The sequence below is a fragment of the Vibrio inusitatus genome (assembly GCA_024346935.1).
Lineage (GTDB): Bacteria > Pseudomonadota > Gammaproteobacteria > Enterobacterales > Vibrionaceae > Vibrio > Vibrio inusitatus.
Genome location: AP024878.1, coordinates 922,741 through 1,038,083, shown reverse-complemented (window position 1 = coordinate 1,038,083; position 115,343 = coordinate 922,741). Strand labels below are relative to the sequence as shown.

The window sequence follows — 115,343 nt, the reverse complement described above, 5'->3', positions numbered from 1 at the left end:
GATTGGACTCAAGAAGCCGCTCTTCAAATCTCTGATGAACTGAAAAATGCGCTACGTGTAGAAAATCAAATATACAAAGAGTCACTACGCCCTCTGGTGAAATTAGGTAGTCAAGGGACGTTCCAGCGAGAGGTCAACTGCAATCAAGACGACTCTGCTGTAGCGATTTACCACCAAGGCAAAGACTCCAGCCCAACATCCATTGCCACCTTTACTCTAGCGAATCATTTAATGTCATCGGCATTTTTCAACGAGATCCGTACCAAACAACAATTGGGCTATATGGTCGGCACGGGAAACATGCCGCTAAACCGTATTCCAGGTATTGTCCTGTACGTGCAATCCCCCGTTGCTGCCCCCATAGACCTTGTCGCTTCTATCGACGAATTCTTAAATGCATTTTACATGGTGCTTTTAGAGCTCACCGAAGCACAATGGCAAAACAGCAAGCAAGGACTGCTCAATCAAATAATGGCGCCAGACAATAACCTGCGTACCAAAGGGCAAAGACTTTGGGTTTCTATCGGCAATAAAGATAAAGAATTCAATAACAGAGAAGTAGTGGTTGATAAAATTCGCGACCTAACTCGCGCCGATATGATTCGTTTCATAGTTGAACAGCTCAAGCCAAGAACGGCAAATCGACTCGTCATGCACACGCAAGGAAACCAACACCACGACGCACCACCATTGGAGTTAGGCAAGGAAATTGGCTCTATTGAAGAATTTCAGCTTATGCCTAAAGACGTGGAACTAGGCTAATTGAATAATAGGGAAAAACAGTATCAAAGCTAATCGCATACTTTGGCTTTGATACTCGTTATCTGTTACATTCGCGGCATTGATAATCATATTTATTAGTAGTCATGCCCCAGCAAGAAATGTTCGACAAAATTGTTGAATTTGGTAACACACTTCATAAAAGCGGTTGCCCACCTTACAAAGTAGAAAAGTTCACTCAACATTATGCGAAACAGCATGATGTTCAAGTTATGGTGCAGGCACTACCAACATCGATTAATTACCAGTTTCCTGAAGACAACAACAAAGTCATTATGAAGCGTCTGCCGCCCGCGTCCATTGACCTTAGTCTTCTTGCTCAAACGATACAGCGTCTAAGACCTAATGGCGCAACCAAACAAAAGCCTTTCCGCTACCCTATATGGGCCGTTGCTTTTGCAAACATGTCCATACCACCTGCTTATCTGATGCTTATCGGCAGTACGCTTGAAGCTATCATTTGCTCAGTGTTCCTTGGATTTATGGTTTGGGGCAGTCAAATGGTATTGCGAGGGCGTCGTACCATTGCCGTTGAGTTTATTGCAGCTTTACTCACTGGTATTTTTGTTGCCGGATTAAGTAGCCTTGGGCTCCCCATCCCCATCTATGCATTATGTATCGCTTCGATCGTGCTATTTGTACCCGGCTTATCCATAGCCAACTCGCTAGAGTGTCTAGCCTTTAACGACCTTGTCTCCGGTACCAGTTTGCTTGGGCAAAGCACGTTGACACTAATAAAGCTCTTCATTGGTATCTTCATGGGTGTGCAGATTGGTGAAGCAATTTGGAACATTAGCGACTCCCTTACCTATACCAATGATGTGCCACTGTGGATGCATATCGCAGGCTTGCCTCTTATATCCATCGCAATCGGTGTAATATTTAACGCCCAACCAAGAGATATGTTACTTGGCCTACCGGTTGCTGTTCTTGGTATGTGGGGCCCGTATTATCTGGGTTTTGGCAGTGGTTGGATTGTGGGGACTTGGCTGACTACCGTTATCATTACCCTATACGGCACATGGATTGCTAAAAAGATGAATCTCACGGGCTCTATCTATATTCTGCAAGGTATCATTATTCTAGTGCCCGGTAGCCGAGTTTTAGTCAGCGCCAGTGAATCAGTATTTGAGCAATCAATACTGCCAATACCTAGTATTGGACTCTCTGCACTATTTATGTTCTCAGCAATTATGGCGGGGCAAATCACAGCTTATTCTATTTATTCACCGAAGATTGAAAGATAAAGGGTGTAAGCGTTAAAAAAGGCGTAACCCTCATCAGAATTACGCCTACTCAATTAACTTATTATTGGTTATTCATCAGTTGTAAAACGTCTCACCAGATTCCAACCTATCAAGCAAGCCCTGGCACGGTTTAAATCGCTCACCGTACTTTAGCTCAAACTGGTTCATCTTCTCGATCAAGTTGCCCAAACCATAGGTATCAATAAATCTGAACGGACCACCAGTAAATGGTGGGAAACCAATACCGAAGATAGCGCCAATATCACCATCTCTGGCACTCGCAATAATTCCTTCATCGAGACAGCGTACCGCTTCATTGAGCAACGGAATAGTGCAACGAAGGGCAATATCGTCTTCAGATAGACTTCGAGAAGGCGTCAATTTCAACAATCCATACACAGATTTATCGACCTTCTTATCCTTACCTTTGTATTGATAGAACCCTTTGCCTACCTTCCTACCTTTACGGCCGTCATTGAGCAAGGTGTCGAACAGATCAGGGCCTTGGAATCGCTCCCCTAGCTCCTTAACTAGAATTGGCATGATCTTGGCACCAATATCCACTCCAACCTCATCAAGTAAGGTAATAGGACCAACAGGGAAACCAAAGTTGAGCAAGGCATTATCAATATGTTCTATTTCTTGCTCTGCCATCAATACTTGAGCTGCCTCATTCATATATGGCGCAAGAATACGGTTCACATAAAATCCGGCGGTATCTTTGACCACAATTGGTGTTTTGCCTTGTTTACGAGCGAGGGCAACCACAGTAGCAACGGTTTCATCTGAGGTAGTAGCATGAGGTATCACCTCAACTAAAGGCATCTTTTCTGCTGGGCTAAAGTAATGCAGACCAACAATATTCTCAGGTCTTTGAGCCCCTTCTGCAATTTGATGAATAGGCAAAGATGAGGTATTCGAGGCAAAGATAGTACTGTCTGAACAGACTTCTTCAATCTCTTGCACCATGCTTTGTTTCAATGCAAGATCTTCAAATACCGCCTCGATGACTACCTGCGCTTTATTAAACCCTAAATAGTCCGTTCCACCGCGAAGCTGAGACATCTTTGATTGCAGCTTTGCTTTAGAAAGAATGCGACGCTTGCGCTGCTTGTTGAGTAACTTGTAATTATAACCGAGTGCATTTAGCACACCGTCTTGAGACACATCCTTAAGGTTTACAGGGAATTTTGCTTTTGCCAATGAGACATGAGCAATACCCGCTCCCATCAAACCACCGCCAAGAACACCCACTTGTTTAACCTTCGCAGGGACAGCATTACCAAAGTGTTCTTTCTTCATTTCTGTTGTCGCGAAAAACAATGAACGCAGCGCTTTAGACTCAGAGGTCATCACTAGCTTGCCGAATTCAAAAGCTTCTTTCTCTAGTCCCTTAGCGAAGCCTTTTTCTAGACCAAATTGCATCACTTCGAGGATCATGTCAGCGGCTGGATAGTTACCACGCGTTTTCTGATTGGTTTTTTTCGCGGCTTGGTCGAAAATCACCTTTCGACTCAAACCAATGCTAGAAATTAACTTCTCTTTAGCCGGCGCTTTGCGTTTGGGTTTAGATTTAGTAGCGTAGGTCTTTGCAACCTCCATCAAGATACTCTGAGGGACGCTTGCATCTACTAGGCCCAATTTCTTTGCCTTTTTCGCTCTCACTTGCTTACCAGTAAGGATCAAATCAAGAGCAGCCATAAGGCCAATCAAACGCGGCAAGCGCTGAGTACCACCCGAACCAGGTAACAAGCCTAGTTGAACCTCAGGCAAACCTAAGCGCGTAATATCATCATCAGTGCACACTCTGTAGTCACATGCTAACGCCAACTCCAATCCACCGCCTAGGCACGGTCCATGAATGGCTGATACCACAGAGAAGGGAAATTCGCCCAATCTTGCAAACATCTGCTGACCGGTCGTTGCAAGCTCTGTTGCTTGTTCTGCGGTGCCGCATGCATCGAGCATTCGCACATCAGCGCCAGCCACAAAATTATCCGGTTTAAGGGAGTAAACAATCAGACCTGTGATCTCAGATTTCTTAGCGTCAAGTTGCCCTAAGATATCATTCATCTCGTCAGCAAATGCGGCTTGTAGGGTGTTCATTTTCTCACCCTGCACATCAATTGATAGCCAAGCCAACTGCTCTGAATCTATGATTAGATTAAATGTTTTAGTCTCACTCATTATTCCACCTCCAAGATCATCGCAGCACCCAGTCCACCAGCGGCACATGCCGTATTAAGGCCTAAACCGCCTCCTCGTCGTTTGAGCTCCCTTAAGGTTTGCGTAATCATACGAGCACCGGTTGCAGCAAATGGATGGCCGTAAGCAATAGAGCCGCCTAGTACATTAAATTTATCCATATCGATTTCACCAATCGCTTTATCTCTTCCCAATTTGTCGCGTGCGAATTTATCGCTAGCGAACATCTTCATATTGGCCAGAGCTTGAGCGGCGAAGGCTTCGTGCATATCAATGAGCGTTAAGTCATTTAATGAAATGCCAGCACGATCTAATGCCATCGGAGTGGCATATGACGGCCCCATTAACATGTCTTTCTCAACCCCTGTGGCAGAAAATGCATAGGAGCGAATATATCCTAAGATATCGAGCCCAAGTGCTTTAGCTTTGCTTTCTGTCATCAACATTATTGCTGCGGCTCCATCAGTAAGAGGCGTAGCATTGGCAGCCGTTACCGAGCCGAATTGACGGTCAAACGCAGGTCTTAATTTGGCATAGCCTTCAATCGTAGAATCAAAACGAATATTGTTGTCGGTATCAATCCACTTCTTGTAAGGTTCTGGATAGGCCGTCATCACCTCATCACGAATCTTACCCTCGTTCCATGCCTCTGCCGCAAACGCATGGGAGCGATGCGCCAAAGCATCTTGATCCGCTCTAGAAATAGAATGAGTCTTTGCCATTTGCTCTGCAGTTTGCCCCATGGACAACCCTGTAGAGTATTCGGCAACAGCTGGAGGTACGGGCATTAAGTCCTTCATCTTGAATTGACTTACAATTTTTAGCTTTTGTGCCAGTGAGCGAGCTTTGCTAAGGGCTAATAGGTTTGAAGCAAGAGACTTAGTCACGCCAATAGGTAGCACTGATGATGAGTCTGCTCCACCGGCTATACCGACTTCAATATTACCGGCGAGAATCGACTCTACAACATTCGCTGTGGCTTGGAAGCTAGTGGCACAAGCTCGAGTAACACTATAGGCATCAGTGTTTATATCCATGCCTGTACCAAGCACAATCTCACGTGCAATGTTGGGCGCTGCGGGCATTTGGATGACTTGGCCAAATACGACCTGCTCTATTATTGACGGATCGATCTCTGTACGTGCAAGCATTTCGCTTACCACCATCTTGCCAAGGTCGAGCGCAGGCACATCTTTGAGTTCTGTGCTTTGTCTAGCAAAAGGCGTTCGAAGCCCAGCGACAACTGCCACCCTATCTCCCTGTCGGGTCGTCAACTGTTGTAATCCCATTACACTTCCTTAGTTAAGAGGTCAGACCTCAACCATTGTAATCAGAATGTTAATGAAATCAAAAGATAAAATGAGCAAACTAGATCTTAAGCAAAAAAAAACCGCACCCTAGGGTGCGGTTATAAAGTACTGTTAATACAGTGTACTACTCACTGCATCATCAAATCTCACTAAAAAATGGTGAATAACCAAAAGGCAAAAGGTTAAGTGAGAGATTGAAGTCAGTCTAAAAGGAAACTGTCACTTGAGTGGGATTACACTATGCAATTGCTTACAATATGCAACAGTAAGTCCGACCAGATGACGGGGTGTACTATAGGGAAACTGAGCATTCCTTCTTTGAAGTAGATCAATTTTTATATTGTTATAGTCACAGTGAATGTGACAAGCACGCATAAACCAAGGAGGTTGTGTGGCAATACTACGGATTTTCGACAAAAAAGAAAAAACTCGAAAGAAAAGTTCGACCTCTCCGGTCGACTCTAATATGGATAGACAAAGAAAATACGAAGCGCTCGTTCGCGCTTATCACCGAGACCTATTTCGCTATGCATACTGGTTGTGCAAAGATCGTTCCGTTGCAGAAGATCTTGTACAAGAAACCTGTTTAAGAGCATGGAAGGCACTGGACTCTTTGCTAGATGATAAAGCCGCTAAATCATGGCTTATCACGATACTTCGACGGGAAAACGCACGACGCTTCGAAAGAAAGCAGCTCGATCTCGTTGATATCGACGACCCTGGCAATGAAGGACACAGCAGCGACGATGGCTTTCACCAAAGTGAATGGCTTCAAGCTCAGATCATGCGTCTTGACCTCGAATATAGAGAACCGTTGTTCCTACAAGTAGTTGGAGGATTCAGCGGCGAAGAAATCGGTGACATATTAGACCTAAATAAAAATACTGTGATGACTCGACTTTTTAGGGCGAGAAACCAACTTAAAGAATTACTCGATTCATCTACTTCAAATCAGGGGAGGCAAAATGGATGATTTAGAATTTCGCCGCCGCATCATGTCTGACCCAAAAGCGCGAGACGAAGATCTACTCAGCGCCATTGCAAATAATGACAGCAATGCCAAGTTTGTCGATGACGTGTTAAATCTGGATGCGCGTATAGAACAGGCGATGCGTATCGATGTACCAGAAAGTTTGGCTGATAAGATTCTGTTTAATCAGAGTTCTGAAGATAATGTAGTACGCCCAAATTTTGCCAAACGCAGCTTAGCGGTTGCTGCTTCCGTCGCATTTGCCGCTGGGATTATGATTGGACAGCTAAATTGGTCCGCAAATATTGTGCCTACTGCACACGCCAGTCTTACCGACGAAGCCATACAGCATGTGATTATTGAAAGTCCATTTACTGACAAACTCGATGAGCAGGTTGATTCAAATCAGATCAACACCAAGCTCTCGCCATTTGCTTATCAGTTTAGTGAGACTTTTCCATACCACGTGTATTACTTGAATCACTGTGGCTTTGGTGAAAGTAACGCTTTGCATATGGTGTTTCAGGGTGAAAAAGGGCGAATAACCCTATTTATTACCAATATCAGCTCAGATCATGCAGTGAACTTTAGCGAAAAACAAATGTCCGGCACTGTAGTGCCCATTGGTACTGCTTCTATGATACTCGTTGGCGACAGTGACGAAGATGTTGCAAGTGTTGCTAAGCGGTTAGCAAGCATCATAACCCCCGTCTCATAAAGGTAATACCCCAATGATTTCAACCCCTTACAATATAGAATTGTTAAGGGGTTATCATTTCACACTTATTTTTCTTATCAATTATTGATTTAGAGCAATAACTCTAAGGATCGCAACTTTCTAGCGAAATTACCGCTTCTTGTTCGCAAAATTGAATAATTCAGCCATTTTGGGTAGTGGTCTGAGTTGTTAAATTTATAATAATCAATAGTATCAGCCGACTTCAACATTTAAGACCGGTTGATACGCTAGGATTTTGGCGTAAAACCATAAGGAAATATTTCATGAACAAGACGCGTATTCTTAAACGCTCTCTACTTGCAGCAGCAGTGCTAGCCTCTACTTCTCAGGCGCACGCAGCAGGCTTCCAACTTAACGCACAATCAGCCACAGGCATCGGTCGTGCATTTGCAGGTGACGCAGTAATTGCAGATAACGCGTCTTCTATGGCTCGTAACCCAGCGACAATGGCCCTTTTTGATAAAACTTCTTTGTCTCTTGGTTTCGAAGCGATTATTACTGATATCTCAACTAAGGATGCACAAGCACTTACTCCTGATGGATACGTTCCAGTAGCAGGCGGCAATTACGATGATATTGGCGGTACTTCTATCGCTCCTAACATTCATTTAATCGTACCGGTAAACGACAAATTCGCATGGGGTATCAACGCGTACTCTAATTTCGGCACTAGCACCGACTTTTCAGACAGTGATTTTTACGACAACAATGGTCCTGGTGCTGCGTTTGGTGGTGAAACCGATATCCTTAGCATGAACATTGGTCTTGCTGGTTCTTACCGTCTAAACGAGCAATGGAGCTTCGGTGCAGGTCTAGATATCATTTATGGTAAAGGTACTATCCGCCGCGGTTTGCCAGAACCTCTTAATGGGTTAGTGGGTAGCGACAATATTGTTAATGTTCAAGATGCTGACGGCTGGGGCGTTGGTTTCAACGTGGGTACAGTATATGAGCTAAACGAAAATAACCGTTTTGGTCTATCTTATCGCTATAGTCCAGAGATCACAGCTAAAGACGATCATGGTCAAGAAATTACGTTGCCACTGCCTGATATGGCAGAGTTTTCAGGTTACCACCGTATCACAGATACAGCATTTGCTGTTCACTATTCTGTACAATGGATCGGCTGGAGCGCATTCGACAAATTAGACATGGATAATCTGAGCCAAGGTTGTGTTCCAGACCTTTCATCAGGAGCTCCTTCATGCTCTAGCTCATACTCAGCTGAATATGCATGGCAAGATGGCTGGCACTTCGCAATCGGTGGTACGTGGTATCTAAACGACAGCGTAACGTTACGTACAGGTTACATGCATGATACAAGTGCCCAAGATCAGATCACATCAACATCTGTGCCTGATTCAGACCGTAACTGGCTCTCTGCTGGTGCAACATACCACTTCAGCAATGATTCAAATATGGACTTTGGTATCACCTACCTAATCGGTGCTGATGAAGATGTAAATGAATCAGATATCCTACTTGTAACTACTCGCGCAGATGCAATTCTAGTAGGTCTTCAGTACAGCCACAGCTTCTAAGCTAAACCTGATTGAAAGCATATTAGATGAAAGGTGTTGAGCTTAGGTTCAACACCTTTTTTGTGTCTGAAGGCTTTTCACACTCTAAAGTGAAGCCATTGCCGAAGTCTCTTATCGGCAATCTTTAGCTTGTGCGTTCATAGATCCCCGATAGAAGCGCTCGGGGATGACCCAGATTATTCGTTGTGCACACTACTCGCCTAGATAAACACGTCATTGCTGAAGCCTCTTATCGGCAATCTTTAACCTGTGCGTTCTCAGGTCCCCGATAGAAGAGCTAGGGGATGACCCAGATTAATCCTTATGCACACTACTCGCCTAGGCAAACGAGTCATTGCCGAGGTCTCTTATCGGCAATCTTTAGCCTGTAAGTTTACAGATCCCCGATAGAAGCACTCGGGGATGACTCGAATTATTCCTTGTCCACACTATTAGCCTCGGCAAACTCGTCATTGCCGAGGTCTCTTATTGGCAATCTTTAGCCTGTAAGTTTATAGATCCCCGATAGAAGCACTCGGGGATGACTCGAATTATTCCTTGTCCACACTATTAGCCTCGGTAAACACGTCATTGCCGAAGTCTCTTATCGGCAATCTTTAGCTTGTGCGTTTACAGATCCCCGATAGAAGCGCTCAGGGACGACTCGGATTATTCCTTGTCCACACTATTAGCCTAGGTAAACCCGTCATTGCCGAGATCTCTTATCGGCAATCTTTAGCCTGTAAGTTTACAGATCCCCGATAGAAGCGCTCAGGGACGACTCGGATTATTCCTTGTCCACACTATTAGCCTAGGTAAACCCGTCATTGCCGAGATCTCTTATCGGCAATCTTTAGCTTGTGCGTTCACAGATCCCCGATAGAAGCGCTGGGGGGTGACTCGAATTATTCCTTGTCCACACTATTAGCCTCGGTAAACACGTCATTGCCGAAGTCTCTTATCGGCAATCTTTAGCCTGTAAGTTTACAGATCCCCGATAGAAGCGCTCAGGGACGACTCCGATTATTCCTTGTCCACACTATTAGCCTAGGTAAACACGTCATTGCCGAAGTCTCTTATCGGCAATCTTCTGCTTGTGCGTTCACAGTCCCCCGATAGAAGCACTCGGGGATGACTCGAATTATTCCTTGTCCACACTATTAGCCTAGGTAAACCCGTCATTGCCGAGATCTCTTATCAGCAATCTTTAGCTTGTGCGTTCACAGTTCCCCGATAGAAGCACTCAGGGACGACTCGGATTATTCCTTGTCCACACTATTAGCCTAGGTAAACACGTCATTGCCGAAGTCTCTTATCGGCAATCTTCGGCTTGTGCGTTCACAGATCCCCGATAGAAGCGCTCGGGGATGACTCGGATTATTGTTTTCACACTACTAGACTAGATAAACGCGTCATTGCCGAAGTCTCTTATCGGCAATCTTTAGCTTGTGCGTTCACAGATCCCCGATAGAAGCGCTTGGGGATGACTAGGATTATTGTTTTTCACACTACTAGACTAGATAAACGCGTCATTGCTTACCAAGAATCTAACAGCCGATTTAACCTAACTTGTGTATAAAAGTCACGCTTATAGCTTGTAGCTTATAGCTTATAGCTTATAGCTTATAGCTTATAGCTTATAGCTTGTAGCTTGTAGCTAAACCCTATTATCCCCACAACTAAACGCAATCACCTGACTTATCTCACTCAAGCTTCTACCGGATTCTTGTTGCCAGTGGCAAAATGCTTGGTTTGCTGCGCTTCGGGATTTTTTAGTATCACGCCCACCATCAATAATCCCATAATTTCGCAAATAGCTTTCAACATCTGAGGATAAGATAAAAGTATCTACACCCATTTGACGTAATGCATAAGGGCCGGTGTTACCCCCTAACCTAGCGCCATGCTTTTTAAGATGGTCCCACAGACCGGTAATGTTGTCTGCTGGCCACTGGGAGACCATTTTGGCAAATGAACCGTGTGTTAGTCTCGCATCCATCAACATTTCAGCATTGGTTTTAATCGTCATCACTTTACCAAAATGGCGAATGATTTTAGGATCCCTTGCTTTGGTTTCCCAGTGCTCATCAGAAAGCATTAATAGTAATTCTGGCTTAAAGCCAAAAAACAATTCTTCAAAGTTAGGCCACTTATCTCTAACGACCTTCCATGACATCCCTGATTGAAATACTTTGAGGCTAAAAGTGGATAGCCAACGATCATCGGGAATCAACGCCACATCTTGCGCAGAAAAAGGGACAGCAAGGCGCGCCTCTAGTTGAGCACTCCCACCTTTACGCTTCGCTGCTCGTTGGTAAATATCAGAGAATTTTTCAAGATGCATAAACTAAAACCTAGGGCGAATTTGAGAAACAAAAAAGGGCGAAATCAAACCCGTTGATTTCGCCCTCGGTGTTATTTTGTTTAAATTACAGCATCGCTTCGCGGTCTGCTACCTTCTTCAGGTCGATAATTTCGCCCAGTTCAGTATCAATTAGAAAGTGATCACTTGCCTCGCCCGTTGCGAAACGGTCAAGGATGTAGAATAAAGTACCAAAGCGTACTTTGAATACCTGTCCTACCGGTGTGTGGTCTTCAGAACCAGCTGGTAAACGCACCTCTGTGTTCATTTCTGAAAGCTCATCACTAAGCAGCTTGTACTGTGGAAGACGTGATTGTTTGATATCACGGAACGCTAGCTCATCAGCATTACGCAGACGATAGAAGTCAGTCGCTAATTCAGTACCGTCCCACTCAGCGAAAGACATCAGGCTCATACCATGCTGATTAGCAAGAACTGTCGCCTTCTCCTTTGCTTTAGTCCAATCTTGCAGGAACTTGTCCAGATCTTCGTTAGCAAACGCATCTGTACATGGGATATCTAATGCAGCTTTTAGCTGACAAACCGTAATGTCGGTTTCTAGCTTAGATAGGATAAGCATCTGCTTGCCATCCATATTAAACAGCATATTTTTCAGGTCTTGTGGCCACTCATTTGGCAAGAAACGCAGTCGAGTTAGTTCCTTAATATGCCAATCTGTTAGCTGATAATAATCTTTAGAGTCTAGGATCTCACGAGTCCATGCATCCTCTTTCCCCATCGCAGTTAGATGTGCATGCTCTTCAGCATAGTGCTCAAATAGCTCATTAAAGCGAGGAACTTCTTCGATAATAACAGTTTCTACTTCAACTTGGCCTTGAGGAAGAATCTCAAGAACCTTGTAAGCGGGAATATAGCCTGCTAACGACGGCGCTTGAATGTTGAACAAAGTGTAGGTCTCACCACCAATGTTGTACTGCTTTTTGCCAGTATCATTGAAGTGCATATGACCACCGACATGGATGCCTAGACCGGTTTGTGCCAGTGCTCTAGATGTATCATCTTCTGGAACACGCTTAAGCTGGAAGTTACCTTCACCGAAGATGTCTTCAATCTCTTCTGAAGCGCCGTTGTAGAAGTCTGTCATCGGGAAGTGGCTAAACGAGATAAGTACCTTGTTTTGCTCTTTTGCTGCTTCAACGGTATCAGCTATCCACTCAATAACATGCTCTTTGTGAGTCAGCATCATGTTATAGCCAGCGTTGCTCGAACCATCAAAGTCATTACCATTCTCTGAGTTGTCATCAGAGCCAGCTTTTGGACGATATACGTTGGCATCAATTGCCATTAACCAAACACCCTCAATAGGTTCAACTAAATAGGTCGTATCCGGAACCATTGAACATGATGTATAGCCTTCTTTCTTGTAGTCACCGCCAGTACCTTCATGGCAAATTTCGAAGAATCTGTTTTCGAACTTTGATTCTATATAAGCCGTTTCGTAACGGTAATGCTCACGAGCGCCATGGGACGAATATGGCGTTTCAAAATAGAAGTGTTCTGGTGTTGGGTGGAAGCCGTGTGGCGCAAGAATATCCATGATTTCTTTGTAGCCCCACTCTTGTACCTCTTCGCTACAAACTTGTGGCAAGTCCCAATCACCTTGGACGATTGTCCAGTCACCTGCGTAACCATTACAGTGCTCTGTGCCTCGGCTATAGATACGTTGCTCTTTGCCTCCCTCGCCAAGATAATCACTCTTACCATTTGGGATACTAAATGGACGTGTTGGATCGTGGTTACCGGGTGCGGCAAAGAATTCTAAATCGTATTTTTCTGCATAGTGATCAAAAATTTCAACCAAGCCTCGCATGTGCACAGGTTGTCCGTCATCACTAAAGTCACCCGGTAGCGCAACGTGCTTAATTCCGCGCTCTACAACATCATCAAGAGCTGCAATCATCGCAAAATAGTTTTCGTTAAAAAGACGCGTTGATTCCATTTGGGATTGCATGGTGCGAATAGTGGCGCCCTTGCCAGTGACACTATTGTATAAGCCATCAAATGAACCATCCTTGAAGTCACCGTACACATCATGAAAATGGATATCCGGCATAAATGCGATTTTAACGCCCGAGACTTCTACAGGTGGCTGATCTTTATCTGTCGTATCGTTTGAGCCATCGTTTAAACTATCGTTACACCCAGCTAGTAAAACAGCACTGGCAACGGCCAGAACACTTAGCTTTAGTTTCATGTTTTCCCCAATAATGGTTGTCTAAAAAATCCAGAGGAGAGTACTTAAATAAAATGAACAATTTGGTGAATTTTAATTGCGGAAAAATGACAGGATGTAAGGAAAGGTAAACCGGTTAATCGTTTAAAATCAGATGGGTAGATGGGTAGATGGTAATTAGTAGCAGATTTGCATTCTAGAATAGTGATGACTATTCATATGTAAAAGAGAGGAAATTAAAACTCCTCATCCAAATAGTCATCCAAAAAGTCTTCTTCCTCTTCATCAACCGCTTCATTATCAGCAATATCTGCTTTGTAGTCACGGCGCTGTAGGTAAGCATCTCTAGATAACGCATAAGGATCTGGTGAGTTCTCAAGTAGCGCTTCTTGTGCGACCAGTGCAGAGCGAGTTTCCATTCCTTCAAAGACCCACTTACCAAAGCTTGCCCATATATTCAGATAAGAAAGCGTTGGATAAAGCCCATCAGCAAAATCGCCCACCTCTCGAAGTGTATAAGGGCCATAGCCTGGTAACATGAAATACCATCCGCTTCCCAAACCCCAATTACCAAGAACATCACTGAATGCTCTGTTCTCTTCTTTTGCTAAACCACCATGTGCGGCAGCATCGTAAAGGCCCACTACCCCAAAGGTTGTGTTTATCCAGAAGCGATTAAAATGATTGAGCGCTAGGGTGCCATTACCCATCAGTAGGTTGTTGACAACACTTGACGGTTCATCCAAATGAGCAAGGAAATTACTAATGCCGGTTCGAATAAAACCAGGGGTGTAGCCAGTATAAGCGAGGGAGACAGGACGAACGAAATAGGGATCAAGGATATCATAGTTGAAATCCCACATGGTGCGGTTGAAGCCTTCAAAGGGATCATTGGGATGAGATGAGCCTTCCCCATCTATATCCCCTTCGGGATTAGAGGCACAGCCTACCATCATTATAACGATCAAAATCCAAACTCGACTCATGTAGGAGATCCGTTCCCTGTCGATTCAAAGAGTTAGGTGCAAAGGCTCTACCTTTGCACCTTCAATAACTAGTATTGACTATTAATGACTAAATTAACATCTTCCCCTTTAGTCGTCACTGCACTCTCACCATACCAGTCACCTTCTTTAGTTGAGACATTGCCGTCAGTATCAATACGTGCACGTACAATGAACTCTTCCAAATCTGATAGATTTTGGCCTTCTAGCATACTGTTGCCATCATCCATCATAATCATGCGAGGGAAAGTGCCTAAGCCATAGCGCGCTGCAGCAACTGGCATAGGTGAACCATCAGCTCTATGCACAGACACTATCAAAAAACCTTGCTCTGGTAATGCCACGCTATCTGACAATGAAACACCAATACGGACCAGACCGGGAGCGGCCTCTCCTTCTGTGCCTAAGCTACGCTGAGCACTGTTGATGCTTCGTTCTAACATCTCATAACGGCCATCATCAGGGCCAATCAGCTGCTGCATGGTTCTCCAGTAGCGAATTGCGCCAGCATAGTCTTGTTTCTCAAATGCACTAAAGGCAAGTAGTGAAAACACACGTAAGTCGACATAATCTTTACGTAGCAAATCATGAAGAAGGCGTTCTGCTTCAAGTTGATCGACTTCATCACCTGATAACGTTAGCGCTTGAGCTAGCCCTAGCTGAATATCAGGATTTTCCGGCTCTAGCTTTCGAGCGCGCTCCATTGCACCAATGGCGGTCTCGATATCACGATTAGCCAGTCCGATACGACCCAATAAAAGCCAACCGGTCGCATCATCACTGTTTTTATGCAGACTGGTTCTTAGTGCCAAAGTAAGATCTTTAAGTTCATCATCAGTCAATGGCTGTCCATTGGCATCCATTAACTTTTTACTCAAAGCAGGTAAATTAGCACTCACTTCTTGCCATTGCTTGACGTCGTTAATCGCGCCAAACTTTGCATAGAAGCCATATGACACACCTAATAAAAGTACCGCTGATACAACAGAAACCAATATTGGCGATGCCAGCTTAGTCGATGCTAACTGCTGATCCTCGGGGATATCATCAAGCAGTGCTTGCTTCAAATCGACAATCAGCTCGTCTTTATCAACGACGATACCTTCTTCATCTTCGACGCCCAGTTCAGCGACACGTTCTTTAAATATAGCTTTGTTAAGCTCATCACGACGCTCAGCATCATTGACCGCTTTTTTGCGGATCAGAGGAATTACAATTAGTGCCGCCGAAAAGAGGACAATAACTAGGGTAGAAATCCAAAACAACGTCATTATTTGTTGTCTCCATTGTCTTCTTTAAGCAAGGCATCAAGGCGTTGCTGCTCTTCTGCACTGAGTGGTGTACTCTTTGCAGCCTTGGCAGGTTTACGTCGGCTTCTAGTGAGAATAAAACCGAAACCGATCAATACTACGCACAGTGGTCCAAGCCACAAAATGGCAGTGGCTGCGGTAAACGGTGGCTGATAGGTCACAAAGTTGCCGTAACGAGCTACCATATAATCTACGATCTCTTGCTTAGACTTACCCTCTTTGGTCATCTCGTAAACTTTCTCACGAAGATCAAGGGCTAGCTCTGCATTAGAATCACCGATAGTGTTATTTTGACATTTAGGGCAACGCAGCGTTTGGTTCAGCTCATGAAACTGTTGCTCTTGTTCTGGAGAATCAAATTCATGTATTTCGATAACAGCAAACGCTGTCATGCTCATCATCATTGAAGCAACTAAGGCAATTAACCATTTTTTCATGACTTCACCTCATCAAGCATCTCTTGATACATCGGCCCTAGTTTTTCACGCCAGTTTGTGGCATTTACATCACCCACATGACGATAGCGAATCACGCCATCAGCATCAATCAAGAAGGTTTCTGGTGCGCCGTAAACTCCTAGATCAAGCCCTAGCATTCCTCGGCCATCGAACAAGCTAACCATGTAAGGATTACCGAGATCTCGTAGCCATTTGATGGCTTTACCGCGATCGTCTTTGTAATTCAAGCCTATGATCTTCACGCCTTGAGCAGACAGTTCATTAAGGTACTGATGCTCGGCATAACAAGTAGGACACCAAGTTGCCCAAACATTAAGAAGCAAAGGTTGACCCGTAAAAATGGCCTGATCGTGTTGTAAGCCTTCTGTTTCTAAATCCTCAAGCTTAAACACTGGCACTTGTTTTCCAATCAGAACTGATTCCAGCTTAGTAGGGTCATCGCCCCCAGCGTTGCGAGTTAACTGGGTAGCAAACACCATAGCTAGAATCATAAACATCACTAGAGGTACAAATAATACTTTCTTATTCATTACGACTCCTTGTTTACCACTTTATTGCGAAAGCGGTAGCGTCTATCACTGATTGCAATAGCACCGCCGATAGCCATCAACAAACTACCTGCCCAGATCCAACGAACGAACGGTTTGTAATAAATACGCACAGCCCAAGAAACGCCATCATCAAGCTTCTCACCCATCGCTATATACAAATCACGAGTAACGCCAGCATCAATCGCCGCTTCTGTCATCATAGAACGAGCAGTCGTGTAAAAACGCTTTTCTGCATGTAACGTATTGATGTGTTTGCCATCTTTTGTAATGTCAAAATCAGCAATATATCCATCGTAGTTAGGACCGTCGTTATCGCGGACCTTATCAAAATAGAAGTTGTAACCTTCAATCTCGAAGTTATCACCAGGAGCAAGACGCACATCGCGTTCGATACTGTAATTTTGCACCATGGCGATACCAATCACCGTCACAGCCAAACCAATATGAGCAGACATCATCGCCCAGTGATTGCGAGGTAGCTTAGTGATACCCGTTGCAAATGAGTGACGATGGGTCGCTCTTGTATAAAGTTCAAACGAGTGTAGACAAATGATCCACAACGCCATCACCCATCCAAGGTATGCCAAACCAGTAAAGCGCTCACCTAGCAATGTCACCATTACCGCGCCCAATACCAGTGAGATAACCCCACTGATCACGATTGGCTTGGTAAAGTTCGCAATGCTGTCACGTTTCCAGCGCATCAAAGGACCAATGCCTAGTAAGAAGGCAAACGGCACCATCAACCACGTAAACAATGTATTGAAGAACGGAGCACCAATAGAAACCGAGCCCAGACCAATCTGTTTGTGTACTAATGGTAATAACGTACCTACAAGTACGACAACCAAAGCGGCGACCAATAACACATTGTTTGCCAGTAGCGCGTTTTCACGAGACACCAAGTCAAAGTTGCCACGTACTCGTACTGAAGAGCCTTTTAAAGCAAACAGTAATAGAGAGCCTCCGATAACAAACACTAAGAAACCCAGTATGAACATGCCACGAGAGGGATCCGAAGCAAATGCGTGTACCGAGACCAAGATGCCTGAGCGAACTAAGAAGGTGCCGAGCAAGCTCAATGAGAAAGCAGAAATTGCTAATAGCACTGTCCAAGCCTTGAAGGTTCCGCGCTTTTCAGTTACTGCTAATGAGTGCATCAATGCAGTACCCGCTAGCCAAGGCATAAACGACGCATTCTCTACTGGATCCCAGAACCACCAGCCACCCCAGCCAAGTTCGTAATAAGCCCACCAAGAACCAAGAGCAATACCGACGGTTAAAAATGACCATGCCGCAATTGTCCAAGGTCTTGACCAACGCGCCCATGCAGTATCAAGTCGACCCGTCATCAAAGAAGCAATAGCAAATGAGAACGCGACGGAGAAACCTACGTAACCCATGTACAACATTGGTGGGTGAATAATCAAACCGGGATCTTGAAGCAGTGGGTTAAGATCGCGACCATCAACAGGGAAGTAAGGCAGTGTCCTATCAAATGGGTTCGAAGTGACGATAATAAACAGCAAGAAACCCACAGTAATTAGGCCCATCACTGCGAGTACGCGAGCAACAGATTCTTGAGGCATTCCCTTACTGAAAGTAGCAACGGCAACCGTCCAAGCAGCTTGGATCAATACCCAAAGTAGCAATGAACCTTCGTGCGCACCCCAAACCGCTGTAATGCGGTAGTACCAAGGCAAAGCACTATTGGAGTTGTTCGCTACATACTGAAGCGTAAAATCGTTGTGATAGAAAGACCAGCACAATATGTAAAACGAAATCGCCAGCAGAATAAACATACCCCAAGACAAAGGTCTTGACGTGTTCATCAATAGCGCATTGTTTTTAGAGGCGCCCCATAAAGGCAACACACTCAACAAAACCGCCATCGCGAGTGAAACGATGAGGGCAAAATGCCCTAACTCAGCAATCATTGAGCACTTCCTTGTTTTTGTTCTTGAGTATACTCAAGAGGCTCGTGAACCACTTTCATTGCTTCTGCAATCTCTGGTGGCATGTATTCTTCGTCGTGCTTTGCTAATACTTCAAAGGCTTCAACAGTATGGCTGTCAGTCAAAACGCCTTGGGCGACGATACCCTGCCCTTCACGGAACAAATCAGGCAAAATGCCATCATAAGTCACCGTGACCGCAGGACCTATGTCCGCAACATCAAAAGAGACTCGTAACGATTCTGAATCGCGTGAGACGGTGCCCGCCACAACCATACCACCAATACGTAGGCGCTGGCCGATCTCTGGTTTGTCACCGTTACTCTTACCGTTTACGATCTCAGTCGGCGTATAGAACAAATCCATATTTTGATTTAGTGCATACAGCATTAAACCTATCGTAGCTCCCAAACCAACTAATAGAGCGACAATCAAGCCCATTCTCTTTTTACGTCTAGGATTCATAACGTGTTCTCCATATTTTTAGCCGCATCGATACGTGCTTGACGATCCATCCGATTTTTAACTTCTTTTAACGTCGCTTTACTGTCTAAACGACTGAATAGAAAGATTAAACCTAGAGCACCAAATGTGATGGCAAAAGCGCCCCAAACGTAGGAGGCGTAGCCTCCCATATAAAATAAATCCGACAGGGAATCAAAATGCATGCGTTACCCTTTAGCAAAAGTACGTTTAGCGAGTTCCTGCACCCAAGGTCTATGCCCCTCTTTTTGCAGAATCGCGGTTCTAAAACGAGTCATGGTCACTGAGCCAAAGAAGAAGGCAAAGCCGAAGATGTTGAGCAATAATGGCCATAACATATCATTGGAAATTGAAGGTTTTTCAAATTTGGTAATGGTTGCACCTTGATGAAGGGTATTCCACCACTCCACCGAAAAGTGAATGATTGGCAAGTTGATAACGCCTACCACAGCAAGCAAGCCTGCAGCTTTTGCCGCGGTCTTTTGGTCGTCAAACGCATGATAAAGCGCTATCACACCCAAGTAGAGAAATAGAAGCACTAGCTCAGAGGTCAGACGCGCATCCCATACCCACCATGTGCCCCACATAGGCTTACCCCAGACTGCACCGGTTACTAGCGCAATAAAAGTAAACACAGCGCCAATCGGTGCCATCGCAGAGGCTGCAATACTGGCTAGACGTAGTTGCCATACAAGACCGACAAATGCCGCAATCGCCATCGACATGTAAGCACCCATTGACCAAATCGCCGAAGGTACGTGAATGTAGATGATTCTAAAGCTATCACCTTGCTGATAATCACTTGGCGCGAAAGCCAGTCCCCACACAGTTCCCACGGTAAGACAAATCACAGCCAGCGCTGTAAACCAAGGCAGCAGGGTTCCGCATAGATTGTAAGTTGCTTGAGGTTTTGCGTAAGGATGGAGCCACTTCCACATGTTTTTTTACTCTCTGAGAAAATTAAAGTTAATTTACCGATACGCGTAGCGCTGCGCTAGTTGCGAATGGCGTTAATGTTATCGAGCCCACTAACATAGCCGCTAAAATTGCGATTTGGCCGTTGTATGCGACGCCCAGCCCTGCAGAGTCGATTGCAGAGGTGGCAAAAATTAGTACAGGAATATAGAGGGGTAAGATCAAAAGACTAAGTAAAACACCGCCTTTTTGTAGCCCAACCGTTAAAGCAACACCGATTGCCCCTAAAAAGCTCAATGTTGGGGTACCGAGTAGTAAGGTAATAAGCACTGCAGTCCAAGATTCCCAAGTTAAGCTCAATAACACCGCTAGCAAAGGGCTAATCAAAATAAGAGGCAGGCCTGTCAAAATCCAGTGTGCGATGACTTTTGAGATAACTACCAAAGGTAGCGGTAGTGGCATAAGCATCAGCTGCTCCAGAGCGCCGTCCTGATAGTCATCACGAAATAGTCGTTCCAGAGACAAAAGCGCTGCCAACAATGCTGCAACCCAAACAATGCCGGGGGCAATACGCATCAGTAAGTTTGGCTCAGGGCCAATACCTAAGGGGAAGAGAGTGATAACAATGATAAAAAACCACAATGGGTTAAAGACATCGGCGCGACGCCTAAATGCAATCAACAACTCTCGGCGAATGATGGCCCACATATGCTTGAACATTAGTGACCCAACCTTATCTTGCGAAGCTTACTGTTGTTTTCAAACATATCTTGGTGGGTAGTCAACAACACCATACCTCCCTGCTGCGTATGCTGAAGAAACAGTTGCTCAAGCACTTTCACGCCTTGTTTGTCTATCGCGGTCAGAGGTTCATCAAGAATCCATAGTGGGTGCTTACTTAACCACAGTCGTGCCAATGCGACTCTGCGCTGTTGTCCCGCAGACAATTGTGCGACAGGGACATCCTCTCGTCCTGCTAGGCCAACTTTCGTTAACGCCTGCCAAACTTCTTCATGGGTATAGGAATGGCCACTGATATTGAGATAGAACGAAAGGTTTTCAAAGGCACTCAAATCACGTTTGATACCCGTTTGGTGGCCTAAAAATAATAAGTCTTGATGGAAACTGTCTCGGTCGGAAAAAATGGATTCATTGTTCCACGCAATATCACCGGTTTCTTTATCACCTAACCCAGCAATAATTCGAAGCAACGTGGTTTTACCCGTGCCATTGCGCCCTTCGACCTGGACCAGATCTCCGGCCTCTACAGTAAAAGACAGGCTCTCGAACAAAATCCTTTCATCGCGAATCGCAGTTAATCCATTTACTTGCAGCATAGCCCGCCAGTATCCATTCCAAAGAGTTGGCATAGTAACACAAGCTCATTATTGCCAACCAATGTAAACGATTAATTAGTAAGCGTTTCTTCACAGAAAAATGAAGTATGTCTTCAGGATTTGAATCGGGTCATACTCTCAACCCTTAATGACCTTAGTATGAGTAAGTCATTATCATATTTACCAGATTCCGTTCGGGCCCAGCGACTAACTCTAGACTAGTGCCAAATGAGCTCGCAAAATTCCAGTTCATACCGACTACACCGGCGTATTGCGACGAGCTACTTTGCTCTAAAGAATAACTTAATCCTTCGACTCCTAAGGCATCCTCTTCCGCAACACGGCCCTCGGTATTCATATAAGCCGCTCCAACATACCCGTAAATAGCACCATAACCCTCAATTGGAAACAAGTGTCCGATGCGAGGGCTGAGCATCACAGTTTTAGCTGTAGTACGACCATCATCAGTTTTCGACTGGGTCATACTCACTGGTATCACATAGGTAAATCGACCAAACTGGCCGATAAAGTTAGCTGAAAAGCCCCAGTTTGTTCCTTTGATATCATCAATTTCAAAGGTGGGTATCTCAATCACCTCACCTATCTTGTCACACAGTTCACCGCCCAACCTTGGGTCTGTTTGACAGTGTTCAGAAAAACGTTCAAATATGGATGTGGGTATTCCAACACTCAGCGCGGTTCGCCCGCGAAAGCGACCACCGTGAACGCCCACTTGCAAATTGGGTAAAACCCACGCTGCTGCTCTCAATTGCAAAGTCGCACTTTCAATCTCTGGATCTCCCCACGTCACTTGAGAAAGGTCGTACTTATCACTTAGATTATTGTCTCCATGAGAGACCTCAAGGGAATGGATGTCATAGCCCTGCTTTGCCACACTAGGAACCAAAGATAACGAAAAAGGTAACGGTAGGTGATAACCAAGATCGATAGCCTTCTGAGCATGAAACGGCAGCATACGGTCATATTTCTCATTCAGTCTTTCTTGCTGCTGCTGATCAGGAAAGTCAACACGAGCGGATCCTGCCTGTGCTAGTGTGCTCAGCAGAGAAAAAATTATTAGGTAGATCAGATGGCGCATTCTTAAAACGCCTCTGTAAAGGTAAGATAAAAGCCCACTTCATCTTGATTGGAGAAGCCCAAGTCCGCTCGAACATTCATCCTTGGTTGCAACTCATAGCGGTAACCCACTCCATAAGTCACTACCCAATCTTGATAAAGATCACTGGCTTGTTCACCAATGGAACCAGCGCCAAGCCATAGCGTCACGCCATGTCGACTTAAACTGTCACCATCTTTAAACGTATGACGATATTCCACAGTATTTTCCGTGGCATTGAAGTCTCGAAAGTGGCCGAGGTAGGTTCCCCTCATGAAGTCCATTCCTCCAAGGGTCGCCATATCATAGTAAGGAACATCGCCGTGGCTTAGTTCGATTCGATTCAAGAAAGCAAAAGTCGAACCTACTCTTGGCGTGATGTAGAACCTGTAATCAACAAGCGCTTTCTCATACTGAGAATCGCTACCCCATTTTGGAGAATAATTTGAATATTCAAGGTTCAAGAAATGCCCACGCCTTGCATTAACCGCTACATCTCGGCTATCCCATTGAATGGCGGCGCCAAGACCTAGGCTTAAGGGCAAGTCTTTAAAGCGATTAAAGTTAGGGTCTTGCAAGGCAGAATCTGGGATCTTTTCTTCGGTCGGCGAGAAATACTTCAATCGCAAAATCGGCCCAATATACAACTGGTCATAAACTCGAAAAGTGAGGTCAGCGTTATATTTGACGAACTCAAGATCCACTAGCAAGTCATCACTCGCCTTTTGAGACGTGCCCGCCTCGTAGCCGATTCCCCAGTAATAGAGACTTTGATGACCCGCATCCAAATGACCAAAGTAACGAATATCGTCATCGGTAAAGAAGACTTTCTGTTTTGAACGAAGGCCAAAACCAATGCCATCTTCAAGTTCGTTGGCAACGCCTACCAAGGTAATTGACGAACGTTGAAGTACATCATCGTCCTCAGTCTTAAATGAGAACAACCCGCCAACCGCCAGCATTAACCCTGTTTCAGGCATATAGCCAGGGCCCCCAAGGATGGAAAACATTGGACGATTGGGATCTTTAGACTCAGTGCTTGAAGCCGCGGCATGCCAAGCCCAAAAGGGGCAGCATAAGAATAGAGAAAGGAGTGCTTTAGTTGAGAACGAGCATCGATGCATACAGAAACACAGGCAAAAGAACTATGTTAAAAGCAGTTGTGCTATTCCTCTAATCACCTATTTGCATACCTGGTATGCTACTAAAGCATATGGTCTCTTACCCAAACCTTGAAATCGATTTGCAAGAAGAACAGAGAAAAGCAGTTACCTATTATGAAAAATCCCCAAGCAATGCTTAGGGACTTTATTAAAAGCAAAAACTATACAAAATACTGTATTTAAATCGTCGGGCGCTACATTTTGACACTCGAATAGTACTCGGGGGTTGCTTGGTTTTGAACGGCCTGACTAATCCAATGGCAAAATGGCATAGTACGGGAATCCAAATACCAACTTAACGCGATGCCTTTCTTAACTACAGGCAATAAACGAGAGTTGATCACACGTAAGGTGTCATATTGTGACAACATGGAAAGAGCATTATGAGGGATACAAGCGATGTTAGACCCAGACTCACTCATCTTATATAGGGTTGCGATATCATCCACCCTCCATACCGATGCAATATCTGTGATGCACTTGAGTTCTTCAGTCTCAAACTGCGGTGGAATTAAATAACGGTAAATGCTCAATTCAAACAACTGCTCTGCTGCATTGATGCGCTGTGTCGCTTCTTCTGTTGCAATCCATACATTTTCAGCCAAGCCAATACTTTCTGTGTGAAACTCAGAAGCGGGTAGAAAATTGTCACTTCCCCCAATAACAATATCCAACTCACGCGCTAACAACAGTTCGTTTAAAGACCCACTATCACGATAGATTAGATACACTTCGACAGAAGAAAAGGTCGCTTCAAATTGCTGAATCAGTCGAGTGATATTTTTAGGGCAAAGCAGTGGATCGATCCCAATGTTTATACGCTGTTTTTGATTCGTTTTTTTACTGCTCAGCATGTTGCACAAAACGGGAGTACTGCGCTTTAACCAGTCGAGCTTGTTTCAATAATGCATGCCCATTGTCATTCAATGAAATAAAGCGCCCTTTACGAGTAAACAACTCATAACCTAAATCAATTTCCAGGTTGTGTATAAGCTGACTCACAGCCGACTGGCTCTTTCCTTGTTTCTTTGCTGCAATACTGAACGAATTATGCTCCGCTGCTAATATAAAAGCGTCTATGGCTTCAATCATTAAAGTTAAACCTAGTAGTTGTGCTCATTTAATAAATACTCATAACTTCCATGCGCTAATCGAGTGTTTATTAATCGTATTTTTCTTATTATTTAACTATCGATGACAAATAAATCTATATAAGTAGATTATTGAACGACGCGTTTATTTATACAATTTTTCAATGCAAAATTCTATTGCACAAATGTTAACTAAATCAATAATTTGCATATTATTTCTGATGAACTTTATGTACTGCGACAATTAACAAAACTATATTTACATTTTCGTTACATTAAATCATTCTCGCTATATGCATCGTCATGCTTATCTAGACAATTATGTCTTAGTCAAAATTAAGGTCTTACAGAACAAAAAACTTACACATATAAGGATAATTTAGGGCTAGACCGATAGTTTATAGAACATATTTAGAGCAGAAAGATGGATATAATGACGCGAGGGGTTCATGGGTAGAGTAATACCAACCATAGAAACTAAATGGCTAAAAATGGCTCAGAGGGAACGTTTGAGAACAAAGCGAATAGCCCACATAAATGGCTATTCGCTGACTAGAAAAGATATCTTACAGATAGAAGACTTAAGATTGGTCCGCAACGACAATTTCTACTCGCCTATTTGCTGCTCGACCTTCATCAGTTTCATTGTCCCTCATCGGCTGAGTAAACCCTTTAGAATGAGGCAAAAGTATTTCTTTTTGAACACCAGATTCAACCAGATAATCCTTACTCGACACTGCCCTATGCTCGCCCAGTTTCTTGTTATAAATTTCAGAGCCTAAGTTATCTGTATGCCCTACTACATTAAGGTTTGGCACCTCACCTATAGATTGAATTCGCTCGGCAAGCGTTGTTAATGTCAACTTAGAGGTTTCGGTCAACTCACTCTTATCGAAGTTAAAATAAACTCGAGCTACCACTCCATCTGAATCAACTTCAAGCATCTCTTTTTTGCTCAGATACTCAAGGCAATCATCGCCAAGCGTGATGTTACTGGTCGCTAACTTAGATTTCTGCTCATTAGATAATGAGGGCTGGATCTGATAATGCTGCGCTCTATTATTGGCAACCGCGTTTGCCTGCCCTATCGAGACTGAATGTTTTATAAGCATATGTTCTGTCGAACAAAGCTGATCAATCGTGGCGTTGACTTCATTTGCAGTTGCCTGAAATGAAGCCACACTAATACAAACTAATGTGGCTACACGAACTCTCATACTACTCCCTTAAGAATTTTTGTCGTACAAACGAGATACGCCATTTGTGGCTGCACCTTTTTGGATGAGTTCTTGGATTTTATCCAACAAATCTTGGCTATGAGATACATCTATAATTTCATCGGCGCAGTTTTGAAAACCCGCTTGACCAGAAGCGTTAAAATTGATCCCGATAACACCTATGTATAGTGGACTATCATGTTCAGAGAAATTTTGTCTTATCTCCGTGCAAAGTTCGTTGTTCACCAATCGAGTAAATGTGTTTTTGTAAGGGTCTTCCTGACCATCACTCAAGATAAGCAACATTTGAGCACGCTCATGGTATTTTTCGAGCTTATCAGGATCATCTAATGTATCTCGCCCTTCAGCCAATATTTGAGCACCTCGAATCAAACCTTGATAAACTGAAGTTCCCCCATGTGCTTCCATATGGTCAATCACGGGTTTATCTAACGATAACGGTAACGTCTCAAACTTGGCGTCAGAGCCACAGATACTTCCACCAAATAGTTTCATTCCAGAATCATTGTAATAAGGATGCAGATTCGCCATCGATGTTTTACTACTATTCCAATTAGCAACGGTCTTATTGATGTCTATATAAGTCAAAGGGTCAGGCCAGCGCGCAGTACTCGAACCATACCCTGTCTCATTCTGTGATTTAGAAAAGATTTCAGAAATAGCTCCGGCGTGAGCTTTCGTAGAAAAACTAGGACATTTAGAGGAATAGGATTTACAGTCATTTAGATTGCTAATAGATTTTTTGCCCCACTGATACCAATCAATATTGTTATACTGAACCTGCTGACCATTAACAGTAATTGCCTGATATTCAAGCTCTGTTATACATCTACGTTCTCCATTTACAACTTCTTGTGTACGCATATTGTAAGGTACAAACCCAATTCTATGAGCATAACCAGCATTAGTAGCAGTACTTGATAACAAATCGGTTGAAATTGTATCCACTTGTTCTTTCAAGTGGCTCAACTGGCTTTGCCCATTCCATTTATTGTTCATAGAGCCAGAAAAATCAGCAACAAACACCAAATCTAAATCCGAAGGTAGCATATAGGTTCGCGCCATCGCATCATTGGCGACTTTGTAATTATCATTCCCTGATGAATTGCTACTATCGATGAAACCAAGCTGCTTATCAAACTGCACATCTGCATCAACTTCATATTGAACGTAATAAAGTTGATTACCATCCACCTCTTCTTGTCCCTCTTTACGAATCACCTCGACATTACCAATATCAATATTTGGTAGGTAATTCTCCAGATATTTACGGGCTAACTCATCCGAAATGGCTTGGTCACTGCGGTTTGCAATTGACACTGCAAGCGTTGCGGCTTCTGTCGCATCCGCCAAACGATCTCTTTCTTGGATCATTCGTCCACCTTCTATGGCAAGTTGCGCCATGCCGCCAATCGCCACTATACTCAAGGCAACAACGATGATTGCGACCCCTTTTTGACTTTTAACACTCTTCATAACCACCTTCCTTGTATTACCGTCCCGGTAAAACCGATGAGCTATTCGCATACCTCATTCCGGGGAAATATTGAGAAAAACCTTCCATTTTTAAACAGACAGTCACCTGATAAATAGGGAAAACCACACCATCCTCACGTGTAGGTCTTAGATGTGCCAACGCCGAAATATCTGTCCCTGGGTTGCACTTTTCACCACTGTCCAAATCTTTTGAGAATTTCTGTGCCGTTGGAGCACTACTAGAACCCGTCAGGCTTTCTATGGTTAAGCCATAGCCATCCTGTTTTTCTGGAGCTTGTCTCACGAGTAGATCTGCCGCAATATCATTTATCAAATCAAAATCGGCTTGAGACAGTGTGTGCCTAGAATCGAAAAAACGTAGACGCTCTTTTGTTGAGGTAGCAAGTGAGTAACTAACGCGACTAGCCTGCGTTTTAGCCGACAGCATCTGGCTCAAATCGCCAATAAAGAACATCATCATAACTAAAACAGTAATGCCAAATACTGCTTCAACCGTAAATGCACCAGACTGTTTGACCCTATGCTTCATCGTCTTCCCAACCTTCATGCTCCTGAACGGTTAAAATTCGACGAGTAATTACCGCCGATGGTAAAAGATCTTCAAAAACAACAGGGCTATAGTCGTAAGTCAATTGGTACACAACGATTGGGCAACGCTCACACCCCTCAGAGATCGTTCCATTCGCTACATCAGTCAAAGAGGCATAAGGTTCAATATCGAAGTTAAATTTATCGGTAGAAACTAAACCTACCTGGTTCCAAAAATAGTCATCACGTTCAAAGATATCTTGCAATCGATCCGCATAAGCGGTTTCTAACTTCTCACCCTCATAGATACGCACTTTTCGAGTACTTTCTGAGAGAGTAGTGTCTGTCATATTGACTGAATAACTAAACCGTCCCATTTCAAAGACCGCAAAAAGGGTTAGAAACAGTGCAAAGCCACCTAAGCCAAATTCAATTGATATAACGCCTCTTTGTCTGTTCATCGTTGCGCTCCTAGCGAATCACTTGAATAAAGTAACTATGATCTTTCAATGTATCTTGGTTCTGGTTAGCGAAATTTTTGGCTTGTCGATAATTCTTAAACTCACCACTTAACAAGCGATACCAAGTGCCTGATTCTCCAAGGTCTGAAGGGAGAATAGTAATTGGTAGGTTTGTACTTAAAAGCTCATTTCGCTTCTCGAGTGCTTCCGCCATGTTATCGTATGAGCCAAGCTGCAAATGATAGGTGCGCTTAGTGGAGCGCTTTGATTCTTTCAGTACAGATTGAGAGGCAAAAAATTCCTCCGCTGAAATTTCAGTCACTTCGACTTCTTCAGTTTTCAGAGAGACATTTTCTTGATTATCAAAAGTTTCAACCTTTATTGGATCATCAACAACGGGATACACTTCCTGCTGTGCTTCATCCAACTTCATGGCGCTAAGTTTTAAATTCGAGTTAACTAATTCATTGCTACTATCTTGTTCATACAAAGGAAGTAAGATGTCGACTGCGCCTTGAAAGTCACCTTCATAAATTCTCACCATGGCTATATTATTTTTTATTGCTACGTCATCATAGCCACGCAATCTCGCTTGGTTGAAACTATCAATAGCCTTTGAAAACTGCTTAGTTTGTGCAAGGGAAATACCTTGCTGCATATACACATCACCACTATCTAAACCCATATCGATAGCTTTGTGGTACTGAACTAGTGAGCTAGTAAAATTGAGATTGCGAGCCAACACTTGCCCTTTAATGAAGTAAGCACTCGCTGTGGGTTTTTTAGATAAATCGATCACTCTCTGGATATAGAAGTCTGCTGACTCCAAATCACCATTTTTTAAATACGCTTCAGCAAGGTGTTGTTGCGCGCGCCAATCGTTTCTATCTTCTACAACTTGTTGTTTATAGAAATCCACTAGCCCTACATAGTTTTTACTTATCGTAAGCTGCTGTACGGTCTGCTCGTCGGTTATGTTCTGAGTGCTGCTGCACCCAACTAAAATCAAACCCAAGAACACAATAAGGTGTTTCATATTAATTGCCTGTCATCATTCGTGTAATACCCGGAGCCAAAATCAAGATGACGATGGGGAACATAATAAAAAGGATTAGAGGTGCACTCATTTTTGCCGCGAGCTTGCCGATTTTTTCTTCCATAACCAAAATCTGCTCATTACGGAAATCTTCCGCCAAATCTGAAAGGACGGGGGCTACTGAGGTGCCATACTGAATATTTTGAGTCAACGTCAAAGCAAAGCTTCGAACCTGAGGCGTGGGAACACGCTTGGTTAGATCTACTAATGCGGCTTCCATTCCCTTTACTTCTGCCGCATCAGACGTTTTGCGGATCTGATAGCAAAGATCTTTATCAAAGCTTTTTAACTCATCACCCAGATAGCGAAATGCCCCCTCAAGAGTCATGCCGGTTTGAACACATACCGCCATCATGTCAATCATATAAGGGAGTTGGCGGGAGTTTTTGTCGATAAGCCGCTTTTTACGTAGGGCGAGATACATGTCAGGAACAATAATTACCCCAACAATGGCTCCCATGAAGCTAATCAACATATCACTCGTTTCGTGGACAAAGAGAAGGATACCGATTGTTGCTATAGCCAAAAGAGCAAATTTTAATGGTTGATAATAACGTAATAAATCCTTGTTATAGATTCCGGCATCTTCAAACTTGTTGCGAATTTCTCTTTGGGTTCCCTTCCCCATCCCCCCAAGAAAATCATGAACAATGCTGAAATTAGCTTGCTTTTTACCGTCTAAAAAGCTCTTGATGCGATGTTGTGTCGCTTTATGATCGAGGTAACGCGTAATACCCAATGCAATTAATGCAGAGACTGAAATGAAAAATGCAGCAATCATCATCAGCGTATGCTCCTCACTAACCACCAGACAATAAACATTCCTGTCCCTTCACTAATTAGAAGGTAATAGAGTATCCAACGACCATCAGGATGAAATAATACAAACTCAAGATCTTTAGGGTTAATCAAATTTAAAAGCAACATAAAACAAAAAGGAATTGCGCCTACAATCTTGGCTGAAATTCTCGCCTCTGATGTCATTGCCATTTTTTTCTTCTCTAGGTTGCGAGCTTCAACAAGAACACGAATCAACTTTCCAAGAACGCTTTTTAATTGACCTCCGCGCTCCATGTTCGCGCGAATGGTAATCACAAAAAATAAGAAGGGCGGGTAAGGAAAACGCTTACAAGAACGGTCAAAAATAGCTTGTGTAGATTCACCCAAACGCATTCGATCCGAGATATCCTTAAACTCTCGCCCTACATCATTATCAGAAACCTTGGAAACATAGGCAAATGCGGCATTGATACTCTCACCTGCGGTCACCGCACTCATCAAAATATTAAGAGCATCAGGAAAGTCAGTATCAAATGCTTTACGTCGTCTATCGATAAGAAAACGTGTACCGAAGAAGAGTGCAAGTAGTGTCGCGGCTATATTAATTTCAGTTTGAGGAAAACTTAGCCATCTCTGATTGACAAAAAATGCCACACCATTGATCAACATTAGAAATAGTACAATCTTTGGTACGGGAAACTTACCTAGAGACGCTGAAATTACGTTCCAAGTGCTAGTAATTCTTTGCAATAAATTGGATTTAGTCAGTCCTTCAATATCAAGAGCAGATAATTCTTTGCTTTTTCTCTGCGATGTTTGCTCAAGGAAGACATAACGAGGATCTGGCTTGCGTTTTAAATAGAACGCAAAACCAAATCCGACAAATGCAACACTTAACAGCAACCAACTACTCACGCAGGCTCAGCCTCCATTTCAAAGGCCGCTTCTAGCTCTTTAGATAGACCGTATTCAGAGGCGCTAATGTGTATTTGAGAGCGGCTTGGCAAACCGGAAGTGACAAACTGCCCATTCACTTTGTCTTTTGCTTGCTCCTGATCAGGAACAAACTTAAAGATCTCTTCCATAACGGGCGCTTCACCCTCTAGGCCATAAAGTTCCGAGATACTGGTGACTTTTCGACTGCCATCACGAAGACGGTTAACTTGAATAATTAGATGCACTGCAGAAACAATTGTGCGTCGGATGGCAGGAAGTGGCAAAGCAAGGTTTGCCATCATGACCATCGACTCAATACGAGATAATGCATCTCGCGGGGTGTTGGCGTGAAGCGTTGACATTGAGCCATCATGACCTGTATTCATCGCCTGAAGCATTTCAAAGGCTTCTGCACCGCGACACTCTCCCAAAATAATTCGTTCTGGACGCATACGCAGGGCATTAATTACCAAGTCTCGTTGAGTGATAGCGCCAGAGCCTTCTGTACTGGCTGGGCGGGTTTCAAGTCTTACAACATGCGGCTGCTGAATTCTAAGCTCTGCTGCATCTTCAATGGTTAAGATACGTTCATCATTGCCTATATATTGAGAAAGCGCATTAAGCATGGTGGTCTTACCCGACCCTGTACCACCTGAGATAATAATATTTAAGCGACAGCGAGCGGCTATCATCAATACTCGCGCCATCGCTGGCGACATAGCACCAAAGCCTACCAGTTCGCGCAAGCCTAGCTTTTGCTCTTTAAACTTACGAATAGAAATAGCAACGCCATCAAGAGCAATAGGCGGAATCACTACATTCACACGACTACCATCAGCCAGTCGTGCATCACATAAAGGGTTAGATTCATCGACACGACGGCCGACGTTATTAGCAATTCGTTTAGCAATTTCGATCAATTGCTTGTGATTCATAAACGAGATGTCTACTTTTTGCGTCTTGCCATTGCGCTCAATAAAGACCTCATCAACACCATTAACCATGATGTCAGAAATCGATTCATCTTCCATTAACGACTGCAAAGGACCAAGACCAATCAACTCATCGACTAGGTTTTTAGTCAATTCTGCACGAGTCACTGAAGGCACTGGTGTTGGGTAGTTTTCGCAAAGCTTACCTATGGCTTTTTCGATTTGCACAGTCAGTTGTTGAGTGGTCATCTCATTCAACACACCAGCATCAATCACCTCAAATATTTGCGCGCGGAATTTTTCATACAGCTCTTTAGTTAAGCTCATTTTTTACCTCGTTTTAAAGAGAGCTTACTGAATAACCCCACCTTCTTTTTCGTGTTTTGACCATTGACTGCCATGGCCAATTGAGTAAACGGTGTGTGCTTGCCTTTTTCTAACGCTTGTAACTTCTTGCCCTCAATTAATTGCTTAGCCGCTGTTTTATAGAAAGGGATTACCATGTCTGGTTTCATTTTTATAAATCGCTCTACCTCTTCAATATTGAGGTTAAATGCAGCCTCTGGACGATGATGGTTAACCACGACCATGATCCTTGGTCGCACTAATTGAGGTATAGCGACATCTTTAATCTTGTCGAGCAATCTTTGTGTGGCTCTTACGCTTGATACTGAAGGCTCTGTAACAACAACAATCACATCACTTTCGCTGACTAAGCGCTCAGCTTTTAGCGGAAAATCAAGAGAACCAGAGAAGTCACTTACAATGAAATTGGCCTGACGACTGAGCTTTTCACTCACTGTATTGGTGTATTTTTCTAGCTCTTCAAGCTTATCTTCACCAGTAAAGCCAAGATACATAAAGTTGTGGTCCACCTCATTGAGGTAACTAGTGGCTGATTCTTCATCGAGCTTGGTTGGCTCTACAGTTATCGTACTAATATCAACCTGCTCTAGGTCTTTCTGACTAAGAATAATGTCGATATTGCTGAGGGTGTAATGATGATCTACCAAAATGGTGCGACTGCCCTTTTTGGCTAACAATGCACTCAGTTCTGTGGTGATTACAGATGTACCAATTCCGCCTTTAGAGCCAACAATAGCAACACGCTTAGCCTTTCTAAAATATCCACTCTCGTAACGCTTTCTCTCGTCTCGACTTGCTTGCTTTAAACACTCGAGTAGCTCCGATTTATCTACCGGCCAAGGGAGATAATAAAAACCCATTTTCTCAAGTCTGCGAAGAATATGTATCGAGTCCGTTTGTCCCAGTAAGATAACGGTCTTGTTATTGGGTAGCGTAGCGTTGATCTCTTGAGCGTCAGATTCAATGTCAATTGAGGCCGTTAACTGAACCAAAACCACGTCACCAAGCTGCTGCTTCTTATCCGCTTTAGGGAAACCTTTTAGGCACTTAGGTTCTTCCAGTCCTTCAAAGGCATAGGCTTCTACAACGGCTTCTTTACATTCGTTGTCACTAAAAAACAAAGTAGCCCCACCGCTTTGCTTCGGTGTGACTGATTTTGGTTGTGTTTTTTTCTTGTCTAAATCAAGCGAAAGCTCTTCTGAGAGATCGAACATATTGGCCATTAATTTACTCTCGTCCCTGGGTTAACAAGCTGAATAGTTCTATTGGTTTCTACAGAGCATCCTGCCTGTGGGTGTGGTTTTGTAATAGTCAGCGGACGGCAGTAATCAATAACGGATTGCCATTGTGATACCACTAATAAGATAGATTCTCCTTGTGGCTGCGTGTGCATAACAATCCAATCGGGGCGAACATTTAGCGATTTAATATATTGCAAAATCTGTTCGCCTTGTTTGGCATGCTCTTTTGGCACATACAGTTGATAACGGGCTTGTTTGACATCAAATTGGTCAATAATAGCTTCAATTCGAGCAAACTCTATTTCCTTGTCTGTCGACTCAAAACTCAATTCAAATTGATGTTTTTCTTGATAAGCTACGCTTTGTGTTCCTCTATCTTGCAATGCATGATCCGCACATCCAACAACTGATATCGAGAGTAGTAAAGCAAATAGATTTCTCATTGCGCAAACCCTCCATTATCCATCAATTGAACCAATTCTGCGTCTTGTTGATTGCGCTCGCTAAATTCTCTACTCATGCCAAGCCAGCGAGCAAAGGTGTTTGTTTTATGAATGCGAGGGATTGTTAAACTATCTGCCTGAGTTGGTTTAACTAGGTTAACAGTAGCAATGATAACAACTTCAGAGGTTTTGCGATTTGTTACGGACTTACTAAATAAAGCACCGAAAAAAGGAATATCGCCAAGCAATGGAATCTTCTGCAGTGATTCGATATCTTCACTATTCATCAGACCACCAATCATAAAGGTTTGGCCATCGGCTATCTCTATGGTCGTAGTGGCACGACGGGTGGAAAGTTGAGGAACCTCCGCAGAAGTAGTGGACAATATTTGATCGACAACACTTACACTTGGCTGGACCTTTAAACGAATTTCATTTTCATTTTTCACTTTGGCAGCAATGTCTAAACCAATGCCATATTCTTTAAAGGTAATTGTCGTACCATTAGTATCATTAGTAATCATGGGGATCTCACCACCCACTAAAAATGAAGCTTCCTCGCCAGATAACACCGTAATATTTGGCTCTGCTAATACTTCAGCCAAATTATCATTAGACAGGGCGGTGATAGTGGCAGAAAGATCAGAAGCCGTCATATTAGGAAAAGTAAACACACCAGGAGCTCCCCCCGATGTCCAATCAACACCTATAGTTTCACTAAACTCACTACCCACCGTTGCTATCGTTGTGCGGACATTCACCTGAAACGGCGAGTTTAACTCTAGTCCTTCGATAATACCTTCATAGGTATAATTTCGATAAAACTCTGCCTCTGGATCTCCAGTCATTGGCTCAGGAAACTCCATATTTACAGTACTCCCCCAACGTTCTGCTTTTTCTAATCCCAACATATTTGCGACTAAAGCATAAAGGCCATCTCGCTCTTTCTCAGTAAAAACTACGCCATTTACAGCAACCTTTGCGCCCATAGGTGCAATTTCAATGTTCAATTCTGGATAGCGTTTATTCACCTCTGCTCTAACATGATTTAGAGGTTGTGTTACATCAACAAGACGAGAAATGATCAAGCGACCGTCAACATCGTAAATCATCAAACGCGTTTGGCCGATTGAACTGCCAAACACCACTATTTGACGTTCATTAATCACTTTATAGTCAGCAATGGTAGGTTGGCTCATGAATACAGTGCCAATCTGTTGTTTCGTTCGTACCGAACGAGCGTCATTTAATGGGATCTGATAGGCTAAAGCCTGAACAGAAACGAAGCAAAGCACCAATGCTAACTTGCTGAAAACCTTAAAAAGCACTAGTAGACCTCTACATTCGTTGTTTGTGTTTCTGCGCCGCGCAATTCGCGTATACCTTGATAGTTTTCAATCACATCACTCATATTCGCAGGTGGGATCTCTCCAGTGATCTGAGAACGATAGATCTCCAAGTGCATAGTACGCTGTGCAAGTGATAGACGAGAAACAAACTCTGGCTCCACTTCAATGACTACAGTCGTTTTAGAATTACCAGATGCTGATACTCTAGGGCTAATGGTGTTTCCACTTTGATTTTGTTGTTCGTTGGGATCTACCGGCTTTTGCTCGAACGCAAGTACCTTGACGCCACGTTTGATTGTGCGCGCTTTTACGCCCTGAAATTGGGTAATACGAGCCCCGGTATCCGCTAAATTAGTTAAAGGAGAGCTAACAGAAATAATATCCACCATATCGCCTGGTCGGATATAGTTATTAATGAGATTCATTGTTGAGATTGGCAACGGATAAAGAATTTTACCTTCAGAGGCTAAAAGATCTAAGTACCCTGCTTGCTCTGGAGAGGTAAACATTTCAGGAAAAACATACTCACCAGCAGGAATGTTGTGATTAGCTCGGCTATCTTCCACCAAACTGATATTGATATCTGAATTGACGCCTAGAGCATTAGCCTCTAATTCAGGAAGGACAGCTCGTTCGAGTTTGTTATTAGTAACGACTTCACCGCGAGAAAGCTCAGACTTACTGCGCCAAAGCACGAACTTTATCTCTTTTTTTTCTTCAACTTGAGCTTGGACTTGTTTCTTTGCATTCGTTTCTGCACGCGCATTGACATTTTGCATTATTGCAAACAGACCGAAAGCAACAAAAATAAAGGAAAATATAAAAATCAATCGAGAGCTCATGAATAGATTGCAAGTCCTTGTGAAAAGTAGAGGGAAAGGTTTACACCACAGACAATGGCTATCCCATAAGGTAAACCCTCATCTTGTGCATCCTTAAATAAAAATCGATACTTCACCCAATAAAATATCGATAAAAATCCACCACACAGTAATGTAGCAACAAAAAAATCAAGCAACTGGGCAAGTGGGAATAATGGAGCAACTGCGATAAGTAATTTACCATCACCACCACCCCAAACATTGCACATATGGAATATAAAACCAATCAAGCAACAAATAATAATCGAATCGAGTCTATAAAGAGTATTAGCACTCCCACTCGACAGTAAAACTGATAATAAAAATATAATAATGACACAGTGATTATCAATTCTTCTCTCTATTGCATCGCCATAAGCGACAGATAAAAGAAATATAACAATCACTATCTCTAATAAAATAAACAAATGTAATTATGCTATTTTATGCGCCACTCGGATCAACACCACCCATTGCAGTAACTATATCTGTGAACGCAGCCCCGATTGCGTCAACTAAACCGTCACCGCCTCCTACACCAGTATACATCACTACACCTAATACTGTTGCCAAAGCAACACCAATCACACCATATTCAATCGCAGTTACACCGCGTTCATCTTTAATAAAGCGAGTCAGAAAAGTTTTAAACATGCTCAATCTTCCTTATATAAAACATCATGTTAGGGAGTGCCCCATAAATTCCATTTCAGACTAGTTCTATAACAAAGGGGGCTCAAAAGACACTAGATTAGCAAGATCACCCACACTTACACAAATTTAACAATTAACCTACACTTATTCCTATTTGTAATATTTAAAGGTCAAAACCAAGAGACTTAGATCGCATTTTTACCTAAGCATGACATTATTTGACATTTTCCTGATAATTAAAAAGTTGAGACCCAGGTTTAAAAAATTACGGTGTAGCTAATATGTGAAGGAAGATTGAGTGAAATGTAAGCTTATTTGTTGTTTATAAAAAACCGGTGGTTAATTTGTGGGAGAGCTTGGATATTAAGAAGTGAATTAAAATGCGATGGTGATCGAGGTATACATAGACGACAAAGCAGAAATAAATCCTGATTCGTTATCTCCCATGATAATTGCAAGTGAGGTTGCCAGAGCCATACCTATCATTCCATACTCTATCGCAGTAACACCTCCCTGGTCGGATAATAGTTTTTTCAAAAAACGCTTCATGGTTGGTCTTTATTAGATAATTTCACTGATTATAAATCAGGCAAGTTTTCATGACAAAATAGAGAACATTAGCTTATCTTATATAGAAGTGAAATAAAAATGCTCACTGATTATCCAGTGAGCATGAAATAATATCCACAATAAAGGAAGTAACTATTTAACAACAAAAGGGAAAGCGTGTTCAAATACACTTTGAATTTGTTGTTTCATCCAAGCGTGAGAGTCATCTTTTTCATTTGCTTGATGCCAATTTAAATAGGTATTAAATCGGTCGTCTTTACCTGGTAAAGGCAATACACGAATATTGAACTGGCTTCCTAACTGCTCCACCACTCGCCTAGGAGCGACACTAATTAAATCTGTGTTCGCAACTATTGTCATTACCTCATCTAAGCTACTAGATAAATAAGTGGGTTTCTTACTCAATGCATTAATCTTTTGTAAACGAGATTGCATATTGGCGGTTACTGCCATTTTCTCTACTTGTAGGCAATCAAAGGTAAGGTTCAAGTATTGATTCAGGCGAGGATGATCTTCTGCAAATACGACCACCAATTCATCAGATAACAGCAAACTACTGGTAAAGCCTTCTGTCATAACCGGTTCCATATCAATGACGAAGTCAGTATTTTGATTAAGAGGAGCATGCGTTGGATGTGTCTCTGAAATCAAAGATAAAGATACGCCCGGAGCATTTTCTGAAACCTGAGTAATCAGTTCGCTTAAATAACGCTGGTCTTGCGGCGCACGAAGAACAATATGATAATTGCGACAAGATGATTCCGCCTCGAAACGGCTATTAGGTAATTCATCTCTGATGATATGCATAACATGGCTCAACGAGCTTTGAAGCTGTTCAGCACGAACTGTAGGCACAATCCCTCGGCCCATGCGCTCAAACAATTCATCGTCAAACAAAGCACGCAAACGCGATAAGGCATTACTCACAGCAGGTTGAGACATGTTTAAGATCCTTGCTGCGCGGGTCACGTTCCTTTCAGCCATCACAGCCTCAAATACAACAATAAGGTTAAGGTCTACTTTCCTTAGTAGCGATATAGTATCGGGGTTGGTTGAGGTAAATGTGGGAGTAAGGGTTGCTTGCATGATCAATTCTCTCTGTGTTTAAGCCAAATTTGCACGCGAATACCGTTTTATTTTATAGGTAAGGCACCGCTGTACAGAGAGTGAACTATAAATGAGGCTGATGATTTATATGGAATAGTCGATATAACATTTCGGGAAACATCATAATCAAAGAATAAGTAATTTAAAAACAAAGTGTTATAAGTTATCAGCATCTTGATTAGATTTGATAACTGAAACATTGGCCACAAAAGTGTAACCAAATAAAACAAAGGCAGACCATTTGGCCTGCCCAGAGTTATTAATTAACCATCAAAACGATTAATTGAACGTATAGGTGTAAACGCTATAACCTTCATTATCACCAACATTGCCAGTTTCGTTAGTAAATTCAATTGAATCTACTTCTTCAGCAAATGCTTCTGCTCTTGGCGATGACAGGAAGTTAACTTTCAGCCCTTGAGTACCCATCAGGCTAAAGTTTTTAGCGTTAACAAACTCATGCTTTGGTACTACTTCTTCAGATTCAGCTTGCTCAGCAAGATGTTTCAGATATTGATCAACTAGTTCACGGTTTGTGTAAGCCGCATCTTTAAGCACTTCTTCTGCGTTATCAATACCCGGGATCCAATCATTAGAAGCGCGGTAGTTGTTAGTCACTACATAAACAACTTGCTCATCCATCAAGGCTACACCGTCATAGGTCAGTTCGCCAATTCGGCGACTATCTTGTTGTTGTGGTTTGCCATCGACAAGTTCAAGCTCTCCTTGGTCATCAACAAGGTAACGCGGTGGCTTTGTTACATCAATCGTGTAGTTAAGCTCAATGGCATTACCTTCTTCATCCCAGCCAGCATAAAACACATCGTAGTTGTAGCTACGGAACATTTGATGAAGTAAATAGTCACCTTCATTCTGCACTGTTTTGTACTGTTGAGAAGCGATAGTTTCAAGCCACTCTTTAATATCTGCAACAGTCAACTTCAAGATTGAAGGTGTGTTGTTGTCGAATACATAGAGGTCAGCAACACTCGCATTGGTCAGCTCTTCACCGTTGATATCGGTGTAGTCATCACTGCCACCTCGGCCACCTTTAAATGGTGCAGACACAGACATCAAAATAGAGCCAGCCTCAAAATCAAGATCTGAAGAATCGATCTGGTCTAAACCCCAGTGGAACTGTGCTTCGTTAACAATCTGTACAGATAGATCAGGTTCTACCGCAGAGAAGAAGCTGTTGATCTTCTGAGAGATAGCGAGGATAGGTTCAGCCATGTATTTTTGTGTTGCTGAGTGTTCAGCTGCGACTTGATTCACTACTGCTTCAGACACTGCATTTTCATCTTCTGGCAATGCACGAAGCTCAGTAGTACTCTCGTCATAGTTTACAATCCAAGACTTACCTGCATCACGTGTTTCCAACACCAGATCAATAATGCCCACATGGTTACCCCAGAATCCTGGCATTACCGCTGGCTTACCAAAGATTTTACCTGCAGGTGCATCTACGCCAGCCATACCATCATAACTGCCTGATGTGGTTGGGAAATTATTGTGATCGTGACCAAACATGATTGCATCAATGCCATCTACCTTAGCAAGCTGCCAAGTAGCATTTTCAATAAACTCACCATCTTGATCGCCACCAGTCAAACCTGAATGAGGAATTGCGACGATCACATCAGCACCCTGCTCTTTCATTTGAGGTACGTAATAAGCTGCAGTTGCTTGGATATCAGATACAACAACATTGCACTCTAGGTGGCTTGCATCCCAACTCATGATTTGCGGTGGCGTAAAGCCAATAACGCCCACTTTGACGTTATATTCTTCGCCGTTTCGGGCGGTAAAGGTGCGATCTAACATCACAAATGGCTGGAATGCCGGCTCTGCAACATTTAAAAATTCAGACCCAAGTTGAGTTCCAGCCACATCACAAGTATTCGATTGAAAGTGCTCAATCGTTAAAATGGTTTCGTCATACTCGAACACGTTCGATACGACATAAGGGAAGTTAGCGTGTTGTGTAGCTGCAGCTAGAAAATCTAGACCGTAGTTAAACTCATGGTTACCAATGTTGGCAGCATCGTAGTCCATCAAGTTCATTGCTTTATAAACTGGATGAGCATTGCGTTCTAGATAGTCATTGTCTTTTGCAAACTGATTGGCAATATAATCCGCCATCGGGCTACCTTGAATAAGATCACCGTTGTCAAACAACATACTGTTTGTCACTTCACTACGTGCATCATCTATGATCAGAGCAGTACGAGCAAAGCCGTAGCTTGGCTCGTATTTATTAGCAAAGTAGTCAAACGGCATCATATTACCGTGTAAATCTGTTGTTTCCATTAAGCGAAGGTCTATCGAAACCTTACTGCCACCTGAGTCACTTGCGCTATTACAGCCCATAATTACCAGTGATAACGCACTGCACACTGCAACATTCTTAGTAAAAGACATTAAATCCTCGTTCATTTGCGATATAAAAATCTACGGGGATAATAATGCTATTTTGTGACTAAGCTATATCTGCACTAGGCAGATATGTTTCTAGTTATTACTCATTTGACGTCTTTTTTAGAGTTATCACTCTAAAAAAATGCAAGATAACACCATTTTAATGACTATTCGCTACTAAGATTAATGTGCAATCGGTTGCGTTACCGTTTGCACAGAATTTAAGTTTTGAAATAACTTTTATTGAAAAATGGGTGAATACAATAGAAATCGTAAGATAGTTGCAATAGGGAGCCACCTAGATATACATTTTCAGCACAATGAGCAGAGCCTTTGAGCAAGAAGACAAATAACACCGCTACTGAAACCGAAAAATGTCCTGCAGACACTACTCATGCCAGCATTACATTTTCGACAAATTATTGCTGGCATAAAAGTCCCTCCATCATCAGAGCATTTATTCTACAGATTCGAGAATACTGGTTACTTACCTCTTGATTGAAAACACCATCTAAGTCACTTTTTACAGCTCTAGATCTATAGATAAAAAGCAAGTAATCCGTCTAAAGTAGTGATCCCAAACCTTTGAGGAGCATGCGTTTCTCCAAGGTCTTTACCTGTAAGCCTTCCATTGTTCAGATACTCTTTCCCCATATGATATTGCGCCCAAGTAATGATCTCGTCAATGAAAGGGGTTTTGACATCGACTAACTCAGCCACACCTTTAGTTATACACAAGCCTAATGGGATGTCTTCTGTAAAATAACGGTTATTGAAATCAGGAACAAAGCCACCTTCAACAGATTTGAATGGGCATTGAAAGCCTTTATAGGCTGGGTTATTGGCAAAGAATTCATCCAAAGAACTGGCGCTGTCGTTATAAACGTAACTTGCCAAGAAATCTTTTATATGAGGAATATCAACGTCAAATCCTACTTGTTGTAGCTGCTCGCTAACGGCAATAATTTCGTTGTTGATTCGGTTCATATAGTCAGCAGTTGTGGTGGTCATTCCTTCATAGAAAAAAGGATTTTCTGCTAACACGGAGCCTTGTTGGTAGTCTTTCGTTAATTCATACAATCTAGAGGGGTGAATAACCGCATTGATAGGGTAAAGCGAAGCGGAGAGCATACTTCCACAGCTTTCAGTTTTATCAAACAATTCTTCACAAAGCGAAATCACGAAAGAAGACTGACTTACTGGGGAGCAAGCAATCTTATAGGCACGCTTAAGTTCTTGAACTTCGACACTTTCACCATATCGATTAATACGGCAGTTGAATGGCATCGGCATAATAGAAAAGAGCGTTACACCGTTAAGCTTCTCGCCCAAAACTTGCGCTGCTGCCCAATCAACTCCACCTTGCCCTGGAGTAATACCAATAGCCATTCCAGGCCTTATATAAGGTTTAATTTTGGTAAAAACGTCAACATAGGCAAAGGAAGGTAGAGGTAATAGAAGTACATCTGATTCTGGTATGACTTTCGCAGGGTCAGCCGACACACTAGATGGAGTGCCGCTAATCAAACCAGTTATACTATTGTGCTCAGCAAAGTTTGCCGTCAGCCCACCACTCTTTTCAATACCTTCTTTTATCAATCTGGCTTCATCACCAAAAGGTGCCCAAATATGAGTGTTGAATCCTTTGTAAGGAAGAAGTGCTCCCAAAGCGTGTGCTGCATTTCCTCCACCAACAATAGTAATTGTGAGCTCTTTGATTGGTCGGCTAGACAAAAATGTTTCCATGTCGCTTCTCATCTTGAATCGTTAATAAGTTGGCTTTTGAATGCCAAGTAATTGAAATTTAAAGATGCCAAGGTATCGGTACAAGTTATTAACTAGCTTGTATCTGCTATAGCTGTAAAGATTTAACGCGCAACGATTTTCGATGCTGATAAACAGTATGAATTTCTAATACTTGGCTATTTAAATAAGTATAAATCAGCCTTGTAAGCCGTGGTTCTCATGCTTAATGGAGTGCTTTGTTTTTTGCTTTTCAAGTTGGTGCTGAAGCGCTTTCGTTACATGAGTCAGTGTTGGCAAAAACTCTTTACCTTTTTCTTTTGCAAAGAATACTTCGTCATGGTTTGAAGCATGAATTTCGCATTCAAATTCCTCATAGCTTGCATGATAAATAATGTGGAAGTGACCATTAGCTAAATCGGGAAACAAGTGTTGTAGATGATTCGCTTTTTCTTCTACATCTACTTTCATCGATTCGGTGAGTGCAATATCTTTGGTTGTGATTTTCATAATCTTTCCATCATTCTTAATTTTAGTATTTAAAGTAATGTTTGATTCAATGCTCGTGGTTTTAAATGCACTCTGCTTGAATTGAAACCCGTACTTCGTGTCTTTTTTACTGATGGATTCATTGTAAGAAAGATGCTAACTCAATCCATCAATGAAAAGTAACCTTATCCTATTGAAAATATATTCGAATAATAACAATAAGTTAGATTGATTTTTTAGGATATTTACTTTCAATTGATAATTTCTTTATCATTTATAAGGGTCTTACTACTTAATCTCAAAGGTGCCTAGTGAAATTACAGAGATGAAACAGAATTATCGCCTTTAGCCATTAAATCTCTACAACGTTCCCCTCTGATAGTGATAAAATCTCCGCATCAGAATTCCCGAGAAACTCTATGTTTATCCATCATGTTAATGGCATCGACTGGCTGGTGATTACAGCTTTTGAAGAATTGAAAACTATATTTATCGAAGATGCAGGTGCAATCCCCTCTTGCTTCTCTACCGCCAGCGAATTGAACTTGATTGATCAAGCCAAGCGCACTTATGGATATTTGCCTACACTCAGCGGCGTAATCACTGATACTGGCACTTTTCAAAGCAGGGATAACGAAGAAGATTTAAATCCACAGCTTGCCTGCCTAGTTGAGGGGCGTGGTCGGGTGTTTATCTATCACGACGGCTTTGTAGCTTTTGTGGATGACGAGCAAACCTTTATTACCCGAGTGGGCTAAAAATCATTTAGTACGTTGAAGTCGGCGAACTGTATCCATTGTAAGGAATGGAATGCATGAAGAACATTCCAGAATGGATTGGGATAATTACTTTTAACGAATAGAAGCCACACATCTCATCAAGAGTCATGCCGAATTTTGGTTCATTTTTTTGCGTTTAGATGCTGTTGATATTTCTTAGAAAACCACTGATGTAAGTGCAGTCCTGTGTTTTTCTTTATCAAGTACGCGATAGATGCCAACACTAACATACCTAGAACTGTTCCCATGATGCTCTCCTATTTTTAAAAGCTAATTAGACAGTATCTTAAACAACCTACATGTTCTGTGATATTAACTAAAATTATCGCTTTATCTTGCCTAAAATCAGCGAATTGGCTCACTTAGGCATATGGTGAATGAGTAGAGATATTACAAAGCCTCTGATCAAGTAACCAAATTCACTATGCCACTATCTCATGGAGAGAACCGCACAGTTCAACTCGCGTTTATCTTCTTATGCTTTACAAAAAATCAGAAACGACAATCTAAAGGCACCAGAATCGCACCAAGAAAGAGCTATTACTTTACAAGGCACTGATAAATAAGGGAGCAAGGGCTGAAGTGGCGTCCCCTACAGGATTCGAACCTGTGTCTAAGGCTTAGGAGGCCCTTGTTCTATCCAGCTGAACTAAGGGGACGTAACAATATGTGTACCATAGCTTTTCTAGTGCAACAATCCTAAGCCATTTAGATGCTGTTTTTTTATTCAATCAAAAGCTAACACTTTGAACACGATCGATTATTGGTAAGAATCTCAACCTATCTCCCTACCCTTGACTGTGAATCCACCACACTCTTTAGGCTTAGTACTATTTTTCGGCAAGATAAGTATCTTTCAGGTAGAAGCTTTTAAATGCTGCCTCAAAATCTTCTGATATCGTCGGCTCAATAAGTCCCGAACTCAACAGGTTCTTTTGCCAAGCCTGAGCTTTGGGTAAGCCAGACAAAAAGTCGTACCCGCTGTGCTGTTTAATAATATGCGCTCTATGGAGCAAAGGAAGCCACGCAATATCAACGTTACTTAATTGATTCGATTTAAAAAAAGTGAAGCTCAAATTTAGCTGTGCTTCTACTTTCTTAAATGCAGCGACTAGCTTTTCAGAGCGCTGTTCAAAAATATCAGCGCTCTTGCTACTCATTGCCCCGCATTGAGGAAGGTAATGTTTAGTACCTAAATAACTCCATGCTCTATCTAGTGCGCGCTGCTCATTGCTGACATTTTCTTCAAGTGGACCATATTCATCTTCAATATATTCAACGATTGCATCCGACTCAAACAAGGCTGTGCCAGATTCCGTAATCAACACCGGAACTTGTCCATTGGGAGAAAGTTCCAAGAACCACTGTGGCTTGTCCTTAAGACTAATGTATTCCATCTCAAACCCAATGCCTCTAGCTGCAAGAGCACCAGTGACTCTTTGCACAAAAGGACAAATATTAAAACTGACAATCTTTAACATGTTTTACTCTCTTAATAGTTATCTCACTTCTATAAGACGGAGCAAGTTGGAAAAAGACGGCAATTTTCTGAGCTTTTTTCTGAAACTAGCCTCCTATTTAAGCTAACTATCTGACAAAACAAGGACTATTCTTCTGTACAGGTAGACACATCTTGTTTCATAATCTCGCCTTTTAATTAATCAGCCAAAGCTATCAGGACATTGAATGGATACTATATCAGCCGCTGTGATGCTCTTTCTTATCATGGACCCTATGGGCAACTTGCCTATTTTCACGTCATTACTCAAACACATTGATAAGAAACGACGTCGCCTAGTATTGATTCGTGAATTAGTGATAGCGCTAGTGGTGATGTTTCTATTCTTGTTCGCAGGCGAACAGATTCTGACGTTCCTTGGCTTAGATAAAGAAGCGGTATCGATTTCGGGAGCGATCATCTTATTTTTGATCAGTCTAAAAATGATCTTTCCTCCAGAAGGTGGCCTAGGTGCTAGCTTAGGTGCTGGTGAAGAACCGCTGATAGTACCATTAGCGATTCCCATGATGGCTGGCCCTTCTATTATCGCAACCTTAATCTTGCTTGCTCACCAAGACCCACACCGCATGGCTGACTGGTCTTTAGCTCTAATAGGAGCTTGGTTAGCATCTGCTGTGATCTTAATGTTCTCAGAAGTATTCCAACGTATCGTTGGCGACAAGGGCCTAAAAGCCGTCGAGCGTCTCATGGGGATGCTGCTGCTAATGATCGCGGTTCAAATGTTCTTAAATGGCATTGAAAGCTACCTCTCCTAGCCGCCAATCCAAGTTGATTATTGCAAAATGGGTAAAAGTATTTTGCTCATTTTGCGGTTTAAGACAATAGTTGCCACTGATAATCTAGGCTCACTTTCCAATTCCATTAAGGCATTGACCTATGACTTCAGCACTATTTGAACCAATCAAACTGGGTAACATCACCCTAAAGAACCGTATCGTAATGCCTCCAATGACTCGTTCTAGAGCCTCTCAGCCTGGCGATATTGCAAATGACATGATGGCAACTTACTACGGTCAACGCTCTCAAGCGGGCCTAATCATCTCCGAAGGCACTCAGATCTCACCAATGGGTAAAGGCTATGCTTGGACTCCAGGTATCTATAGCAAAGAACAAATCGCGGGCTGGAAGAAGGTAACTACGGCGGTGCATAGCAACGGTGGTAAAATCTTCGCTCAACTTTGGCATGTAGGTCGCGTCACCCACCCAGACAACATCAATGGCAATCAGCCTATCTCTTCATCAGCAATTAAGGCAGAAAACGTCAAGGTATTCATCGACAACAATACCGATGAGCCAGGCTTCGTAGATGTGGTTGAGCCAAGAGAAATGACCTTAACTGACATCAAAGACGTTATTGCAGAGTTTCATCAAGCGGCGTTGAACGCTCTAAAAGCAGGATTTGATGGTATCGAACTTCACGCTGCCAATGGTTACCTAATCAATCAATTTATCGATTCTGAATCCAATAACCGTACGGATGAATACGGCGGTAGTCTGGAGAACCGATTACGCTTTCTAGATGAAGTAGTGACAACCTTGGTTGATGCTATTGGATCAGATCGTGTCGGTGTACGCTTAGCCCCGCTGACAACCCTCAATGGTACAGTGGATGCGAATCCAGAATATACGTACACCGAAGCGGCTAAATTATTGAACTCCCATAATATTGCCTATCTGCATATCGCAGAAGTAGACTGGGACGATGCTCCAGATACGCCCAAGGCGTTTAAGCTTGCACTTCGCGAGGCGTTCAAGAACGCCTTGATTTACGCAGGTCGCTACAAAGCAAATACTGGCGCAAAAGCTGTCGAAGAAGGATTGGCTGATATGATAGGGTTTGGCCGACCATTTGTGGCTAACCCTGATCTGCCAGAAAGAATCAAAACCGGCGCACCATGGGCGCAGCATGATCCCAACACCTTGTTTGGCGGCGGTGAAAAAGGGCTTACTGATTACCCAACTTTCAAACAAGATAAATAACAAAAAGCCTTTAATGCACAAGCGTTAGAGGCTTTTTAAACAACTCATCCGCAGTTATAAACGATTAAGCACGTTTACCAAAAGATCGAGCCTTGGCTTGATGGAATCAATCAGAAGATACTCTTTATCCGAGTGAAGACCTGCGCCAGACGGGCCAAAACCATCCAATGTTGGCGTACCAACATTAGCGGTAAAGTTACCATCTGAACCACCACCAGCATTCTCCCAGTCGTAAACAAGATTCAATTTATCGGCTTCACTGCTGACCATTTCAATCATTTGTTCAGTCGCTTGTGTTGGGATCATGGCGGGTTTAAACGCTAGTCGCTTAACCTCGACTGTTGCTCCTTCCTCAAACGGAGAGTTTGCCATGTGCTCAAGCTTGCAATGGATCGCTTCTGCCTCTTCGTTGTTCCAGAATCGCAAATCAACAATCGCTTTGGCGTAATCAGGCACCACATTAACAGCGACTCCCCCTTCAACCGTCCCCACATTCATGGTGGTGCCCGTCTCTAGGTTCACCATATCCTTAATCGCCAATGACCAATGGCTCAGCTCATAAATTGCCGATACGCCATCTTGCAACGCCGAGCCTGCGTGGGACGCTACACCATGAAAGGTTAGCTCGTACTTTGCATTACCTTTTCGCGAGCGAATCAGGTTACCGTTTGCTCGTGAGGCTTCACACACTAATACTTTCTTACTTTTGCGAGCTAACGACTCCACCCACTCTCGAGAATATCGTGAACCAATCTCTTCATCGCAATTCAATGCGACAACGATAGAAAGCTTGTCTCTTTGCTCGGCAGATAGCATTTGCAATGCATACCATGCACTTAAGATGCCTGATTTCATATCTGTCACGCCAGGGCCATAGATCTTCTCACTATCAAAAGTAAGAGGACGCGTAGCGACTGTGCCATCTGGAAATACCGTATCCATATGTCCGCAAAGCATAACATCGTAACGCTCAGCATTAGGCTTGTTGGTAATCTCTAGACAAGGGCCTGCATCCCTATGAACGGTATGTCTTGTAACGTTAAACCCTATTTGCTCAAACATAGGGACTAGTACATCGGCTACCTTAGCGATGCCCTGCGTATTTGCACTACCACAATCTATATTCACCAGCTTTGAAAGTTGCTCAATATAGGTATTTACGTCAAAAGAAACTGTCATGATACACCTCGAGAGAGCTCTCTAATTTAAGTTTAGAGAGCTTATTTGAATGGATTATACTGTCAGATTAAGCCGCCATAGGTACAAGGAAAATGGTACCAATAATAACGGTTGCAAGGCCACACATAACGGGAACAAAGGTTCGCTTTACCACCTCAAATGGACTGATGTTACCCATACCTGAAGTAGCAACAATAACACCTGAAACCGGAGAGATTGTGCGGCCTAGGTTAGAAGCCTGTAGCATTGGGATAATAAGGAATGCTGGATTAATACCCATTTTACCTGCTAGTGCTGGCGCTAGTTCAACAAACGCATAGAATGGCGCGTTACCAGAACCTGTAGCGATGGCTGCGGCAACGGTCAATCCTGTCAACAATAACATTAGAGCTATCGCCCCTGCACCTGCGTTGTCTGCTAAGTGGATCAAATTATCAATAGCACCAATAGACATTAAGCCTTGAGCAAATACGCCAGCAGCAACCAATAGCATTACCACGCCTTTGAACGCGTCAGCCATACCGGCATAACATGATTCAAGGTCTTCAAGAGTCTGCTTGCCATCAAAACGCTTCACTACGTAATCGACTACTGCGCCAATGAAGATAGATAGCACAACGATGGTGTAGATATCTAAGGATAAACCTGGAATCGTGCGGCCATTAAACAAGAACACACCAAAAATGGGTAAGAATGGCAACACGGCATAAAAAGCAGGTGCATTCACTTCCATCTCTGAAAGGTCTATCTTCTCCATTGGGGTATTTTGCTTTTTATCTAGGTATTTGTTCCAGAAATATGCAGCAACAGCCATAACAGCAATAGCACTGATAGAAACGGGCAATACCGTTTGGAAAGCAAAGATATCGAGCGCCATGCCGGACTTTTCAGCAGCAATCACCACATCACCAGAGGTCGGTGACAAAATAATTGCAGCAGGCGATGCACATACAGCAACCGCTGCTGGGCGAGAAATGCCCATAGCAGTCATCATTGGGAATAACGTCGCCATCAATAATACGCCAAGCCCCGTTGCCGAACTTACCGCTAAAGACATCAAACATGCCACTATATAAGCGGCCACTAATAGAATGTACGGGGATTTAATAATAGAAAGAGGTTTCGAAAACTGCTTTACCACTACATTATTCGCGCCAATGTGCGTCATGTAAGAAGCAAAACCGCACAGCAACATGATCTGCAGACCAAGACCACCGCCACGGTACTGAAGCATATACTTTACAAACTCAAGAGCGTCGGTAAATGTGTTACCGGTTGACGCTACTTTAGCAGGTAATACAGTGTGCCCTAGTAAACCAGTAATAATAAGAAGTGTAAGACCAGCTGTCAGCAGAACACCTGCTGCGCGATAGCCTTTGATAATGAAGTAGCCGACGATTACGGTGGCGACTAATCCAATTAAGAGTTCTAACATGTCGATAAGCCTTGCTAATGTTTAGATTATCGACGCAACTTAGCAAAGCTATTACATCCAAAAAGGGACTCAAATCAACTTTTGATACACTTTTGCAGATAAAAGTTACAATTACTTACATTCGTGCGTTGCATCAATCTTTCATCGCTTTAAGTGACCATTAACTCAACGCTATGATTACAATAAAAACACAAATAACACTCACTTATACACCATCTCTTTTGCAAAAGGGAAACCTAGTCATGACTTCCCTCGATGACATCATCACGATTTACAGCTCAGCGAGTATTTTGTCACTACCACCTTCTATAAGGTCAAGTACACGTTCGAAGCCTTGCTCGCCACCATAATAAGGATCGGGAATTTCATCCGTCTCTAAACCTGCACCTTGAAGAAATAAAGCCAATTTATATCGGTACTCGCTAGGGCATATGTCTTGAAGATCAGTAAGGTTTTGTTTATCGGCTACTAATATACGGTCAAAATAATAGAAATCTTCTTGGGTTACTCCACGTGCTCGCTTTCTCCCAAAGGAGTAGCCTCTGTTTTTCGCTGCTGTTGCCGCACGGCTGTCCGGCTTTTCTCCGTGGTGATAATCTATGGTGCCGGCAGATTCTACTTCAATCAATAAACCCTTATTTTCGGCTCTTGTTCGCAGTACAGCCTCTGCTGTTGGACTGCGACAAATGTTTCCCATACACACGACTAAAATCTTCATCACGATCAATCCTTCTTTTATCCGTTGAACTATGTTTATCATAACCTTAGCTCGGGATCAGAAAGTCTCAATACCGAGTATGCTTAACGATTGACAGAATGTTCCATCACACCCTCATTCTGTATCGCAGTTATGACGACAATATGTCAGCAATGTAACGGGAAGGACAATGACTCAACAACAGGATCGCCACCAGCAACGCCAAAAAAAGTTAAAAGAAAAAGTCGATGAAAAGATAGCTGCGGCTACTGAAGAAAAAGGATTATTGTTAGTCATTACCGGTAATGGCAAAGGTAAATCCACATCAGGATTTGGTACCGTTGCTCGAGCCGTAGGACACGGCTTTCATTGTGGTGTCGCTCAGTTTATTAAAGGAACATGGGATAATGGCGAGCGAAACTTATTGGAACAACACGGGGTTACCTTCCATGTGATGGCCACTGGCTTTACCTGGGAGACTCAAAATAAAGACGCCGATACAGAAGCTGCACAACTCGTATGGCAAGAATGCAAAAAAATGTTGCAAGACCCAAGTCTCGACGTAGTTCTGCTTGATGAGCTGACTTATATGGTCAGCTTTGACTATATAGATTTAGACGAGGTTGTTAGTGCACTAGAGCAGCGACCGACCCAGCAATCCGTGGTCATCACTGGTCGAGGCGCACACCGCACTTTAATTGAACTGGCTGATACTGTCTCTGAAGTGCGCAACGTTAAGCATGCTTTTGACTCAGGCATCATGGCTCGCAAAGGTATTGATTGGTAGATTGACCCGAGGAACGGTATTACTTTCAATTCTTTCGCTTAGGTTAGCGACCACTCAACCGCAAAAGAAGCATGAATCAAAGTGGTATCGAACAAGGGAACGATAGTGTGCTCACTGTTGACCAACAGTCCAATTTCTGTGCAACCTAAAATAACGCCTTGCGCCCCGCGAGATTGTAAGTCTGCAATAATATCAAGGTAGATCTGGCGAGATTCAGGCAAGATCTTACCTTGGCACAGTTCATCATAGATGATCTTGTGGATCTGTTTGCGCTGCTGTTCATCTGGCACTATCACCGAAATAGCGCGATCAATCAGACGCTGTTTGTAAAAGTCTTGCTCCATAGTGAAGGCAGTGCCGAGCAAGGCAACTTTATCGATATTGTCTTGCTTAAGCGCTTTTGCCGTCGCATCAGCAATGTGCAAAAGAGGAATAGAGATAACCTGCTCTATATCCTCTGCCACCTTGTGCATGGTATTAGTACAAATCACAATCGCTTCTGCACCAGCGGTTTGAAGTGAAAGGGCAGCTCTCGATAATATCTTGGCGGCTTGCTTCCACTCTCCTTCTCGCTGAAGCTTTTCAATCTCGGCGAAATTGACGCTGTAGAGCACCAACTTCGCTGAGTTTAGACCACCTAGGCGCTGCTTCACTTGAGTGTTTAACAGCTGGTAGTAGGTTTGAGTTGATTCCCAGCTCATTCCTCCTATTAAACCTAAGGTCTTCATTGTCGTTTGCCTCGATTAGAATAGTTTTTTCAGCAATGAATCAGTGATGTTCTTGGTGTCTTCATCACTGGCTTTATCACCTAGTAGCTTTTTCAAACCACGTTCAGTTTCTTTCTTGGCCTTTTCCTCTAGCTTTTTCTTATTACGTTCAATCTCTTGTTGCTGTAGAGCAGCCAAATCCAAACTCACTTTAGGACTTGTCCAGCTTCCCTGTAAACGCAAAGGAATGGTCAAATCGGTCAGATCATCAATATCTTTACCACCCTGCCCTTCAAGAGAACCAACGACGGACGTTTTAGCCAAGATATCCATAGTCTCTATCAAATAGTTCGCATCACCGCTCGCTTTAATGCGAAGTAAAGGGGACTGCACCGATACATCAGACAAGGTTGCTACCCCTTTGTTCAGCTTAACCTTAGCGTTCATCGCGCTAAAGTCCGTTTTCTTTGCTTCTGTTTCCTTCGGCACTTCGTCACCCTTGAACTTGGCATAATTGGTGCGAATGATTTGCGCCACATTGATACCGTTTATTGCTCCATCAGCAAACTTGACCTGTATTGTGCCTGCTAGGTGCTTTTTCAGTTCATCAGGAATTAGGCTTTTGCCTTTCAGATCTATATCAATATTACCCGTACCTTCAAGAGTGTTGTTGTCGGCAACGTCCACCAGCAAAGGACCTACCTTTACGTTGTTAACTGCGGCATCGATGTCATAGCTTGCAACCGGCTGCTTGGCATTAATTACGGCTTTAGCATTGATACTGCCTTGGTAAAGTCGTGCTTTTAAAGAGCGCAGGTTAAACACGCCATCTTTAATTGCTATATCGGCAAAGGCATTTTGCATCTTGGCGTTACTTGCCTGAAGCTTATCAATAGTAATACTACCCGCAACATCCACCGTCTTCAGTACAGATAAGTCGGGCTCTTGTGCAGCCTGAGAAGAGTTACTTGATGATGCCGAGGCTTCTTTTTCTGCTGTCGCAGATTCCGCTGAATCTGCACCAGTCCACTCATCTATGTTGATGTTTGGACTATATAACTTAAAGCGAACCTTAGGAATATCCGCTAGAACAACGCTAGTAGTGCCATCAAATTGCAAATTATTGGCCGCTAACTTATTTAGAATCAGCGATAATTTATTCTTAGTGAGATCAAATTCAATGTTCGAGTTAATATCCAGATTAATAGGATTTTGCGGTAGCGTGTCCCCTGCTACCTTCCCTTTTAGATCAAAGGCATCGATATTAACCTTAGATATCGCCTCATCAACCATCAGGTTTCCCATAATGGTCAGATTGCTATCCATGCCTGCAGCGTTGCCAATTACCGCAAACTGAAAGCTACCGGGCTCACCAAACCTAAATGATGACAAGCCAAGCCTAATGGTTTTTATATCGAGGTCTTTACCTTTTAGAGGGGTTTCTAAAGCGAGATCTTTAATACCAAAGGTAGCAAGGTCTTTGTCAAGTTGAGCCTTTACGGTACTGGTAATATCAAATTCATTACCCGCCGCATTACCTTTAGCGAGTAGAGATATATTTGCCCATGCTCCCAGCTTAAATTCATCCACTTTTAAGTCAAAACTCGCAAGATCAAAATCAGGTTGTGAGAAACTGCCACCAATTTCAATCTCTTTGACTTGGTAGTCGGTAAACTCTGAATTCGTTTTTGCATTTGCTTTACCAGATATAGCGAATTTTTGCTGGTTGTTTACCCCAGAAAAGCTAAAGCTGATTGGTGTCCACTGATCAAATTCAAAGTTGGCAACCTGCAAGTTGACGTTCTCAAGTTTAGTGTACAACTTGGCTTGATCATCTTTGATCTCAAGAAAGGCATTCTCAATGTTTGCCCCTTCAAGGGAGATAGTCCATGGTTCTGATGCTTCATCAGCGCCTGCACTTGCGGTCTCAGCGCTCGCCTCAGTAGTGGACTCAGTAGAGACTGATTCATCTGTTGCTTGTTGCGAACCCGTAAGAGAGTCAAGATTACTGCTACCATCTGCGCGAGTTTCCATATATAGCTCAGCGCCAACCAGGGTCACATTTCCTACTCGTAGCTCTTTATCTAACAGTGGAAGAACGGAGATATCCAAGCCAACTTGGTCGACTTTGAGCATGTTAGGAGTACTAAACCCTTCAGGATTACTTAACGTTGTTTTACCCAGAGAAAATCCAATAGAAGGGAAGAACTGCCAACCAATATCCCCTTCGATGGTTAAATCAAGATTGGTTTGCTTCTTAGCTTGTTCCACCAGCATGGGTTTAAATTGATTGGGGTCGACAAATACTAGCAAGGCGACGACGGCTAATATGACCAATACAATTGGTGTGATGATAAATAGTGACAGCTTTTTCATCTTTTCTTCCCTGTAACCTGATACTTCTACACGCTTGCTGGACTTGGCAAACGTTAGATACAAAAAATGGCACATCTGTGCCATCTAATTCTTAACCAAAACTGGCCACTTGTATGTAACGCTAGCCTAAAAAAATGTGCTTTTTATTTAGGTCTAATGAAACAGTCAGTGCCAAGTCTATTAAAGCGACAACTCGTCACTAAATTACTAAGATTTCAATAATTTAGCAATATGAGCTTTTAATACATCAATTGCGATACGGTTTTTACCGCCGCGAGGAACAATGATGTCGGCGTATTGTTTTGAAGGTTCGATAAACTGCATGAACATTGGACGCACTGTTTTTTGGTATTGGTTTAATACTGACTCCATGGTGCGACCACGCTCTTCAACATCTCGCTTCACACGACGAAGCAAACAAATATCTAAAGGCGTGTCCATAAACACGCTTGCATGCATAATCTTGCGAAGACGAGGATCTGTCAGTAGCAAAATACCTTCAAGGATAATAACTTTTTTAGGTGTCATTGTTTTCGTGTTGCTAGTGCGGGTATGCTCTGTATAGCTGTACTCTGGTACTTCGACAGCATGGCCATTAGCCAATTGCTGAAGATGTTCGCACAATAAATCGTGATCCAATGCCTTTGGATGGTCGTAGTTGGTCTTTACGCGTTCTTCCATGCTCAAATGACTTTGGTCATTGTAATATCTGTCTTCCGTGATAACACCGATTTGATCTGGGCCTACCTTTGCTCGCAGCTCGTTATAGATAGTACTTGCAATAAGGCTCTTACCAGACGCTGATGCGCCTGCGATGCCGACGATGACACATTGATTATTTTCAGACATTTACTGATCCTAACGAAAAACAGAATTTAAACCGTGTAATTATAGGGATTGATAAACTTTGATACCAGAAATAAGCTCATAATCCCTAAAGGTTGAGTGTAAATTAGCCAGCCATTAGCAAATACCGCACACATTACCCACAATTATTTTACTTCAACAAACCTGATTCGCTCGGGCTGAGGTTTTCCATGCCAAAATAACCGACTCACCACTTGTTCTGCCAACTGTAAATACCCTTGTGCTTGCTCTGCTGATTCTGGGTTCACTACCGAAGGCACCCCCATATCGATGTCACGGCGAACATTAAGATGTAATGGCAATTGACCTAGTACCGATATGCCCTTCTCTGCGGCTAACTTCACCGCTCCACCACTACCAAAGATGTCTTCATGTGAACCACAATTACTGCAGACGTGATAGGACATGTTCTCGATGAGTCCGAGCACTCCAACCTCGGCTTTTTCAAACATGGCGATACCTTTAATTGCGTCTGCTAGTGCCAAGTCTTGAGGTGTGGTCACCACCAAAGCACTGGTCAATGGGATTTCTTGAGAAAGGGTCAGTTGTAGGTCGCCTGTGCCTGGCGGCATATCGATAATAAGGTAATCCAATTCTGGCCATTGTGTCTCTTTCAGTAATTGCATCAACGCCTTTGAAGCCATTGGCCCGCGCCAAACCGCTGCGTCATCACTAGAGATCAAATAACCGATAGATTGGGTGTACACGCCATGCGCCTCTAACGGCTTCATCCATTTGTTGTCGATTATTTCTAAGTTTTTACCCTTAGTGCCAAACATTAAAGGAATAGAAGGGCCATAGACATCCGCATCCAGTACACCCACTTTAGCGCCTTGTTGAGCGATAGCCAGTGCGAGGTTAGCAGTAGTGGTTGATTTGCCCACACCTCCCTTCGCCGATGTCACAGCGATGATATTTTTAATGCTCGTCAGAGAACTTACAACCTTGCTCTCTAGCGGGCGTACGCGAGCTGAAACATAAAATGTGTAATCATCCCACTGCGCAGGGGCATCATGCTGTGATATCCAATTGCCAACCGCTTGAGTTAAAGACTCCACCAAGAAGGGAATCTCTACATCAATCGCTTTACCTTTATCATCTATTGTCACCACACCTTGAGTAGCTGCCCACTCACTCACAAGTAACGGATGCTGAAACTGATTCAACCAAGCGTGAAGACCCTGTATTTCTTTATTCATTGATGCGTCCTTTTCTAATTATGAATACATCTTAGCGCTAATATCGCGCCGAATTAACAGGATTCTTTCAGCTATAACAAATTATCGACATATGCGCGGTTATTTTCATCAATTACCTAGGTTTTCTCACTTGTTATCAGGTAAACACAATGCAATTTATCCGTGAGATCCTTTTCGTTATTGCTAGCTTACGGTAGTATAAGCGCCTACAAATTTAACCTATCTGCGAAAAGTTAAGTATGACTACTGAATTAAGAAAAATGCTCGTCACTTGTGCGCTACCGTATGCCAATGGTTCAATCCATTTGGGTCATATGCTTGAGCACATCCAAGCTGATATCTGGGTGCGCTATCAACGCCTACGTGGCAACACAGTAAACTTTGTGTGTGCTGATGACGCTCACGGTACCCCTATCATGCTTAAAGCCCAGCAGATGGGAATTTCACCAGAAGACATGATCGCAGCGGTAAGCGAAGAACATCAAAAAGACTTCGCAGGTTTTGACATCAGCTTTGACAACTACCACAGCACTCACAGTGAAGAGAACCGTGAGTTGGCGTCTAACATCTATCTTGAGCTTAAAAAGAACGGCTTTATCTCTAGCCGTACGATCTCTCAGCTGTTTGACCCAGAAAAAGAAATGTTCCTTCCTGATCGCTTTGTTAAGGGCACTTGCCCTAAATGTAAATCTGAAGATCAATACGGCGACAACTGTGATAACTGTGGTGAGACCTACAGCCCAACTGAGCTAATCAACCCTAAGTCTGCGGTTTCTGGTGCGACTCCAGTAATGAAGGACTCAGAACACTTCTTCTTTGACCTTCCGCAATTTGAAAGCATGCTCAAAGAGTGGACCCGCTCTGGTTCTTTACAAAGTGAAACCGCAAACAAGATGCAAGAATGGTTTGAGTCAGGCCTACAACAGTGGGATATTTCTCGCGATGCGCCTTACTTTGGCTTTGAAATTCCAGGTGAGAAGAATAAATTTTTCTATGTTTGGCTAGATGCACCTGTTGGTTACATGGCTTCTTTCAAGAACCTTTGTAGTAAACGTGATGACCTAGATTTTGATGAATACTGGAAGAAAGACAGTACCACTGAGCTGTATCACTTTATCGGTAAAGACATCGTTTACTTCCACAGCCTATTCTGGCCAGCAATGCTAGAAGGTGCAGGTTTCCGTAAGCCAAACAATGTATTTGTGCACGGCTACGTAACTGTAAACGGCGCTAAGATGTCTAAATCTAAAGGCACCTTTATTAAAGCAAGCACCTATCTAGACCATCTCGATCCTGAATGTCTTCGTTATTACTACGCAGCGAAGCTAAACAGCCGTATCGATGACCTAGACCTTAACCTTGAAGACTTCACTCAACGTGTAAACTCTGATGTTGTAAACAAGATTGTTAACCTAGCATCTCGTAATGCAGGCTTCATTACCAAACGTTTTGAAGGCAAGCTGTCTCAAGACTTTGCAGAGCCAGCGCTGTACAACGAATTTGCTGGTGCGGCTGATCGCATTGCTGAATTATTCGAAGCTCGTGAATTTAGCCGAGCAATTCGTGAAATTACCGCACTTGCCGATAAAGCAAATCAATACGTTGATGAAAAGGCACCGTGGGTTGTAGCTAAGCAAGAAGGCCAAGATAAAGAGCTTCAAGATATCTGCTCTGTAGGCATTAACTTATTCCGCGTATTAATGACTTACTTGAAACCAGTTATGCCCGAGCTCGCGGCCCGTACAGAAGGCTTCTTGAATCAAGAGCTCACTTGGGAAGGTGTAGCTACGCCATTAACGGATCATGAGATCAGCAAGTTCAAAGCACTCTTTAACCGTGTTGACCCTAAGAAGGTAGAAGCCATGGTTGAAGCATCTAAAGAAGATGCAGCGGCTGAAGCGGCAGCCAAAGAACAAGCAGAGCAAGCTAAAAACGAAACTGAGCTGACTAAAGAGCCAATCGCTGATGAAATCGAGTTCGATGATTTTGCTAAGATTGACCTGCGTATTGCTAAGATCGTTGAATGTGAGTCTGTGCCTAAGGCGAACAAACTGCTAAGACTAGTACTCGATCTTGGTGGTGAAACTCGCCAAGTATTTGCAGGTATCAAATCAGCTTATCAGCCAGAGGACCTAATCGGTAAGCACACTGTTATGGTTGCAAACCTAAAGCCTCGTAAAATGAAGTTTGGTATGTCTGAGGGTATGGTTTTAGCAGCAGGTCCTGGTGGTAAAGATCTTTGGATCTTAGAGCCTCATGACGGTGCTAAGCCAGGCATGCGTGTAATGTAAACAGCATTAATCATTATTAAAATACCGGCTTAATAAGCCGGTATTTTTTTGCGCCAAACAAGTGCAACCCCGCTCTTAAGTAAGGCAAGCCAACTTACACTTCTCACACCACCGACCGTATTCATTGGCTAACACTCACAGAATCAATCTGGCATAAATACTGCAAGACCCTTATTTAGCTCGTAGCTGTTAGGGAGTAAGTTATGTTCATGATTATTGCAGCCAGTCTAAGCGCGGTCATCGTACTCTATTTGTTGATGCGACATGGTAGGCAATCCAAACTCAATGACAATCGTTACCGTTTGGTGTGTGAGTTGCGCAGTGTAGCAGAGCACCTCCGTGAACACAGGCATCTTGCCCATACTCATCTTAGCTTTGAGCCGATACCGAATAATCATACTGTTGAGATTGAGAAGAACATTAGCAACTCACTACTCTTTCTCGTTGAAAAAAGTTTCATCAATGACCGTCCAATGTTTCGCCTTTTAATGAAACAAATACAGACCTTGTTATTTGAATGGCGAGACATGACACCATCTAAGTGTCAGATGAGCCATGGCAAAGCTATACGTGCCACCCTGTACCTAATTGATGAAATAGTGCTAACTTGGTTGGTAGAATCAGATCAAGTGGAAATGAGTGAACAATATTCACGTCAGTGGAATCTCGTTATTGATTCATTGGAGGCTTTAACTCAATTTAGAATGTTGGTGAGTGACTCTAGAGATGAGTTGCAGTGTGAGCGCCTGAATCTAAAGGCACAAATATTACTACGTAAAATAAATCGACTGAGCTTATTGTCACCCTTAGGTGTACACGCCCCGAGTACCAGTCATGCAGCAAGGCAATTAACTGAAATCATCTCTGCTCATGGTCATACTGAACAATTAGATGAGCGTGAGCTTTATCAACTGACTAGCACCTTATCACTGGCCATATTCAAAGTGTATGACCAGATTTTAATTGAACTTAGCGAACAGCTTAATCAACCTTTACCCACTGAAGAGGTTAAGGCTTAGCCTTCCACGACCTTCATCAAAAGTACACCGTCATACAAAGCTTGCTTGATCAAGGCTGCACCTGGCATGGTGGCATTTTTGATGAAGCGGCTCGGTACAATTTCTAGGTCTTGGCGATAGATAGGTAGGCTTTGCGTCTGCACACAACGCTCAACTTCAGGAAAGATGATGCCTTTAGCCACATTGATATCGCCACCGATAAGAATTTTCTCTGGATTAAACATATTAACAACCAGAGACACCGCCATACCTAAGTGCTTTGCTAGCTGCATAATAATCTTCAATGCAACCTCATCGCCATTATTGGCAGCCATACAAATATTGATGACAGATAAAGTTTCCAGATCTAAACAGGTTTCATCACCTGCAGCAATGGCTTCTTGAGCTTGACGCAGCAGAGCATGAGAACTTGCTACCGTTTCCAAACAACCTATGTTGCCACAGTGGCAGGGGTGACCATTCGGATCAACTTGTATGTGACCTAATTCACCGACATTTCCCAAACGCCCCTGAAGAACTTTATCCTCAAGGATAATGCCCGCACCGATACCATTATGGACAGAGATCAATACCGAATTTTTGTTTTGCTGAGAGTTTCCAAATAACTTTTCGGCAAGTGCCCATGCTCGCGTATCATTAGCAATAAATACCGGTAAGCCAGTCGCCTCATATAACGCAGGCCCAAGCTCTAGGTACTTCACATCAAAATGAGGCATTTGTAGTACTAAGCCACTTTCTGAGTGAACAAGCCCAGGTAACGTAATCGCAATGCTGGTCATACGCTCTAGAACTGCCCCTTTTTCTTCAAAAAACTGGGTAATCTCAGACAGCAGGCGCTCTAACATTGCATCTTGATGACGTTCTTCAATATCAATGTACTTTTCAGTAATCACCTCGCCACCTAATTCATGCAACGCGATAGTCAAGTAACCTCGCCCTAGACGAAGCGATAAGAACTGCCAGCCTTCATTATTGGTCTGTAATCCAACCGCTGGACGACCACGACTTGTCGCCTCCTGCACTACTGTCTCATGAATAAGATGGGCATCAATGAGTTCGCGAGTAATCTTGGTAATACTCGCTGGAGCAAGCGCACTCAATTTAGAAAGGTCGATTCGAGAGATAGGGCCAAATTGATCAATAAGTTGGTACACCTTACCGGCGTTAATCTGTTTGATATGGTCAATGTGGCTTGGTTGAGCCGTGTACATAAAATTTCTCCCCAATCGTGAGGTTCTATTTTTTTACAGGTCGAAGTAAATGTGAAGCTCTGTTTTCTAAAGGCGTGAGCATGCTCACCGATTAAGCGCTAATTCACCTGAGCTCCCTTCTTTATCTTTAACTTTCGAGTGCTCTGATACTCGTCGATAAAGCGATATCCTGAATTTAACCCTTGCTGATAATCAAACAATAGATCCTCAGTACTACTCATTAGCGAAGAGCTACGCAATGGCTCCTCAGGAATGATCTGCATCACGTAGCAGTCTTCTGGTGGGTTAGAGATGAACTCCTGTGTAAGCGCATACGTTTGGTAGTGCACCATCAACATATCAGCCAACCCTGCATCAAGTTGATTCCCTAACAGGTGAGATAAGCGATAAACGTTATCCGCGCCGAATAACCATCGCCCGCCGTTAAGTAACTCTAAACGCGATAAAGATTTGTCAGAGCCACTTTTACCTACTCTCTCATCTATAAAGTCTTCAATACTTTTTTTACCCTTATCGAGTTTCTCGTTCCAAAAGCTCTGAATGTTATCTATAGGACTGCGATACCAAACCTCTTTGTCATGCTTTAGCACAGACTCTGGTACATCTTGCCTAGTGAGCAAAGGATGTTCGGGTAGCTCGGTCCGAATGACAATGATACTGCGGGCACCTTGCCTCCATGCTTCTTGGACCGGCACTGACGCTGAAACGCCACCATCCACAAACTCCTCTCCTGCAACAGATATAGGTCTAGAAACAAGATTAGGTATAGCGCACGTTGCCCTAATCACATCTAGCCAATCGGTCGCTAACATAGGAAGGTAATCATCATGGAAATTGTCGGCACGAGTGACGGCTGCGTACGCCTCTCTGCCTACAAGCATTTTTTTTCCCATATCAATATCGAGTTTATAAGGCGGGGAGCAAATTTTATTCAATGCCCAATCGAGCCCTATATAATGCTTCTGCCTGACAAAACTAAAAAGATTGAAGAAACGATCGTCGGTGGTGAGATCTAAAAGGAATGATTTTCCGATTTCAGGTTGCCGGCAAAGGTACGCACAAAGGTTGAGTGCTCCGGCAGAGGTGCCATAAAAGGTTTTAAACGGGTCAAAATTAGAATACAAGAAAGCATCTAATACACCGGCAGTGAATATACTACGTTGTCCCCCACCCTGTGCTACAAGCGCATTTTTTCCATTAATATACTTAGCAAACATCTGTTGCTTGTATAAGGCATTATTCCCCCAAACTAACCCACTATTGTCCATTTATCCACCAAAGATAATTAACTAAACACCGCCACTAATCCATAAGCGATAATGATTGCAAAAGCAGAAGTGACTATTGCTATGGTAAATTTTAAATCCGTACTCATTTTCTCACCTTATAGATATTCGATAATCCCTAAAGAGAATAAAACATAGGGTTGAACTAAGTATTAACATTCCTAAGTTTACCTCTCAAGACTTAGCGAAAAGCCGTGCAGAATTATGCAGTTACTGTCACAATTACCTATACATAACTTAGGTACTACCCATAAGTGCGTTCGATCAACTTTGGGACAGGACGAGTAAAACTAAGTAAACATGGTCTAGATTGACAAGGATGACAATACTATGAACAGAAAAATCCTCCCTCTATTACTGATAGCATGCGGTTACCCTGCTATATCTCAAGCAGATATCCACATTACCCCTATGGTTGGCTACAGTATGGGCGGTTCATTTGATACTGAAGAAAATGGCAGCTTTGATATCAAAGAAGCAGTCAACTACAACCTTGCTATCGAAACTAATGTTGAAAAAGGTCGTCTCGGCTTACTTTACTCTCAACAAGACTCTTCCATCGAAGATGTTAACCTTGATACCACACTACGTTACTTACACTTTCAAAGCGCAGTCTTTTATCCTTCAGGAGATAAATGGGACGCCTACTTGGGCCTAAGCTTAGGTGGAACACAGATTGATGTTGAGGGGGCAAGCAATGAATACAAGTTCTCAGCAGGCCTCTACGCCGGACTAGAGTATAAGTTTACTGACAGCTTTGCTCTTCAAGGACAAGTTCGCTATTTAGGAACCTTGGTTGACGGTGATTCAATTACGGTGTGCGACTCTTCTAGCAATGGTACAAGCTGTAAATATGCATTTTCTGGTGACTGGCTAAGCCAAGTTCAAGCCAATCTAGGCTTCAGATTCAGCTTCTAAATCGACACATGAGCATAACAATATATTAACGAGCGAAAGTATCTTAGTTTTTCGCTCTTAATTTAACATTTAGTCATATTCTCTAGCTGAAAGCACTTCTTTAACTGATGACAGCGGTCATTACGATATTTACAGTACAATCCATTAACTCAACCTTTATCACTAGCAATTCTGCGATCATTCTTCCCATATATGAACCTTATTTTATCTTGCCAGACAGAATATCTCACGGTAACCTGCCGTTATGACCCAGAATATTCTACTAGTTTTAGAGTGCGGGTACTGAATTATTTAAAATAAACCACTACTTTTTAAGTGCTATAACAGAATTAACAACCACTAAATTGCACAGAAGCATAGTGATTGTTTTATATACTCTCGTTATTTAAGCAAAAGAGACTATTGATTCTCATTTAGAATTTGCAACTCTTAAGAAGCAATTACAAGGAGTAATTATGAAACGAGAACAATGGGGTTCCCGTACCGGATTTATCTTAGCCGCAGTAGGCTCAGCAATCGGTCTAGGTAATATATGGCGCTTTCCGTATATGGCCTACGAAAATGGCGGTGGCGCATTCTTTATCCCTTACCTTTTCGCCATGTTAACAGCTGGTATTCCATTTATGATTATGGAATTCAAGCTAGGTCAAAAATATCGTGGTTCTGCACCTGCAGCGCTTCGTTCTGTTAACCCTAAATTCGAATGGTTAGGCTGGTTCCAAGTCGGTATCGCAGCATGTATCGCTGTTTATTACGTTGCGGTGATCGGTTGGTCTATCTCATACCTTGGTATGTCTTTCCATCAGGGATGGGGAACTGACACAAATGCCTTCTTCTTTAGCGAGTATCTGAACCTAGGTGACAACTCACCATCAAATCTTGGTTCTATCCAATGGAAGATTGCCGGAACTATGCTTCTAGCTTGGGCTATCACTTATTCTGCAATTGCAGGTGGCGTTAAGTCTGGTATTGAACGTGCTGCTAAAATCATGATGCCGGTATTGTTTGTCATGGTATTAGTGCTTATTGGTCGTACTATCTTCCTACCTGGTGCATTGAATGGTATTAACTACCTATTTGAACCAGATTTCAGCAAGATCATGGATCTTAAGGTATGGGCGGCGGCCTATGGTCAGATCTTCTTTACCCTTAGTATCGGCTTTGCCATCATGCTTGCTTACTCAAGTTACCTGCCAGAGAAATCAGACATCAATAACAACGCCTTTATGACGGTATTGATTAACTGTGGCTTCTCTATCCTAGCGGGTATCATGATCTTCTCTGTACTGGGCTTCATGGCACATGAACAAGGCAAAGAGTTAACAGATGTAGTCTCAGCTGGTGTTGGTCTTGCGTTTGTTACTCTACCTGCGGCAATTAATGAGCTACCCGCACCTTATATCCTAGGTCCACTGCTGTTCCTAGCACTGACTATTGCAGGCTTAAGCTCGCATATTTCAATCATTGAAGCTGTAACATCGGCAATCATTGATAAGTTCAAGCTAGGTCGTAAAAAAGCAGCAACACTTGTATGTGGTACCGGCGCAGTGGTTTCTCTTGCGTTCGCAACCAACGGTGGTTTGTTACTACTAGACCTTGTTGACTACTTCACCAACCAGATTGGTATCGTATTAAGCTGTTTCATCGAGGTTCTATTAATTGTATGGATTGTTAAGACTGCAACTATTCGCAACTATGTAAACTCTGTATCAGATTTTCAGATTGGAGCTTGGTATGATGTTTGCTTGAAGTTTATAAGCCCAGCAATTCTAGCTCTAACGCTATTTAATACACTGAAAGCGACGCTAACGGATGGCTACGGCGGTTATGCACAATTCGACCTGCTACTACTGGGTTGGGGCCTACTCGCTCTTCTCATTATCATCGGTGTAGCAATCAACGTACTTAGTAAAAAGGAAGCGTAATTATGACGACTAGTGCAATCATTATGATGGTTCTTGGCCTTGGGATTACTTGGGGTGGCGCAGCTATCTGTATCCGTAAAGCGATGAACAAACAAAAGTAATTGCTATTAACTGATAGCTTGTCGCTTGATCATAAATATTGGTAGAGCAAGTAAATGTGTTCTAACCAATCATTGAGCTTATTAAAATCACTACTTTGATGTTTATGTGATTGATAACCGTCGTCCCCGAGCACTTTTATCGGGGACCTTTATAACCACAGATGCTCGATAAAAACACTCGAGCATGACGGACTCCAAATGCCCGAATTGTGATTAAGGGATAAACTGACCGCTTTATGCTGTTAGATATCAGAAATGAAAAAGCCGACATAGAAATGTCGGCTTTTTTATATTCAAATAGCACAAAAACTAGAAGCGGTATGTCACACCAATAGCGGCGCCAAACTTAAGTTTTGACTTGTCTTGGATCTGCCATTCTGGAGCTACTTGTCCGAATGCATTCCAATTAGGTGCAAAGTTCCAATCTAAGCCAAGAGGAACGCGAAGACCAAAGTCATCATCCCACTCATACCAACCACCGGCACCTACATACCAGTCAAAAGGAACATCTTGAGAAAAGCTACCTTTCGCAAAGTGGTAATCAAAAGCCATACCATCATTGCCTACCGTCAAATTAAATCTATCTTCAAATTTAACAACTGCGCTTAGGCCCTGATCAAACGCCATACCCACTTTAACAGCACTGCCATTAGAACCAGCCGCTTTCGCTGCCCCTACGTAGGTTGCTACCCCTGTAAGTACTGCTGTGACTAATGCTAGCTTCCCAATATTCACTTTTTGTATCCTTGATAATCTATAACTTTGCGCATTCTAATACTATTTTAGCGCCCTTTGTCAGCAATTTGTGATGAAATCTATAAAAGTGCGTTTCGTAACACACTTTTATTTTTTGAAATACATTCAGGCTATGTATACAAAGGAAGTGTTGTGACTATGAGAATGCATCAGATCAAAAAAAGGAGGCTAAAGCCTCCTTTTTGTATCATGGTTATATGTGGATATTAACCGTTGTTACGAATCCACTCGTCCATGTCTGTTTTAAGGTTGTCAGACTTAGTACCGAAGATAGCCTGTACACCACCTGAAACAACAACTACACCCGCTGCGCCAAGTTGCTTAAGCTTGTCTTGGTCAACATTGTCAGTATCAGCTACTGCTACACGTAGACGTGTAATACAAGCATCAAGACCTGTGATATTCGCTTTACCACCAAATGCAGCTACAAGTTCACCTGCTAGTTCAGAACCAGTTGCAGTTGAAGCAGCTTCTTCTGTTTCGTCTTCACGACCAGGAGTTTTAAGGTCCATAGCAGTGATAACAGCGCGGAATACGAAGTAGTAGATTGCAGCGTAACCAAGACCAACAGCAACCATTAGACCCATCTTCTGAGCATTACCAGAAAGAACGATGAAGTCGATTAGACCGTGTGAGAATGATGTACCGTGTACAAAACCTAGTGCATTAGATACAACATATGCAGAACCAGCTAGTAGTGCGTGGATTCCGTATAGTAGAGGAGCAACGAATAGGAATGAGAATTCGATTGGTTCAGTAATACCTGTTAGGAAAGACGTCAACGCAGCCGAAAGCATGATACCCATTACTTTAGCGCGGTTTTCAGGTTTAGCACAGTGTGCAATAGCGATTGCAGCAGCTGGTAGACCGAACATCTTGAACATGTAGCCACCCGCAAGTTGACCGAAGCCATTACCTGCAGCGCGAGAAGCTTCATCAGCAACCAAGTAACAAGTTAGAACACCTGTTTGTTGAACACCATTGCCATCAACACAAGAACCTGCTTCGAAGAAGAATGGTACGTTCCAAACGTGGTGAAGACCGAATGGGATTAGTGAACGCTCAACGATACCGTAAATACCAAACGCTAGCTCAGGGTTTTGGTTTGCAGCCCAATGAGAGAATGCTCCGATTGCCGAACCAATTGGTGGCCATACGATAGACAGTACGATACCAAGACCGATCGATAGGAAACCAGTGATGATTGGCACAGCACGCTTACCAGCGAAAAAGCCAAGGTATTCTGGAAGTTGGATTCTGAAGAAACGCGCAAAAGACCACGCAGCAACACCACCGACTAGGATACCACCTAGAACACCAGTATCGATTTTTTCAACACCCATAACACCGGCCATAACACTTAGTGTTGCTGTCATGATGCCGTAACCAACGATAGCAGCAAGACCTGCTACGCCGTCATTGTCTGTAAAGCCAAGTGCTACACCTACAGCAAATAGCAGAGCCATTTGACCGAATACTGAGCCACCCGCTTGTTCCATTAGGTTAGAAACAACCTCTGGAATGAAACCAAGGTCAGCGGCGCCGACACCTAGTAGAATACCTGCAACTGGAAGTACTGATACTGGTAGCATCAGTGACTTACCAACTTTCTGCAAGTTCGCAAAAAGGTTCTTAAACATGTTTATGCTCCTGAAAGATTATTAGTATTTTTTGAGGTTCCATCGACTTACCCCCGTAGTCCAATGATGGTTCCCATCGAAGAAATGTAACCTCTACGATTATATTTTTCGTCTCTAAATATATATTGATGCGCCTCAACTTTCCTCACTGACTAAAATCTAAGTTTTGAAAAGCCGTTATGGATCACATTCGCCCAAGTGAGCATAAGTGAATAATCACATCGTTAAGTCATTGTATTTAAACAATAAAACCACAAATAAAACGCTCAACCATACTGCTTCACACGCTTCCAAGTACTTATTTTTTATACGGAAATTTTCTATCACAGCTATGTGAACTCGATTTTAAACACAAAAAGTAATAACCAACATAAACAGTAAATATAGATAATTAAAGCTCTATAATAAACCAGAGGAATGAATTATGTGCAAAAACTAACTTAGCGACGCAAAAAAAGATCGGTGAAATTTTGCGTTGTTTTTTCCGCTACCTGACCCAAAGAAAGACCTTTTAACTGTGCAATATAACTAGCAACTTCAACTACATAGGCTGGTTGATTCTCTTTTCCTCGGTGAGGCACAGGTGCTAAATACGGAGAATCTGTTTCAATAAGCAAACGATCTAGAGGTAAGTTTTTCACAACCTCTTTCAATTCAATAGCTTGACGAAAAGTTACGATCCCTGACACCGAAATATAAAACCCTAGCTCCATAGCTGCCTCTGCAAATGCCTGGTCTTCAGTAAAACAATGGATAACCCCACCACACTTTGCTGCTCCACCTTCACGCAATATCGCTAATGTCTCAGATCTTGCTTGTCGTGTATGGATAATTAAGGGTTTGTTTACTTCAACGGCTAGCGCTACTTGCTGTTCAAATCGTTCGATCTGTAAATTTTTAGTCTCCGGCTTGTAATGAAAATCAAGACCAGTCTCACCAATGGCGATTACCTTTTCATGTTTAGCAAAAGAACGAAGCTGTTCAAGGTCAAATGCGCTCTCCACATCTAAAGGATGAACGCCTGCGGAAGCATGTACTTGAGGAAAGCGAGTAATTAGCTCCATCATCTTTGGAAAAGCATCAAGCGTTACACCAACCGACAACAATTGTTTGACGTTGGCCTCCTCAGCTTTAGCAACGACATCGGCTACACCAGTATGCAAGTCTTGATAATTCAGCTTATCAAGATGGCAATGAGAATCTACAAACATATAACACCTATAAAAAAACGCGCTGTACGCGCGCCTTGTAAACAAAAAATTCAACTAACATGAATAATCATCTAGTTTTAGTTTCAATGAGCCACTGGCTTAATAATAGTTCTTTATTGAGCCCTGTATGCAGGGTAAGTTGCTCCATAAGCTTAGCAAGCCTTCGAGTCATATCGAAAACCCGCTGATAATCTAACGTAGACTTCAGACGTTTTAATTGAGGATGATTTTCTACCGTAGGGAGTTCAACGAAGTATCCTTTCTGAAGCTCTATTAAAGCCAATGACAATAAACTGAGCTTCGAGAGCGTGTCCGTAGAGCATTTGTCTATAAAGGATTTAGGTAATGCAAAATCCTGCTCAACAAAATCCGTTAATGCTGACAATGTTGAGTCAAACTCCACCCCCTGCCCCTGCTCAACAAATGCTTTAAGTTTTAAAGGAGCACCTAAACATAACTGATAATACAGTTCAGGAACCTCAGAGATCCCATTTGCCGATAACCATTGCTGATATTCACTCAGTACAGGCGTTTTAACGTGCCAATGCTGACAGCGACTTTTAATAGTGGGTAATAATCGGTGTGGAGCATGGCTTCTTAAAATAAAAACACAGCTTTCAGGCGGGCTTTCGAGTGTCTTTAATAACGCATTCATAGCCTGCTCTGTCATTGATTCCGCAGGTTCTATCACTATGACTCGCTGACCACTCAATTGAGATGACTCAAGCGCATAACGATTCCCTTCACGGATCTGGTCCACAGAAATACTCGCTTTACCTTCAGCCGGTGCAATTCGATGCAAATCAGGGTGCGTCCCGGCTTGAAATAGCGCACAGCTATGACAAAACCCGCAAGCCTCTACCGTACTACTGTTACACAATTGTACCTTAAGCAATTCTTCAACCAGGCACTCTTCACCAAGACCTTCGGTTGCACTGAAAAGCAAAGCACCTGGCAATGAACCATTCTGCATACTAGCTTGTAAGTTCGTCCAAGTATCAGATAACCACGGGTAATGAGCACCATTCATGACTATTGATTTCCTAACCAATGAACTAGCGTAGCTTCGATATCACGGGCAACCTTATCAATCGGCTGTGCCGCATTAATGATGAGTATCGAGCTGTCGCTGTTCGCCAATGCAAGGTAACGCTCTCGTGCACGCTCAAAAAATGAAATATCCATTTTTTCAATACGATCAAGGTCTCCTCGGCCACGCGCTCGCTCTAAACCAAGTCGAGGTTCAATATCCATGTATAAGGTAAGATCGGGCTTAAAGTCACCTAAGCTAATTTGTCTCAGTGACAGCATCGTTTCTGCTGGGATCTGCCGACCACCACCTTGATATGCCTGGGATGAAAGATCATGACGGTCTCCCACTACCCAATCACCAGCGGTCAATGCAGGCTTAATGACTGTTTCTACCAACTGTACCCGTGCGCCGTACATAAGAAGCAATTCAGTAATATCTTGTAGTTCTTCTGCTTCGTGTTCTTCTTTCACTAAAGCGCGCATCTTTTCAGCTAAAGGAGTACCACCAGGTTCTCGTGTTGAGACGATATTTGAAATACCCGATGAGGTTAATACCGACATGATACTCGCAATCGCGGTACTTTTTCCGGCGCCCTCTAGGCCCTCAACAACAATAAATTTACCTTGTCCCATTTATTTACGTGCCCTTAGCTTTCTTAGATATTCTTGAACTGCGCGATTGTGATCTCTTAAGTTTTTAGAGAATACATGTCCGCCATCACCACTCGCTACAAAGTACAAATACTTACTATCATCTGGGTCAACCGCAGCGGCGATCGCTTCTTCACCTACCATAGCAATTGGCGTTGGTGTCAAACCATACATGGTATACGTGTTGTAGGGTGTTCGTGTTTGTAAATCACGCTTACGAATATTCCCTTTGTACTTGTCGCCCATACCGTAGATAACCGTGGGATCTGTTTGCAAACGCATACCAATGTTCAATCGATTCACAAACACGGACGAAACCAATGGCCGCTCTTCGGGTACCGCTGTCTCTTTTTCAATAATAGAGGCTAGAATAAGCGCTTCATAAGCGTTTTTCAGAGGTAGTTTGTCTTGGCGTTGATCCCAATATTGTTCGAGTATACGGTTCAATTGCGCGTGAGAGCGCTTCATGATGTCTAGATCTGACATGCCTACCGTATAATGGTAAGTCTCAGCCAAAAATAAACCTTCGAGTTTCTCTCTATCAATCTGTAATGCTTCGGCTATCTGAGCCTCGGTCATATCTTTGGTCGTGTGTATAAGATGAGGCGCTTCGTCGAACATTGTACGCCATTCTTTAAAGGTACTTCCTTCAACAAACGTGATGCTAAATTGTTTCTGCTGCCCATGAACCAAATCTAAAAGGGTTTGTTTAAGGGTAAGATTCGGCTGTATCTGAAACGTTCCAGCTTTAACCTGAGTTAACTCAGGGTGCGCACGACGCAATAAACGAGAAAAATCGCTTGGCTCAATCCAACCGTCTTTCTCAAATCGATTTAATAATGAGTTGAATGAGGTTCCAGACTCGATAGTTACCAGAGTGGGCTCATCAATGTTCATTGATTGATTAACATAGCCTTCGAGTTGGTTCCAAGCGTAAAATAAACCAGCTCCAGCCAAAAGAATGCAGATAATAAAAAGGGTGATAATTTTTTTAAGCACTATTTATACTCTCCTGAAAGTCGCGTGTGATTATACCGACTGGATAAGATTTATGTGTGATTTTTACGACAGGAGCGACACCCAATAGAGAATTACACATAAAAATTTCATCGGCGCTCATTAAGTGCGCTATATCAAACTCACCAAGTAGCACCTTCATACCCGACTTTTGAGCCTCTTGGATAACTAACCGACGAATGACACCAGACACACCGCACTTTTCCATACTTGGGGTATAGAGCGTCTTGCCTTGAATCCAAAACAGATTTGCCATCGTTGTTTCCACGACGTGCTCATTAAGGTCAAGTACCACACCGTCCTGAAAACCTTGCTGTTCAACATCAGCCTTTAGCAGCACTTGCTCTAATCGATTGTTGTGTTTATGCCCTGCTAATAAGGGGTTAATTCCTAGCTTGAGCTCAGCAACACCTAGCTCAACGCCATCACGTTGCCAATCTTTGTAGTGTGTCGGATAGCCAAATTCACTGATGGTAACGATAGACTCAGTGACTCCGACAGGGCTATACCCTCTCCCGCCACAACCTCGACTTACATGAAGTTTTAACCCCCCTAAGCCTTGTTCTATTGCAGCTTGGTTTACCCAAGCTCGCACTTGATTCCAGTCGGGCTCAATAATGTGTAGTAGTTGCAAACAAGTTTGCATTCTTTCTACATGCAAAGACCAAAAAAGAGGCTGTCCGTCAAAGGTTTTGATTGTCGTAAAACCGCCATCTCCATAGTTGAAGCTTCTGTCACTGGCCGAGACAGTCTCTCCTTGGACTCCATTTATCCAATACATTTGATCTTTCCAAAGGTTACCAACAAAAAAAAGGCCAGAGCCAGTTTCTTTGAAACTGAGTCTGACCCTTACAATTCTAGCTAACTATTTGTTCTATGGTAACTAAGACTATTAAATCTTTTTGAAGATTAATGAGCCGTTTGTACCACCAAAACCAAATGAGTTACATAGAGCGTATTCGATATCAACATCTTGTGCCACATTTGGCACTAAGTCGATACCTAACTCTGCAGCACGCTCATCCATATCATCTAGGTTGATAGTAGGCGGCACTTTTTGGTCACGAAGAGCCAACGCAGTGATAATAGCTTCAACAGAACCTGCCGCACCCAATAGGTGACCAATCATAGATTTAGTAGAAGAAACTTTCACTTGCGCAGCGCCTGCTTCACCTAAAGCGCGTTTTACGCCGTTAAGTTCTGCAACATCACCTGCTGGAGTCGAGGTCCCGTGTGCGTTGATGTAGCCAATTTGCTCACCAGTCACACCCGCATCACGCATCGCAGCTTCCATAGCTAGAGCACCGCCAGAGCCATCTTCACTTGGAGAGGTCATATGGTACGCATCGCCACTCATACCGAAGCCAACTAGCTCACAGTAGATGTTAGCGCCACGTGCTTTAGCTGATTCGTACTCTTCTAGTACCATCATGCCAGCACCATCACCCAATACGAAGCCATCACGTGCTTTGTCCCATGGACGAGAAGCACCTTGAGGGTTTTCATTATTAGTTGATAACGCTTTAGCTGCACCAAAGCCAGCAATACCCATTGGAGTAGATGCTTTTTCAGAGCCACCCGCAACCATTGCATCAGCATCACCGTAAGCAATCATACGAGCCGCATGGCCGATGTTGTGCAAACCAGTAGTACATGCTGTAGAGATAGCGATGTTAGGACCACGAAGGCCACGCATAATAGAAAGGTTACCTGCAACCATATTTACGATGGTTGATGGAACGAAAAATGGGCTCACTCGGCGAACACCCTTTTCGTTCATAACTTGGATACCGTTTTCAATCAGACCTAAGCCACCAATACCAGAGCCAATCGCCACGCCAACGCGAGAGCAATTTTCATCAGTGATTTCTAGGCCAGAATCATCAAGTGCTTGGATACCTGCTGCGATACCGTATTGGATAAATAGATCCATTTTACGAGCATCTTTTTTAGACATGTACTCTTCGCAGTTAAAGTCTTTGATAAGACCTGCAAAGCGTGTTGAATATTCGGTGGTGTCAAAATGTTCGATATTTGAAATACCGCTTTGACCAGATAGCAGGGCTTGCCAAGAAGATTCTACGGTGTTGCCGACCGGTGACAACATACCCATGCCAGTGACAACTACACGACGCTTGGACACGATTTTTACTCCGGGTTAGATTAATTAGATATTGGTTTTAAACAATAAGGGAGCTGAAATGAATCAGGCGGCCAAGATAGACCGCCTGAGAAGAGAATTACTGAGCGCTAGTTACGTAATCGATAGCAGCTTGAACAGTAGTGATTTTCTCTGCTTCTTCATCAGGAATCTCAGTGTCGAACTCTTCTTCTAGAGCCATTACTAGCTCAACTGTGTCTAGAGAGTCAGCGCCTAGATCGTCAACGAAAGATGCTTCGTTTTTAACTTCAGCTTCGTCAACACCTAGCTGTTCAACGATGATTTTTTTTACACGTTCTTCAAGATTGCTCATTTTTTATTTCCTATACATAAGTCGCTTAATGCGATGTTTTGCGTAGTTTATTCGAAAGTTAAAAAGTTGCAAGGGCATCCTTGCTGGTCAAACCACAATTTTGTGAATTTAACCGATTTTAATGGCACTTTTGACATATATCACGCCAAAAATGCGCAAAATTACACCATATACATGCCACCATTGACGTGCAATGTTTCACCTGTGATGTAAGCTGCGTCTGGAGAAGCAAGGAATGCCACTGCAGCTGCAATTTCACGAGGATCACCTAAGCGACCTGCTGGCACAGAAGAGAGCGTCGCTGCGCGTTGCTCGTCGTTCAGTGCTTTTGTCATATCAGTTTCGATAAAGCCAGGTGCTACAGTATTGACCGTTACTCCGCGAGAAGCAACCTCACGAGCCATAGACTTTGTAAAACCAATTACGCCCGCTTTCGCTGCAGCGTAGTTTGTTTGTCCAGCGTTGCCCATAGTGCCAACTACTGAACCTACATTGATGATTCTACCGCACTTTTTCTTCATCATGCCACGTAGAACCGCTTTAGACAAACGGAAGATTGAAGTCAGGTTAGTGTCCATGATATCTGTCCACTCATCCTCTTTCATGCGCATTAGCAAGTTATCACGTGTGATACCTGCATTATTCACGAGAATATCAAGAGGACCAAACTCTGTGGTGATCTCTTTAAGCACTGATTCAACAGACGCAGGATCCGTCACGTTGAGTGCTATTCCCTTACCTTTGTCACCTAAATATTCGCTAATCGCTGCAGCACCATTCTCGCTAGTTGCTGTGCCGATAACCGTAGCACCACGTGCAACAAGTGTTTCAGCGATAGAACGACCGATACCACGGCTAGCACCAGTAACTAGTGCGATCTTTCCTTCAAGGTTCATTATTCGTTATCTCCGTTAAGAATCTTATTTCGCCGCTTCAAGGGATGCAGTGTCATTAACAGCTGCAGCCGTTAGGCTTTTTACAATACGTTTAGTTAGGCCGGTTAGTACTTTGCCTGGACCTAATTCTAGAAGTTTTTCAACACCTTGCTCATGCATCTTCTGCACGCCTTCTGTCCAGCGTACTGGGCAGTATAGCTGACGCACTAGCGCGTCTTTGATCTTTGCAGGATCCGTTTCAGCAATTACATCAACGTTGTTGATTACGGGCAGCGTTGGAGCATTGAACTTAATCTCTTTCAGTGCTTCGGCTAAACGATCAGCCGCAGGCTTCATCAATGCACAATGTGACGGTACTGAAACAGGAAGTGGAAGTGCACGCTTCGCACCCGCTTCTTTACATAGTGCACCAGCGCGCTCTACAGCCGCCTTGTTACCTGCGATAACAACCTGACCTGGAGAGTTAAAGTTAACAGGTGAAACAACCTCGCCCTGCGCGCCTTCTTCACATGCTTTAGCAATAGCATCATCAGCAAGACCAATAATAGCGTACATTGCACCCGTGCCTGCTGGTACTGCTTCTTGCATGAGTTGACCGCGTAATTCAACCAGTTTAATCGCTTCTTTGAAGTCGATAACACCAGCACAGACAAGCGCTGAGTATTCACCTAAGCTATGACCGGCTAAAAGCTCAGGTGCAGCTAAGCCTTGTTCATTCCATACGCGCCAAACAGCAACTGAAGAAGCCAGTAGTGCTGGTTGAGTGCGATGAGTTTGGTTTAAATCTTCAACTGGACCGTCTTGGATAAGCGCCCAAAGGTCGTAACCTAGTACCTCTGAAGCTTCGGCAAATGTTTGTTTAACAATATCAAACTGCTCGCCAAGTTCAGCTAACATACCAAGGCTTTGAGAGCCTTGACCTGGAAATACGATTGCAAATTTGCTCATAATTCGTCCTTTAAGCCTTGCTAAATATTGAAAAAGAAGTGCAAATGCACTTCTTTTGGTTAATCGAACTCGCTTGGATTAAAATTTAACCAGCGCAGAACCCCAGGTGAAACCACCACCAAAGGCTTCTAGCAACAACGTCTGACCACGCTTAATTCGACCATCTCGCACAGCTTCATCCAACGCAGTTGGTACTGTTGCAGCCGAAGTATTGCCGTGACGGTCAAGGGTCACAACCACTTGATCCATAGACATCGACAATTTCTTCGCCGTTGCGGTAATAATTCTTAGGTTTGCTTGGTGTGGTACTAACCAATCCAAGTCTTCTTTGCTCATGTTATTGGCTTTCAGCGTATCGGTAACCAAACGAGAAAGTTGGGTTACTGCAACCTTGAACACTTCATTACCCGTCATGTGTAGCCATTTATCGACTTCACCACCACGAACTGGCATTTCAAGGCTTAATAGCTCGCCATAACGGCCATCAGCGCCTAAGTGTGTAGATAGGATACCCTGCTCTTCACTTGCACCTAACACGACTGCACCAGCGCCATCACCAAACAAGATAACCGTTGATCGATCAATCTCATCCACTGATTTAGACAGTGCATCAGCGCCAATAACCAAGATATTTTTGCACATACCTGAACGAATATGCTGATCAGCGATTGATAATGCGTATACAAATCCCGTACATGCTGCTGCCACATCGAAAGCAGCACAGCCAGGGATCTCTAGGAGCCCTTGAACCTGACACGCTGAAGATGGAAAAGCATGGCTACCACTTGTAGTAGCAACGATGATTAGGTCGATGTCTTTTTTATCGATACCGGCCATTTCAATTGCATTTTTAGCGGCAATGTAGCCCATATCTGCAACTGTTTCATCGGGAGCAGAAATGCGACGTTCTTTGATACCTGTGCGAGCAACAATCCACTCATCGGCAGTATCTACCATTTGTTCTAAATCTGCATTGGTACGCACTTGGGAAGGCAAATAGCTGCCTGTGCCTAATATTTTGCTATTCATGAAGACTAATTTTGCCTCTCGAGTAAAACGGTTTCCAAACGGTCACTTATACGACTGGGTACTTGACGTTTGACCTCGTGAACTGCCTCTATGATTGCATTGATGATAGCAGTTTTATCCGCACTTCCGTGACTTTTAATGACAATGCCGCGCAATCCTAGCAAACTTGCCCCGTTATACTGGTCGGGGTTCAGCTGTTTTAGCTCAGAAAACAGCTCAGAGAAGAATAATTTTGAAATCCAAGCTCTTAGCTTAGACGACAGCATATGACGTTTTAGCCTTTCAAGGAATAGATTTGCAACTCCTTCAGACGCTTTTAGGCATACATTGCCTACAAAGCCATCACATACCACTACATCCGCTTCATCGTGCAATAATTGATGAGCCTCGATAAAGCCGGTGTAATTAATCGATTTTACCTGCTGAAGCATTTCAGCACAGTTTTTTACCAGATCATTTCCCTTAATCTCTTCCTCGCCTACGTTCAATATTGCCACTCTTGGTACACGTTGCAGGTGTTCTTCTGCAAGTGCTGAGCCCATGACCGAAAATTGAAATAGCGTGTTCGCATCTACCGATACATTCGCACCAAGATCCAATAGCCATACTCTTTGGCCACTACGAGTGGGTAAAGCCGAAATGAGTGCGGGTCTTTCAATGCCAGGAAGTAACTTTAGTCGATAACGAGAGAGTCCCATCAAAGCACCAGTATTTCCTCCGCTCACACACGCCTGTGCGGTTTGATCTTCAACAAGATCAATCGCTCTGCGCATAGAAGTACCTGCGCTACGACGCATTACAGAAGAAGGTTTATCGGTGTCGGCAATGACCTTATCGGTATGCTCGATATGAATTCGGTCTTTGGGAAAAGAACCCAATGTAGAGAGGTGGGGAATGAGGACGGATTCGTCGCCCACTAATATAACTTTCAGCTCTGGGAAAATAGACAATGCCTGCACGGCGGCAGGCACTGTAACATGGGGACCGAAATCCCCACCCATTGCATCAAGTGCAACGGTAATCGTTTGCAAAAAGTAACCTTACTTATTGATTACTTTTTTGCCACGGTAGAAACCTTCAGCAGTCACGTTGTGACGTAGGTGAGTTTCACCTGAAGTTGCGTCTACAGATAGTGCAGCTGTAGTTAGCGCATCGTGTGAACGACGCATGCCACGCATTGAACGTGATTTTTTGCTCTTTTGTACGGCCATTGACCCTACTCCTTTGTCTTTGCTTTTAAGCTTTTTAAAACTTCGAACGGGTTTGGTTTCTCTTCCTCAATTTCTTCAGGAATGTCACCAAAAACCAAGTTATTTGTATTTACGCTACATTCAGAAACATCATGCATTGCAATTTGAGGCAAATTTAGAAGGAACTCGTCTTCAACTAACTGTATGAGATCACATTCACCGTACTCGTTCAGATCTACCAAATCGTACTCTTCCGGGGCTTCCTCTTCGGTCTTTTCGCCCTTATTAGGGGTATAGACGAATTGGACTTCACAAACATGTGTGAAGTTCTCATTGCAGCGTTGACACTCTAAATCGACTTCGACGTTAGCTTTACCAGAGATAACGACCAATCGTTGTTCATCTAAGTCAAATGACAATGTGACTTCTGCGTCGCGTTTTACGCCTTCGACCGACTCGGCCAAGCGCTTGAGCAGACTGACTTGGATGATGCCATCATAGTCTAGTCGTTTCTGAGCAGCTTTACTCGGGTCAACCGTTCGCGGTATTTTTACCTTTTGCATAGGGCGCGAATATTATCTCTCAATTTATATTTAGTCAAAGGAAAACAGAAAAAACTTACTCAATTTTTGTACGTCGATTATTCTATAGCAATCAATACTTACCCACAGATGGAACTCATGAGCGAATATCAAATTGTTTTAGCCTCAACATCACCCTACCGAGCTGAAATTCTGCATAAATTATCTCTTTCTTTTACTCAGCTTAGTCCAGATTTTGACGAAACCGCTCAAGACAATGAAACACCTGAGCTACTCGTCGCTAGACTTGCCGAAGGGAAAGCGAAATCTTGCGCCCTACCCGACGGTAATCACCTTGTGATTGGCTCCGACCAAGTATGTGTGGTCAATGGCCAAATCGTTGGTAAACCGCATACAGTAGAAAACGCTATTAAACAGTTGCACGCTCAAAGCGGCCAAACTATTACTTTTTATACTGGCCTTGCATTATACAACAGCAAACAGTGTCGTACTCAAGTAGTCGTTGATACCTTTAAGGTTCATTTCAAAACCCTAACAGACACTCACATCAAACGTTACGTTGAACTGGAGCAACCCCTTAATTGCGCAGGCAGCTTTAAGAGCGAAGGATTAGGCATCGCTCTATTTCAATCCCTAGAGGGTAAAGACCCAAATACGCTAATTGGGCTGCCGCTCATCGACCTGATTGCTTTACTCGAAAACGAAGGGGTTTATGTATTAGGTAATGCCATTACTTAACACGTAGCCCTTCGATAGCGCGTTGCAATTTATTTTCCATTGGCGCAGATATGTCCATTTCCTTTTCTGTGCCTGGATGGATAAATTTAATATTTGCCGCATGTAAGAAAAGACGATCAAGACCCACTTTTCCTGTAAATGCATCAAAACGGCGGTCTCCATAACGATCATCCCATGCAATAGGATGGCCCGTGTACTGAGCATGTACACGAATCTGGTGAGTGCGCCCTGTGATAGGACTCGCTTGCAATAAAGTGGCGTTATTAAGCTTTTCAATTATCTTAAAGCGCGTTTCTGACGCCTTACCGTTAGGGTTTACACGAACGATGCTGTTCACTTCATTTTTAAGAAGCGGTGCGATCACTTTACGAATGCTGCTTTTCCATTCACCCATCACTAACGCGAAATAGTATTTCTGTACTGTCTTTTCACGAAATTGTGCTTGCAAATGACGCAGCGCTGAACGCTTCTTAGCGATCAGCAATATTCCAGAAGTGTCTCGGTCAATGCGGTGCACCAACTCTAGAAATCTTGCTTCCGGTCTAAGTGCTCGCAAGGCTTCAATAGCGCCAAACTTAAGACCACTACCACCATGAACAGCGGTGCCCGACGGTTTGTTGAGAATAAGCACATGCTCATCCTCATACAATATGCAGTGCTCTAATTCAGACACCTTATTAAGCTTAGTGCTCAAAGCCGGTGTGTCTTCTGTGGCAGGCAATGTTACAGGCGGGATTCTGACAACATCGCCCGCTTGCAGCTTGTACTCTGCTTTAACACGTTTTTTATTTACACGAACTTCTCCCTTACGCACGATTCGATAAACCATGCTTTTAGGGATCGCCTTTAATTGATTGCGCAAAAAGTTATCAATGCGCTGTCCAGCCATGTCGGAATCTATCTCAACAAACTGTACTTGGGTTCTAATTTCACTCATTCGCCTAGTCTAACATCCTAAAGTGCTGTAAATCACATTTTTCTCTGCAAAATTGGATAAGTTAAGCCACCTGTGCTTTTGCCTACTGTTCATTTAAAAACCTGTGTACAACATTAAGCCGTCACAGTTTTGTCATTTTTACTGACATTTATTAAATTCATATATATCAGTAGCTTAATTACGTGTCATTCGCAATTTTTAGATTTTTTTCTATCCTTTAACTGTTTGTCGATTGCTGTGTATTAGTGACACTGTTATAGTTCGTCAATCAATATGCCCTCTTGGTTATTTTTTACACTTTTCTAAGGTGCAAATTGATAAAAAGACTAAAGTCGACTGTTCATTTCCCCAGTGCTGCGTAAGGCATAAGACATTGATAATGAACGAACTTGTCGCGCGACTTTTACCTATCGATGCAGAGATCGACTGCAATTACTTCGCAGATCATGTTTTTCTGAAGAGAAAAATGTGATGGCTAAAGTGTCCCCGAGCATCCCTTCCAGCCGTGAGGCTGCAACGATTGACCATGGGATCAGACACCATCGATAGAAACAAAAGCGACAATCACAAATGAAATAATTAAAGAATCATAACGAGATTTCGAATGAAAAGAATGTTAATTAACGCAACTCAAAAAGAAGAGTTGCGTGTCGCCCTCGTTGATGGACAGAAACTATTCGATCTAGATATCGAAAGTCCTGGCCACGAATCAAAGAAGGCGAATATCTACAAAGGACGTATCACACGCATCGAACCAAGCCTAGAAGCTGCGTTTGTTGACTATGGTGCAGAGCGACATGGTTTCCTCCCTCTAAAAGAAGTTGCACGCGACTACTTTCCTGCTGGTTACACATACCAAGGCCGTCCAAGCATTAAAGAAGTGCTTAAAGAAGGTCAAGAAGTCATTGTACAAGTAGAGAAAGAAGAACGTGGTAACAAGGGTGCAGCCTTAACTACCTTCATCTCACTTGCAGGTAGCTATCTTGTACTTATGCCTAACAACCCTCGTGCAGGCGGTATTTCTCGCCGTATCGAAGGTGATGAACGCACTCAACTTAAAGCAGCCCTAAGTACATTAGAACTGCCTCAAGGTATGGGTTTAATCGTTCGTACAGCGGGTGTTGGCAAGAGTGCTGAAGAACTAGAATGGGATCTAAACGTACTGCTTAACCATTGGAATGCAGTGAAAGAAGCGGCTGATGCAAATCAAGCGCCTTTCCTTATCCATCAAGAAAGTAACGTTATCGTTCGAGCTATTCGCGATTATTTACGTCGTGATATTGGCGAGATCCTTATTGATAGCAACACTATCTTTGAGCGTGCTCAGGCACACATTCAATTGGTTCGTCCTGACTTTATCAACCGTGTTAAAAAATACGAAGGTGAAGTACCACTATTCAGCCACTATCAAATCGAAAGCCAAATCGACTCTGCGTTCCAACGTGAAGTTCGTTTGCCTTCTGGTGGCTCAATCGTTATCGACCCAACTGAAGCGTTAACCTCTATCGATATCAACTCTGCTCGCGCAACAAAGGGCAGCGATATCGAAGAAACCGCACTGAACACAAACTTAGAAGCGGCTGATGAAATTGCTCGTCAATTGCGTCTACGTGACTTGGGTGGTCTGGTTGTTATCGATTTCATCGATATGACTCCAGTACGACACCAGCGTGAAGTAGAAAACCGTCTTCGTGAAGCTGCACGTCTTGATCGTGCTCGCGTACAGATCGGTCGTATCTCTCGATTCGGTCTTCTAGAGATGTCTCGTCAGCGTCTAAGCCCTTCTCTAGCAGAAGCAAGCCATCACATCTGTCCTCGTTGTTCAGGCACAGGTGTTGTACGTGACAATGAATCTCTAGCGCTGTCTATCCTTCGTTTGATTGAAGAAGAAGCACTAAAAGACAACACAGCTCAAGTACTCGCTGTTGTACCAGTGCCAATCGCATCATACTTGATGAACGAGAAGCGCCGCAGTGTGAATCACATTGAACGTTGCCAAGAAGTTAAGATCCTTATTGTTCCTAACTCAGACATGGAAACTCCTCACTTCGAGGTTGTTCGTGTTCGTGAAGGTGAAGAACAAAGTCTGCTTTCTTACCTATTGCCGAAGAAACTAGACGCAATGAAAGAAGCAGAAGCTCGCGATGCGGGTGAAGTTGAAGCTGCACCGCGACGCATTGAAGAGCCTGCACTGCAAGGTTTTGCCTCTCCTGCACAAACAGCAGCGCCGGCACCAAAGCAACCAGCAGCACCTGTAGCTAAACCTGCACCGGCCGCTCCAGCTAAGCCAGCAGCACCAGGTCTATTCAGTCGTATCATTTCAGCTATCGGTAAACTGTTTAGCTCAGAAGAAGTGAAAGAAGAAAAACCTGTTGTTGAAGAAAATAAACCAAAACAGCAGCGCCGCGATCGTAATGACAGCCGCCGTCGCAACAACCGCGATAACCGTCGTCGTAACAACCGTCCAAACCGTAATAAGTCTGAACACGAAGAGACCACGGCTGAAGCACCTCGCGAACAAGCTCCTCAACAAGATGCACCTCGTAAAGAGAACAAGCGTAAACAGCCTCGTAAAGAGAGAAAAGCGCCAAGCAAAGTTGAAGAGCAAGGCAAACAAATTGCCGAGCAAGCTCAACAAGAGCCTGAAGCGAAAAACGATAAAGAAATCAAGACGAGCCAGGTTAAGCAACGTCGTCAGCGTCGTCAGATGAAGAAGCAAGTCCGAGTTAAGGACCAGCAAGCTGAAGCCGACCAACAGAACGTAAGTACTGAAGCTCCAATAGCTAAAGTTTCTAAACCTGAAGCAGAAAAGCCAGCGAAGAAACAACAGCCGAAAGCTCAAGTTTCAGTTGAAGATAATGCTCAAGTTGAAAGCTCTGAGAAGAACGAAGCACCACAACAACGCCGTAATCGCCGCTCTCCGCGTCATTTACGTGCCAGTGGCCAGCGTCGTCGTCGCGGTCGCGATCGCAGACCTAACCCATTCCGCCTGCGCAAGGGTGGGGTTGCCTCTCCTGAGATGGCAATGGGTAAAGTAATGCCTAAGTACGACTTGCCTAAACCAAAGAAGAAAGCGCCTAAGGTTGAAGAAACAACTATTAGCGTAATCGGTGGTGTAGCTTTCCCTGAAATTTCTATGGGTAAAGTTATCATAATGAAAGCAGATCAACCGAAGGTAGCAGTAGCACCTAAAGTGGAAGAAGCTAAAGTTGAAGAAACTAAGGTTGTTGAGCCTATCGTTACTGAAACAAAAGTTACTGAAACGAATGTTGAACAAGCGAACGCAGTCGTTGCAGAACCAAAGACTGAAGCACCAGTTATAGCACCTAGTATTGCTGAGTCTGCAGAACAACAGCCTGCGCCAGTAGCTGAGACTCCTGCACCAGAAGCAGTAGTTGTTGAAGCAGCTGCAGTGGAAACAGCAGAAGTAGTGACTCCTATTGTTGCCGAGCAACCAGAAGTTAAAGCTGAGCCTGCTCCGAAAGCACCACAGTCTGCACCTAAAGCGACTAGAAGCTTCAAGGGCCACGCCGCATCGGGAATGACAAGTGCACCTGGTCCACAGGAAATACGTGAAATCTCTGTCAACGCAGCCGATTTCCGTAGCGAACGTCTTCAAGGTAAAGCAGGTGGCAGCCAAGCTGCTACCAATAAGGCAACTGCCGCTACTACTAAACCAAATTACTAATTTGGATTAGTCAGAAAAGAGTCAGCTTTAAGCTGACTCTTTTTTTTATCTAAATCTATTGGATATTCTTGCTGTTTCTCATCCCTTGATTGCACTTCAACCTCGTTTCCGTTAGCATTCGCCGACAAAAATACTAATAGCAAGCATGAATGTGTTACTCCATGTAACCATATTCCGCAAATATCCACTATCGCGACTATCCTTTAAGTCTTCGTCGCGAACCCAAACCAAAAGATGAAATAACACAAATGTTTGAATCTCCTAAGTTTTCAGCTCAAAGCGTCAAAAATGATGTTTTGTCCGGTCTTACCGTTGCTCTTGCATTGGTACCTGAAGCGGTAGCCTTTGCCTTTGTTGCGGGTGTTGACCCTATGGTCGGCTTATACGCTGCCTTTATCGTTGGCTTAATTACCTCTATTTTTGGCGGTCGCCCTGGCATGATTTCTGGTGCAACTGGCGCTATGGCCGTTGTAATGGTAAGTCTTGTTGCGGTGCACGGTGTAGAGTACCTATTCGCTGCCGTCATGCTCACAGGTCTACTACAGGTCCTTGCTGGCATATTTAGGTTAGGCAAATTTATCCGCATGGTGCCTCATCCAGTGATGATTGGTTTCGTGAACGGTTTAGCGATTGTTATCTTCCTTGCACAGTTGGGACAATTTAAAACACCAGATATTGCCGGTGTAATGACTTGGTTACCTGCTGAACAAATGACGATCATGCTAGGTCTAGTCGCACTCACTATGGGCATCATTTTCTTCCTTCCTAAGCTGACTACAGCAATTCCGTCTTCTTTGGTGGCCATAGTTACAGTAACTCTGATTGTTCAATTTGGCGGTCTTGATACCCGTACTGTTGTTGACTTCCTGCGTGCTATGTCTGGTAACGATGCAGCGACTCTTGCAGGTTCACTACCAACATTCTCGATTCCTCAAGTCCCTTTCAACCTAGAGACACTGAAGATCATCTTTCCATATGCCATCGTTCTAGCGGCAATTGGTCTCATTGAATCACTACTGACTCTGACTGTTCTTGATGAAATGACAAATACTCGTGGTAAGAGTAACCGCGAATGTGTAGGTCAAGGCATTGCTAACCTAAGCTGTTCTGTATTCGGTGCTATGGGTGGCTGTGCGATGATTGGTCAATCGATGATCAACATTAACTCAGGTGGTCGCGGTCGTCTTTCTGGTATCGTGGCTGCGGTTGCACTGCTTATATTCATTCTTTTTGCTTCAGCGCTTATCGAAATGATTCCACTAGCGGCGCTAGTTGGCGTGATGTTTATGGTTGTTATCGGCACCTTTGAATGGGCGACATTCAAACTTGCACGTCGTGTACCAAAGCAAGATTTCTTCGTTATCGTTTTAGTAACAGTAGTAACTGTCTTGACTGACCTTGCGGTTGCCGTTGCCGTTGGTGTTATTGCTTCCGCACTGATGTTTGCGTGGCAACATGCTAAACATATCTATGCGAGTAGCCAGGTCAATGAAGAAGGATCTAAGGAATACCGCATTCATGGCCCTGTATTCTTCGGCTCTGCTGCTAACTTTTTGGAACTGTTCGATGCACGTAACGACCCTTCAGACGTCATTGTTGATTTTGCTGATTCTCGCGTTGCTGACCATTCAGCGATCGAAGCAATTGAAACGCTGGCTGAACGTTATGCGGCGGTAGGCAAAACGCTACATTTACGCCACCTTAGCCAAGACTGTCGTGCATTGTTGCATAAAGCAGGTAGCCTTGTAGAGATCAACGTGAAAGAAGATCCTAGCTACAAAGTTGCGACTGATGTCCTAGCTGGCTAACAACGATTAAATACAACAATGCCTATAGAGAGAGTATCTCCATAGGCATTTTTTATATCAGCCAATCATTACTTCTGCTCTGTAACCAATTCATCATTCTTAGCTAGCTCTTCCATTACCACAGCATCATGAGTACAAAATGGCTGCATATTCACGCTGTGTAATCCTTCGTCCACTTCATCTTCGGTGATCGCTTCTTCATCCAATTGATGAACGTGGAATCTAAGCACGACCAAAGCGATCAAACCAAATACAATGCAGCCCACCGCTTGCCCATACAGGACGCCTAAAGCACCAAACCAAGCAGACCCTATGTAAACAAATGGAATGGTTCCCACTGTCGCTTTGCCTATATTCAGAGCCGTAGAGTAAAGAGGCTTACCGAGGTTATTAAAAGAGGTATTCGCTACGAATTGCGCACCATTAAACACAAAGGTAATCGCCACAAAAGTACAGAAGGTACGAACCAACAAGTCCGCATCGCCTGTTAAGTTAAAACTTGTGACTATTTGCGACTGTAGGAAATACAAAATCAAGCTCACCACAACACAATAGATACTCACCACAAACAGTGAGTTGCGTAAGGTTTCTTTAACCCTATCAACTCGGTCAGCGCCGTAATTCTGCCCAATGATAGGACCCACTGCGCCTGATAAAGCAAAAATAGCGGCAAATACCACCGGTGTTAAGCGTCCTACAACCGCAAAGCCTGCCACAAAATCCTCACCAAACTGCGCAATAGCGCTGGTGACTATGGCATTGCCTACTGGCGTTGCAATATTGGTAAAGATTGCAGGTAGCGCGATAGTAAATATCGCTCGTTGTCCAATCAGCCACTGCTTGTATCGGAATTTTCCAACCAAGTCGTGCTGCTTTATAAGGGGCGCTAAAGAAAAGGCCAGTACCGTAAATCGAGAAACAACAGAGGCCAGTGCAGCACCCTCGACGTTCCACATAAATACAAAGATAAATATAGGGTCTAGAATCGCGTTAACTACCCCGCCCCATATCGTCGCCATCATAGAGCGTTTAGCATCTCCTGCGGCGCGTAATGCCGCGCCCGCAGCCATACCAAGAGCCACAATGGGAGTACTAGGCAACAAGATATACATATAGTCTTTCGCATGCTCAAACGCCGCTCCCTTAGCACCAATGAGTTGCAATAGTTCAGGGATGTAATAGGTCATCACGCCGGTAATCACAGCGTTGACTAGGAAGGCCGTTACCAAAATATTGATAACTAAGTGGCGAGCACTCTGTACACGTTTAGCGCCAAGCTCTTTCGATACCAAAGCGCCCATCGCTATGGAGGTACCTATGGATATTGAGGTCGAGAAAAAAATAAGGGTTCCAGCAAAGCCCACGGCTGCAGCTAACTCCACCTGCCCTAGCATACTGATGAACATCATATCTAAGAGATCGACAATAAACAGCGACATTAAACCAATGGAACCTGCTCCTGACATAGTCAGAATATGCCTCATTGTTGAGCCTTCGACGAATTTTGCTTGCTGCTCTGCCACTGCTACTTCCTTGTAGATTCTTAGAGGTCTAACGTAGTAATTCGGTAGCGAGTATCAACATCACAACGCCCACCGCACCCTCAAGTACTTTCCAAGTATGGGCTTTTTTGAAGTAAGGGGTTAATAATCTTGCGCCGTATCCCAAACTAAAGAAGAAAACAAAGGATGCGCATACCGCACCAATACCAAATAAGTCTTTATTCGCACCATATTGAGTAGACACCGAGCCGAGTAAAACCAAGGTATCAAGATAGACATGAGGATTGAGCCAAGTAAAGGCGAGACACACCGCGAGGGTTTTGTTTAGTGAGGAAGGCGCTTTGGTCGTTGGGTCTAGCGTATGCTTATTTTTGAAGGCAGACCAAAGACTGCTTGTGCCATAAACAATCAAGAATAATGCACCACCGTAGCGCGCGATGTCTTCAACTTGAGGGTAAGTCTTCACTACTACAGAAAAGCCCGCTACACCTGCGCTTATCAGTAACGCATCTGAAACAGCGCATACCAAACACACCCAAAACACATGTTGTCTAAGCAAGCCTTGTTTGATGACAAATGCATTTTGCGCTCCGATAGCTAAAATCAGAGACAGTCCAATAGAAAAGCCAGCTAAAAACGCAGACATTGCTTTGTTCTTGAATACATTGATTCATCCATGAATATTCCGAAACAACAACTCTACAAGTGAAGCTCCTAATTTACAAAAGGAAAAAGAGCAAACCCATCGAACTGAGTTTGCTCTTCGTGCCCACAAGCAAGAAGCAATGAGCGGTATCACTAGTTGTCTTGGTATCATTAAAGTGGTCAGCTTTTAGCTGACCGCTCGATTCGATTAACAATAGATGTCCATCTGGCGGTAGAGAACACTCTATTTGGGCATTAGACTAGAAGCTAGCTGCTATTCACGACAACGCATGAGTAGAACAAGAGGGATGGTCAGCTAACTTCCAGAATTCTTTACTTAAACTCTTTTTGCTTTTAATGCTTCATCAACGGCTACAGCAAGTGCTACAGATGCTCCTACCATTGGATTGTTACCCATTCCGATGAAGCCCATCATAGCAACGTGTGCGGGTACTGAAGAGCTACCAGCAAACTGAGCATCCGCATGCATACGACCCATAGTATCGGTCATACCGTAAGATGCTGGACCTGCTGCCACGTTATCTGGGTGAAGTGTACGACCTGTACCACCACCTGATGCCACAGAGAAGTATGCTTTACCGTCACGGTTACACTCTGCTTTGTAGATACCTGCTACAGGATGTTGGAAGCGTGTAGGGTTAGTTGAGTTACCAGTGATACTCACATCAACACCTGCGCTACGCATGATTGCTACACCTTCGCGTACATCATCAGCACCGTAACAGATAATCTCGCCTCGTGGTCCTTGTGAGAAACGACGACGCTCTACTTCATTCAGCTCACCCGTATCGTAATCGTATTGAGTTCTTACGTAAGTGAAGCCATTGATACGTGAGATTAGGTATGCTGCATCTTTACCTAGACCATTAAGGATAACTTTAAGCGGTGTAGTACGCGCTTTGTTTACGTTAAGTGCAATCTTGATTGCGCCCTCAGCAGCTGCAAATGACTCATGGCCAGCAAGGAAAGCAAAACAGGTGCTTTTTTCATCTAGTAGACGAGCCGCTAACGCGCCGTGACCGATACCCACTTGGCGTTGTTCCGCCACACTACCCGGTTTACAAGATGCCTGCAGACCTTTACCAATAGCATTCGCAGCTTCAATTGAAGTTTTGCTGTCAGTAAATAGCGCGTAGGCTGTACCTACTGTGTATGCATCAACTGCGCTTTCAAAAGCGATAGGTTGAGTTTCCATCACTTGTTCACGAGTATCGATGCCAAATTCTTTACAATAAGCGAATGCTTCTTCTAAAGAGTTCATGTTCATTTCTGTTAGTAATGCTTGAGTTGCGTTATTCATAATTCAGTCCTCTTCGCTTATTGTTGACGTGGGTTAATAGTTTTAACAGCTTCGTCGAAACGACCATACTGACCACTTGCTTGCGCCAGTGCTGTCTCAGCATCAACGCCAGCGTTGACTGCTTTCATGAATTTACCAAGGTTCATGTATTGGTAACCGATAACTTCATCGTTTTCATCAAGACCCATTTTCGTTACATAGCCTTCTGCAATTTCCATGTAACGAACGCCTTTAGCTTTTGTTGAGTAGCTAGTACCCACTTGGCTACGAAGAGTTTGACCAAGGTCCTCTAGTGCTTCACCCACTTCCAGACCGCCATCTGAAAATGCTGATTGAGTTCGACCGTAGGTAAACTGAAGGAAGATTTCACGCATTGCCACATTGATAGCGTCACAGACTAAATCAGTGTTCATCGCTTCAAGAATGGTTTTGCCGGTAAGAATTTCTGATGCCATTGCAGCTGATTGAGTCATACCCGAACAACCGATGGTTTCGATTAGCACTTCTTCAATGATGCCTTGTTTTACATTGAGAGTAAGTTTAGCAGCGCCTTGCTGTGGTGCACATGTACCCACACCATGACTTAGACCTGAGATTGCAATAACCTCTTTAGGGTTAATCATACGGCCTTCTACTGGAATAGGAGAAGAAGCATGTAGGTCGCCACGTTGAATTGGGCACATTGATTGAATTTCGTCTGTGTAATGCATAATGTTTTCCGCTCTAACAAATGAATAAAGTTGGGAAAACAGTGCGAGAAAGGATTGGGTGCAAGATGAATTAGATACGCCCCACCAAACCGAGTACCATGAGGTACTAGTTTCAAAGATCATAAAGATCTATGAGTCACTGTTTCCGATTTTGGTAGGAGTCATCAGCCGAATGGTCGGCGGTTAAGTAGGTGGAACCCCATCACCTGTGCCACTAAATTTAAGTCAGACAAGGGAGTATCACAATAGGCATAAGTGGAATCTAACATTACAATTATGCAACCAGTTAACTATTTGAGATCGAAAGCCAAATAAAAGTTACACTAATTCAATAAGATAGATTGAACAACGCTTACGAAACTATGTTGAAGGATAGGCAATTAATGTCACAAAAAACTATTGAATATAAAAATCTTCCTAGCAACCTACGTATTTTGGGCAGAACTTTATTCAAATCTCAAACGAAATCCGCTATCCCAAGATTGCAGTTTACTGTTGAAGGCTTTCACTTCAACCAAGCTCACTTGCAAAGCTACAAACGCTATTGTGGTTTTTCTCACAATGAAATGCCTCTGCCTTACTTATTTGTAGCCAGCCAAAAAGCGCAATTGCATTTACTCACTGATGAGCAGTTTCCGCTAAAGACATTAGGTTTAATTCACACTGGTATTCGTTTTTATCGGCATAAAGAAATCGACACTAAAGCCAATTACAATGTCACTGTTTCTGTTGGCAAAGTAGAAAATAAGGCTCGAGGCATCGAGTTTGAGTTATGTGTGCACTTTTATAAAAACAGCGAACTGGTGTGTGGATTCGATAGCCACTACTTCTCCATTACGAGTAGCAAGCGAGGAAATAAGCCTGCGAAAATCGCTGATGACTTTACTGCCTTTCACAGCCTTGCTCATCTAAACATAACAGAGCAAAGCGTGCGCGGATATGCTCGAGTATCGGGAGACTACAATCCTATCCATTTGCACAGACTGACCGCTGCCCCGTTTGGTTTTAAGAAGCCAATTGCACATGGCCTGTATTTACTGGCTCGCTGTTTGGTGTCTCTGGATATTTCGCCAAAAGAGGTCGTAGCTAGCTTTAAACGCCCTGCACTACTGCCTATTGAGACCGAATTAATTCAATCAAACAACCAGATGCTATTGCTTAATATGGATAGAAAAGCGCTCTTGAATATAGAGTGGGTTAACTAGCTTCGGTCGGTGAGCGTGATAGTCACAATACCATGGTCACTCGCCATACGATCAATAGCATAAATAGGATTCACTAGATGGCTATCGGAAACCTGATAATCACTCACCTCAAACAAACAAGACGCGCTATTGCGGTCAAACTCTTCAGAAAGCATGATGTAGTCTAAAACACTGCCTTTTGCGCCATAATAATGTGTTGCCTGTATTGGTGCCTCTTCTGCTAAAAGACGCTTGGAATCACTGAGCCCTCTTATTTCATCAGCATTATTTGCATGGAAGCAAGAAAATTCAGCACTGTTCAAATCTCGATTGAAATCCCCCATCAGTAACTGAGGATAGCCTTTAGTGCGCTTACGCTCAGTAAAGAACGCATCAATAAAACGGGCTTCAAGACCCCTCTGCATGGTGGAACGCCAACTTTCAACCTGCTTCAAGCTAAATTTCTCCTCACTCAAAGCTTTAGGACGCTGTGATTTAAAGTGTACGACTACACAATCCACCTTCCCAATAACCGGCAGTTCGATAAGCGCATGCAAAGGGGCTCGACTAAAAGTGAAACCTAACTCTTTTGATGCCAATAGATCAGGCTCAACCGCAGATACCGACAGTAATGGATAGCGAGAAGCAATGCCAACCACCGGCTCTGAATGGATAAAATCACTCTCAACCTTTGGCTCATCAATCACCGCAAAGTAGGGATAACCAATACTAGCCAACTGCTCTTCTAGAGCATCAGCACTAAAAATCTCCTGAAAGCCGATAACATCAGCATCTGAAGCTTCTATTTGCTTGAGTGTCCAATGCTGTTTATCCTGCCAATGAGCAAAGCTATAGATGTTTTCAAAATCGTAGTAAGCCCCTGGAGGCGCTAGATAATTAAACAGGTTGAAGGTTGTGATCTTTATTTGATGTGGGCGCAAAGAGCATCCATCCATTACTGTTGCTAGAAAGCTTAACTCCAAGATAACTCAAGTTACTGGTTTCAGCGAGTGCCATAGAGTATCTTAAGAAAAGTACTAGGATGAGGAGAACCCAAATGGAATACGCCAAACTTGGCCATAGTGAATTGCAAGTATCGCGCGTCTGCTTAGGTAGCATGACTTGGGGAGTGCAAAACAACCAACAAGATGCCGATGAGCAAATCAATCATGCTTTAGAGCAAGGCGTTAATTTTATCGACACCGCAGAAATGTATGCTATCCCACCCACCCCGGATACTTACGGAAAGACTGAAGCCATTATTGGTGACTGGATCGCTCGCAATCAAGCCAAACGTCAACAGACCGTCATTGCAACTAAAATTGCAGGACCCGGTATGCACTGGGTTCGAGATGGTGGGCCCATTACAGGTGAAGCCGTTATTCAATCGGTAGAAAATTCATTAAAGAGACTGCAAACGGATTACATTGACCTTTACCAACTGCACTGGCCGAATAGAACCTCTCCTCACTTTGGCAAACAGTGGTCTGACACATTCAACTTTGCAGATGTAAACGTCAGTGCTCAGCGTTCACAAATGCTAGAGATCTTACAGGCGCTTAACGAGTGTATTGTGGCAGGTAAGATACGCCATTGCGGGCTATCAGATGAAACTACTTGGGGTATCAGCACCTATCTAGAGCTTGTCGAAAAACACAGTTTACCTAAGATGGTTTCAATCCAAAATGAATTCAGCCTATTGTGTCAAAAGGATTGGCCATATTTGATTGAGCACTGCCATCACGCCGATGTCGCGTATTTGCCTTGGTCACCACTTGCTAGTGGTTTGTTAACAGGGAAATATGCTAACGGTGCTCGCCCTGACGGCAGTCGTTGGAGCTTAATGAATTCAAAGAACATCTACAGAAGCACTGAACTCGCGCACAACGCCGTCGCGCAATACGCTCAAATCGCAACAGATATCGGTATTACACCAGCGCAATTGGCCTTAGCTTGGTGTAACAGTGTTCAGGGCGTGACCTCTAGCATTATCGGTGCGACTAGCATGGGTCAGCTAAAAGAGAATCTGGCTGCATTCGAACTGATCCTCGATAGCGAAACACAAAAGCGAATTGTACAAGTTATTAAGCAGTTCCCAGCACCTTATTAATTAACGAATAAGGCTAGGGCAACCTATTAGGGTGCCCCAGTCTTTTACTGAGCCTAGAAAAATGAGTCAGTTAACCACATCGAACGACGCGCTACCGGTGCCTTCATCACCAAAACCCAATCGACTGTTGCTCACAGTGATTACGCTGTTGCTGACGATTGGAGCTTTGCTTAATTTAGCTGACCACTATGCGGATATTAAGCTTGATGAATCCATAGAACAAGGCGTGGTCGCCTTTGCATCTGTACGCAGTATTCATGCGGTAATATCTATGCTCAAAGGCACTGAAATTAGCGTACCATTCCTGACGGTGAGCGTAGGTGAAATATTATCTCCTGCCACAGAAATATTGCAGTCAACGTCCACCGTGCTCACCACAGCACTCGCTTCGCTCGGCCTGCAGAAAATATTACTCGACGTGTTTGCTGCCAAATTGGTCAACATCATCATTGCCTGTAGTGCGGTGCTCTATCTAGTGACCCTGTGGTTCTCTTCCGTTAGTCGATTCTTAAAATACACACAACCGTTGTTTTTTATTCTTTGTCTAACTCGATTCTTACTAGTAGGTACGCTACTACTTAACAGCTTAGTTGACACATTATTCTTGAATGAACAAACTGAACAGATCACTCAGAAAACTGACTTAATTGCTACCGATCTACATCAGTTCAATCAAGAACTGATTGATGGGAAGGCATCCCAATATGAAGAAGATGACAGTTTATTGGGAAGTGCTAAAAGAACGTGGAACAACGTGACCAGTGGCTTTGAACAAACCAAGCAAGAAATGCAGAAAAGTTTTGATGAACTTCAGGAAAAAACAGAGTCTTTAGTCATCAATCTACTCACCTTAATTGCCATGTTCACGCTGAAAACCATTTTGATCCCCATAGGCTTTTTACTACTACTCAAGAACCTGTATTGGAATCTAATAAAGCGGTTATCTCCGATTTAAGGCGAGCTTGTCCCTAAGTTTTAGGGGCAAGTCTTAACCTTGTTCTCTGTATCTGGCGGACGTAATAAATTCACCAAAACTCTCACACCAAATAACCACGGTAGTGTAATCCTGTAAGTTTATAGCCTTATCAACCTCGAGGCTAAAGCCATTAAAACTTTTTACGTCTCCTACCTGAACCATCTGCGATTTTAGTTGGTTGAATTTTTCTTCTGTTTCCACATATTCTGGAGACAAATACAATTTATAATCAGGGCCAGGCGCGAGTTCACCTACAAAGGAGATATGCTCTGCACTCAGCATCACCTTTCCTTCTCCCCAATGAAAAAAGTCGCTGTCTTGGCGTTCTTTATCAAAGCTTGCAGTAAACTCCGCCTTATCGAAATGCTGAATAATTTGTTCCGTTGGCGCAGGTGGCGCGGTCAAAATTGGCAAGGCGTATATACCGAGTGCGAAGCCAAAGCCAATCGCCACTATATGAGTGACGAATAACAATACTTTTTTCAATGTCATCAATCCTTGTCTAAATAATCCATAACTCATTCAATTCTAGGCATATTAACGCCGGCTTGCTGAAGAAAGTGCATACGCGGCAATACCCAATAACAATCCCCAAAAAGCGCTACCAATACCTATAATTGATACCCCCGAGGCTGTCATCAAGAACGTGAGTAAAGCTGGCTCTCTCTCAGTTTCGTCATTCAGCGCGATAGCAAGGCTATTGCCTATGGTTCCCACCAGAGCTAATCCAGCAATGGTAAAGACTAAGGCTTGAGGAAAAACAGAAAACAATGTCGCGACCGTTGCAGCAAATATCCCAGTGAGCAAATAAAATAGACCTGCCCATATCGATGCCATATAACGTGTTTTAGGGTCTTCGCCTGCTTCTTTTCCCATACATATAGCGGCAGTAATTGCGGCAAGGTTAAACGCGAAACCACCAAAAGGCGCCATCAGCACACCCACCGCTCCTGTTGTTGAGATAAGTGGAGATGAAGGTGTTTGATAGCCGTTAGCCCTTAAAACAGCAATACCGGGGACATTTTGTGAAGCCATGGTCACCACAAACAGTGGGATCCCGATACCTATCACAGCAGATAAAGACAACTCAGGGGCAATCCAAACCGGAGATGCCATCTGTAAAGCAATACCATCTAGTCTCAACGAACCTTGACTCAAGCTGATTGCAATTCCAATAAACAGCACCAATGGTATCGTATACAAGGGTACGAACCGCTTTAATATCAAATAGCCAACAAGCATACAGCCCACAAGCAAAGGGTCGATTGCAATTCCTGTAAACACATTTAGACCAAATTGAAGTAACACTCCCGCCAACATGGCTGAAGCAACAGAATTTGGAATGTGTCGCGTTAGTTTTTCGAACCAACCCGTTAAGCCGCACACCAGTATCAAGGAAGATGAGAACAGAAATACCCCTATCGCTTGATTAAGGCTAACACCATCTAGTGATGTCGCTAGCAATGCAGCCCCTGGTGTCGACCATGCTGTTAATATTGGGGTCTTATAGAATAGGGATAAGCCTATGGTGGTCACCGCCATCCCCACCCCTAGCGCCCACAACCATGAACTGATTTGCTCAGCGTTGGCACCTGCCGCATTGGCCGCTTGGAAAATAATAACCGCTGAACTGGTATAGCCAACCAACACCGCGATAAAACCCGCAGTAATATGAGATAGATTAAAGAAGCTGTGGATCTTTTTCCCGTACTGACGACTCATCTGCATGCCGCTTGTCCTTTCCTTTGATGACTTCCTTGTGCGTAATAGCGCACAAATCAAAACATAGCACTTGTGCGCTATAACGTACAGCTCTAAACTAAACCCATAAGCGGGATAAACGAGTGTGATTTGAAGTGTCAGAACAGCTATTTAAGCAGCAAGTGGGAAATAAATTAAAATCAATTCGTCAAGATAAGCAACTTAGCCTCGACGCGACAGCAAAACTCACAGGGGTGTCTAAAGCAATGCTTGGGCAGATTGAAAGAGGAGAGTCGAGCCCTACCATTAACAAGCTTTGGCAAATCTCCAGCGGATTAGATGTGTCCTTCTCCTCATTTTTTGCCACAAAAAAGGCGCTACGTCAGCACAATCAAGCATTCCCCAATGACAGTAAAATGAAGGTTGATACGCTATTTAGCTATCAGGAAGATACTCAATTCGAGATGTTTGAAATACAACTAACAGACTTTCACCAGCAAGACTCTACGCCCCACAGCCTCGGTGTGATTGAGCATATAGTCGTTTTATCCGGAGAGTTAGCTATGTTATTTGATGGTGACTGGCACCCGTTGAAACAAGGAGAATGTATTCGATTTTTTGCAGACCAAGCGCACAGCTATAAAGCCATTACTGAAACCGTGCGCTTTCAAAATATTGTGTACTACCCCTAGCCCTATATCACGAGCCAATATCCGTAGCCATGTCGGCCGACTTTTTGCTTTTACGCCAGCGAATTGGCATTAACGGGATCACAATCATAGCAATACCAATAATCGTCAATAGATCAGGGATCTCGTCAAACCACATGATCCCAAACAGCGTCACAAAAACCAGGCCTGAGTATTCTGCGAGCGCTATTTGACTTGCGGGCGCCTTTTTATAAGCCACAACCACTAGCGCGTGATAACTCAATACAAAAAAGTTAATCGCCAAGATCCAAAACAGGTGATGTACTTCAATTGTCCCCCAATTAGGCAATGCTAGTAAGAAGGCTCCTGGAATCGTTAGAGCCGTAGTCCAAAACAGCGTCGAGACCACCGACTGAGAAGCGGGTAAACGCTTGATTAATATATTACCAACTGCCATCGCCAAAGCACTACCCAAGGCTATAATCGCAGCCCAATGAAAATGTTCTGGTCTTAAAACCACTAATACCCCAATAAAACCAATAGCCGTTGCTATCACCTTTTTCATCGGAGGCATCTCTTTCAGGAAGATAATCGACAAAGGCAACATCATTAACGGTGCTACATAAAACATTGCATTCGCCGTCGCTAAGGTTAAATGAGTAATCGCCACCATAGCGCAGCCGCTACCAATCAAAATAAATTGCGAACGCCAAAAGTTAATCTTGCCACATCCTTGCATACGCTCTTGTCGTGGCAGGCGTAACCATAATGGGGCGATAATCAGTAAGCTCATGATCTGCCTGATTAACACATACTGAAAGGTAGGCACCTCTCCATTAAGGACTTTCAGTGAAACATCCGAGAGTGAAGCTAAGAAATTGGCAAAGACCAATAGTAAGATGGCTTGAGTGACTGAATTACCGCGCATAGAGCTCTAACATAGTGAAGAATGGCAAAGATGCGCGAAGATATCAGTCTTTGTACGATAGATCCAATTGTATGACTAATTAAAGCTTGAGCTATCATTAGACTAAGCTTGTGCTAAAGTAGCGACCGCAATACCAACACCTAATACCGAGTATCGATATCCTGATGAAAAACAAAAAGATCACCCCAGAAAATGCGACTAGAGCCGGTCTTCATCCGCGAAGCAAACATCACGGACGCTATAATATCGATGCTTTGGTACAAGCACTTCCAGAACTGAAGCACAAAATCACGCTAAACCCTAGAGGAGAGCAAACGGTAGATTTTAGCGACCCTGAAGCCGTGCTGACTCTCAATAAGGCTTTGCTGGCTCACCACTATAACGTGCAATTCTGGGACATCCCAAAGGGGTACCTGTGCCCGCCCATTCCAGGGCGCGCTGATTATGTGCATCGCTTGGCCGATTTGCTTGATACAGAAGACAACACCATCAATGTTCTGGATATCGGTACAGGGGCAAGCTGTATCTACCCGATTATTGGCGCTACAGATTACCAATGGCACTTTACCGCATCCGATGTTGACCCAGTATCCATCAAGGTTGCTACCCAGATTGCTAAGCTCAACCCTCATCTATCGAAGAAAATAGTTCCGCGCTTGCAAAAAAATCCTACCAACATCTTCAAAGGCATCATTAAAGAAGGCGAGTATTATCACCTCACCCTATGCAACCCCCCTTTTCATAAATCTTTAAAGGAGGCCGAACAAGGGACAAAGAGAAAGGCCGATAATCTAGCCAAAAATAGAGTTAAGCGCGGTTCAGAAGCTACAGATAAAAAAGGGCAGACAATCAAACCTTCATCGCAAGGGCTAAATTTTGGAGGTCAAAAAGCTGAGCTTTGGTGCCCAGGTGGAGAAGAAGCCTTTATTAAAAATATGGCTCAAGAAAGCGCCCTATTTAAACAACAAGTCGGTTGGTTCAGTACCCTTGTATCTAAGAAAGAAAACATCACACCAATCAAGACACTGCTTAGCAAGCTAGGTGTGAATGACGTTAAGGTCATTGAGATGTCTCAAGGACAAAAAATCAGTCGATTTATTGCATGGCGTTACTAGTTCGCCGAAGAAACAATGCTAGTAAGCAATGACTTACTAGCTAGGCCGTTTAGTTATTTACGGCTATTTATATTAGTAGCGGGATATCGCTGACTCAGCTAGTCTTTAGCTTCAAACTCAGCTCTACAGCGCAAGCCAGCCGATAGCTCCCCTGCATCATTATTGAGTGATACCGTCACCGCAAAAGTATTACTTGCAGCATCAATAATAGGGTCAACAATCTTGACCTCTCCCTGATAAGGAACATCAGTGTCAAGTTTGTACAGTGTAACGCTCTCTCCTTTCTGCACCTGACCATAGAGTTCAGCAGGAAGGACGACATCTGCATGCATCGGGTTTAAGGTCGCAACACGCAAGAACGGTTGTTCATCAACAAATTCACCAGGATCTTTAATTCTCTCAATAACAACACCAGAAATCGGGCTTCGAGTCTGTCTTTGACCGAGGCGAACCTTAGCTTCTTTTAATTGATATGAAGCGAGTCGTTGTTCGGTAATCATCTCATCTTGTTCATTTTCAGAGATCAAATTTTTTCGATAAAGATCTGCGTTGCGCTCAACTTTACGTGTTGCAAACTCAAGCCTAGCTTTAACTGTATTGATAGCGGCAACTTCTAGTGTCGAGTTCAGTGTCATAACCAGTTGCCCTTTTTTGATTCGGTCTCCTCGATTGACCTTGAGATCCTTGATGACTCCCTGAACTTCGCTACTAAGCTCAACATCCGAACTTGGCTCTAACAAACAGCTTAGTGGCATAATACCGCCAAAGTCTTGCCTTTCATCTGTAGCTGAAGCTGTTTCTATAGACAAAGAACCTATCACCATTATTGCCATCCATGCCATTAATTGGACTGTGTGCGTTTTGTTCATTGTTACACCTGTTGTGAGGAAAATGACAACACTTCCTGTTGTTGCTCATCATGTTGCAATAGTTGTTTGCGTGCCTGCTGTTGTCGTCTCTCGATTTGATGCTGACAACGACGTATACACTTAAACAATAAGATATTTTTCAAAGGTTTGGGGATTGGAGCATAAAATAATAATTGCAGCATTTTTCTCCAACCTTCTGTAACCATGTCTTCTTCTAATGACAATATATATTCGACACTACCATGGTCACCTTGGCGGGCAGATCGCCCCTCAAGCTGTCGATCAACTCGAGATGAATCATGTAAGCCCGTGATGATTACATGCAACCCACCTTGTGCTTCTACCTCAGACTCAAGCTTAATATCCGTACCTCTTCCTGCCATGCTAGTCGCTATGGTGACTCTCCCCTTATGACCGGCTTGCTCAACAACCTCAGCCTCGGTTTGATCTTGGCGTGCATTTAAAACTTGATGCTCTATGTTTTTCTCTGTTAATAGAGAGCTTAACCTTTCAGAAGCCTTTAACGACTGGGTCCCCACCATAATTGGGCGTGAACTCTGCTTCCTAATGGCTGAAATCTTAGCCACTATAATCAGCCACTTTTGTGTCTCACTGGCTAATATCGTTGCGCCCAATTGAACCCTTTTACTTTTTTTGTGAGTAGGGACATCAACAACTGGTAATCCGTACACTCGCCAAAATTCACTTTTAACCTCATCGGCTGTGCCCGTCATTCCTGATAAATGATGGTAATAACGGAAAAAATTCTGGAAACTGATACTTGCAAGTGTTTCTCTCGGATCACTCAGTTCACACCCCTCTTTGATCTCAATTAATTGATGAAGACCTCTTTCCCAGGTGCGATCTGGCATCCTTCGCCCAGTATGCTCGTCAATAATGACGACCTTACCCTCATCGACTAAGTAATGCTGGTCTCGAATAAATAAAAATTCAGCTGTGAGTGCTTGTCTTGCCAGTTCTGATCGTCGGATTCGCCCTTGCCATAAAGGGCCTAAATCTTTCGTCTTAGATTGTATTGACTCTTCACCACTAGCTAAAATATCCACTCTGCGCAGAGAGGTTTTAATGGAAAAGTCATGCCCTTCTTGTAAATGCGAAATAAGCTCATAGGCTTGGGAGTAGAGTTCAGACTGTTCTTGCTGAGGGGTGGTCTCACCTGATATGACCAAAGGTGTGGTAGCCTCATCCATAAATACGCCATCAGCCTCATCGACAACCGCATAATGAAGCCCTCTCAACATTAAATTGCTCAATAACGAGTCGCGCTTGGGCAAACTGCGCAAGGCATGCAGTTGCAAAGAGTCATTAAATTGACCTAATTGAATACTATCCTTTAGGTAGTCAAACGCGAGTTCGTTGTTGGTGCAATAAACAATATCCCTCGCATATTGTCGCTGACGTTCTTCTCTTTGTAGTCCTTGAATCACTATCCCAACAGACAACCCTAATCGCTGGTAAACCGGTGTCATTAATTCGGCATCACGCTCGGTTAAATAATCATTAACCGTCACCACATGAGTAGGAACGCCTGCGAGTGCAGCAGTAGCAACAGGTAGGGTCGCGGTTAACGTCTTACCTTCTCCCGTCTGCATCTGGCCTATGGTGCCATGAAGTATGCTAAGCCCCCCTAAAACCTGACTATCAAAATGCCACATACCCAACTCTCGACCAGCAATTTCTCTTATTAAAGCAAAGCACTCTACGGTTAAATTGAAGGTCAATCCGTCTCGAAGCAATGCCTGTTTTATTTTAAGTATCTGTGTATTTAGTTGAGCTTCACTAAGAGCTCGATAACTCGCATCTTTGGATTTTATTCGCCAAAGCATCGGCTTATAAAGCCATACAGAAGCACGAATAGGTCGACTAAAATAAGCGGTAATAGCCCGCCACCAGCGAACCATTCGCTCTTGTTTTTCAATCGTATTTTGCGCCCTATCTACAACAGAAGTAGGGCGACGTTTGGGACGACTAAACATCGAATTGCCTCAAAAAAAGGCGACGAATTGAACGATACCAGCGATAAGCAATCGGCTCACTATCATGCTCAAATAGAACATGTACCCTTTCATCGAATCGAGTAATAGGCGCTTGGGTGCTATCTAACTCCACTCTAAAGTATCCCTCATAGCTCTCAAGATCATGACTTCGATTTGGGTCTAAAACAATCTGCCCTCCCCCTTCAGTGGCAAGTACAGCACTAGGTAAGGTTCTAGTTGATGAAGGAACAAAACGTTTGATACGGCTGGTATATTCTTGATTTGGGTTCGATGCGAGCTTAAGTGTTACCGACGAAGTCTGCGTTCTAACTCTATCAATATCATCTTCTGATATCATTGCCGCTAATGGCAGCGAATCAAAGTCCACCAAAAAACCAAAGATTTGCCCACGATAATAATATCGACCCTGCTCTGTTTCTCTATCTGCGTAGAAAAAGGTGCCTTGTGCTGGGCTTTTAATTCGTAAACTTTCCATTCGTGATAACGCATGTCGATACTCTTGCTCTAAATATCGAAGTTCTTCTAACAGTATTTCAGACTCTGAACGATTCTTAACGCTAGCCTCATATCGAAGTCTTGCTTCAATCAGTTGCGAATTAAGTACGACTACCTGCGACTCTAAATCCGGCGAGTTCAACTCTAAAATCACCTCACCCTGTTTCACGCTAGAGCCTGCTTCTACAAATAGGTGATCAACAAAACCATTTACTTCTGCCCGCACATACGCTTGTTGAGGAACATAAATAACGCCTTGCGTATAGGTTTTATAAGGTGCAGGCACAGCAAAAAGAACAGCAATAATTGCCAGTATCAATACAAAAGAGCCCAGGTAAATTCGTTTGCTTTTCAGCCGCATAGCAGAGTCTGTTCTCGGTTTGGTGACTAATTTGGCTATCGGCAATATCAAGCTTTGCATTATCGACCATATAGCAAGTAGCACACCGATGAAAAAATATTTACTCGCGACAAACAAAGAGATTGCCACCATGACAAACAGCCGGTAGATATATGCCGAAACAGCATAGACTACCAACCATATAGATTCAGTATAGGAGTAAGCGTTTGTTCTAACTGATGAAATTCTAAAAAGATAACGCTTCACTACATAACCTACTTGGGCGTTACCTCTAGCACCCAAATTGGGGATTTCAAGGAAATCAGCCAACACATAGTAGGCGTCAAAGCGTAGCAATGGATTGCCATTGAACAGCAAGGTGGATACCCCACCAATCAGCATCACATTGTATGCCAAGGCACGCACGAGACCAGGCTCGACCATCACCCAAACAATCATGGCAATAGCTGCCATTAATAGCTCACCCAGCACTCCTACGGCGCCCACTATCATGCGTTGATATTTATTGCTAAACGAAGATGTCGCGGAGGCGTCTACATAGGGCACAGGGATAAAGATAAGTAACATCACTCCCATCTCATGCACCTCTCCACCCCACCGCTTAACTGCATAACCATGACCAAGCTCATGAATAAGCTTCACAATAGGATAGGCAAGTGCCATCAAAAATAGGTTTTCTACCCCTAATACCTTGTCACTCAGATTGTTAGTGAGAGCGCCCCAATGGGTAACGGCAAGCACGGCTCCAGTCAATACGACAATCAACCAAACCAATGCACCTAGTTTGGAAAATACAAGGTTTGCTACCCATTGAGTTGAACTAAGAAAACGTTCCGGGTCTAGCATAGGAATACGCACACTCAAGGGCGATTTAAGTTGTTGTAACAGCTTTTTTTGTTGTTCATTTTGCTTACGACGATGCAAATGCTCAATACTAGGTAGGACGTTGGATTGCACAACATTGGCTTTGTTAAGTTGCCCGACCAACTGAATCACTTCATCTTGTGTAGGCAAATCTTCTTTCAACCGTTCACATGCAACATCCCATATCTGCTGAAGGGTTCGCTCACCATTCATTAATCCGATCAGTTGATATGCTTGTGGCGTAAAGCGCTGGAACTGACCAGTCACATGGTCTTGTAGTACATACCACACCTTGTCTCGATACACATGACGGTGAATAACTGCATGTTTACGAACTCGTATTTTTAAATTCGATACCTTGTACCAAGAAGGGCTAAAGAGAGACTGCGCCATAATCTCCCTAACCCCACCAAGACCACATTCTTAGTCTTAGCCACTCAGTCATATCCCTTGTCCATATATTGAATAGGAGTCTTTCATCGATGGCTACCTTACCTATACCTTCCATACCAGGCTGTAACTGAGAAGAGAGTGCATTTAACTCTCCCTCCACGATAAAGTAGCTTGCTCCATCTTGTATCTCTGTAATCGGCGTTATCTTACTCACCGTGAATTCAAAACCTGACTCAGGCAGCGCAGATAAGTACAAGGTACCTTCCTGTCCTAATTCAAGATCTGAAATTCGACTTTCTTGCACCATCAGTTTGATTCTATAGCTATCAGTTGGAGCTACCTCTAATAAAAGATCGCCCTTAGTCACAGCGCTTCCCAGTCTCTGACTCAAATCACCGCTGACTACCAATCCATCATAGGGCGCGATTAGTTGGCCTCGCTCAATCTGACTGTCTACTAATTCAAGTTGCGCCTCAACCTGCTTCTGTTCAGCACTCAGAATATTGATCTTAGCTCGATCACGCGCTGATAAGGCCTCAAGTCTTTGCCTGTTGATCTTACTTTGCTCACTCAACCATTTTAGTTTCTCAAGACGAAGGTCTCGATCATCCATCAAAACCAAGGGGGCATCGGCTGTCACTCTGTCCCCTGCTCGCACCAATGCATCACTAATATAGCCATCATACGGTGCTACAATCGCTTGCTGCACAGCACTCTCTACCTGTGCATCAGCTGATAACTTATATTGACTCGTTACGGTCGAAAGCAAGTATCCTATTCCTAACAAGGCAAGCAATAGGAGCTTTCTACCTAAATAGTTAGGGCCAAACAAACGTTTTAATTGATTCGCCGAAGCATCGACTAACTTTTTGTACCAAGGGCGATCATTACGCTGCTTGTCCTCTAAAGTGGGGAGCACTAAACTGGCAATACTTTGGCACAGCTCAGATTCTGACTCACTCCACAACTGCTCAGGCTTTCCCTCAACCACTAAAGCCCCGAAGGTTTCCCCCCGCAGGTAAAGTGGCACTGACATAATTCCTATATCGCCATGCTGTGAAGACATTTCTTGATGTGCTTGAGTGATGAGGTTTTCATCATTTTTGAGATTAGGTACGCGTATCATCCTTCCCTGATCTAAGCACTCGTCCATCACTCGTTCGATCAACCGAACATGGTTCATCTTCTTGCCAAACTGAGCACTATGAGATAAATATTTTAAGCGCGAACGTCTGTTTTTATATTCTCCAAGGCTAACTCTATCGCAATCAAACAGCACTGCGAGCTCTGTCACTAGGCGCACAGCGGCCTCGTCAAAGGTCACTTCCGATAATACCCTAGCCAAGATTTCTACACGGGTCGCGTAATGTTGTTGATCTTCTAATGAACGTTCTAGCCTTTGTTCAAACTCAACGGTTTCAATTCCTGATACACTCCATTGAATGAGGGTCAGGGCTTGGGTTAACTGCTCTTTTGACGAAACTCGCACAGCAAAAGCCACAAAAGCAATGAACTCGGTCTGTTTATCCAAGACAGGATACAAAAGTCCGAACATTTCATTCTGCGCAGAGTCGGAAGATAATCGAGTCACTTGAGGTTGAGTGCTCTGTAGGTGTTGTTCTGCTAATTCAGACAGCTCTGAGTAGCTAGGATTTTCAGCATCAATAGAGGCAACAGGCAAATAGTCTGCACCAATTTTTAGGTACACCACTGCCGTCTCAATGCCTGATAAGACCGAGTGATGTTTAGCTAGCCAATCATGGTAATAATTTTTTTGTGCCGATGACTCAGGCATTACTTGTTGCGGGGTAGCCATAGTGGCTTGTTGTGTCATAACCTATACATCCCTATCACACACGCTTAATGACCATTTCCTTACGATCACACTAATTTAGTGTTTACTTGGCAAAAGCAATTGCCAAATAAACAGGTGCGCCCTACGAGTAGGACGCACAACCCTTTGATAAAATTAGTCTTGTTCTTTCTATCTGTCCACAGAAGTTGTTACAAGGACACATTCTCTCTATTGGTTTTAAGACTTGAGGACCTTGCTGTCTTCTTATCTGCTCGCATCACCATCCAACCACCAAGCCCTGCAATTGCAGCTTCAACATCAATACCTTCACTTTCCTTGCTATCGACTCGCATATCTACCTCAGGAAGACATTCATTGTCTTGTTCTAAGCACTCTTGTACCGCTAATTCAGCAGGTACTTGCTCAACATCATTGTCACTGATTTGTTCTTCTTTAGGCACTTGGTCAGCTTCAGGTACTTGCTCAGCCTCAGGTTGAGTCGTCTCTTCGATTTGCTCTAATGGCTCTCCTTCAACAGGAACAGTTTGTACTTGAACCTGACCACTAGAGCCACCAGAACCAGCTTCTGCGATGACAGCAATTAGGTTATCAAATGCTTGTTCAGCCTCTGTCGTAAACTCAACAGGGGCAGCAGCTGAGCGCGTTCGTGCGGTTTCAGCTAAATCAGACTCAACATACAACTGGTCAGCATAGCCACTAAATAGCCCTTGCTGCGATAAACGAATAAAGTCCAATTGACCTAACGCTAGTGAAATAATCAACTCAGGGGTATCAACGGTTTCGCTTTCCACTAAGACAAATTGACCATATTCTCCGACCAATATGTCTTCATCAAAGCTAGCAAAGAAAGAATCGCTACCAAAGTGTCCTTGCAGACTGTCTTGGCCCGCACCACCAATAAGAGTATCATCGTCACCTATAAATAGGTCTATGGCGTCAAAGACTAATCTATCGTCTTCACGCACGACCTGAGAACCATCGCCACCAATAAGATCATTGCCTGCACCGCCATCTAGTGTATCGGCGCCGAAGCCACCGAAGATGATATCTCTATCGCTACCACCCTCAATAAAGTCATCTCCACCAATTGAGGTATTGCCCGTTTTCACATCAATATAACGGCCAGTACTGTCGGTAACGATTCGACCATCATCGCCAATGATAATGGTTTCACCAGAGGCATTTTTCACCTTGTCGTTACCCACACCAGCGATTGAGTGGTCATTACCCGCACCAAGTACAATGATGTCATCGCCACCAGTCGCATTCTCTTGGTCTGTACTGACAATCAGGCGATGAACGCCATCTATAAAGTCCACCTCACCATTGTCACCGACAACAACATCACTGTCATCGCCCGTGGTAATTTGGTCTCCAGCAAAGCCACCTAAAACAAGATTAATGCCATTACCCGCATTGATAATATCGGCACCACCTTGAGCAACGGCGGTACTCATAGCCTGCACTATGATGCCGTCATCGTCATACGATACTTGCCCATTGTCACCAAGGATATGATCCATACCATTTGCGGTGGTCACAACATCAGCACCATTACCCGCAATAACCACGTTATTGCCTTCCCCTAAGATGACCTCATCATCACCACCTAGGTCTTCTTGAGTCGTTCTCGCCAGTGTTAAGATGCCATTGCCGTTGTAACTAAGGATGCCATTATCCGCTAGCACTTCTGTATCACCAGAATCAGACATCACGATGTCGCTATCTAGACCTGCTATCACTCTATCAAACCCAGTGCCAACCTTAATGATGTCATCACCTGTGGTATCGCTATTTATGTCTGTACTTTGAATAGTGCGAATAACGCCATCTTTAACATCAATCTGACCATTGTCACCAATCACCACATCATTACCGGAGCCTGTGGTCATCTCATCACTACCAAAGCCAGCAATTAGGATATTGTCACCATTGCCTGCGTCGATAACATCATCACCGCCAAGCTCTAGTGAGGTTGATTTCACTTGCATCAATACGCCAGTAGCATTGAAGCTTATCTCACCATTGTCACTAACGATAATGTCTTCACCGTTGGCCGTGATAACGGTATCCGAACCCATACCTGCAACAACTACATTGTCGCCTTCACCTAGGGTCACCTTATCGTCACCACCAAGGTTAGTTTCTGTAGATTTCGCGTTGATTAGGATGCCGTTTGCGTTGTAGGTCAGTACACCATTATCCGCGATAACATGGCTATTACCTGAATCAGACATCACAATGTCGCTATCAAGACCGGCAATCACTCGATCAAAGCCAGCACCTACATTAATAGTATCGCTACCCGTGGTTGCGTAATCCATATCTATGCTTTGGATTACGCGAATCACGCCGTCGATTAAGTCAATCTGACCGTTGTCACCGATAACCACATCACTGCCAGAACCCGTAGTTACCTCATCAGAGCCAAAGCCTGCTATAACGCGATTATCCCCGTTACCTGCATTAATGGTGTCACTGCCGCCTTGGTCAATTGCGATAGATTCAGCCTTAACGAATACTCCTTGGTCATCAAAGTTAAGCTCACCGTTATCACCCATAATGATATCGCTGCCACCCGCTGTGGTTACGGTATCGGCACCGAAACCCGCGATAACCACATTGTCACCTTCACCTAGGGTGACCTCATCGTCACCACCGCGGTCGGTTTCAGTGGCAATAGCGTTCACCAAGATGCCATCGGCGTTGTAGGTCAATACACCATTGTCGGAGATGACATGGGTGTTACCTGAATCTGAGGTAATCTCATCATTCTCGATAGTAGTAATAAGCTCGATACCATTTACGGTTTCGGTAAGCTCCTCAGTAAAGGTATCCAAACCAGCAATTACTCGGTCTGAGCCCGCGCCAAGATGGATAGTATCGGCAGCTGCAGTAGAGCGGTCCACATCCGTGCTTTGCATGGTGCGGATAACGCCATCAACAAGGTCTATCTGACCGTTATCACCGATGACTGTATCATCGCCATCATTGGTGGTTACCTCATCAGAGCCAAAGCCTGCAATGACAATGTTGTCACCAAGACCTAGAGTGACATCATCATCACCGCCAAGGTTGATATCATTGCTTAGCGCGCTTACAAGAACAGTGCTATCGTTCCAAGCACCTGAGTAGTTCAACTCACCATTGTCGGCAATAACATGGGTGTTGCCTGAATCAGAGGTAATGGTGTCGCTACCAAGACCGCCAAGCATACTATCGTTACCAGAACCTAAGTGAATCTCATCATTACCAGATGCATTGCTGTCGCCTTGCTCAGTTTTCAGTGCAATAGCGTTGTTTCTTAGATCTACTTCACCAAAGTCACCTAGTACCCAATCATTGCCCGAGCCAGATTCAACATAGTCGCCACCTGCGCCAGCTAGGATAATGTCGTCGCCTTCATCACCATAGATAGTATCGGTGTTGCCTGTATTGGTATCAGAGGTAGTAATTAGGGTAACTACGCCTGTATCAATCAGGATATTACCCATATCGCCAAGGATGATGTCACTATCGTTACCTGCAATATCAGTACCCTCAGGACCATTACCACCATAGATAGAATCTGACGCTTGACCACCAAACAGGATATCATTACCTGCGCTACCGGTGATGGTGTCGCCACCGCCATTGGTAAAGCCAACGTTGCTCACCTCAGTCACATCATTGAGTGACGTAGAAAGGATACGATTAACACCATCTAGCTGGTTAATCACACCCTTATCGGCAATCACGATATCATCGCCAATGCCGGCATTGATGGTGTCGCTACCAGTCGTTAGAGGGTCAGAGGTTTCTAGGTTGTCGTTCACCCCATCTGCAATATTCACCACGGTTAGGATCTGAGTGCTCAAATCTAAACGTGTGCTTACGTCAATATTAAAGCCTGCATCGCCGTAGAGATGGTCATCACCACCTAGGCCGTTAATAGTGTCATTACCCGAACCACCAGCGATATGGTCGCCATATTCACTGCCAGTAATCGCATCATTACCTTGGCCGCCGAAGATGGTTACTGAACCGCCAGCGCCCGAAGCATTGATAATATCTGCGCCAGGGTTGTTAAACTCACGAGCCTTATCGGTTTTCTCATCCGAAGTAGCGTTGTAGGCAAAGCCGTTTTGACCGGTATCACCAAACAAAATAAGCACACCATCAGCATCACTACCAGTCACGGTTAGGGTATCACTACCGCCACCGCCATGAACCACAGTAATCACATCTGCTGCAGTATCGGTAATCGTGACATTGTCATCGCCTTGGCCAAGTAATAGCTCTACCACCTCGATATCTTTGTACTCAATACCTTCACCCATTCCTAGGCCAGTTAAGCTGATATCGTTAAGCACACCACTGTTGTTCTCCTGACTGCCATCGTTGAACACATTGAGTACGTCAGTTTGTAACACTTCACTCACTTCAATGTTCTTAACAGGTAGGTCTGTGTCGGTTTCACTCGGTAGCATGATTGCTAGGCTAAGCGCACGCGCCTTACCTTGAGGTACACCGCCCTCAATGATCAACTTACCTTGGATACCAGTTAGGATATGTGGTTGAAGTGGTGGATTTTGAACCGGCTGAGCATCTTGTTCTTGATACTCCTCATTCACAGAAAGAGTGATGATGATAGGTTGATCCCAGTTAGTGGAATCAAAGGTCACAGTGTTGTCATCTGCACTAAAGCGAGGATCTTCACTGCTAAACAGAGTCTGACCATCATTCAATAGATTCACGGTTACTGGAGCCGTTGGCGCTTTACTTAGCACTAGGCTGTAATCGTCATCTTGAGCCTGACTCACTAGAGTCGAGCCGTCAGTCTGCGTCACGATAACCGCACCGCTATCGTTATCCGTTACAAACAGGATCTGTTCGGCATCATCCACTTGGTTGTAATCAGAATCATCAAGATCACTGCTTGCGGTTAGTTTGACGCTTCCTTGATATAGGTTCTCTACATCTAGGTCATCCAGAGCGTTCACACTGAAGGTCTTAACCTGATCCCAGTTAGTGTGGTCAAAGGTTAACTCGTCTGTGCTGAACTCTAGCTGAGCTGAACCGCCAGCACCTAGCATCTCTGCAATAGAGACAGTAACGGTTTCACCTACCTCTGGCTGTGTCGCAAGTCGTACATCAAATGTAGCGCTCGCTCCGCCCTCGGTAAGCTGATCGCCGCCTTGTGGAAGCACGATAATGTCCGCTTGGTCATTATCGAATACATTTACCTCAACGTTCGCGATATCCAGACCATCAAAGTCAGGGTTATCACTGCTTACGCTGTGGCTAATCACATAGTCACGCACCCCTTCCATGGCGCTATCATCGATAGCCTTCACATAGATTTGGGTAGTGTCTTGCCAGTTAGAGCCTGATTCGTAAGTCACTACCAGTGACTCGTAGAAGTTGATGTTATCGGTCGAAACCAAAATACTGGCTGCCTGACCATTGGTGTTATCTTTGTCGCTGCTAGAAGCACGCGCCGCCGAAACAGTCACATAGGCCACAGTAGCCACGTTGGGTTCATCAACGCTTAGAGACAATTCATAGCTGTCGGTCATGCCATCTTCATCAACCGTTACCGATTGATTGCTGATAGCTACTGCTCCATTGTCTTGGCTAGCAACGTTCAGTGATACGCCTTCAACGAAGATACCATTGTACGCTTCATCATCACTAAATACGCTGTGGTTGATAAAGCTGCTACGACCTTCAACCGAGTAAGAAACGATTGGCTTAGTTACATCGCTGGCTACGTTAAACACGTCAGCGCCCAGACCGCCGATAATAGTAGTTTCCACATCGGCGTTTGTGCTTAATACATAGAAAGTGTCGTCACCCTCAAGGCCGTCAACTTCCGCAAACTCAATGCCTTGATAACCAATATTTAAACCAGCACCAAAGATGCCGTCCTCGGTGATCATGAAGTTATCATCACCCTCAGTACCTAGTACTACAACCTTATCGCTACCTGCACCACCGTCGATCTTAAGGGCTGCATTGATACTGTATTCGATGGTATCTGCACCCTCACCACCAAACAGCTCTACATCCACGCTGTTGTTGGTTAGGCCACTATCGGCAAGCAAGAAAGCACGAACCACAAAGCTATCATCACCTGCTTCACCATAAAGTTTGGTTACTGCCTTGTTTGAGTAGACCTTGATGCTGTCTTCGCCATCACCGCCGTAGATCACCATCGGCAGGCTGTTACCGTTACTCAAGAAGCCTAGGGTGGTTTCTGTGGTCTCGATTTCATCACCATCAGCGACAAACGGACCTACACGGTCACTACCAAACAACTGACCTACTTGGAAAGTATCGTTGTCTGCACCACCATCTAGGGTAAAGATGGTGCCAGTATCATCACTGTAGAAGCTATCTTCGCCCTCTAGACCATTGATGATAAAGCGCGCATTGATGTTGCCATCGTAGTTGATGCGCTCAACGGTATTGCCGTAGCCACCATTGCCGTCATCATGTAGAGCTGCTACAAAGTTAGCGCGGACTAGGAAGGTATCAGCACTTGCTAGACCATTTAGACTAACCACATCAGCGCCATCATTGCCTGCACCAGAGTCTTCAATATCGATAATGTAATCGGCATCGCTACCTGTGCGATTGATGATGTAACTATCGGTGCCAGCTTCGCCATCAAGCACTAGTTTGTCTGCTCGGGTATGAAGCTGATTCACGGTGATTTCGTCATCCCCAGCGCCCATACTTACATAGGTATCCCCAATTAGGCTTTGTGCGTCGATAAGTAGCTGATCGTTACCTTCACCTGCATCAATATTGATGTTGGTTGCGTTCATATCACCTTGGATGACAAAGCTATCATCATCGGTGTTGCCGGTTAGATTGATATCACCACCGGCTACCATGCGGCCTTGAATATCTAGGGTAGAGCCCATGGTATCTTGGTCACCAGTTTGACCAGAATCGATCTGGATATTAACGTCCTTATCCGCATCCAGTGTTGCACCAGATTCCAGAGTGAAGCCGTCACCCGAATTGATATTAATATTTGCGTCAGTCTCTAGGGTTACGCCCGATACTATAGTTATGTCATCGTTAACCGAATTGTCCTTCGACTTAAGATTAATATTGCCTATAGCAATTATGTTCTGATCGACCGTAAGCGGGCTCTGTGTAACCAAGTTGATTTCACCACCAGCCTCAAAGCCGCTAGAAATGCCATCAACCACGCCACCGACATTCAATGCTCCTGTATTCAGGATATAAGTACTGCCTGTGGTCGATTGACCTTGGATATTACCCACCTGAGTCGCCAATGCTTTATCAGCACTGCCGATATCTAGAGAGGCAAACAAGTATGTTTTACCTGCAATAACGTTATTGCCACTGGCACTGTCATTCAAAATGCGGCCCGCAGGCGCTGCAATAAAGGCGATTGCCGCTGCGCCTGTTTGAATAGTGTTTAGATACAGGTCACCTACGGTTTCAGTTAGGTGTGTGTTGTTAAAGCTAGATACGGTTAGGTTCTCACCCTCGGTTGAGCCAGAGTCCACTTCAATATCATTGCCCACCTGACCAACGGTATCCAAGCGTGAGGTTAGCGAGATGCTTGCGCCTACGATGTCTGCGATTTCACTTGGGTCGTCAACAACACCATCTAAGATAGCCAGGTGCGCTGCTAGCTCAACATTACCCTGCGCAGACTCTACATGGTCAACATCAAGGTTGCCTTCGGTCTCATTCACGCGAATATCATTTTGAGCATTAGCGGTTAACAGACCGCCGGTTAGATTAATGTCTAAAAGGTTACCAATAGCACCTACGCTGCCGGCATTTGTAGTGAGCACTACGTCAACAGCGCGGATATTCTCATAATCGTGATCAAAACTGTCTACAATCGAACCGTTCACTGCTAGTAGGTCAACTGTTCCACCGCTAGAGAAAATAGTGGCTACATTAATATCCGAGTTAATCTCGGTAATAAATATGTCACCCTCTGCTCGCGCGGTTAAAGTTGCATCCGCCGCTAAGTCGATAGTGAAGCGATTGTTTGCACTACCGATTGCACCTGAGCCCGCTTCAAGGATCAAGGTTGAACCTGCAGTAACAGAAGCGCCGCTACCCGAGCCATCAGTCAAATCCTGCTTAGATTTGATACGCACGTTGTCACCCGATACAGAATCGACCTGCATCGATTGTTCAGAGCCAAGATACACATTACCTGTAGCGGTTGCGTTAATTGAACCTGTAACAAGTACATCGATATCTTCACGCTGATCAATAACCACCTTGTTCACACTTGCAGTGCGGTAGTCATTAGAATTAAGCGCAATGACCAAACTTGCAATGCTAGGATCAACCTCTTCAAGATCAACCACTAGGCCAGCAACACGATTCACTTGATAAACTTGACTGCCCAAAGACACAAAGCCATCTTGTGTAAGGCCTAGGCTTGTCCATTCATCATCGTCAGTGTTAACCAAAGTGGTTAGATCTGGAGTGCTGCTAATAGCCGCCACATCCATAGTTACGGCAAACTCTACCGAAAGCGCAGTCGAGGTCAGTGTAATGGTGTCAGAAGTAACAGCAGCAATTTCATAAAAACTGCCTTCATCATTGGCGTTAGCACTATCGCCGGCAATTCGGATCTGCATGCCAGCAACAAAGCCATCGCTTACCCAGTTGCCTGATGAACGAACTAATTGGTCGCCACTGTCTGACTCAACCACATCCACAACCACGTTTTGAGTGCGTTCAGTAAACAAGAAGTAAACATCGTTGCGTTCAGCAGCAGCCAATTGCACACGTTCATCGTCTGAGTAATCACCGTCGAGATCAATTTCAACTGAACCCACTGCACTACCAATATCATCTTGAGTGACGATAGTGATATCACCTCCGGCCGAGATGTTGGCTTCCTCGATGGTTGCTTGGGTGTTAGTGATAGGTTTTAGTAGGCTACCGCTGATAAGGTTTGTAAGCTCATCTTCGGTCCAAACATGTACGCTCGCCGTTAAGCTATCTGTTTCATCTTGAGTCAATACATATTCGTATTCATCATCATAAGCCTGACCGCCATACGTAGCATGCAGTGCATGGTATTCAGCAGTACGCTTGTTCACTAGCGTTTGAATTGCATCGTCAATGAAGGTTTCAAGAGCAGAGCCAGTGAGTCCATCCTCAGTACCGATAGTCTCGTAAACCTCGCGATAATACGCCTCTTCATCCACTGACAGATCCACTTCTTCATCAGCAATATAGTCGCCATCAAATTGACCATTGCGGATGTTCCAATAGGTGCTGTATTCCATCTCACGAGCACTCATATAAGCATCGACAACGTTCTGAATCTTAGCGTTGGCTGCATCACTACCACCGATTAGACCAAGGTTCTCCCAAAGGCCTGTGCTTAGATCCTCATAGGTTCTTTCATCACGAGCGGTAGAGTTGTTGGCATC

General features: G+C 43.7%; 100 protein-coding genes, 1 tRNA gene and 1 riboswitch (2 of these 102 only partly in view). Of the genes, 22 read left to right on the top strand and 79 right to left on the bottom strand.

The annotated features are described in order from the left end of the window. A protein-coding gene (locus tag OCU48_RS04760; RefSeq protein ID WP_141347038.1) for an insulinase family protein crosses the window boundary here: on the top strand, positions 1–762 show its 3' portion. The gene continues 2,016 nt to the left of window position 1, outside the view; the window shows 762 of its 2,778 coding nt (coding positions 2,017–2,778); its start codon lies beyond the left edge, outside the window; the stop codon is at positions 760–762. A gap of 104 nt (positions 763–866) precedes the next feature. Beyond that, on the top strand, positions 867–2,027 hold the full coding sequence (locus OCU48_RS04755) for a threonine/serine exporter family protein (protein ID WP_141347037.1): 1,161 nt from the start codon (positions 867–869) through the stop codon (positions 2,025–2,027). A 75-nt stretch (positions 2,028–2,102) separates the two neighbouring features. Here OCU48_RS04755 and fadJ read toward each other — a convergent pair whose 3' ends face one another. Together fadJ and fadI are read right to left on the bottom strand one after the other, a co-directional pair. Beyond that, positions 2,103–4,214 (bottom strand): fatty acid oxidation complex subunit alpha FadJ, encoded by a 2,112-nt coding sequence (gene fadJ, locus OCU48_RS04750; RefSeq protein ID WP_141347036.1) that lies wholly within the window; start codon positions 4,212–4,214, stop codon positions 2,103–2,105. After that, positions 4,214–5,521 (bottom strand): acetyl-CoA C-acyltransferase FadI, encoded by a 1,308-nt coding sequence (gene fadI, locus OCU48_RS04745; RefSeq protein ID WP_141347035.1) that lies wholly within the window; start codon positions 5,519–5,521, stop codon positions 4,214–4,216. The genes fadJ and fadI overlap by 1 nt, the downstream gene beginning before the upstream one ends. A gap of 412 nt (positions 5,522–5,933) precedes the next feature. Here fadI and OCU48_RS04740 point away from each other — a divergent pair, with 412 nt between their 5' ends. The 3 genes from OCU48_RS04740 to OCU48_RS04730 all read left to right on the top strand — a co-directional run bounded on the left by OCU48_RS04740 (position 5,934) and on the right by OCU48_RS04730 (position 8,792). Beyond that, on the top strand, positions 5,934–6,515 hold the full coding sequence (locus OCU48_RS04740) for a sigma-70 family RNA polymerase sigma factor (protein WP_141347034.1): 582 nt from the start codon (positions 5,934–5,936) through the stop codon (positions 6,513–6,515). Then, the gene (locus tag OCU48_RS04735) at positions 6,508–7,230 is read left to right on the top strand and encodes a DUF3379 family protein (protein ID WP_141347033.1); all 723 of its coding nucleotides are present in this window, start codon (positions 6,508–6,510) and stop codon (positions 7,228–7,230) included. Before OCU48_RS04740 ends, OCU48_RS04735 begins: the two co-directional genes overlap by 8 nt. Before the next feature lie 284 nt (positions 7,231–7,514). Next, positions 7,515–8,792 (top strand): outer membrane protein transport protein, encoded by a 1,278-nt coding sequence (locus OCU48_RS04730; protein WP_141347032.1) that lies wholly within the window; start codon positions 7,515–7,517, stop codon positions 8,790–8,792. A gap of 1,636 nt (positions 8,793–10,428) precedes the next feature. On the opposite strand, the gene OCU48_RS04725 is transcribed toward OCU48_RS04730, so the two are convergent. The 35 genes from OCU48_RS04725 to OCU48_RS04555 all read right to left on the bottom strand — a co-directional run bounded on the left by OCU48_RS04725 (position 10,429) and on the right by OCU48_RS04555 (position 43,439). Then, the gene (locus OCU48_RS04725) at positions 10,429–11,115 is read right to left on the bottom strand and encodes a DNA-3-methyladenine glycosylase I (RefSeq protein WP_141343953.1); all 687 of its coding nucleotides are present in this window, start codon (positions 11,113–11,115) and stop codon (positions 10,429–10,431) included. Positions 11,116–11,200: 85 nt separating this feature from the next. Further along, positions 11,201–13,348: a metallophosphoesterase family protein gene (locus OCU48_RS04720; RefSeq protein WP_141343952.1), complete on the bottom strand. Its 2,148-nt coding sequence runs from the start codon at positions 13,346–13,348 to the stop codon at positions 11,201–11,203. Positions 13,349–13,563: 215 nt separating this feature from the next. After that, positions 13,564–14,313: an MlaA family lipoprotein gene (locus OCU48_RS04715; RefSeq protein ID WP_141343951.1), complete on the bottom strand. Its 750-nt coding sequence runs from the start codon at positions 14,311–14,313 to the stop codon at positions 13,564–13,566. Positions 14,314–14,381: 68 nt separating this feature from the next. Next, complete coding sequence (gene ccmI, locus OCU48_RS04710) at positions 14,382–15,602, bottom strand: c-type cytochrome biogenesis protein CcmI (RefSeq protein WP_141343950.1); 1,221 nt, start codon at positions 15,600–15,602, stop codon at positions 14,382–14,384. After that, the gene (locus tag OCU48_RS04705; protein WP_141343949.1) at positions 15,602–16,078 is read right to left on the bottom strand and encodes a cytochrome c-type biogenesis protein; all 477 of its coding nucleotides are present in this window, start codon (positions 16,076–16,078) and stop codon (positions 15,602–15,604) included. The genes ccmI and OCU48_RS04705 overlap by 1 nt, the downstream gene beginning before the upstream one ends. Beyond that, positions 16,075–16,629 (bottom strand): DsbE family thiol:disulfide interchange protein, encoded by a 555-nt coding sequence (locus tag OCU48_RS04700; RefSeq protein WP_141343948.1) that lies wholly within the window; start codon positions 16,627–16,629, stop codon positions 16,075–16,077. The genes OCU48_RS04705 and OCU48_RS04700 overlap by 4 nt, the downstream gene beginning before the upstream one ends. Beyond that, positions 16,629–18,587 (bottom strand): heme lyase CcmF/NrfE family subunit, encoded by a 1,959-nt coding sequence (locus OCU48_RS04695; protein ID WP_141343947.1) that lies wholly within the window; start codon positions 18,585–18,587, stop codon positions 16,629–16,631. The genes OCU48_RS04700 and OCU48_RS04695 overlap by 1 nt, the downstream gene beginning before the upstream one ends. Beyond that, the gene (gene ccmE / locus OCU48_RS04690; RefSeq protein WP_141343946.1) at positions 18,584–19,069 is read right to left on the bottom strand and encodes a cytochrome c maturation protein CcmE; all 486 of its coding nucleotides are present in this window, start codon (positions 19,067–19,069) and stop codon (positions 18,584–18,586) included. The genes OCU48_RS04695 and ccmE overlap by 4 nt, the downstream gene beginning before the upstream one ends. After that, positions 19,066–19,272 (bottom strand): heme exporter protein CcmD, encoded by a 207-nt coding sequence (gene ccmD, locus OCU48_RS04685; protein ID WP_141271085.1) that lies wholly within the window; start codon positions 19,270–19,272, stop codon positions 19,066–19,068. Before ccmD ends, ccmE begins: the two co-directional genes overlap by 4 nt. Before the next feature lie 3 nt (positions 19,273–19,275). Continuing rightward, complete coding sequence (locus OCU48_RS04680; RefSeq protein ID WP_141343945.1) at positions 19,276–20,025, bottom strand: heme ABC transporter permease; 750 nt, start codon at positions 20,023–20,025, stop codon at positions 19,276–19,278. Between the two features lie 28 nt (positions 20,026–20,053). Beyond that, positions 20,054–20,722 carry a heme exporter protein CcmB gene (ccmB, locus tag OCU48_RS04675; protein WP_141343944.1) on the bottom strand — a complete coding sequence of 223 codons (669 nt, stop codon included), beginning with the start codon at positions 20,720–20,722 and terminating at the stop codon, positions 20,054–20,056. After that, the gene (gene ccmA / locus OCU48_RS04670) at positions 20,722–21,339 is read right to left on the bottom strand and encodes a cytochrome c biogenesis heme-transporting ATPase CcmA (protein ID WP_141343968.1); all 618 of its coding nucleotides are present in this window, start codon (positions 21,337–21,339) and stop codon (positions 20,722–20,724) included. The genes ccmB and ccmA overlap by 1 nt, the downstream gene beginning before the upstream one ends. Before the next feature lie 154 nt (positions 21,340–21,493). Next, complete coding sequence (locus tag OCU48_RS04665; RefSeq protein WP_141343943.1) at positions 21,494–22,438, bottom strand: hypothetical protein; 945 nt, start codon at positions 22,436–22,438, stop codon at positions 21,494–21,496. A gap of 2 nt (positions 22,439–22,440) precedes the next feature. Further along, the gene (locus tag OCU48_RS04660) at positions 22,441–23,580 is read right to left on the bottom strand and encodes a BamA/TamA family outer membrane protein (protein ID WP_244312217.1); all 1,140 of its coding nucleotides are present in this window, start codon (positions 23,578–23,580) and stop codon (positions 22,441–22,443) included. Between the two features lie 233 nt (positions 23,581–23,813). Beyond that, entirely contained in the window at positions 23,814–24,473 is a 660-nt protein-coding gene (locus OCU48_RS04655; RefSeq protein ID WP_244312216.1) for a LysR substrate-binding domain-containing protein, read from the bottom strand. Then, entirely contained in the window at positions 24,460–24,711 is a 252-nt protein-coding gene (locus OCU48_RS04650) for a LysR family transcriptional regulator (RefSeq protein ID WP_244312214.1), read from the bottom strand. The genes OCU48_RS04655 and OCU48_RS04650 overlap by 14 nt, the downstream gene beginning before the upstream one ends. Positions 24,712–25,291: 580 nt before the next feature. Continuing rightward, positions 25,292–25,927 carry an OmpA family protein gene (locus OCU48_RS04645; protein ID WP_141343942.1) on the bottom strand — a complete coding sequence of 212 codons (636 nt, stop codon included), beginning with the start codon at positions 25,925–25,927 and terminating at the stop codon, positions 25,292–25,294. Between the two features lie 9 nt (positions 25,928–25,936). Next, on the bottom strand, positions 25,937–27,424 hold the full coding sequence (locus tag OCU48_RS04640) for a Tad domain-containing protein (RefSeq protein WP_141343941.1): 1,488 nt from the start codon (positions 27,422–27,424) through the stop codon (positions 25,937–25,939). 16 nt (positions 27,425–27,440) lie between these two features. Then, a complete protein-coding gene (gene tadF, locus OCU48_RS04635; protein ID WP_141343940.1) occupies positions 27,441–27,974 on the bottom strand; it encodes a tight adherence pilus pseudopilin TadF in 534 nt (177 codons plus the stop codon). Continuing rightward, complete coding sequence (locus OCU48_RS04630) at positions 27,964–28,434, bottom strand: TadE/TadG family type IV pilus assembly protein (protein WP_141343939.1); 471 nt, start codon at positions 28,432–28,434, stop codon at positions 27,964–27,966. Before OCU48_RS04630 ends, tadF begins: the two co-directional genes overlap by 11 nt. A gap of 10 nt (positions 28,435–28,444) precedes the next feature. Then, on the bottom strand, positions 28,445–29,470 hold the full coding sequence (locus OCU48_RS04625; RefSeq protein ID WP_141343938.1) for an SPOR domain-containing protein: 1,026 nt from the start codon (positions 29,468–29,470) through the stop codon (positions 28,445–28,447). Position 29,471: 1 nt separating this feature from the next. Beyond that, entirely contained in the window at positions 29,472–30,314 is an 843-nt protein-coding gene (locus OCU48_RS04620) for a type II secretion system F family protein (protein WP_141343937.1), read from the bottom strand. Then, positions 30,314–31,225, bottom strand: a complete 912-nt coding sequence (locus OCU48_RS04615; RefSeq protein ID WP_141343936.1) for a type II secretion system F family protein — start codon at positions 31,223–31,225, stop codon at positions 30,314–30,316. Before OCU48_RS04615 ends, OCU48_RS04620 begins: the two co-directional genes overlap by 1 nt. Beyond that, a complete protein-coding gene (locus OCU48_RS04610; RefSeq protein WP_141343935.1) occupies positions 31,222–32,505 on the bottom strand; it encodes a TadA family conjugal transfer-associated ATPase in 1,284 nt (427 codons plus the stop codon). The genes OCU48_RS04615 and OCU48_RS04610 overlap by 4 nt, the downstream gene beginning before the upstream one ends. Then, positions 32,502–33,767 (bottom strand): CpaE/TadZ family protein, encoded by a 1,266-nt coding sequence (locus OCU48_RS04605; RefSeq protein WP_141343934.1) that lies wholly within the window; start codon positions 33,765–33,767, stop codon positions 32,502–32,504. Before OCU48_RS04605 ends, OCU48_RS04610 begins: the two co-directional genes overlap by 4 nt. Then, positions 33,767–34,228, bottom strand: a complete 462-nt coding sequence (locus OCU48_RS04600) for a hypothetical protein (RefSeq protein WP_141343933.1) — start codon at positions 34,226–34,228, stop codon at positions 33,767–33,769. The genes OCU48_RS04605 and OCU48_RS04600 overlap by 1 nt, the downstream gene beginning before the upstream one ends. Further along, positions 34,225–35,556 (bottom strand): type II and III secretion system protein family protein, encoded by a 1,332-nt coding sequence (locus tag OCU48_RS04595; protein ID WP_141343932.1) that lies wholly within the window; start codon positions 35,554–35,556, stop codon positions 34,225–34,227. The genes OCU48_RS04600 and OCU48_RS04595 overlap by 4 nt, the downstream gene beginning before the upstream one ends. Then, positions 35,556–36,419, bottom strand: coding sequence for a Flp pilus assembly protein CpaB (gene cpaB / locus OCU48_RS04590; protein WP_141343931.1), 864 nt, complete (start codon positions 36,417–36,419; stop codon positions 35,556–35,558). Before cpaB ends, OCU48_RS04595 begins: the two co-directional genes overlap by 1 nt. Further along, positions 36,416–36,865 (bottom strand): A24 family peptidase, encoded by a 450-nt coding sequence (locus tag OCU48_RS04585; RefSeq protein WP_141343930.1) that lies wholly within the window; start codon positions 36,863–36,865, stop codon positions 36,416–36,418. The genes cpaB and OCU48_RS04585 overlap by 4 nt, the downstream gene beginning before the upstream one ends. Before the next feature lie 16 nt (positions 36,866–36,881). Continuing rightward, the gene (locus OCU48_RS04580) at positions 36,882–37,091 is read right to left on the bottom strand and encodes a Flp family type IVb pilin (protein WP_141343929.1); all 210 of its coding nucleotides are present in this window, start codon (positions 37,089–37,091) and stop codon (positions 36,882–36,884) included. 375 nt (positions 37,092–37,466) lie between these two features. After that, a complete protein-coding gene (locus OCU48_RS04575) occupies positions 37,467–37,640 on the bottom strand; it encodes a Flp family type IVb pilin (RefSeq protein ID WP_141343928.1) in 174 nt (57 codons plus the stop codon). A gap of 153 nt (positions 37,641–37,793) precedes the next feature. Further along, the gene (gene leuO, locus OCU48_RS04570; protein ID WP_141343927.1) at positions 37,794–38,747 is read right to left on the bottom strand and encodes a transcriptional regulator LeuO; all 954 of its coding nucleotides are present in this window, start codon (positions 38,745–38,747) and stop codon (positions 37,794–37,796) included. Positions 38,748–39,047: 300 nt separating this feature from the next. Beyond that, a complete protein-coding gene (locus OCU48_RS04565; RefSeq protein WP_244312212.1) occupies positions 39,048–41,189 on the bottom strand; it encodes a bifunctional 2',3'-cyclic-nucleotide 2'-phosphodiesterase/3'-nucleotidase in 2,142 nt (713 codons plus the stop codon). Between the two features lie 534 nt (positions 41,190–41,723). Then, positions 41,724–42,932, bottom strand: coding sequence for an NAD/NADP octopine/nopaline dehydrogenase family protein (locus OCU48_RS04560; protein ID WP_167496144.1), 1,209 nt, complete (start codon positions 42,930–42,932; stop codon positions 41,724–41,726). A 195-nt stretch (positions 42,933–43,127) separates the two neighbouring features. Then, complete coding sequence (locus OCU48_RS04555; protein ID WP_141343925.1) at positions 43,128–43,439, bottom strand: HPF/RaiA family ribosome-associated protein; 312 nt, start codon at positions 43,437–43,439, stop codon at positions 43,128–43,130. 398 nt (positions 43,440–43,837) lie between these two features. On the opposite strand from OCU48_RS04555, the gene OCU48_RS04550 reads away from it, so the two are divergent. Next, positions 43,838–44,176, top strand: coding sequence for a cytosolic protein (locus tag OCU48_RS04550; protein WP_141343924.1), 339 nt, complete (start codon positions 43,838–43,840; stop codon positions 44,174–44,176). 143 nt (positions 44,177–44,319) lie between these two features. On the opposite strand, the gene OCU48_RS04545 is transcribed toward OCU48_RS04550, so the two are convergent. From OCU48_RS04545 to OCU48_RS04535, 3 genes are all read right to left on the bottom strand, one after another. Further along, complete coding sequence (locus tag OCU48_RS04545) at positions 44,320–44,445, bottom strand: hypothetical protein (protein ID WP_280176868.1); 126 nt, start codon at positions 44,443–44,445, stop codon at positions 44,320–44,322. A gap of 335 nt (positions 44,446–44,780) precedes the next feature. After that, a tRNA-Arg gene (locus OCU48_RS04540) sits at positions 44,781–44,856 on the bottom strand. 171 nt (positions 44,857–45,027) lie between these two features. Next, complete coding sequence (locus tag OCU48_RS04535; RefSeq protein WP_141343923.1) at positions 45,028–45,678, bottom strand: glutathione S-transferase family protein; 651 nt, start codon at positions 45,676–45,678, stop codon at positions 45,028–45,030. 205 nt (positions 45,679–45,883) lie between these two features. Between OCU48_RS04535 and OCU48_RS04530 the strand changes: the two genes are divergently transcribed. Then, a complete protein-coding gene (locus OCU48_RS04530) occupies positions 45,884–46,471 on the top strand; it encodes a YhgN family NAAT transporter (protein ID WP_141343922.1) in 588 nt (195 codons plus the stop codon). 121 nt (positions 46,472–46,592) lie between these two features. Then, positions 46,593–47,696, top strand: coding sequence for an alkene reductase (locus OCU48_RS04525; RefSeq protein ID WP_141343921.1), 1,104 nt, complete (start codon positions 46,593–46,595; stop codon positions 47,694–47,696). A gap of 54 nt (positions 47,697–47,750) precedes the next feature. Here the strand turns inward: OCU48_RS04525 and OCU48_RS04520 are convergent, their stop codons facing one another. The 3 genes from OCU48_RS04520 to OCU48_RS04510 form a co-directional block, all read right to left on the bottom strand. Continuing rightward, positions 47,751–48,875: a M20 family metallopeptidase gene (locus tag OCU48_RS04520; RefSeq protein WP_141343920.1), complete on the bottom strand. Its 1,125-nt coding sequence runs from the start codon at positions 48,873–48,875 to the stop codon at positions 47,751–47,753. 67 nt (positions 48,876–48,942) lie between these two features. Further along, entirely contained in the window at positions 48,943–50,310 is a 1,368-nt protein-coding gene (gene dcuC / locus OCU48_RS04515) for an anaerobic C4-dicarboxylate transporter DcuC (RefSeq protein WP_141343919.1), read from the bottom strand. A gap of 271 nt (positions 50,311–50,581) precedes the next feature. Beyond that, positions 50,582–51,028 carry a low molecular weight protein-tyrosine-phosphatase gene (locus OCU48_RS04510; RefSeq protein WP_141343918.1) on the bottom strand — a complete coding sequence of 149 codons (447 nt, stop codon included), beginning with the start codon at positions 51,026–51,028 and terminating at the stop codon, positions 50,582–50,584. Positions 51,029–51,197: 169 nt separating this feature from the next. Here OCU48_RS04510 and cobO point away from each other — a divergent pair, with 169 nt between their 5' ends. Next, on the top strand, positions 51,198–51,794 hold the full coding sequence (cobO, locus tag OCU48_RS04505; RefSeq protein WP_141343917.1) for a cob(I)yrinic acid a,c-diamide adenosyltransferase: 597 nt from the start codon (positions 51,198–51,200) through the stop codon (positions 51,792–51,794). A gap of 38 nt (positions 51,795–51,832) precedes the next feature. Here cobO and OCU48_RS04500 read toward each other — a convergent pair whose 3' ends face one another. The 4 genes from OCU48_RS04500 to apbC all read right to left on the bottom strand — a co-directional run bounded on the left by OCU48_RS04500 (position 51,833) and on the right by apbC (position 56,943). Next, entirely contained in the window at positions 51,833–52,522 is a 690-nt protein-coding gene (locus OCU48_RS04500; protein ID WP_141343916.1) for an aspartate/glutamate racemase family protein, read from the bottom strand. A 15-nt stretch (positions 52,523–52,537) separates the two neighbouring features. Further along, positions 52,538–54,877, bottom strand: a complete 2,340-nt coding sequence (locus OCU48_RS04495) for an AsmA family protein (protein WP_141343915.1) — start codon at positions 54,875–54,877, stop codon at positions 52,538–52,540. 207 nt (positions 54,878–55,084) lie between these two features. After that, a complete protein-coding gene (gene udk, locus OCU48_RS04490) occupies positions 55,085–55,726 on the bottom strand; it encodes a uridine kinase (RefSeq protein WP_141343914.1) in 642 nt (213 codons plus the stop codon). Between the two features lie 143 nt (positions 55,727–55,869). Then, complete coding sequence (gene apbC / locus OCU48_RS04485; protein WP_141343913.1) at positions 55,870–56,943, bottom strand: iron-sulfur cluster carrier protein ApbC; 1,074 nt, start codon at positions 56,941–56,943, stop codon at positions 55,870–55,872. A gap of 239 nt (positions 56,944–57,182) precedes the next feature. Between apbC and metG the strand changes: the two genes are divergently transcribed. Both metG and OCU48_RS04475 read left to right on the top strand, forming a co-directional pair. Continuing rightward, on the top strand, positions 57,183–59,234 hold the full coding sequence (metG, locus tag OCU48_RS04480; RefSeq protein ID WP_141343912.1) for a methionine--tRNA ligase: 2,052 nt from the start codon (positions 57,183–57,185) through the stop codon (positions 59,232–59,234). 203 nt (positions 59,235–59,437) lie between these two features. Beyond that, positions 59,438–60,253: a hypothetical protein gene (locus OCU48_RS04475; protein WP_141343911.1), complete on the top strand. Its 816-nt coding sequence runs from the start codon at positions 59,438–59,440 to the stop codon at positions 60,251–60,253. Here OCU48_RS04475 and mlc read toward each other — a convergent pair. The 3 genes from mlc to cydH form a co-directional block, all read right to left on the bottom strand. Further along, complete coding sequence (gene mlc, locus OCU48_RS04470; protein WP_141343910.1) at positions 60,250–61,464, bottom strand: sugar metabolism global transcriptional regulator Mlc; 1,215 nt, start codon at positions 61,462–61,464, stop codon at positions 60,250–60,252. The two genes, OCU48_RS04475 and mlc, sit on opposite strands and share 4 nt — an antisense overlap. Before the next feature lie 98 nt (positions 61,465–61,562). Next, positions 61,563–62,732, bottom strand: a complete 1,170-nt coding sequence (locus OCU48_RS04465; RefSeq protein WP_141343909.1) for a patatin-like phospholipase family protein — start codon at positions 62,730–62,732, stop codon at positions 61,563–61,565. A 17-nt stretch (positions 62,733–62,749) separates the two neighbouring features. Next, positions 62,750–62,839, bottom strand: coding sequence for a cytochrome bd-I oxidase subunit CydH (gene cydH, locus OCU48_RS04460; RefSeq protein ID WP_141343908.1), 90 nt, complete (start codon positions 62,837–62,839; stop codon positions 62,750–62,752). A gap of 241 nt (positions 62,840–63,080) precedes the next feature. Here cydH and OCU48_RS04455 point away from each other — a divergent pair, with 241 nt between their 5' ends. From OCU48_RS04455 to OCU48_RS04445, 3 genes are all read left to right on the top strand, one after another. Further along, positions 63,081–63,668, top strand: coding sequence for an outer membrane beta-barrel protein (locus OCU48_RS04455; protein ID WP_141343907.1), 588 nt, complete (start codon positions 63,081–63,083; stop codon positions 63,666–63,668). A gap of 455 nt (positions 63,669–64,123) precedes the next feature. Further along, on the top strand, positions 64,124–65,593 hold the full coding sequence (locus OCU48_RS04450; protein ID WP_141343906.1) for a sodium-dependent transporter: 1,470 nt from the start codon (positions 64,124–64,126) through the stop codon (positions 65,591–65,593). A 2-nt stretch (positions 65,594–65,595) separates the two neighbouring features. Beyond that, the gene (locus OCU48_RS04445) at positions 65,596–65,694 is read left to right on the top strand and encodes a MetS family NSS transporter small subunit (RefSeq protein ID WP_141271050.1); all 99 of its coding nucleotides are present in this window, start codon (positions 65,596–65,598) and stop codon (positions 65,692–65,694) included. Between the two features lie 309 nt (positions 65,695–66,003). Here OCU48_RS04445 and OCU48_RS04440 read toward each other — a convergent pair whose 3' ends face one another. The 15 genes from OCU48_RS04440 to yceD all read right to left on the bottom strand — a co-directional run bounded on the left by OCU48_RS04440 (position 66,004) and on the right by yceD (position 79,101). Beyond that, positions 66,004–66,429 (bottom strand): hypothetical protein, encoded by a 426-nt coding sequence (locus OCU48_RS04440; RefSeq protein WP_141343905.1) that lies wholly within the window; start codon positions 66,427–66,429, stop codon positions 66,004–66,006. A gap of 227 nt (positions 66,430–66,656) precedes the next feature. Next, complete coding sequence (ptsG, locus tag OCU48_RS04435; protein ID WP_141343904.1) at positions 66,657–68,090, bottom strand: PTS glucose transporter subunit IIBC; 1,434 nt, start codon at positions 68,088–68,090, stop codon at positions 66,657–66,659. Between the two features lie 440 nt (positions 68,091–68,530). Further along, the gene (locus tag OCU48_RS04430) at positions 68,531–69,301 is read right to left on the bottom strand and encodes a TatD family hydrolase (protein ID WP_141343903.1); all 771 of its coding nucleotides are present in this window, start codon (positions 69,299–69,301) and stop codon (positions 68,531–68,533) included. A gap of 67 nt (positions 69,302–69,368) precedes the next feature. Further along, complete coding sequence (gene holB, locus OCU48_RS04425) at positions 69,369–70,331, bottom strand: DNA polymerase III subunit delta' (protein ID WP_141343902.1); 963 nt, start codon at positions 70,329–70,331, stop codon at positions 69,369–69,371. 2 nt (positions 70,332–70,333) lie between these two features. After that, complete coding sequence (gene tmk / locus OCU48_RS04420; protein ID WP_141343901.1) at positions 70,334–70,966, bottom strand: dTMP kinase; 633 nt, start codon at positions 70,964–70,966, stop codon at positions 70,334–70,336. Beyond that, positions 70,967–71,983, bottom strand: coding sequence for an endolytic transglycosylase MltG (gene mltG / locus OCU48_RS04415; protein ID WP_141343900.1), 1,017 nt, complete (start codon positions 71,981–71,983; stop codon positions 70,967–70,969). It abuts the gene before it with no gap. Next, complete coding sequence (pabC, locus tag OCU48_RS04410; protein WP_141343899.1) at positions 71,976–72,782, bottom strand: aminodeoxychorismate lyase; 807 nt, start codon at positions 72,780–72,782, stop codon at positions 71,976–71,978. Before pabC ends, mltG begins: the two co-directional genes overlap by 8 nt. 111 nt (positions 72,783–72,893) lie before the next feature. Continuing rightward, positions 72,894–74,144: a beta-ketoacyl-ACP synthase II gene (gene fabF, locus OCU48_RS04405; protein WP_141343898.1), complete on the bottom strand. Its 1,251-nt coding sequence runs from the start codon at positions 74,142–74,144 to the stop codon at positions 72,894–72,896. A gap of 97 nt (positions 74,145–74,241) precedes the next feature. Further along, a complete protein-coding gene (gene acpP, locus OCU48_RS04400) occupies positions 74,242–74,475 on the bottom strand; it encodes an acyl carrier protein (RefSeq protein WP_004737381.1) in 234 nt (77 codons plus the stop codon). 161 nt (positions 74,476–74,636) lie between these two features. Then, entirely contained in the window at positions 74,637–75,371 is a 735-nt protein-coding gene (gene fabG, locus OCU48_RS04395) for a 3-oxoacyl-ACP reductase FabG (RefSeq protein ID WP_141343897.1), read from the bottom strand. Between the two features lie 24 nt (positions 75,372–75,395). Then, positions 75,396–76,319, bottom strand: coding sequence for an ACP S-malonyltransferase (fabD, locus tag OCU48_RS04390; RefSeq protein WP_141343896.1), 924 nt, complete (start codon positions 76,317–76,319; stop codon positions 75,396–75,398). A gap of 78 nt (positions 76,320–76,397) precedes the next feature. Next, a complete protein-coding gene (locus OCU48_RS04385; RefSeq protein ID WP_141343895.1) occupies positions 76,398–77,348 on the bottom strand; it encodes a beta-ketoacyl-ACP synthase III in 951 nt (316 codons plus the stop codon). 5 nt (positions 77,349–77,353) lie between these two features. Beyond that, the gene (gene plsX / locus OCU48_RS04380) at positions 77,354–78,379 is read right to left on the bottom strand and encodes a phosphate acyltransferase PlsX (protein WP_141343894.1); all 1,026 of its coding nucleotides are present in this window, start codon (positions 78,377–78,379) and stop codon (positions 77,354–77,356) included. Between the two features lie 9 nt (positions 78,380–78,388). Next, positions 78,389–78,559: a 50S ribosomal protein L32 gene (gene rpmF / locus OCU48_RS04375; RefSeq protein ID WP_004737376.1), complete on the bottom strand. Its 171-nt coding sequence runs from the start codon at positions 78,557–78,559 to the stop codon at positions 78,389–78,391. Between the two features lie 5 nt (positions 78,560–78,564). After that, positions 78,565–79,101 (bottom strand): 23S rRNA accumulation protein YceD, encoded by a 537-nt coding sequence (gene yceD, locus OCU48_RS04370; protein ID WP_141343893.1) that lies wholly within the window; start codon positions 79,099–79,101, stop codon positions 78,565–78,567. A 117-nt stretch (positions 79,102–79,218) separates the two neighbouring features. Here yceD and OCU48_RS04365 point away from each other — a divergent pair, with 117 nt between their 5' ends. Next, positions 79,219–79,818, top strand: coding sequence for a Maf family protein (locus OCU48_RS04365; protein ID WP_141343892.1), 600 nt, complete (start codon positions 79,219–79,221; stop codon positions 79,816–79,818). Here the strand turns inward: OCU48_RS04365 and rluC are convergent. Then, on the bottom strand, positions 79,811–80,755 hold the full coding sequence (gene rluC, locus OCU48_RS04360) for a 23S rRNA pseudouridine(955/2504/2580) synthase RluC (RefSeq protein WP_141343891.1): 945 nt from the start codon (positions 80,753–80,755) through the stop codon (positions 79,811–79,813). The two genes, OCU48_RS04365 and rluC, sit on opposite strands and share 8 nt — an antisense overlap. Before the next feature lie 604 nt (positions 80,756–81,359). Between rluC and rne the strand changes: the two genes are divergently transcribed. Both rne and OCU48_RS04350 read left to right on the top strand, forming a co-directional pair. Further along, positions 81,360–84,443 carry a ribonuclease E gene (gene rne / locus OCU48_RS04355; protein ID WP_141343890.1) on the top strand — a complete coding sequence of 1,028 codons (3,084 nt, stop codon included), beginning with the start codon at positions 81,360–81,362 and terminating at the stop codon, positions 84,441–84,443. Between the two features lie 248 nt (positions 84,444–84,691). Next, complete coding sequence (locus OCU48_RS04350) at positions 84,692–86,251, top strand: SulP family inorganic anion transporter (protein ID WP_141343889.1); 1,560 nt, start codon at positions 84,692–84,694, stop codon at positions 86,249–86,251. A 68-nt stretch (positions 86,252–86,319) separates the two neighbouring features. Here OCU48_RS04350 and OCU48_RS04345 read toward each other — a convergent pair whose 3' ends face one another. The 4 genes from OCU48_RS04345 to OCU48_RS04330 all read right to left on the bottom strand — a co-directional run bounded on the left by OCU48_RS04345 (position 86,320) and on the right by OCU48_RS04330 (position 90,429). Next, the gene (locus tag OCU48_RS04345; protein ID WP_141343888.1) at positions 86,320–87,774 is read right to left on the bottom strand and encodes an MATE family efflux transporter; all 1,455 of its coding nucleotides are present in this window, start codon (positions 87,772–87,774) and stop codon (positions 86,320–86,322) included. Between the two features lie 28 nt (positions 87,775–87,802). Beyond that, entirely contained in the window at positions 87,803–88,399 is a 597-nt protein-coding gene (locus OCU48_RS04340; protein WP_141343887.1) for a LysE/ArgO family amino acid transporter, read from the bottom strand. 336 nt (positions 88,400–88,735) lie between these two features. Then, entirely contained in the window at positions 88,736–89,719 is a 984-nt protein-coding gene (locus tag OCU48_RS04335; protein ID WP_141343886.1) for a GGGtGRT protein, read from the bottom strand. A 17-nt stretch (positions 89,720–89,736) separates the two neighbouring features. Then, positions 89,737–90,429, bottom strand: a complete 693-nt coding sequence (locus OCU48_RS04330; RefSeq protein ID WP_141343885.1) for an iron-sulfur cluster assembly scaffold protein — start codon at positions 90,427–90,429, stop codon at positions 89,737–89,739. Between the two features lie 148 nt (positions 90,430–90,577). Next, positions 90,578–90,645: riboswitch (Fluoride riboswitch) on the bottom strand. Positions 90,646–90,812: 167 nt separating this feature from the next. Here OCU48_RS04330 and OCU48_RS04325 point away from each other — a divergent pair. After that, positions 90,813–91,634 (top strand): MaoC/PaaZ C-terminal domain-containing protein, encoded by an 822-nt coding sequence (locus OCU48_RS04325; protein ID WP_141343884.1) that lies wholly within the window; start codon positions 90,813–90,815, stop codon positions 91,632–91,634. On the opposite strand, the gene OCU48_RS04320 is transcribed toward OCU48_RS04325, so the two are convergent. Beyond that, positions 91,631–92,569 carry an endonuclease/exonuclease/phosphatase family protein gene (locus tag OCU48_RS04320; protein WP_141343883.1) on the bottom strand — a complete coding sequence of 313 codons (939 nt, stop codon included), beginning with the start codon at positions 92,567–92,569 and terminating at the stop codon, positions 91,631–91,633. The two genes, OCU48_RS04325 and OCU48_RS04320, sit on opposite strands and share 4 nt — an antisense overlap. 101 nt (positions 92,570–92,670) lie before the next feature. Here OCU48_RS04320 and OCU48_RS04315 point away from each other — a divergent pair, with 101 nt between their 5' ends. Then, on the top strand, positions 92,671–93,723 hold the full coding sequence (locus tag OCU48_RS04315) for an aldo/keto reductase (RefSeq protein ID WP_141343882.1): 1,053 nt from the start codon (positions 92,671–92,673) through the stop codon (positions 93,721–93,723). A gap of 61 nt (positions 93,724–93,784) precedes the next feature. After that, entirely contained in the window at positions 93,785–94,678 is an 894-nt protein-coding gene (locus OCU48_RS04310; RefSeq protein WP_141343881.1) for a hypothetical protein, read from the top strand. Positions 94,679–94,711: 33 nt separating this feature from the next. Here the strand turns inward: OCU48_RS04310 and OCU48_RS04305 are convergent, their stop codons facing one another. Further along, positions 94,712–95,191: a DM13 domain-containing protein gene (locus tag OCU48_RS04305; RefSeq protein ID WP_141343880.1), complete on the bottom strand. Its 480-nt coding sequence runs from the start codon at positions 95,189–95,191 to the stop codon at positions 94,712–94,714. A 45-nt stretch (positions 95,192–95,236) separates the two neighbouring features. After that, positions 95,237–96,427 (bottom strand): benzoate/H(+) symporter BenE family transporter, encoded by a 1,191-nt coding sequence (locus OCU48_RS04300; RefSeq protein WP_141343879.1) that lies wholly within the window; start codon positions 96,425–96,427, stop codon positions 95,237–95,239. A gap of 128 nt (positions 96,428–96,555) precedes the next feature. Between OCU48_RS04300 and OCU48_RS04295 the strand changes: the two genes are divergently transcribed. Then, complete coding sequence (locus tag OCU48_RS04295; RefSeq protein ID WP_141343878.1) at positions 96,556–97,092, top strand: helix-turn-helix domain-containing protein; 537 nt, start codon at positions 96,556–96,558, stop codon at positions 97,090–97,092. Between the two features lie 7 nt (positions 97,093–97,099). On the opposite strand, the gene OCU48_RS04290 is transcribed toward OCU48_RS04295, so the two are convergent. After that, complete coding sequence (locus OCU48_RS04290; protein WP_141343877.1) at positions 97,100–97,978, bottom strand: DMT family transporter; 879 nt, start codon at positions 97,976–97,978, stop codon at positions 97,100–97,102. A 164-nt stretch (positions 97,979–98,142) separates the two neighbouring features. Here OCU48_RS04290 and rlmF point away from each other — a divergent pair, with 164 nt between their 5' ends. Then, entirely contained in the window at positions 98,143–99,093 is a 951-nt protein-coding gene (gene rlmF, locus OCU48_RS04285) for a 23S rRNA (adenine(1618)-N(6))-methyltransferase RlmF (RefSeq protein ID WP_141343876.1), read from the top strand. 98 nt (positions 99,094–99,191) lie between these two features. On the opposite strand, the gene OCU48_RS04280 is transcribed toward rlmF, so the two are convergent. The 5 genes from OCU48_RS04280 to OCU48_RS04260 all read right to left on the bottom strand — a co-directional run. Beyond that, a complete protein-coding gene (locus OCU48_RS04280; RefSeq protein ID WP_244312211.1) occupies positions 99,192–99,962 on the bottom strand; it encodes an efflux RND transporter periplasmic adaptor subunit in 771 nt (256 codons plus the stop codon). Between the two features lie 2 nt (positions 99,963–99,964). Beyond that, complete coding sequence (locus OCU48_RS04275) at positions 99,965–101,959, bottom strand: preprotein translocase subunit SecA (protein WP_141343875.1); 1,995 nt, start codon at positions 101,957–101,959, stop codon at positions 99,965–99,967. Beyond that, positions 101,952–104,093, bottom strand: a complete 2,142-nt coding sequence (locus OCU48_RS04270) for an efflux RND transporter periplasmic adaptor subunit (protein ID WP_141343874.1) — start codon at positions 104,091–104,093, stop codon at positions 101,952–101,954. Before OCU48_RS04270 ends, OCU48_RS04275 begins: the two co-directional genes overlap by 8 nt. Positions 104,094–104,100: 7 nt before the next feature. Beyond that, the gene (locus OCU48_RS04265; RefSeq protein ID WP_141343873.1) at positions 104,101–105,927 is read right to left on the bottom strand and encodes a GAF domain-containing protein; all 1,827 of its coding nucleotides are present in this window, start codon (positions 105,925–105,927) and stop codon (positions 104,101–104,103) included. 170 nt (positions 105,928–106,097) lie between these two features. Continuing rightward, positions 106,098–115,343, bottom strand: partial view of an LEPR-XLL domain-containing protein gene (locus OCU48_RS04260; protein ID WP_141343872.1) — the final stretch only. 14,670 nt of this gene lie beyond the right edge of the window; the window shows 9,246 of its 23,916 coding nt (coding positions 14,671–23,916); its start codon lies off the right edge, out of view — the gene reads right to left on this strand; the stop codon is at positions 106,098–106,100.

Coding starts and splice junctions, on each gene's coding strand:
- OCU48_RS04700 (WP_141343948.1), bottom strand. CDS start 16,629: ATGAATAAGAAAGTATTATTTGTACCTCTAGTGATGTTTATGATTCTA.
- OCU48_RS04695 (WP_141343947.1), bottom strand. CDS start 18,587: ATGATTGCTGAGTTAGGGCATTTTGCCCTCATCGTTTCACTCGCGATG.
- yceD (WP_141343893.1), bottom strand. CDS start 79,101: ATGCAAAAGGTAAAAATACCGCGAACGGTTGACCCGAGTAAAGCTGCT.
- OCU48_RS04730 (WP_141347032.1), top strand. CDS start 7,515: ATGAACAAGACGCGTATTCTTAAACGCTCTCTACTTGCAGCAGCAGTG.
- OCU48_RS04495 (WP_141343915.1), bottom strand. CDS start 54,877: ATGAAAAAGCTGTCACTATTTATCATCACACCAATTGTATTGGTCATA.
- apbC (WP_141343913.1), bottom strand. CDS start 56,943: ATGAATAAAGAAATACAGGGTCTTCACGCTTGGTTGAATCAGTTTCAG.
- OCU48_RS04455 (WP_141343907.1), top strand. CDS start 63,081: ATGAACAGAAAAATCCTCCCTCTATTACTGATAGCATGCGGTTACCCT.
- OCU48_RS04655 (WP_244312216.1), bottom strand. CDS start 24,473: ATGCTGAGCAGTAAAAAAACGAATCAAAAACAGCGTATAAACATTGGG.
- ptsG (WP_141343904.1), bottom strand. CDS start 68,090: ATGTTTAAGAACCTTTTTGCGAACTTGCAGAAAGTTGGTAAGTCACTG.
- pabC (WP_141343899.1), bottom strand. CDS start 72,782: ATGTATTGGATAAATGGAGTCCAAGGAGAGACTGTCTCGGCCAGTGAC.
- OCU48_RS04720 (WP_141343952.1), bottom strand. CDS start 13,348: ATGAAACTAAAGCTAAGTGTTCTGGCCGTTGCCAGTGCTGTTTTACTA.
- OCU48_RS04545 (WP_280176868.1), bottom strand. CDS start 44,445: ATGGGAACAGTTCTAGGTATGTTAGTGTTGGCATCTATCGCGTACTTG.
- OCU48_RS04500 (WP_141343916.1), bottom strand. CDS start 52,522: ATGAAGACCTTAGGTTTAATAGGAGGAATGAGCTGGGAATCAACTCAA.
- OCU48_RS04660 (WP_244312217.1), bottom strand. CDS start 23,580: ATGCATCGATGCTCGTTCTCAACTAAAGCACTCCTTTCTCTATTCTTA.
- OCU48_RS04715 (WP_141343951.1), bottom strand. CDS start 14,313: ATGAGTCGAGTTTGGATTTTGATCGTTATAATGATGGTAGGCTGTGCC.
- OCU48_RS04300 (WP_141343879.1), bottom strand. CDS start 96,427: ATGCAGATGAGTCGTCAGTACGGGAAAAAGATCCACAGCTTCTTTAAT.
- ccmA (WP_141343968.1), bottom strand. CDS start 21,339: ATGCTGCAAGTAAATGGATTAACTGCGATTCGCGATGAAAGGATTTTG.
- OCU48_RS04305 (WP_141343880.1), bottom strand. CDS start 95,191: ATGACATTGAAAAAAGTATTGTTATTCGTCACTCATATAGTGGCGATT.
- OCU48_RS04320 (WP_141343883.1), bottom strand. CDS start 92,569: ATGGATGGATGCTCTTTGCGCCCACATCAAATAAAGATCACAACCTTC.
- OCU48_RS04290 (WP_141343877.1), bottom strand. CDS start 97,978: ATGCGCGGTAATTCAGTCACTCAAGCCATCTTACTATTGGTCTTTGCC.
- OCU48_RS04535 (WP_141343923.1), bottom strand. CDS start 45,678: ATGTTAAAGATTGTCAGTTTTAATATTTGTCCTTTTGTGCAAAGAGTC.
- fadJ (WP_141347036.1), bottom strand. CDS start 4,214: ATGAGTGAGACTAAAACATTTAATCTAATCATAGATTCAGAGCAGTTG.
- OCU48_RS04640 (WP_141343941.1), bottom strand. CDS start 27,424: ATGAAGAGTGTTAAAAGTCAAAAAGGGGTCGCAATCATCGTTGTTGCC.
- dcuC (WP_141343919.1), bottom strand. CDS start 50,310: ATGTTAGAACTCTTAATTGGATTAGTCGCCACCGTAATCGTCGGCTAC.
- OCU48_RS04705 (WP_141343949.1), bottom strand. CDS start 16,078: ATGAAAAAATGGTTAATTGCCTTAGTTGCTTCAATGATGATGAGCATG.
- OCU48_RS04335 (WP_141343886.1), bottom strand. CDS start 89,719: ATGAATAACGCAACTCAAGCATTACTAACAGAAATGAACATGAACTCT.
- OCU48_RS04315 (WP_141343882.1), top strand. CDS start 92,671: ATGGAATACGCCAAACTTGGCCATAGTGAATTGCAAGTATCGCGCGTC.
- cobO (WP_141343917.1), top strand. CDS start 51,198: ATGACTCAACAACAGGATCGCCACCAGCAACGCCAAAAAAAGTTAAAA.
- leuO (WP_141343927.1), bottom strand. CDS start 38,747: ATGCAAGCAACCCTTACTCCCACATTTACCTCAACCAACCCCGATACT.
- OCU48_RS04430 (WP_141343903.1), bottom strand. CDS start 69,301: ATGTTTGTAGATTCTCATTGCCATCTTGATAAGCTGAATTATCAAGAC.
- OCU48_RS04525 (WP_141343921.1), top strand. CDS start 46,593: ATGACTTCAGCACTATTTGAACCAATCAAACTGGGTAACATCACCCTA.
- OCU48_RS04510 (WP_141343918.1), bottom strand. CDS start 51,028: ATGAAGATTTTAGTCGTGTGTATGGGAAACATTTGTCGCAGTCCAACA.
- OCU48_RS04450 (WP_141343906.1), top strand. CDS start 64,124: ATGAAACGAGAACAATGGGGTTCCCGTACCGGATTTATCTTAGCCGCA.
- OCU48_RS04735 (WP_141347033.1), top strand. CDS start 6,508: ATGGATGATTTAGAATTTCGCCGCCGCATCATGTCTGACCCAAAAGCG.
- OCU48_RS04530 (WP_141343922.1), top strand. CDS start 45,884: ATGGATACTATATCAGCCGCTGTGATGCTCTTTCTTATCATGGACCCT.
- acpP (WP_004737381.1), bottom strand. CDS start 74,475: ATGAGCAATCTTGAAGAACGTGTAAAAAAAATCATCGTTGAACAGCTA.
- ccmE (WP_141343946.1), bottom strand. CDS start 19,069: ATGAATCCTAGACGTAAAAAGAGAATGGGCTTGATTGTCGCTCTATTA.
- rluC (WP_141343891.1), bottom strand. CDS start 80,755: ATGAGTGAAATTAGAACCCAAGTACAGTTTGTTGAGATAGATTCCGAC.
- OCU48_RS04385 (WP_141343895.1), bottom strand. CDS start 77,348: ATGAATAGCAAAATATTAGGCACAGGCAGCTATTTGCCTTCCCAAGTG.
- OCU48_RS04270 (WP_141343874.1), bottom strand. CDS start 104,093: ATGGCGCAGTCTCTCTTTAGCCCTTCTTGGTACAAGGTATCGAATTTA.
- ccmD (WP_141271085.1), bottom strand. CDS start 19,272: ATGCATTTTGATTCCCTGTCGGATTTATTTTATATGGGAGGCTACGCC.
- metG (WP_141343912.1), top strand. CDS start 57,183: ATGACTACTGAATTAAGAAAAATGCTCGTCACTTGTGCGCTACCGTAT.
- tadF (WP_141343940.1), bottom strand. CDS start 27,974: ATGAAGCATAGGGTCAAACAGTCTGGTGCATTTACGGTTGAAGCAGTA.
- fabD (WP_141343896.1), bottom strand. CDS start 76,319: ATGAGCAAATTTGCAATCGTATTTCCAGGTCAAGGCTCTCAAAGCCTT.
- OCU48_RS04625 (WP_141343938.1), bottom strand. CDS start 29,470: ATGAAACACCTTATTGTGTTCTTGGGTTTGATTTTAGTTGGGTGCAGC.
- fabG (WP_141343897.1), bottom strand. CDS start 75,371: ATGAACCTTGAAGGAAAGATCGCACTAGTTACTGGTGCTAGCCGTGGT.
- fadI (WP_141347035.1), bottom strand. CDS start 5,521: ATGGGATTACAACAGTTGACGACCCGACAGGGAGATAGGGTGGCAGTT.
- ccmB (WP_141343944.1), bottom strand. CDS start 20,722: ATGTTCAAGCATATGTGGGCCATCATTCGCCGAGAGTTGTTGATTGCA.
- OCU48_RS04365 (WP_141343892.1), top strand. CDS start 79,219: ATGAGCGAATATCAAATTGTTTTAGCCTCAACATCACCCTACCGAGCT.
- udk (WP_141343914.1), bottom strand. CDS start 55,726: ATGTCTGAAAATAATCAATGTGTCATCGTCGGCATCGCAGGCGCATCA.
- OCU48_RS04475 (WP_141343911.1), top strand. CDS start 59,438: ATGTTCATGATTATTGCAGCCAGTCTAAGCGCGGTCATCGTACTCTAT.
- OCU48_RS04650 (WP_244312214.1), bottom strand. CDS start 24,711: ATGATTGAAGCCATAGACGCTTTTATATTAGCAGCGGAGCATAATTCG.
- rne (WP_141343890.1), top strand. CDS start 81,360: ATGAAAAGAATGTTAATTAACGCAACTCAAAAAGAAGAGTTGCGTGTC.
- OCU48_RS04465 (WP_141343909.1), bottom strand. CDS start 62,732: ATGGACAATAGTGGGTTAGTTTGGGGGAATAATGCCTTATACAAGCAA.
- OCU48_RS04610 (WP_141343935.1), bottom strand. CDS start 32,505: ATGAGCTTAACTAAAGAGCTGTATGAAAAATTCCGCGCGCAAATATTT.
- OCU48_RS04340 (WP_141343887.1), bottom strand. CDS start 88,399: ATGTCTGCGTTTTTAGCTGGCTTTTCTATTGGACTGTCTCTGATTTTA.
- OCU48_RS04310 (WP_141343881.1), top strand. CDS start 93,785: ATGAGTCAGTTAACCACATCGAACGACGCGCTACCGGTGCCTTCATCA.
- OCU48_RS04330 (WP_141343885.1), bottom strand. CDS start 90,429: ATGCATTACACAGACGAAATTCAATCAATGTGCCCAATTCAACGTGGC.
- OCU48_RS04725 (WP_141343953.1), bottom strand. CDS start 11,115: ATGCATCTTGAAAAATTCTCTGATATTTACCAACGAGCAGCGAAGCGT.
- OCU48_RS04350 (WP_141343889.1), top strand. CDS start 84,692: ATGTTTGAATCTCCTAAGTTTTCAGCTCAAAGCGTCAAAAATGATGTT.
- cydH (WP_141343908.1), bottom strand. CDS start 62,839: ATGAGTACGGATTTAAAATTTACCATAGCAATAGTCACTTCTGCTTTT.
- OCU48_RS04565 (WP_244312212.1), bottom strand. CDS start 41,189: ATGTCTTTTACTAAGAATGTTGCAGTGTGCAGTGCGTTATCACTGGTA.
- ccmI (WP_141343950.1), bottom strand. CDS start 15,602: ATGACGTTGTTTTGGATTTCTACCCTAGTTATTGTCCTCTTTTCGGCG.
- OCU48_RS04445 (WP_141271050.1), top strand. CDS start 65,596: ATGACGACTAGTGCAATCATTATGATGGTTCTTGGCCTTGGGATTACT.
- OCU48_RS04605 (WP_141343934.1), bottom strand. CDS start 33,767: ATGGCCAATATGTTCGATCTCTCAGAAGAGCTTTCGCTTGATTTAGAC.
- OCU48_RS04600 (WP_141343933.1), bottom strand. CDS start 34,228: ATGAGAAATCTATTTGCTTTACTACTCTCGATATCAGTTGTTGGATGT.
- OCU48_RS04620 (WP_141343937.1), bottom strand. CDS start 30,314: ATGATGATTGCTGCATTTTTCATTTCAGTCTCTGCATTAATTGCATTG.
- rlmF (WP_141343876.1), top strand. CDS start 98,143: ATGAAAAACAAAAAGATCACCCCAGAAAATGCGACTAGAGCCGGTCTT.
- OCU48_RS04520 (WP_141343920.1), bottom strand. CDS start 48,875: ATGACAGTTTCTTTTGACGTAAATACCTATATTGAGCAACTTTCAAAG.
- OCU48_RS04550 (WP_141343924.1), top strand. CDS start 43,838: ATGTTTATCCATCATGTTAATGGCATCGACTGGCTGGTGATTACAGCT.
- OCU48_RS04325 (WP_141343884.1), top strand. CDS start 90,813: ATGTCACAAAAAACTATTGAATATAAAAATCTTCCTAGCAACCTACGT.
- OCU48_RS04580 (WP_141343929.1), bottom strand. CDS start 37,091: ATGTTTAAAACTTTTCTGACTCGCTTTATTAAAGATGAACGCGGTGTA.
- mlc (WP_141343910.1), bottom strand. CDS start 61,464: ATGTACACGGCTCAACCAAGCCACATTGACCATATCAAACAGATTAAC.
- OCU48_RS04560 (WP_167496144.1), bottom strand. CDS start 42,932: ATGGAAACATTTTTGTCTAGCCGACCAATCAAAGAGCTCACAATTACT.
- OCU48_RS04555 (WP_141343925.1), bottom strand. CDS start 43,439: ATGAAAATCACAACCAAAGATATTGCACTCACCGAATCGATGAAAGTA.
- OCU48_RS04755 (WP_141347037.1), top strand. CDS start 867: ATGCCCCAGCAAGAAATGTTCGACAAAATTGTTGAATTTGGTAACACA.
- OCU48_RS04665 (WP_141343943.1), bottom strand. CDS start 22,438: ATGCGCCATCTGATCTACCTAATAATTTTTTCTCTGCTGAGCACACTA.
- OCU48_RS04645 (WP_141343942.1), bottom strand. CDS start 25,927: ATGAGAGTTCGTGTAGCCACATTAGTTTGTATTAGTGTGGCTTCATTT.
- holB (WP_141343902.1), bottom strand. CDS start 70,331: ATGAATGGTGCTCATTACCCGTGGTTATCTGATACTTGGACGAACTTA.
- OCU48_RS04280 (WP_244312211.1), bottom strand. CDS start 99,962: ATGAACAAAACGCACACAGTCCAATTAATGGCATGGATGGCAATAATG.
- tmk (WP_141343901.1), bottom strand. CDS start 70,966: ATGGGACAAGGTAAATTTATTGTTGTTGAGGGCCTAGAGGGCGCCGGA.
- OCU48_RS04630 (WP_141343939.1), bottom strand. CDS start 28,434: ATGAACAGACAAAGAGGCGTTATATCAATTGAATTTGGCTTAGGTGGC.
- OCU48_RS04275 (WP_141343875.1), bottom strand. CDS start 101,959: ATGTTTAGTCGTCCCAAACGTCGCCCTACTTCTGTTGTAGATAGGGCG.
- OCU48_RS04265 (WP_141343873.1), bottom strand. CDS start 105,927: ATGACACAACAAGCCACTATGGCTACCCCGCAACAAGTAATGCCTGAG.
- OCU48_RS04680 (WP_141343945.1), bottom strand. CDS start 20,025: ATGTGGAAGTGGCTCCATCCTTACGCAAAACCTCAAGCAACTTACAAT.
- rpmF (WP_004737376.1), bottom strand. CDS start 78,559: ATGGCCGTACAAAAGAGCAAAAAATCACGTTCAATGCGTGGCATGCGT.
- cpaB (WP_141343931.1), bottom strand. CDS start 36,419: ATGAGCTCTCGATTGATTTTTATATTTTCCTTTATTTTTGTTGCTTTC.
- OCU48_RS04575 (WP_141343928.1), bottom strand. CDS start 37,640: ATGAAGCGTTTTTTGAAAAAACTATTATCCGACCAGGGAGGTGTTACT.